Here is a 91,954-nt window from a genome sequence, read left to right on the forward strand (position 1 = left end):
CACATGCCAGCGCCAGCGTGCGTATCACCCATCGCGGCGGTTTGCATGCGCGGCCGGCGGCATTAGTGCGCAAGGCCGCGCAGGGTTTTAGTAGCCAGGTGCAGCTGCATTTCGGCGACAAGTCAGCGTCGTGCGACAGCCTGATCGGGTTGATGGGCCTGGGCATTGGCGAAGGTGATGAAGTCCGTGTGAGCTGTCTCGGAAAGGATGCCGAGGTGGCGTTGCAGGCGTTGGTCGCGGCCTTATCCGCCGTCATTAAAGAAGAACACCAAGCCCCTGCCATCGTCGCTCCACGCCGAGCAAACATTGAAGCCGATGTGCTGCAAGGTGTGTGTGCTGCGCCGGGACTGGTCTACGGGCCGCTGTTTCGCCTGGCCGGTATCGAACTGCTGGCCGACACCGGCAACCATTCTGCCGACGAACAACTGCAACGCCTGGACGCAGCGTTGGAGCAAGTGCGCAGCGAAATCCGCACGACACTCAAGCATGCCCGCCAGCGTAAGAACGTCGAGGAAGAGGATATCTTCGCGGCGCATCTCGCCTTGCTGGAGGACCCCATACTGCTGGAAGCGGCTACCCACGCCATCGAAAACGGCAGCGCCGCTACTCACGCCTGGCGCGATGCGATCCAGGCGCAATGCGGGGTGTTGCTGGGTTTGGGCAAACCACTGTTCGCCGAGCGTTCAAACGATCTACGGGATCTGCAACAACGCGTATTGCGAGCTTTGCTGGGTGAAGCCTGGCACTTCGGATTGCCTGCCGGCGCGATCGTCAGCGCCCACGAGTTGACGCCGTCTGACCTGCTGCAATTGAGTGCCCAGGAGGCTGCCGGCATCTGCATGGCCGAAGGCGGCGCGACTTCCCATGTGGCGATTCTGGCCCGTGGCAAAGGCTTGCCGTGTGTGGTGGCGCTGGGCGCCGAAGTACTCGACGTTCCCCAAGGTCAACGCGTGGTCCTCGACGCTGTCAACGGTCGCCTGGAACTGGAACCCACCGCAGCGCGCCACGCCGAAGTGCACCAGATTCGCGACGCACAGAAGCTGCGTCGCCAACAGCAACAGGCCCAGGCCCAGCAGCCGGCGAACACCATTGATGGCACGACCATCGAAGTGGCCGCCAACGTCGCCTCCAGCACCGAAGCCCAGGTTGCTTTTGAAAACGGCGCCGATGGCGTCGGCCTGCTGCGCACCGAATTCCTCTTCGTCGACCGCCGCACCGCGCCGGATGAGCAGGAACAGCGCCAGGCCTACCAAGCCGTGCTGGATGCCATGGGCGACAAGTCGGTGATCATCCGCACCATCGATGTGGGCGGCGACAAGCAGCTTGATTATCTGCCGCTGCCGGTCGAAACCAACCCGGTGCTGGGCTTGCGTGGTATTCGCCTGGCTCAGGTCCGCCCTGAGGTGCTCGACCAGCAACTGCGTGCCCTGCTGCAAGTCAGCCCGCTGCAACGCTGCCGGATCTTGTTGCCGATGGTCAGCGAAGTCGACGAGTTGCTGCACATTCGCCAGCGCCTCGATGAACTGGGTGCCGAACTGGAACTGACCCAACGCCCCGAACTGGGAGTGATGATCGAAGTGCCCGCCGCTGCGTTGATGGCCGAGCAACTGGCCAAGCACGCGGACTTTCTGTCCATTGGCACCAATGACCTGTCCCAGTACACCCTGGCCATGGACCGCGACCACGCCGGCCTCGCCGCGCGGGTCGATGCGTTGCACCCGGCGCTGCTGCGGCTGATCGCCCAGACCTGCGCCGGTGCGGCCAAGCATGGGCGTTGGGTCGGCGTGTGCGGAGCCCTCGCTTCCGACCCGCTGGCTACGCCGGTGCTGGTCGGTCTGGGCGTCAGCGAGCTGTCGGTGAGCCCGCCGCAGATCGGTGAAATCAAGGACCGCGTCCGCCACCTGGACGCGGCGCAATGCCGGCAACTGAGCCAAGGCCTGCTCGACCTGAGCAGCGCCAAAGCCGTCCGCCAAGCCTGTCAACACCACTGGCCGCTGAACTGATAACAACAACAAAAGGAGACATGCCATGTATCAACATTTCATCGAAGGCCTGCAACGCCTGGGCCGCGCACTCATGCTACCGATCGCGATCCTGCCGATCGCCGGCCTGCTGCTACGCCTGGGCGACACCGACCTGCTGAACATCGCAGTGATGCACGACGCCGGGCAGGCAATTTTCGCCAACCTGGCGCTGATCTTCGCCATCGGCATCGCCGTGGGTTTTGCCCGCGACAACAACGGCACGGCGGGTTTGGCCGGTGCGATTGGTTACCTGGTGATGGTCTCCACGCTCAAGGGGATGGACACCTCCATCAACATGGGCATGCTTGCCGGTATCGCCAGTGGCTTGATGGCAGGCGGGCTGTATAACCGCTTCAAGGACATCAAGTTGCCGGAGTACCTGGCGTTCTTTGGCGGGCGGCGGTTTGTGCCGATTATCACGGGGTTCAGTGCGGTTGGACTGGGGGTGATTTTTGGTTTGATCTGGGCGCCGATCCAGCACGGTATCGACAGCTTCGGCGTGCTGCTGATGGAAAGCGGCAGCCTCGGCGCGTTTGTGTTTGGGGTGGTCAACCGCCTGCTGATCGTCACTGGCCTGCACCACATCCTCAACAATATGGCATGGTTTGTGTTCGGCACCTTTACCGATCCGGTGACCGGCGCCGTGGTCACTGGCGACCTCGCCCGTTACTTCGCGGGCGACCCCAAAGGCGGCCAGTTCATGACCGGTATGTTCCCGGTGATGCTGTTCGGCCTGCCCGCTGCGTGCTTGGCGATGTATCGGAATGCGCTGCCTGAACGGCGCAAAGTGATGGGCGGGATTTTCCTGTCGATGGCGCTGACCTCGTTCTTGACCGGAGTGACTGAGCCGGTTGAATTCGCGTTTATGTTCCTGGCGCCATTCCTGTATCTGATCCATGCGGTGCTGACTGGCCTGTCGATGGCTGTCACCAATATGCTGAATATCCACCTGGGCTTTACCTTCGCCGCTGGGGTGATCGACATGGTGCTGGGTTGGGGCAAGTCCAGCAATGGTTGGTTGGTGTTTCCTGTAGGGGTGGCTTACGCGGTGATCTACTACAGCGTGTTCAACTACTGCATTCGTCGGTTCAACCTGAAGACGCCGGGGCGTGAAGATATTCAGGTGGTGCAGGCTGAGGTGATGACGGATAACCAGCGGGCCAGTGCCTACATCCGCGCGCTGGGCGGTGCTGACAATCTGCTCAGCGTCGGCGCCTGCACCACCCGCCTGCGCCTGGACATGGTGGATCGCAACAAGGCGGTGGAGGCTGAGCTGAAAGCACTCGGCGCGATGGCTGTTGTGCGGCCAGGGAACGGCGGGAGTTTGCAGGTGGTGGTCGGGCCGATGGCGGATAGCATTGCTGATGAGATTCGGTTGGCCATGCCTTCGTTTGTTGCCAGAACACCTGTGACGATTGCGCCCGTGGATAAGCCGGTGGCGATGAGTGTGCAGGAAGCCGAGAAATGGCTGAGCGCCTTGGGTGGCAGGGGGAATGTGCGGCAGTTGGAAGCGGTGGCGATGACGCGGTTGCGGGTGGAGTTGGGGGATGAATCGGGGTTGTCCGAAGCTGATCTCACTGCGCTGGGTTGCCAAGGTGTCAGCCAACTGGAAAGCGGTGTTTGGCACTTGTTGATTGGTGACAAGGCCACAGGAGTGGGTGAGGCGCTTGAGCGGTTGGTCGGTGTTCAGCAGACCGGGGCGGGCGTTTAAAGGGGTTGTATGCCCAAACCGCCGAAATTTCCGTCGGGCCTATAAATGCGTGTTCTGAGTTCGGATGGTGTTGCAGCGTTTTTTGACCTCATTCAACGACGGCATCAAAAAACGCTGACTACTTCAGAGCTCCCTAGGGAGACGCTGATGTATTCAAAAAACAGTAAGGCCTCCCAAGACTCCGCTTCTCAGCCTTAGCCCGCTATTCAGAGGAGTCTTGAAAATGATGAGAGGAGCAAAATGAAAAAAATCTTAATTGTTAATGCCGATGACTTTGGCATGAGCAAAGGCCAGAACTACGGGATAGTTGAGTCCTATAATAACGGCATCGTCACGTCGACAACCGCCATGGTTACCTCTCCTTATGCGTTACACGCAGCTGAACTGAGTCAGAAAAACCCAGGTTTAGGCGTTGGGCTTCACTTTGTCTTGACCTATGGACGTCCGTTAACGGCTATGAAAAGTCTGGTTAATGAAGCCGGGGAGCTAGGTAAATGGTTGTGGGAATATGCAGAAAAGGGAATGCTGGAGCCCGCAGAGATAGCAGTCGAATTAAATGCGCAATTTGAGAAGTTCATAGAAATTTTTGGGAAAGTCCCTACACATTTGGACAGCCATCATTTTGTGCATATGCGACCAGAAATTTATCCCGTGGTTGAGCGCTTCGCAAGCAGTAAATCATTGCCTTTACGGATAGGTCGCTCTGAAGCTGAAAAATTTAATATTCAAGTAAATACTTCCCGCAGTACCGATTATTTCGATTCCAGTTTTTATGGAGAGACCGTTTCAGAGGCGCTTATTCTGCAAATACTAGAAAGTGCCGATAAGAGAGGTGATATGAGTCTTGAGATAATGTGTCACCCCGCATTTTTAGATGATGTCATTCTAAAGAGTTCATATTGCTACCCTCGGATTAAAGAAGTTGATGTTTTGACCTCCCTGACGCTCAGGAAAGAAATAATATCCCGCGGATATAGCTTAGAAAGCTACTCTTCGATCTGATAATTTCAATGCGGCCTAAAAATATCCGGAGGGTCAGGTGACCTTGACGAATAAACCTTGTTTGACTGAGATAACATTTTATCCTGTTAAGTCGACTGGTGGAATCAGCCAATCACAAGTGTGGGTTGAGAAGCAGGGGATTGCGTTCGATCGCCGCTTTATGGTGGCGCGTGAAAATGGCGCGATGATAACAGCCCGTGATTTCCCACAATTACTTAATATAACCGCTACGCTATTTGCGGAGGGGTTGTATTTAACATATGCGCAATGCAAGCGTCTCGTATTAAAGTATTCGGATTTTATGATGCTTGAGGCTAGCACCAATGTGTTCAAGGATAACTTTATTGCTTTTACGACCACTGATGAGGCAAATCAATGGTTTTCGGCTATTTTGAGCGCTCCCGTGCAACTACTTTATACCGGTGAACAATCAAATAGAACGCGTGAGGCTATTCCATTCAATATCAGTTTCGCTGACGGTTACCCTCTGCTTATTATCAGTGAGGCCTCTCTGGCCGCGCTGAATGAGCGCAGCGTTGAGCGTTTCTCAATGACCCATTTTAGACCTAATCTAGTGGTCAGTGGAGCGAATGCTTTCGATGAAGATAGCTGGAAGCGAATTCGTATTGGTGACGTTATCTTTGAGGGGGTTAAACCCTGTACACGGTGTATTCTCACAACTATTGACCCGAAAAGCACAACCTTCGACGCAAAAAAAGAGCCGTTAAAAACACTGGCTGAATTCAGAAGTGATGAACAAGGAAATGTTAAATTCGGACATAATCTTGTTGCCCTCAACGAAGGAGTTATTAGGGTAGGGGATTTTATCGAGGTTTTAGAAGAGAAGCCTCGGGAGGTATTTAACGCCAGTGCCACTAAAAGCCTAAGTCTGATTTGTGTTAAGCGGGAGAACGTCTCTCATGATATTTGTACTTTCTGGTTTGAATCTGGAAATAGCAATTTACTCCCCTCATACCTTCCAGGGCAACATCTTCCTATAACGCTTAAAATAGACGGTCAGTATTTCACGCGTCGCTATACGCTATCGTCAACGCCTTCGCGCGCGGGGCTATATGCAATATCGGTAAAACGAGCGCCCGGTGGGCGTGTCTCGAGCTGGTTACATGACCACTTGCAGGTGGGGCACAAGCTAGCTATGGAATCACCTACTGGTGAATTCTATCTCGATATTAATGCTGATAAGCTTTTATTGCTTGCAGCGGGCAGCGGAATCACGCCAATGATTTCTATGCTGCGTTACCTCTATGATAATAAAAAGCATATTGATATTTATCTCTACTATCAATGCCGCACTCGGGAGGACATTGCTTTTAAATCAGAGATTGAACACCTTCAGAGTGTTAATCCTAATCTAAAAGTTATTGTTGCATTAACCCGGTCTGATGAATTATGGGACGGGCCAAAGCGACGCTTAGATACTCAGATGCTCAGGAGGATTCCTAAGGTAAACGAACGGCAGGTGTTTGCCTGTGGCCCTGATGAATTCATGAAATATGCTAAGCATGAATTATTGATGCTCGGCGTGTCTGAATCGAATTATCATCAAGAAACGTTCAGCGTTGCTATTGTTCCTCAAGCCGAGTTTAGGCCGGTTAACCTGATAGTCAATGGAGTCGCCCTCTTAGGCGATAATCAGCATCCTTTATTGCGTCAGGCTGAGCAAGCGGGTATGCAACTACCTTATGGATGTCGTGCAGGGTTTTGTGGGCAATGCAAAGTTAGAGTCGTTTCTGGACGCGTTGACCAACAAAATGCATCAGCGTTATCTGCAGAAGAACAGCTGAGCAATCATGTGTTGGCCTGCTGTGCGGTTCCATTAACAGACTTGGTAGTAGAATCTGCGTGACTTGATGTATAGGAGTTTCAAACTTCCAGCTCATGGAGAAAATGCTGCTCTCTGCGCATGTCGAGCATCGACTGCCGGGCAAGACCCCGTGCGGCCCGCTACCGTATTTGGCTATCGAGCTCGCTGAGCGTCGTATCGCAGTCGAGCCCAGGGGTAGCCGTTCCTCTTGCCAATCCGACGTGGGCCTTCACCATCGAACAGTTTATAGGCGCGGTCTCGCGGTTTGGCTGTGCGACAAGCGGCTTCAGAAAGTGGCGTTGTAGTGCGCGCCATAAACAAAAAAACCCGCCAAGTGGCGGGTTTTAAAGAGCTCCACGGACTTTACTGGCTGTCAGTGGAACGAGAGATGGTGCCCGAACCCGGAATCGAACCGGGACGCCCTTACGAGCGGGGGATTTTAAGTCCGCATTCAAAGCTATATAAATCAATACGTTATCGTCGTATCCGGTCCGCAATTGTTTTGAAAGCGAGGCCTTGAAGGCCTTTGTTTTCAAGGGTGCCAAATTAATTGCGGAACGGATTCTCACCTGGTTGGAAGCACTTTCAGGCCCTTGCGGCGCCGAATATATTGCTCTGTCATTCCGACAGTTGTATGCCCGAGTTGGTCTCGTGCATCACGGATGCTGCCTGTCGATTCCTCCTTGTCCGTTGCAGCTTTTGCGCGCAGGTCGCGCATCTGAAACGCAGACTTTTCAATCCCGGCCTTCAACCTGGCCGCGTCAAATCTCCCTCTGAGCATGCTTGCCGTCATCGCCTGTCCGTTGTCCATTACAACGAGCTTGGTTGATCGAATCTTGTGCCCCTTTTTCCTTTCAAGAATACGGTCAATGACAACCTTCAGCTCACCAACAACCTCTATCCTGCGCTTCGCACTGGTCTTTCCCTGCTTGATGAGCAGCTGACCATCGAGTAAGTCGCGCTCGTCCATCTTCAGTGTGTCGCCAATGCGCTGGGCGGTGAGGTAGAACAGATCTAGTGCATCCTTGAGTGGCTGGTCCGCATGCAGGTACACCGCAGCGAGCATCTCGTCTTCGACGTAGGTGTCCCGGCCGGTCTCCTTGTTCCCTTTGATCCCAGCACAAGGGTTTGCGAGTGACGTATAGCCGCTCTGGCGCGCGAAGTTCCAGATTGCGCTGAGTAGAGCCTTTTCCCGATTGGCTCGCACCTTTGCCGTTTTCGACCGATAGCGGAGGTACTGAACAACATGCTTCGGCTCGATTGCCTCTAACGGCCCGGGCGGGTCATTGAAGAAGACCAGCAGTTGCTTCAGCTCGCGAATGTTGTCTTTCTGGGTGGCCATGGACTTTGTCGGTACCACTTCATCCATGTATTTGTTCGCTACGTACTCAAATGTCAGCACCTGGGCGACGATTGCATTGGCGGCCCGGCTCTTTTCAAGTCGGGCATACTCAATAATTGCGGCACCGTAGTCAGATCCTAAAGCGATCTCCCGGCGCGGCTTATCACCTGCGTCGTAGTAGTAATAAACCCTTCCCCCGGGGCGCAGTCGCTTTCTCAATCGGGGAATGCTGCCGGGGTTAGTGGGTCGTCTTGCCATTTATTGAATTCCCATCCGAGGCTGCCATTCGACTTTCTCGGGCTGCCGGTCATGTTTTCCAACTAGTAGTGATGCGGAGATCACGCATGGCCAGCCATTGCGTTTGATGGTGTGGCGAATGCCATTTCGGGACAGGACAAGTATCTGCCCGGCTTTCGTCTTGGCGCCTGTGAGCTCACAGACATCTTCATGCGATAGAAACTGAATGTCGTCCATGCCTACCTCCCGCCGCCCGCTGTAGGCCGCGCTGTCTTGATGATGTGGATGATGAAACCGAAGGTGAGCAGCATCCAGGCGATGGTGCCGGCGAATGCTGCGATCAGGTGTTGGTCGGTACCGGTGGAGAGCAGCTCCGGCACCTGCCAGAAAAACCAGAAGGTGGACCCCGCCACGTACAACACGATGGCCGTCATGAGCAGGGTGAGTTTCGTTGCGTACATGGGGTGTCCTTGCCGCACTGGGCGGCAGAAGGTGAGGGTGAATTATTCAGAAAGTGGATAGGGACGCGGCCATCAAAGGCAGCTAGTCTTCTGTTGTTCGCCCAGCCAGATGTTTCAGAGCAAACGCTGAGTGGCCTCAGATGGCTGGGTGAACTCTTTTGCGTGATTCGCTGCCCGCCGTTCCCACGCAAGAGCGTAGGGGGATTGGGGTTAGGGCTGATGGGCTACGGTTGCCAGCTTCTGCCAACGCGAAAAACCATCATCAGGTTGTGATGGAGAGGCACTTTGAGAACGTGGTCGAAAAACTCGCCCTTTCCAGATATGAAACCCGTTGGCACCTTGCTCTCTGCGGTCCCGAATTCCCGCCAGCATTCTTCGCCATCGTTCTCGTCCCAGTAGGCGCGGTCGCGTTTGGGGATCTCATCGTAGGTTTTCAAGAATACGGAGTGATCCGGGATATCACAGATCCGGCGCCATGCGGGATGGCGCTTGCACCAGTCGACGGCATGCTGAGAGGCTTGCTCGGTAGAATAAAATTCTTTGGTGTTCTGTTCGGTCATGGCCTCGGCCCCTTGTAGATGAAGACATAGGCGAACCAGAGAGGGGCGTTCATTGCGTCACCTGCGGGCTTTCCTCGGCAACCTGGCAAGAGCCGCAGCCATCACCGCAGGCACCGCAGAAGTCTTTGCCAGCGGCTACTGCTTCGACTTCACGTTGCAGGCCTGGGGCGCGGCGAGCCCATTGAACATATGGGCCGTCCTCGGTATCGAAGATCCCCATCAAGAACCACTCAGGGCCGGGCGATTCAGGGTTCCAGGCGGTACACGCGGCATCCTCATCCGGAAGATCGTAGGTCTCGTCGCCCGAGTGCCAGCCTTTCAGCTCCAAGCCCCGCTCTTTGATCCAGGCAATGTATGGTGCCGGGTCTTCACCCTCGCCAAATTCGGGGATGTTCGGGTGATACCACCAGCCATCCGCATCGCGCTTCACCTCGACCGGCCCGAATGGCTTGCTGCCGCTGTGCGCCTCGCAGGGAGTAACGTGAACCACGTCGGAGTAGTGCCCGCCGCCAGAGCTGAATTCCATCTTGCAGCCGCACTTGGCTGGCTCGCTGTTGACGAACGTAATCTTTTCTTCAGGCATGACTTCGTCCTTGCCGCTATAGCGGCTGACTTTGAAGGGGGAGGGGTTACAGAGAGGGGTTGAGGCGTTTCAGCTCGTCTAGGCAGGCGTTCCAGCCAGCCAGATAACCGTATTCTGATGCGGGGTTATCACTGTAGTGAGGGCCGCTTTCGACAGACACCCGAGCAGGTAGAGCAGCGTCACCGGCTCGCCTGTTCCAAAACTCTACTGGTGCGCCAACGCTACATGGATCGCATTCTGCGAATGGCCATGGTCTACCGTGGTTATCAACGTAATCTGCAGGAACATAGCGCGGTTCCTTTCCGCAAAATGGGCAGTTCAGCAATTCTGGTTTCTCGCTAATCATTTGAAAACCTCCCCGCATTCAGGGCAGCCGATATTGTTTGCCTCGCTGTGAGCGCACTCGTCACTGCCACCATCAATACTTGGAACGCTTCTGCCTAGCCAAGCACCGATCTTGCGCATCAAATTGAATTCCGACGGGCTTCGGCCAACACCGTCATCAAACCACTCAAGTACTTCTTCGAGCAGCGCAGATGCGTTTCTGGCATCAGACTCGGCGTTGTAAAGTGGATCGTTGAATACCGAACTCTCCACCGGCTCGACCTGTGGATGGTCGTCTGACTCGGTTCCTGCATTGAAGTTGAGACCCGATGAAGGCATGAAACTTAGATCGATGAAGCATTCCCCGAACTGGATACCTATCGTCTGAACCATTCGCCCATGCGGTGCATCAGTCAAATAACCGATGCGGCGAATTCCGTAACCGGACTCAATGGCGGCGATCACAGCCTCTGGCGAGGATGGACTGTCAATCCATGGAACGGCTATGAGGTCCATATCGCGGGCAAGCGAGCCGTGCACGGCAAGCGCGTAACCGTTTGCCCGAGCGATCTCTGCCAAGCCCGGATACAGGCACATATACGTGGGCGCATTATTGGCTTTCGGTTTTTTGCTTAAGTCACTCATAAATACCTCAGCAAATCAGTTGTGCCAGTGCCAGCAGGCACCAGCAGTAGGCGGGGAGTTGGGCGCGCATCACAGGTTCTCCATGCATTCGCCGTTGCATCAGCGAACAAAATATGCAGAGCAAACAGGGTCGATTTCGTGGTATGTTTCTGCCGTCTGCAAGTCATGTGTTACCTGGCCAGGTTGTGCTGCAAACGCACCTGGCTTTCTTTTGCGCAGCGTCTCCATAAAGCGAAACCTTTCTGCCAGGGAGCGCACCCTGAGCATTGCCTTGGTCGCCTTGCTCACATCACCCCAAGCCCCAAGCCACATTGAGCCGCTGGGCATTCGCTTTGCGCTGCCCGCGTCTTTGAGCATCATTGAAACAGCAATTGCCAGATGCTTTTCCGCTTCATCAAGGTGCTTAGAAATATCACTCATCGCCACCACCCTCTACTGGTTTGTACAGCTTGGCCGTGCAGCCAATCAGGTCCGGGTAGCCGCCAGGTTTGCCCATGCGGTGAGCGCCATTCACAACTGGAATACCAGCCTGGCAGCCATCACACTGGTTGAGCTGTCCCTCTGCTGGCTTGAGTGCGGCGTCGATCTCCAGCCACACATACACGTCGTGCGCCACGTCATTGGTGAATGGGTGGGCCTTGCGCAACAACTCCACACGCGCGTCAGCTGCGGTCAGGCGATGTTGAAGGTCGATAACCTGGCCCTTGTAGGTATTTCGCTGCCCTACGGCAACCTGCAATCGCTGCAATTGCTTCTGAAATTTTCTCTTTCCTCTTTCAGCATTAACTATCAACTTGGCCTCACGCCCCAGCGCCGCGTCACGCTCGGCGGTTACCCGGTCGAAATCGGACGCCAGAACAAATCCGCCGTAGTCATTTTCCTCAGCCAATTCTGCATAAAACCGCTTCACTTCACTCATGACCCACCTCCAAATAATCAGAAATCACAACCGACGGCCTCTGTAGGCAACCGGCATAAACACAAATTGCCTCGGGCATCTTGAATGACCGTCCACTCAGCATTGGTCAGTCGAGCCATTAGCTCGCTGAATCGGTATTGGCGGATCATGGGGTTCTCCAGGCGCTGCTTGGCGGCGCATTCAGAGCTGTTTGAGTAAGCGCCTACCGATCCAGCGAACCACGGTGACGGCCTTGCTGTTGCCGATCGCCTTGTAGCGGGGGCCGTCCGGGCATTCGCTGGCAGGCTTGCCGCGCCATGGGATCTGGGTGTAATTATCGGCCATGCCCTGGAGGCGTTCGCACTCGACTGGAACCAGTCGCCTGACCATTGAGGTGCTTGCCAAGTAGTTCTGCTGCTGTGCTCCCGCCTCTGCTGCAAGAGCTCCAACGATCTGACCGTCGCCGCCGATATGACGGACCTCGCTACGGCTGTTCTGGGTAAAGGCAACTATCGGTTGCCCACGGCCTGTTCCGTCCTCACTACCGTCGAATCCCTCAGCCTTAAGCGTGTGCGTGATGTCGCCAGTGATGCAGACGGCAACCTGGCCGCCGGCGTTGGCGTGGCTGCCTGAGTGATTCATGGCGCGCAGGGTGGGGGCAATCACCCCGGCGTCGGCACCGTGATCCTTGCAGGAGAATGCCAGCACCGCGTTTTCCTGGCCGTTGTTCCTGCCCAGGGCGTGCGCCTGGTCGATGTTCACACAAGGGTCTTGCGTGCCGTGCACTACAAAGGCTTCGCTTTCGAAGTCCATCCTCCCGCTGGCGCTGGCGCATGCATTGCGAGCCGGAGCTACAGAAATTTCACCGCTTGTGTTGTTGCCGCCAAACACCTTTGGCCACTGAAGCGGTGCAGCTACATGACCTCCTGTTGCCCCATCTGTTCCAGGGAAGCCGCCCCCTTCAGTGCGAGCATCAAGGGTGCAGGCAACGTCTTTCCCCTCGCCTCGGCGCGGCGCAGTATCCCGGCGCACGCCTTCGCGCTCAAAAAGTACCTCGGTGGGATCGAACCCGTCTCGAGCACTTGCGACAACGAACACACGACGGCGTCGTTGGGCCAGGCCGAAATATTGGGCGTCCAAGATCCGCCATGCGATTGTTCTTTTGGGTCCATACACACAACCAGCGTCCGACCACCTTTTCCCTGAAGGCTGCAGCTCGCAGTCTTCCCCAGCAAGCGCCCCAAGAAAGCATCCGAAGGCGTTCCCTTTGTCGCTGAGGACACCTGGGACGTTCTCCCAGACGATGACGCTGGCGGGCTTTCGCTGGCCGGCGCGAACATAGTCAACTGCATCTGCAAGCTCCACGTATTTGATGGTGAGGGCGCCGCGCGGGTCGGTGAGGCCTTCGCGCATACCGGCGACCGAGAAGGCCTGGCATGGGGTTCCGCCGACCAGCACGTCCGGCGCCGGGATCTTGCCGGCCAGCACCAGGGCGGCCAGCTTGGTCATGTCGCCGTGATTCGGCACGTCGGGGTAGTGGTGGGCCAAGACCGCCGAGGGGAACGGCTCAATCTCGGCGAACCAGGCGGCGCGCATGCCTAGCGGGTGCCACCCTTGCGTAGCCGCCTCGATGCCGGAGCAAACTGAGCCGTATGTGATTTCCACGGTGTATCTCCAGTCAGGCGCCGCCCTCCGCGTTACCGGATGCAGCGAGTAGGGTGGGTTACGCGGGCTCGATGATCTCGTCGCCCGGGTCTTTCTGGATGGCGAGAAGGCTTTTATTGCGGAATTCCCGCGCCACGTTTTGTGATATCTCGATTTCGTGGCGCGGCGGATTCAGCAGCGGCTGGCACTTCGCAGAGCCCATCGCGTGCAGGTGATGAATCATCAAGGTCATGGCCTCGCCCTGCTCAGTAATGCCTGACCACTCCATCAGTTCGGCCAGGGCCTGGCGGGTGCCTGGTCGAACCCTGAGCCTCAGTTCCTCTTCGGCAAGTGCCACGCGCTTCCTGGCAGTTTTTGCCGAGCGTTCCTGCACAGTCTTTGCCATGGCCTACCTCTTCTATTCCGCTGGCCGGCAGTGCGAGCCAGGTTTGACGTTTGCGTTGCTGGATGCGGGCTATGCGGCGCACGGGCGCTGTCCGCGAGTTGATTTCGGATAGTCGATGCAGTACTCGCCAAGAATGCGCTCTAGCGTCCTGTTGGATATTGCAAGCTTTCCGCAAACCACTCGGCGTGAGACGCCAAGCTCCTTGAATGCCTTGATGCGCTCAGCGAATTTGGCGTCTCGCTCCGAAATTTCCTTTTTCCGCTCAGGTCCGTTGTATCCGCCATGCGTTGAGCGCTTGAACGTGAAACCAAACTCCTTCGCTAAGGACTTTATGGTTTTGCTCGTCATGCCCAGGGCGAAACATGCCTCTGTTTGTGTATGCGTGGCTGCCAGGGCTTTTGCTTGTTCGGCCTGCTTGGCGCGCCTATCAGCTCTGGCGTCGATTGGCTCAATCGGAAGTGGAGTAGCTTCAACCCGCCGACGAACAAACGGCTTTGGCGCCGGCGGCATCTGGTTGCTGTAGGTGATTGGCTTGGGTATGTAGCCGCTGGCCGTGCCTTCCTCAATCCGCCCGCCGGCCGCCACAAACTCAGCGACCTGGGCGGCAAGTTCTTCCTGGGCAGGGCGCAGGCGCTCTACTTCGTTACGGAGGATGCTGATCATGCTGCTTTACTCCTCATCCGCTCCCGCATTTCCTTCTCAAGGTCGGCCAGCTCTTCCAGGAAGGCCTTTATTTCGGCTTCCATCTCACGGGCGCGCTTGAAATCGAACTCATACCGGAAACAGACGTATTGAAGTTCCTCGGGCAGGCGGTCGTCGTAGCTCACGAAGTCAGCCCACTTACGGCCGGTGCAAGCCATCTGGGCAAGCATCTGCCACTCGTACTGAGGGTCATGCTTGCCTGACTGCATCGTCGCGATATGGGTCGCAGTGTTCGGGCACTTGATCTCAAGCACGCCATCATCACCGGCAAGCCCATCAGGGGATGCGCCAAAGCCTTGGATCGTCGAGTGCATGACAAGGCCGGTCTCAGCCACCATCAGGCCCTTATCAGCCTCGTAGGCCATGCAGGCGAATGGCTCAAGCTCGACGCCGCGCTGCACTGCTGCATTGCGCGAAAGGTCGCTGCCGCCTTGCTGACCGGTAAGGCGCTCGCAAAGCAGCTCCATCATGTAGTTTTTGCGAGTGGCAGAAGGCGCGCCGCCGCGCCCGCTGGCCATCACATCCTTGACTCGGCTGGCGGTTACGTTGCCCAGCCTGGCCGCAAACCATTCAGCGCTACGCTGCTCCATCTAACACCTCCTCAGCCTGGCCCTCGATGGGCTCGGCCGCTGCTTTCAGGGCTTCACTGCGCTTGGTCACCTCCGCCTTGAAGCGGGCGTGGCCAGCAGCATCTTTGGCTTGTTTCATGGCTGCTGTGGCGTTGTGGTAAACCTCAGCGAGCGCTTCCAGGCTTCCGGCACGCATCGCCAGATCAATCCAGTCATTCACCATCTCGGTATCGGTTGGTGCGGATCCTTGGATTGACGCAAGGCCTTCGCCGCCGTCGGTGTTCAGGTGGTGAATGGCCTGCTCAAGTCGCTCCGTCTTCGGCCAGTACTTGTAGCCGCGCTTCACAACTGTCTTCTTTGCCATTTCGCCAGGGTCGGTAACCCATGGGCAGGAAGACTTCTTGCTGATCCACGCTTTCCAGGCGCTTGAGCGGTCACGGATAGCGTTAACATCGTCGATGCTCATCGTCTCGGTGAGGTAGTCGCCGTCTGCAGTCTTGACCACCACATACACGCCGACAGCCTCGCCACGATCCTTGGCGAACGGGTTGTATGAGTGGGTCGGCGGCTTATCGAAGCCATTCAGGGCGAAAGAATCGGCCGTGTAGACCAGTTCGGCCTGAGCCCAGCGGATTGCGCCAGTGGCCATGGCCAAGTCCATCAGGCCGATATAGCTGATGTCCAAGCAGATCTTTCCGTCGCGGGGAACCAGATAGGCCTGCTTCTTAGCTGGGTTCAGGCTGATACCGATTGCCGCGATGTTGGTGATGGCATTGACCACGGACTGTCGGTTCTGCACGGCAATCTTAGTGGCGTACTCGCCGGAGGTGATCACTTGAATGGCGAATTCAGCCTCGCGCTCAAAGTTCAGCGATCGGTCGGTCAGGACGTTGGCGAACTGATTGCGCGCACCGTAGATGTCCTGAGTGATTGTTGCGACGGCTTGGCTCATGGTGACCTCAGTAGGAAATTGTTATGGCTGGAATCTTGCGCTGTGCGATCAGGGTGACCGCCTGCCTTGCGCAAGCCTCGGGCATGCCGCCAGCAATGAAAGCTTCCAGGGCTGCTCGGTTGATCGACTTCTTGTGCTCAAGGTCGGCTTCGCGGGCTTCTGCCTGGCGCAGGATCTCGTCGGCAGCAGCGTCGGCGCGAGCCTGCTCAGCAATGCGTGCCTGCTCTACCGCTTCCTCCTGGCGCTTAATGGCTGCGATGCGCTCTTGCTCGGCGCGCTGTTCAGCGGCAACACGACTTGCTTCTGCCTGGGCGGCTGCTGTGCGTGCTTGCTCAGCCTGTAGTTCCAGCTGCAGGCGCTGGCGTTCGGCGACTGCCTCTGCGTCCAGTGCGGCCTGTGCGGCGGCGCGCTGAGTGGCTGCGGCTTGGTCCAGCAACTCCTGCTCGCGGCGCGCTGCTGCGTCACGTTCGGCCTGGGCCTGCTGCTCGGCATGGAGCCTGGCTTGTTCGGCGGCAACACGGGCAATCTCTGCATCGCGGTCTCGCTTGGCCTGCGCTTCTGTTTCGGCGCGCAGCCTGACCAGTTCAGCCTGCTCAGCTTCGTGCTGGGCGCGCTCGGCCAGCAGGTTGCGCAGCTTTGCCAGTGTCTCGTCCTTCACCTGGGCGGCCTCTGGCAAGAACTCTTCCCAGGCATCGTTGATCTCAACGGCTTGAAGGTCGGCAATGAGTTTGGCGACATGGGCGGCAGCCGGGGTTGCCTCGAAAACGGTCATGTCCTTGATGGCCTGGATGCCGTCAACGTGCTTGTCTTTGCGGGCCTGCTCGGCTGCTTCCCAGTCAGTCAGCGGTTTGCGTGTCTCGTCACGCAGTGCGTTCATCGCGTCGACGAACTCTTTCAGCTCGACCTCAACGACCTTTGGCATTTCCTTCAGTCGGCGCAGGTAATCCCGGCCTGGCTTTTCGACAGCCACCTTTGAGTCGCTGACCTTCTTGGCCAAGGATGCAATGCGAGCGCGACCTTTAGCGGTGGTCAGGTCAGGCACTTGCGAGCTGACTTCTTCCTTCACGGCTTGTAGGAAAGGCTTCAGGCCGTCTTTCACGTAGATCGCCGGGGCATTGGCTTCGCTGATGTCGTCGATGGTTACAGCAAGTTGATTTGCGGACATGACTATCTCTCCGCGCCACCGGATAGGGGCGCTGTGAAGGGGGTTATTCGGTTATCAGGCCGCCGATAGCGGGGCCCAGGAACAGGACGGCGTAGAAGATCAGGCCGGTGATGAAGAAGGCCCAGCGGATGGCGCGGCGCCGGTGCCGCTGGTGGGTGGTCATGGTTTAGGGTCCAGCGCTTTCATGGCTGACTTACCTAGAGCTCGCAATGAGCGACGGAAGTTACCCAGATCTCGGCGGGCTTTCTTGCGTTCTCTGGCGAAATACCAAGCTCTGGTGCAGTGGACACAGCCCTGCTTCAGCAGGTAATCCATCACTTCCTTGTCGTCCAGTCTTCGATCCTCTTCTTCCGACCATTCTCGGAAAGCTTCCCACATGTGCGTCTTTCGGCGATTTTTCTCGTCGTACAGGATCTGCCAGTGCTCTTCGCTTCCGTTCGGCCAAGGCGGATCGCCAAGTTCAGGGAATTCATTGGCAGGCTTCGGGCCAATCAAGTCAAAGCGGTTTTCACACCGGCCAAGGTGAAGTCCAATTTCTGCCGATAATGACTTGATCCGCTGCAAAGCTGATTCGTGAGCCGCCAAGGTGATGAGTATTGAGCGCTCAAGCTTCATGCCTTCACCTCATAAGCCACAGTCCACTCACCGCACATACAGGCTCGGCCGCTCCAGGCGTGAACATTGGGGATGCCTGCGTCGTGAGCAAGCGACAGGGCGCCCAGCCACTTTGTGTGAGTGAAGGCCAGGGTCATGCGGTCGGCGGGCAGTTCTTCAATCTGCTCGTCGATCAGCGATTTCACGATTGGAGTAGTCATGCAGCCTCCTTGCGCGAGACCTTGTTGAGGCGTGCGCAGTAGTGGTCGAATTCATTGAGAGTGATCGTTTCGTCAATCAAGAACTGGGCGATCATCCGCTGAACAATTAGCGCCTCGTCCGCCGTGCTGGTGGCATGCGTGAGGCTTTCGAGTGCTTCGTCGATGAGGATGTGCGCGCTCATAGGTCACCATCCACGTCGTCTTCGGCCGCTTCCCGCTCTGCTGCCACAGCATCGGTGGCGTATGGCTTCAGAAGCTCCATGGCGATGCGCTCGGCGGCTTCTATGGGACGCTGCTGGCCGATCAGGTCGGCAGCGTGACCGCGCGAGTCGGCCTGACTGCCCAGGATCGAAGACAGGAATAACCGGGCGAATGAGTCGCGCTGGTCCAGGCTGTCGATCTGGCGCTGATTCAAGATGCCTTGCAGGTACGTGCAGTACCGGTCGAACGTAAAAACCTGCGGCCGGCCGTAGCGGCGCTTCCACTTGATGTCTATGCCGCACACCAACTGTTCCGCCGAGTGTTCCAGCCACTCCTGTTCCGGGTTCGCCTCGCTGACCTCTGGAGGCAACTGAGCGTCGTAACGCTCCTGGCATAATTTCAATACTGCGCTCATGGTCACCTCCAAGGTGGCGGGTTAGTCGTAGTAGTCTTGATCAGCCAGATATTCGGAATGCTCATTCACAAGCCATTCCTCCATTGAGGCGATCTCGGATTCAGTCATGAAGCTGGTGTCGTCTTTCGACTCCCAATTGATTTCGCAATGTCCGAAGTACTCATCGGGATCGGCGGCTTGCGAACTGAAGTTGCCTTTCGAGGCCGAGAAAGAGACAACGGTCAGGTTGACGGCAATGTCCTCACCATCCTTGACCATCCAATATTCGTAAGTGCGGGCCATGGCGACCTCCAGTGTTTGGGGTTAGGCGGAACGGGCGGCTGTATGCGCCGGCCGGTTTGGAATCCTGCAAATAAGGCCGAACTCTTCGCCGATTTCGATTACTTCGCGAAACGGAAGCCCGTCATCAGCGAGCAAGCCTTCGTGCTCCACGTCGAACTGCCAGATCAAATCCATGAGGCTGTCACAGCCCATGCAGGTCTTGACTGCGTAGAAATCGCCATCCCACTTCCCGGCAATGTTGATGTAGCGTTCGCCGGGGTTAATGGTCCGACGGCAGCACTCGCAGTTGTGCGGGCTTCGCGCCTTGACGATGTTTTTGCTTTGGAATGAATCGCTCATGACTCTCTCCGGTTTGTTCACCTGTATTCGTTCAACACTCATGCCTCCCGCTGGTTGCCGATGGGCGCGGGGAAGGAGTGCTGACGGGTAGAGGCGCGTAAAAAAGCCCAGTCGAGACCGGGCTTTCGGTGCGACACATAGACCTCCCTACGTGGCGCGGGGTATCTACTTCACTGAGCTAGTCCATGGTGAAACCCTCCTATCGTTCGCTCACTGGGAAGGCAGTGGCCACCTATGAGATGGGTGATGCGGAAGGCTGGACGCTACTCCGACGGCTGGCTTGGCGTGGACCCATCCAGCGGCGCAATTCGTTTACCCCCATATCGAGGGAAGGGACGGCCACAGGTACTTCGTTAACCGCGCCCATTGAAGCTGGGCGCCACTTCCGCATCGGTCTGCACTCAGGTCGGGATTCGAACCCGGCATGGCTTCCACTCAAGGTGCTCTTCCTTGCTGAGCTATCGCTGAGTGCAGACCGATGCGCTCTCATAGAGAGGATCGGGCAGTTAACGACAGGCTGTCGTGGCGCTGGTTGTTCAAGCGGTCTCAGCCGCGCAGCACTCTGTGTAATGCGCCATTGCGATCGGCATGTGGTAGCTGTCCAGAGGCCATTTGCTGACCTTGCAGCCTTGGCCGGCTGGGCAATGAAAGACGAACAGCTCACCTTCGTCCTTATCCATTTCCATACTCACCTGTGCACCGCTGGTGAAGGTGTCCTTGATGATCGTGGTCATGCTGTATTCCTCCGGTTGTTTTCCCAATGCGCCCGGCCAACCAGGCGCATCAGTGAAACTTTCCGTTGATCCTTCGGCGCTACTGGCGCGGTACAGATCGATTCAAATTGTTCTTCCAGCCGCGGGCCTTTCGGCTTGTTCTCCCGCTGGATAACTGTTCTTGGCGCTTTACGCTGCACGCCCGGGTCAGTTGCCAACCCTCTGAACCGTTTAGGCCGGTTCATCGCTGCCTTTGAATCTGGGCCGGTGGTGATCCGGCAAGGGTGAAGCTGTGTGACTAAAGAGCTGGTCAGGCCCTGAGGCCCTGGCGAGTCCCTGTTGGGTGACTCGACGGGGTAAATCTACAAGTTGTTCTTGTAGCATGCAAGTGGAGATTGTAAAAAAACACAAAATAATTCCTCGACCATTACAAGCAGGCGTTAAAAAGCCCGCGCTAAGCGGGCTCTTGTCGGTGGTGGTCCATCAAGAAAAGATTGTGGAACTCTGGAAGACCCGCCCAATGATTCGAACATTGGCGGCGTCGACCTCTTCATCTTCATACTCGTCACGGTTGAACGAGCGAATGCGCAGCTTGCTCCCTGCGATGCGGTACAGAATTTTTACCCGGAGCATGTCCTCATAGAGGATGCCATACATTTTCCCGTCAACAACTGCGGTGGCGCCGGTATCGATCGCAACAGTAGAACCGTCTGATAGAAGCGGCTCCATGCTGTTGCCCTTCACCGGCATGCACACTACGTTGCTTGGCTGAATCCCTAGCCTCATGAATGTGTACTTGCCAAATCGCAGCTTTGCCCTGGAATTACTTTCCACTGCAAATTTCCCCGATCCTGCCGAAAGTTCAACCTCCTTTAAGAAAGGCACCTCGATCTCATCATCGTCCAGCGGTGTCTGGTCATCCCATACGCTGATTCCTTGAAGGCCCGGATGTGATAGCGCGTCCGGTGACGTCGCATCCACTTCTGACGGCCAGGCCTTCATGGGCGCGCCAGTTACGAGATGTTCCACGGAAACCCCGAGGACCACGGCAAGGGAGGACAGGCGGTCACCCTTCGGGTTTGCCTTCCCAGCCTCCCAGTTTTGGACAGCCTGAGGCGAAATCCCCATGTCTCTTGCGAGTTGGGATTGGCTTAGCCCTTTCGCCTCTCGGGCGCGGGCAATTCTGCTAGCGATATTTTCCATGGCGCCAATATACAAACACTACTTGTAGCCGGCACTGCAATATCCACTTGTAGATTGCAATGGGGCATTGTAATCTCTGCTTGTAAATCAACAGGCAGAGGCCTATATGAACGAAAACGCAGCAGTTCGAGCAGCGAAGGCAGCGGGAGGCCAATCGGCACTTGCCCGCATTCTTGGCTGCACCCCCCAAGCAGTTCAGAGCATGTGCGCGTCCGGCAACGTACCGGCAGGCCGCGTTTTGCCGATCGAGAAAGCCACCGGCGTTTCCCGGCATGAGCTTCGTCCTGACCTGTATCCGATCGAATCAGTCGCTTAACCCTTTTAACCACCTTGCATGCTCAAAGGAGCAAAAACGATGCACTTCGACCCAAGCCACATGCACGACAAACCCACAAAGGTCCGCCTGGATGAGGTGGCCGACGACCTGCTGACCGCCATGGCCAGGTTCCAGCGGACCCAGAAAGCAGTACTCGCCCGGGAAATCCTCGAGCGCGGCCTGAACCAGATGATGGAAGAGCTTAACGCGAAAACAGACGTGGCCTGAAGTGGCTAGGGAGGGACTGTGCCTGAAAGAAAACCGCTGGAAATCCAGCTCGATTGGCAGGGAGTCGCTGATCTGGAGTTGTTGGCCAGACGCAACGGAGTAACCCCCGCAGAGCTGGCCGCAACAATCATGAACCGGGCGCTGGATCGAATGACCCGGCCACCAAAGAGCCGGAGCAACGTCGCTTCCATAGGACGAAAGGGCTGATTAGCCCCTCAGGGACTATTGAGGATCTGCCAGTGAAACAACCCAGCAGTAAATCGGACGCACAAAAAAGCCACCGGGCAAGGGTGGCTTTCCGTGCAGCAATTTCAAATCAGTTCTGGAGCGAATAATGCCTATTCCCCAATCAATCGTCAATACCAACGAATCCGCGCCACGTTTTCTGCAATCGCAAAACGTGGCGCGGACAATGTCATCCGTAGAAATATCTAAGCTGACCAAGAGGCGTCACGACAACGTGAAGCGCCTCATCGAGGACTTGGCCCAGGGCGGATTGGTCCACCCTCAATCTGAGGATGAATGGTCCACGGACAAACTTGGTCGTCCTCGCGCCACCAGGATCTACAACGTTGGCGAACGTGATAGTTACGTTATCGTCGCGCAGCTCTCGCCAGAGTTCACCGGAAAGCTGGTTGATCGCTGGCAGTACCTTGAAAAGCAGGCTCAAAAGCCCGAGCTGCCCGCCAGCGTTAAGGTCATCGGGGAGCTGGCGATCATGGAGTGCTTCACCAGACTACTGAAGCCGGCGCCATCAAGCCAAATGATGATGCTGACCAAGATCGCCGCCAACAACGGACTGGACGCGAAATTCCTCCCTGGCTATGCCATCGACGCCGCTCCAGACGCTACTGGCGGATCTTCGATGGAAACTAAGCCCATCACCGACCTCATCAAAGAAAACGGGATAGCCAGCACAGCCACGGCCTTCAACCGCTTATTGGCCGCTAACGGCTTTATCAAAAAGTGCCAGCGCAACAGCACCAAGCGCGGCGTCGTCGACTTCTGGTCGGTGACTGATAAGGGCCTTCGTTATGGCAAGAACCTGACCAGCCCCAACAACCCCCGCGAGACCGCCCCGCACTGGTACGTGGATCGCTTCCTTGAATTGGCCTGCCTTGTCGGCAAAGGAGCCAAGTAATGGCTGGCGACTGGATTAAATTCGAACTCACTACCATGGACAAGCCAGAGGTTTGCCTTATCGCCGACCTGGCCGGCATTGATCCGGATGCGGTGGTGGGGAAGCTCATGCGTGTGTGGGCTTGGTTCGATCAGCAAACAGAAAATGGTAACGCTCCAAGCGTTAGTAAAAAGTTACTTGATCGCTCAGTAGGCGTTACCGGTTTCTGCGATCACATGAAGTCCGTGGGCTGGATGGCAGAAGCTGAGGGTGTGATCAGCCTTCCTCATTTTGAGCGTCACAACGGGAAGACCGCTAAAAACAGGCTCCTCACGGCAAAGCGCGTAGCCAGTCATAAAGCAGGTAACGCAAAAGGTAACGCTAGCATCGTTACTTCTGCGTTACCTAAAGAAGATGTAGATGTAGAGAAGAATAAAGATCAACACAACTCTCTCTCTGCGCACGAAGCGCTGGTCGCCGAAACGTTCGACGGCTTGGCGCCAGCCGAAGGTGTGCAGGGAGAAGAAAAGCCAGAAGACGACCCCGTTCCTGTCGACCCCAAGGCGCCATCTGAAATGACGCTGGATTGGGAGCCGAACCGGAACCTCCTGAAAAACTATGCCCTTCGGATGACGCTGCCGGTGGATGTGTTCACTGCTGATGCCACGGCTTCGTTCGTCTGTCACTACACGGCATCCGGCCGGATGGAGACGCAAGACGCATGGGTGGCGCTGCTGGTGAAGTGGGTCAAAACTGACCGAAATCAAGCCAGCAACGTCCGTCAGTTCCCGGCGCGCCGCCAGAGCAACGAGCCTGACTTCGACAGCAACGCCTGGGCCGAAGGCATCGTGGTGAGCCCATGAAGCCAGTCAACCAACTGATGGCGACCATGGGAAACCTGCCGCCAGCCATTCACGCCTTGCCCCTCCATGTGACGCCGCAGACGGCCGAAGTGGTGAACGACTTGTTCCGCCGTCTGCGTGGGATCTTCCCTGCATGGCGCCAGGCATGGCCGTCTACCGAAGCACTCGACGCTGCCAAGTCCGAATGGATCAAGGAGTTTGCCGACGAGGGCATTCGCACCCTGGAGCAGATCGAGTTCGGTATCCAGAAGTGCCGCAAGCTCAAGAAGCCTTTCGCTCCGAGCGTGGGGGAGTTCATCGCCATGTGCGTGCCCGGCCCGGAAGACTTCGGCATGCCGGCCGTTGCTGATGCCTGGATCGAAGCGCTGATGACCACGTACAGCCATGAAGCGGTGAAGCTGGCCGCCGAGGCTACCGGGCTGTTCGATCTTCGCGGGGCCAGGCAGGAAGACAAGGGCCTTCGCGCCCGCTTCGACCGGAGCTACGAAATCATCCTTCGCCGAGCCCAGGCTGGTCAGCAGCTCGACGGCAAGATCGCCACCGGCATCGGCCACGACAGCCAGAAAACGGAATTCGAACTCGCCAACGACCTTGCCGACCAGCAGGTCCAGGCAAAAATCCTCCAGCAAGGCATCCCGGCCGACGGCAAGTCCGCCCGCGAACTGCTGCTGGCAAAAATGAACATCAAGCGCGATGCACAGCGCGGCGCGGAGAAATTCTGATGAAAGATCACACCGATAAGGCAGGTATTCGCTGCGCCGTAGCAGTGCTGACAATGCTCGTTTTCTGTTTTGTGATTTGGGGGCCGCTGAACACTATCTGGATCGGTCCGTGGATCTACGAGGGGACAGCCATTGGCACCTTCGAGTGGCGCAAGGCCTGGGTGTTGAACGGCTGGATTCTGTTCGCGCCCATCGCCATCTGCCTCGGCTACTGCATCTTCACGATGGTTCGGGCGATCCGCAAAGACGAATCGGAGCGCATGGAGCGCATGGCAGTGATCGCAGAAGCAGGGGAGAAGCGGACATGAGCGACAAGATGCGTGAAGCGGTTGCGAGAGCAATCTGGAATATCCGCCGCGAAGAAGAAGACCGGTGCGACATGGAGCTTGAGGACATTGGCGCCGACCATTCCGTGTGGGCCGAGGCTGATGCCGCTATCGGGGCAATGCGCGAGGCGCTGGTGATCACCTTGCCAAACACTGAATGCTTTGGCGAGTACAGCCAAGAAGCGGCGCGAGTCATGCGCGACAGCTGCGCCGACGCAATCGAAGAGCAGGGTATAAAGTTCGAGGTGTCGGAATGATCGACTTAACAGAACTCAAGAGCCGGGCCGAGGCACTGATCGGCCGTGACGATATACGCCTTGCGCCTGACGTCATCCTGGCCCTGATCGCCGAGAACGAGCGGCTGACAAATCGTCTTGAGGTTGATCCTCGCCACGATTACGACGGTATTTCCACGCGAGACGCGACGGTCAAGGTGTTGGATGAGCAGGTTGACCAGCTCAAGGCCGAGAACGAGCAGCTCAAGGCCGAGAACGAGCGTCTTTCCACGGAAAATAGCGAGATTGAGTCGGCGGCCATCACTTACATCGAGGACATGCAGGAAGCGCAGCGCGAAAACGCGCGCCTCACTGAGCTTTTAACGGTTGGGATGACGCTGGATGGGAATCTGCGTGTTTATGGCGATTGGCAGAGCGTTAGGAAAGCACAGGAGATTCTCGCTGAGCGCGACCAGCTACGCGCCGAAATCGCCGGCCTCAAGACCGGCTACGAAGCCTACGAGCAGGTGAATGCTGAGCTGAAGGCTGAGAACGAACGTCTTGAGCGTAACCGCGACATGTGGAAAGGCCAGGTAGAGCGGCAGGCCGAAGAGCTGACTGCGCTGCGCGAAGAAGTCACGGAGTGGAAAGACACAGTCAAGTTCAACGAGGGGTGCTGGAGCGAAGAGCGCGGGACAATGATCGACAAGCTTCAAGAGTCCAGGATGCGTATCAAGGAGCTGGATCTGCTGTTCGGTCGCCACATCCTCGCCATGCGTTCGGCTCTCATCGAGGAAGAGCATGGCAAGGGCCCGGCCGCCGCAATGGAGTGGATCTACAACTCCTTGGCGGGACCGGGTGAGCTGCCGCCAGAAGGGGAGACCGACAGCCAGGCCTACTTCGACCGTGAGATTGTCGCTGTGGATAACGGAATGCAGGACGTAATGGCGTTCCACGAAGGCCGTCGCGCTGCCATGGGGAAGGGAGAACAGTCATGAGCCCGATCATCACTCACCAAATGCAACCGTGCCCGTACAGCTGCGTGTCGACCTGCCTGGCAATGATCGTTGGGCGCCCGGCACAGGAAGTAATCGAAGAAATGCACCAGCCATATCGCGACGGCGATCTGACCTTACGGCAGATGCTCGAGCGCCTGGGCGTTGAATACACGGCGTTCTTCAGTCTGGATTGCCCGCCGCTGGCCGATGAGGGTGTGTACCTGTGCACGTCACCGTCGCTCAACATCGAGGGTGGCAACCACCAGATCCTGATCGAGGTCACCGACGAGAACTACTTCGTCCTTGACCCGGTTCAAGGGCGTAAGGATCGCAAGTACTACGTGGCTCGCGGCAAGGGCGATGGCATTCCGCTGGCGATCGACCTTGGCGGCTTCGTCGTCGACGCCTTTATCTCGCGCGACCATCTTTTGGTCCACCGCAACGGCGAGCCTTTGGCGGAGGTTGCAGCATGACCAGCCTCCAGATACGAAACGAATCAGACCGCAGCAAGGCCATGGGCTACATCGCCGGCCTGGATCTGGCCAAGCCCAAGAAGCTGGCCATCACCGAAGTGGACCGCAGCGGGGAGCAGAACAAGTTGCTCCACAAGTTACTGAGCCAAATCGCAGAGCAAGTTTCCTGGCACGGTCAGAAACTCACCATCGACGTATGGAAGCGACTGTGCACCGCAGCATGGCTCAGAGAGGCCGGACATTCGCCGATGCTGGTTCCGGCTTTGGATGGGCATGGGATAGATATGATTTTCGAGCACACCTCAAAGCTGAGCATTGCCCAGTGCGCAAGCCTTATCACTTGGATCGAAGCATTTGGCAGCCAAGAGGGCGTCCGCTGGGCGGCTCAGGATCACTATGGGGGCCGGTACTGATGAAGTTGAATTCAATGCCAGATCACTCGTACTTGATCGATCAGATCCATTACTCACAAGAAACCGGGGTTTTCACCTGGAAGGTTCGCAGGAAGGGACGATATCAAGACGAGCCAGCAGGCTCTTTGCAGAAGAATGGTTACTTGCTCATAACCGTAGACGGTGTTCGCTATTTTGCGCATCGCCTCGCGTGGTACTGGGTTACAGGTGAAGACCCCGCCACCGGTATTGATCATCGAGACGGGGTTGGCGCCAATAACCGCTTTAGCAATCTTCGTCCGGGCGATCAGTTGCTGAACGTGCAAAATCAGCGCCGCCCGCGATCCGATAACTCATCCGGTTATTTGGGGGTTTCGCCTCTCGGCAAAAGATTCTGTGCGCAGATCCATCACTTAGGGAAAAAACATCACCTTGGGGTTTTCGATACTGCCATAGCGGCCCATGACGCGTACGTGGCCGAAAAGCGAAAGATTCATGCGGGGTGCACTCTATGAGCATTCAAGCCAAACAACCCAAGCCCAAGACCTGCAAGAACCCAGCATGCAGGGCCTCATTCGTCCCGCAGCGCCTCGGTCAGGCGGTGTGCAGCCCTAAGTGTGCGCTGGCCACCGTAGAGGCGCAGAAGGCTAAGGAGAAGAAGTCGCTGGCCCAGGCCGGGCGCCGGGACATCAAGGTGCGCAAGGAGGCGCTCAAGACTCGTGCGGACCACCTCAAAGACACGCAGGTCGCCTTCAACGCCTGGGTGCGCGCCCGTGACGCGGATCTGCCTTGCATCAGTTGCGGTCGCCACCACGAAGGCCAATATCACGCCGGCCATTACCGCACTGTAGGAGCGAACCCAGAGTTGAGGTTTGAACCGCTCAACGCCTGGAAACAGTGCGCCCCGTGCAATAACCACCTATCAGGAAACCTCATCAATTACCGAATCTCGCTCCTACAGAGAATCGGTGAGGAAAAGGTTGCATGGCTTGAAGGCCCTCATGAGCCCAAGAAGTACACCGTGGAAGAGCTGAAGGCGATGGCCGCCGATTACCGGGCAAAGACCAGAGAGCTGAAGGGGAGAGCGGCATGACTTATCGCAACGTGGTATCCGCAGTTGTCCGGGCGCTCGCCGCCGAAACCATCAACTCCGCCGGCGGCTGCGACTTTGAGCCAAAGGTGCAGTGCGCCAAGCAGAAGGGGGAGATCGTCGGCAAGGAGGCTGCATTCCTCACCGACTGCTGGGTTTTCGGTCGCCTACACAAATCGCTGTCCGCCGAACACTGGCGCGCCCTTGTGGCGAAGTTCTCCACGCACACCGAGCGCAAGCATGCAGCAATTGCAGAATTGACCCGTGTGATGCGCTCACCGGCGCCTGAGCGGTTCCTTCACTGTGCCGTGGTTACGTGGGCGTTGCCTCGGCTGCCGGGCGTGGACGGGAAGCGCTCAACGAACGTCCTGCCGGCCGGCTGGTACGAGATGGATAACTGGTCAAACGAACCGCATCCGATTAAGACCCAGGAGCGGTGGAGGAGTGACATTCGCAAGGCGCTGGAGAGCAGTGTTGACTTGGCTCTGGTCGAGGCTCAGCACATCCTTGAGCAGGAAGGCCTTGTGATATCAGAAGTCGCTTGACGATGGCTGAGCCAATGAGCCATTATTCACCCATCCTGTCGTACTTGCGCATGTAGGTGATGCAAGAGACAAACAAACCCGGCCACAGCGCCGGGTTTTTTATTGCCTTAATTCTACTGCCGGTAGGTGCGCATGAAGCTGAAGACCAGAATCAGCACGCTGGAGCGGGCCCGTAAGGCCTGGGAAGCAGTTGCGCGACAAGTTGGCGAGACCGACTTCTCGCGCCATCCGCGCACCGGCGAGTATCTGCACCCCGGTGTCGCCATGGGCTGGCGCATCCACAAAAAGAACCTGTAGTCGTCCCCCTGATTTTTGCGTGGTAGAGCAGCGGTCAGCTCGTCGGGCTCATATCCCGAAGGTCGATGGTTCGAATCCATCCCTCGCAACCAATTCAAAGGTTCTCATTGAGGGCCTATTGAGGCCTCGGCATTGATCGGGGCCTTCTTGTTTTCGGCCCCGCCACACCCTTCGCTCTGAGCTTGGAGTGCCGCCGGGGCTGATCTATTCGCCGCTGCTCCCCAGCGTTTGGCCGCCACCTGACGGCCTTTTTTATTCCATGGAGAACCCAATGGCAGAACCAACGAGCACTGCCGCCGGCGTATTGCTGGTGAAGTACGGCGTGGTCATGGCTGCATTCATTGGCTCGATTCTATCTCTCGGTTTTCTGAGGGATCTAACCCGGGGCCAGGCAGCCGCCGCAGTGGCCACCGGTTTCTTTTTCTCGATGTACCTGTCACAGCCTGTCACTGGGTGGATTGCTATTCGTCTTGACCTTGTCGTCGATGACAACCTTCTGTGTGGCGTTGCCTTCGTACTTGGCCTAACCGCCATGAACATCATCCCAGCCATCAAAGCAGTCATAGGGTCTTTCCCGACGACGCGAGGTGCCTGACATGAACAGCATTCTTGTATCAGCGCTGGGGTTGATTGATGCGGCCTTGTGCATCGTCGTCGCTCTGGCTGCATGCGATTACCTGCGACGGGTTCGCCCAATCGACCAGCCTCTGCTGAGTGTTGCGTTCTACCTGGTCGCCATTGGCGCCTTCGGGTCGTTCGTCACCTCGATGCAGGGTCTTTTGGTAAACCCGTTCGGCGTGATGCTTCACGCGGGCGTTGTAGTTTATGCCTGGGCGAAACGCGGGAAGCTGATGGTCAGCCCCGATTAATCCGCGCCACGTTTTCAAATGCGCCAAATCGTGGCGCGGAGCTGTCCGATACATAACGTTACCCGCCTGCGCCACGCGCTCCCGTTGGGCCAAGACATCAACGCCGCAGTAAGCGCTCTCGACAAGGCTATTGCCGATGCAGTGGATGCTGCCAAGGCAGCCGGGCTGCCCCAGGGGCTGATCGTGAGCTTGCTCCACGGCCACGCCCATGCGCAAACCCACCAGATGGTGTGCCAATGACCGCTAAAGTCCATGATATCGCCGACCACCGCCCGCACCTTAAGGTGGTAGCCAGTGATGGTGTCCACGTTCTTCCGCGTGAGCTTATCCAATCGGTGGTTGAGGGCAAGAAGCCGTCGACCATCCTGACCGAGTTGGTGGTGCGGCGAATCATTGAAGAGTGGCTACAACAGGTGACCGCATGACGACCATTGCCTACAAAGACGGAGTGATTGCCTATGACTCCCGAGTGACGCGCGGCTCTCTCATCGACCACGACGACTACGAGAAGCTGATCCATAGGAGTGGGCATCAGTTCCTGTTCACCGGTTGCGGTGCGGACTTTGCCGCCCTGATGGATGAGTTTTTCGGCATGAAGTCCAGCGATAAGCCGCTCGATGCGAACGGGCTGGTCGTCACCAATGGCAGGCTTTGCCAGATTGGTCGCGATGCCGAGAGCGGGTTCTGGGTGGACGAGGTGTGGATGGAGCGACCGTTTGCCATCGGTAGCGGGCGCGACTTTGCACTGGCTGCGATGGATATGGGCGCAACAGCCAAGGAAGCTGTCGAGGCTGCGGCCAAGCGCGATGTCTACACCGGCGGCACGATCCGTACTGTGATCATTAAAGAGGGGATGGCTGATGCAAAGACCACTGCCCCCGGCGTCACTGCTTGAGCTGTCCGATCTATCCGACTTCGGCATCCGCCTGACCCCTGCACCTGAAGTGTGGGAGTGGCTCCAGGCCGAGATCCTCGCCGACACCGGCATCATTCACAACGAAGACCATGCTCATCTTCTGGATGCAGACATCCGGATCATGTGGGCGTCGTCGAGCTTCGAGAAGCAGGGCCGCACAGTCTTGGGCCAGGCCGAGCAGGTAGCGTTCCGCGCGGGTGGTTGGCAGAAAGCCCGAATGGAGCAACAGATGCGTGACTGGTTCGGCGATGTGCCGGCCTTCATCATCACGCTTGCAGCTGACTACTGCGCCCAGTGCAGCGACATCGACTTCTGTGCCCTGGTAGAGCATGAGCTGTATCACATTGCACACGCCATGGATAAATACGGTCAGCCAGCCTTCAGCAAAGAGGGTGCTCCAAAGCTTGAGATGCGCGGCCATGACGTCGAGGAATTCGTCGGCGTCGTCCGCCGCTATGGTGCAAGCCCTGACGTTCAAGTGTTGGTGGATGCTGCAAACAGTCCTGCTGAGGTGGGGAAATTGAACATTGCGAGGGCCTGCGGAACCTGTCTGCTGAGATCGGCCTGATTCTGGACAGGCTCTGGACGGATGAGAATCTATGGCAGCCCTTCAAAACGACGTGAAGGCCTTTATTGTTCAGGCCCTGGCGTGCTTCGACACGCCCTCACAGGTCGTTGAAGCTGTCCAGAAAGAATACGGGGTTGTGGTGACCCGCCAGCAGGTGGAGACGCACGACCCAACAAAGACGTCGGGTAAAGGCCTTGCAAAGCGCTGGGTGACGATGTTCGAGGACACCCGCAAGCGCTTCCGCGAAGAGACGGCTGATATCCCGATCGCCAACCGTGCCTTCCGCCTCCGCGCCATGAATCGCTTCGTGGAGAAGGCCGAGACGATGAAGAACATCGGGTTGGCTATGCAGATCCTTGAGCAGGCGGCCAAGGAGATGGGTGATGCCTTCGTCAACCGCCGCGTGGAGCCAGACAAGTCGCTGGACGACGAGATCAAGCGGCTGAACATCCAGAAGTTACAGCGCGAACTGGAGGACCCGGATAAGGGCCTGCCCGAGCCTAAGCAAGTAATCATCGGGGTTGAAGATGCAAGCGATCCTGATGCTGAACAAGCCTCAATTTGAGTTCATCAAGAGCCACAACAAGTTCATGGCCTTCGTCGGGGGCTACCGTAGCGGCAAGACTTTCGTTGGCTGCGTGCGGATGTGCATCAACGCTCTGGAGTTTCCTGGTATCCCTCAGGGCTATTTTGCGCCGACCTATCCGCAGATTACCGACATCTTCTATGACACCTTGCCTGGAGTCGCAGAGGCGTTCGGGTTGTTCGCTGACATCGTCGCCAGCAACAAGCGCGTGTACCTCAGAGACAAGAAGGGACGCTGCCTTTCCAGGATCATTTGCAAGAGCATGGAGCACCCGCACCGGATCGTTGGCTTCAACATCGCCCACGCCCTGGTCGATGAGATCGACTGCATGCCGATCAAGAAGGCAGACAGCGCCTGGAAGAAGATCATCGCGCGGATGTCCACGGTATGGCCGGGTCGAGAACAGAACACGATCGACGTCACCACGACGCCTGAAGGCTTCAACTGGGTGTACCGCAAGTTCGTCAAGGAGTTGGCTGCCGACCCGTCACAGCGGCAGTTCTACGGCATCGTGCACGCTTCGACGCGGCAGAACGCCAAGAACCTACCGAAGGACTACATCCCGTCCTTGCGCAAGTCTTACCCGGCCAACCTGGTGGACGCCTACATCGACGGCCTGTTCGTCAACCTGACGTCTGGCAGCGTGTACCCGAGCTTCTGCCGCAAGCAGAACCACACGGATGCAACCATCCGCCCAGGAGAGCAATTGCACATCGGCATGGACTTCAACATCAACCGGATGGCAGCGACGGTCCACGTCATCCGCGACGGTCTGCCCATGCTGCTGGAAGAGGCCACCAGCCTGTTCGACACCCCGGCCATGATCGTCGAGCTGAAGCGCCGCTTCCCGGGGCACAGCATCACGGTCTATCCCGACGCCAGCGGCAAGAACCGCAAGAGCGTCAACGGCAGCGAGTCGGATCACAGCCTGCTCCGCGCTGCTGGCTTCATGGTGATGGTGAACCCGTCAAACCCAATGGTTCGGGACCGGGTGTTGGCCGTGAACGCCATGTTCCTGAACATCGAACAGAAGCGCCGCTACCTGGTGAACACCGACAACTGTCCGGTGACCACCCAGGTTCTAGAGCAGCAGGCCTACGACGAGCACGGCCAACCCAACAAGGACGGCACTGAAGACCCGGTCGACGCACTTGGCTACTTCATTGTCCAGCGCTTCCCGATTGCGGGCAGCTACACACTCGCAAACGTGAGCAACTCATGAGCGCATTCAGCTACCTGAAAGACAGCCTGCAGAACCTGGTCGCAGGACTGGGTACTGCGCGCGACAAGGCATCCCACTCGCACTATGCCGTGCCGGAGATGGACGACCAGCAGCTGCTGAACGCCTTCCGTGGCTCTTGGACTGCGCAGAAGGGCGTGACCATCCCTGCGGTGGACGCGTGCCGTAACTGGCGCAGCTGGCAGGCCGACAAGGCCCAGATCGAGCTGATCGAGGCCGAGGAAGACCGCCTGAACGTCAAGGGCAAGATCCTCGAGGCCCTATTGAAGGCCCGACTGTTCGGTGGTGCTGCTGTGTTCATCGGCACCGGTGAGCGCGACACGGCATCCGAGTTGAACCCTGAGCGAGTCAAGCAGGCAGGAGTGAAGTACCTCACTGTCATGACCCGCCGGCAACTCAGTGCTACCGAGATTGAGCAAGACCCGCAGAGCCCGCGCTTCGGTAAGCCCAAGGCGTACCGGCTGCCGGGCAGCATGGTCGAGATACACCCGTCGCGCCTGGTGATCTTCATCGGGACGCCGCACCCTGACCCAGAACTGGCGGTGGGAACCGGCTTCGGCTGGGGCGACTCGGTGCTGCTGGCCGCCATGCCCGCAGTGCGTCACTACGACGAGACGGTGGCCAACGTGGTGAGCCTGGTCTACGAGGCCAAGATCGACGTAATCAATATCCCAAACCTGATGACGAGCATGCAGGACAAGAACTACGAGCGCTTGCTGCTTGAGCGCCTGCGTCTGGCTGCTACCGCCAAGGGCATCAACGGCACGCTGATCCTCGACGGTGCCGAGACGCACAGTTCGAAGTCTGCCAGCTTCGGAACTCTGCCTGATGTGATCGCCAAGACAGAGCAGGGCGTATCCGGCGCGTTCGATATCCCCGGCACACGCATGTTTGGCCAGTCCTCCTCTGGGCTGGGCGCCAACGGCGAAGAGAACACCCGCAATTACTATGACAACGTCGCATCTCGCCAGAAGCTGGAAATCAAGCCAGCCATGAGTGTGCTGGATGAGTGCCTGATCCGTTCCGCTCTGGGCGTTCGGCCCAAGGAGATCCATTACACATGGTCTCCACTGTGGCAGACCACGGCCAAGGAGCGGGCAGACATTGGCAAGACCACCGCAGACACCATCAAGGCGCTGAAAGACTCCGGCCTGTTCCCTGAAGACGCGCTGTCGGCGGCCTCGGTGAACCTTCTGGTCGAGCTGAGCGTGATGCCTGGGCTGGAAGCGGCCATCGACCAATTCGGCGCCGAGCTGCCAGACGAAGAGGGCGGAGCAGTTGATGACGATCTTCCGGCAAGTGAAGAGGATCCGGTAGCGGACAAGAAAGCCCTTTCCGATGCCGCGCCGCGCACGCTGTACGTGTCCCGCAAGGTCACCAATGGGGCCGACATCATCGCCTGGGCCAAGGCTCAGGGATTTGAATCAACCGTGCCCGCCAATGATCTGCATGTCACCGTCGCCTACAGCCGCAACCTGGTCGATTGGATGAAGGTCGGCGAGTCATGGTCGGGCGATGGCAAGGGCGAGCTCAAGATCGCACCGTGCGGGGCAAGGATGATCGACAAGTTCGGCGAAGGCGCGGTTGTGCTGCTGTTCAACAGTTCCGAACTGGCTTGGCGTCACGTCACCATCGTTGAGGCTGGCGCATCGTGGGATTGGCCAGACTATCAGCCCCACATCACCTTCACCTACGAACCCGGCAGCGTCGATATCGACAAGGTCGAGCCATACCGTGGCGCGATTGAGCTGGGTCCTGAGATCTTCGAGGAGCTCGCACAATGATCTTCACCGATTCCGTGCCAGTCACGGGCGTGCGGCGCACCGAGGACGGATACCTGGTGGCCGAAGCCCGAGTCGCACGCACCGGCATTCAGGACTATCTGGGAACCGAGATTGACCCTGACAACGAGCACGGCCTGCGCGACAAGCCAATCGTGCGCGTGTACCGGCCCGAAAGCGCGGTGTTCCACGCTGACGCCATGCACTCGTACGCATACCGGCCAATGACGAACGGCCACCCGGGCGGTGATGGCGTCAATTCCAAGAACTGGAAAGACGTCGCGATCGGCCAGACCGGTGGCGAAGTTGTCCGCGACGGGCAGTTCGTCAAGGTGCCGCTGGTGCTGATGGACGCCAAGGCCATTGCGGACTACGAGTCAGGTAAACGTGAGCTCTCCATGGGATACGGCGCCGAAGTCGTGTTCCAGGATGGCGTAACCGGCGACGGCGAGCAGTACGACTGCTACCTCGGCCCCATGAAAATGAACCACCTCAGCCTGGAGCATCGCGCTCGGGGCGGCATCGATCTTCGCATCGGTGACCACAAACCAGACACCCCCAAAGGAGGCCATGACATGGCTGATGCACTGCGAAAACTCCTTGTCGATGGCATCTCCATTGATGTCACCGAGCAAGGCGCCCAGGCCATCGAGAAGCTGAACACCAAGCTTGCCGATGCTGCCACTGCCACCAAGACCCTGACCGACGCGCACGCTACTGCGATCGCGCTGAAGGACGGCGAACTGGCCAAGAAAGACGACGAGATCACCAAGCTGAAGGCGGCCGTGATCAGTGACGCCGATATCGATAAGCGCGTAACCGCCCGCGCCGACCTGCTCAGCAAAGCCAAGGCCATCGCCGATGCCGACTATACCGGCAAGACCGACGCCGAGATCCGCAAGGCCGTGGTCATTGCCAAGCTGGGCGATGCAGCCGTATCCGGCAAGGCTGACGCCTACATCGACGCGCGTTTCGACATTCTGGTCGACGATGCCGCCAAAGACCCGGCCGGCGACCCCTTCCGCAAACACATGATTCAGCAGGACGGCAAGCCAGGCGAAAACCCGGCAGACGCCGCCCGCGCGAAGATGCTGGCCGACCTCAACTCCACTCAGCCCGCCAAGTAAGGAGCCATCATGGCCGCTTATCAAACGACTTACCCTGATCGTCCAGCCAAGGGCCTGCATGGCGCCTCGGCGAACGAAGAGATCAAGAACGACATAAGTCGAACCATTGAAAACGCCGCTGGTGTTCGCTTCGGCGAGCCAGTGATGCGCGGCGCTGGCGACCACGGCGTTGTGCCATTCGCGGCCGGCGGCAAGTTCGTCGGTATCGCCAAGCTCAACCCTGCAGTTCCAGCTGTGGCGGCGGGCTCGACTCTGGTCGACGGCTACCCGCAGTACTTCACCGCAGCCATTCGTGAGCGCGGCCAGATGTACGTGCAGGTCGGCGCCCCGGTTGTCGACGGTGATCCCGTTTACTACATCACCGCCACCAACAAATACACCAACGCCGCCGGCACCGGTATCGTTGGCCCTTTCGCAAATGTCTTCTTCGATACCACTGGTGCCGCTGACGACATCGTCGAAATCTCCATCAAGAACCGGAGCGCATAACATGCGACAAGCATTCGCAGACGCTCAAGCAGCGTTGCCATTCGTTGTAGCCCAGGGCCGCAACATCGAAACCGCGATCTATGAAGCTCGCTACCCGGAATACAGCTACCGCGACCTGATGCCTGTCGTCACCGAAGGTAACCAGTGGGCGATCGGTACCCAGTTCTACAGCATGCAGCTCGCGGGCGAAGCCAAGTTCCTGTCCGGCGCCGCCAATGACATGCCGTTCAACAACGTTTCGTGGGGCGAAGGCTCGCACGACTACGCCATGATCGGCTCTGGCTGGGAGTGGAACCTGGAGGAAGTCAATCAGGCCGCTCTGTATGGTCGCAACCTGAACGACCTCAAAGCCATGTCCGCCAGCCGCTCCACCGAGCGCCTGCTCTACGACATCGCCACCACCGGTAGCACCGAGAAAAACTGGCGTGGTTTTGTCAACCAGTCCAACGTGCAGACCATCACCGCCGCGGCCAGCGGTGCCGGAAGCTCTACCCTGTTTGCGGACAAGACTCCGCAACAGATCCTGATCGATCTCAACGGCCTGCTCAAGCTGGTGCCGCAGGCTTCGAACAACGTAGAGCTGGCCGACACCCTGTCCCTGCCTCTGGAGGTGATGGATTACATTGCCACCGTGTTTGTTGGCACCGAAGCGAACAGCCCGACCATCCTGGAGCGCTTCCGCACATCCAACGTTTACACGGCGCGCACCGGACGCCCGCTGACCATTACCACTGCCGACTCCCTGTCGACCGCTGGTGCTGGTGGTGGCGGTCGTATCGTGGCCTACCGTAAGGCGCTGGACGTGATCCGCTTCCACCTGCCAATGCCTCGCATGGTGCTGCCGGTTCATCAGAAGGCCATCATGGGTTTCGAGACCGGCATCATCGCGCGTACCGGCGGTGTTGAAGTTCGCCTGCCAGGCGCCATGGCATACATGGACGGCGTGTCCGAGCCTGCCTAAGGGGGTTGTCATGAAAGTGAAAGTCACCAACAGCGGTCTTTGCCCGCGTGGAATCTGGGCATTGGGCGCGATCAAGCTGATCGGCATCGGTGTAAGTCGCGAGCTGACCCTGACCGAGGGCGATCTTGAACAGGCCAAGAAGGTCGAAGCGCTCAGTTTCGAGGTGGTAGAAGCCTCGGCAGCAGATGAGAAGGCCGACCTGATCGCCAAGCTGAAGGCGCTGGGCATCGACGCAGCTGGCAACAGCAAAGTCGAAACCCTGCGCAAAAAGCTGGAAGAAGCCGAAGCCGCTGCCGAAAAGCAGACGGTCATCGACGAGCTGACCGCGCTGAATGTCGAGTTCGACAAGGAAGCGAACCTGGAAGCCCTGCAGGCCGCACTGGCCACCGCCAAGGCGTAACACCCCGCAAAACCGGAGCGCATGACGCTCCACCTATTCAGTCCAGCCAAGACCACCGCTGTCTTGATTGGATGCTACCAACAGCTGCTCTGCTGATTCCAAATTGCGCGGCGATAGCCTTTTGGGTCATGGATCCCTCTGCTGCACGGATTGAGCGCACTTCGCTCTCTGTCAGTTTGGACATTCCGTGACGCGAGCCGCGATTAGAGGTTCCGTGATCGACCTTGTCCATTTCATTGGAAGACTTGGTCGCCCACCGAAGGTGTTTGGGATTTACGCAGCCGCCAAAACCATTGCCGCAGTCATGAGCTGCGTGGTGTTCTTCAGTCGGCGGCTCGCCATGAGCAAGAATGCACATTATCCGGTTTGCAGCCATGCGCCCGCCTCGGAAGGGTGCTTCGCCATAGCCGTTAGGCCTACGCCTAAATGGCCATATCAGGCACTCATCACCCTCGTGCGATGCATTCGACTCAAGCCAATGAAGCGCGCCTCCGATTGCAGTCCGCCCCAGCAGCGGGTCGCCATGCCTGAGTACGCGCGCGTAATGTGCCTTGCAATAGCCTTGGCACTCCGCATTTCGTTTGCACGCATCAGCCTTGCAGCGATCAGGCACAAACTTAGGCGTTACGTACTCTGCGTCGCCATATTTTAAGAGCTTTCGATAATGGCTTTCGCAGTAGCCGCGAGCCTGATGCGGCTTAGCACAGCCATCAACACTACAGCTACCCATAAACGTCTCCTGCGCTCTAGCGCTACATAGAAATAATTCCGGGAATTTATTATGCCACTTATCGTTGAGGACGGCACCGGACTTCCTGCCGCCGAGTCCTATATTTCACTGGATTCGCTCAAGGCTTATGCCGCGGGACGCGGCATAGATATATCTGGCTTTACAGATGAGCAAAATGAGTCAGCGCTTCGCAGGGCAACCACCTACATTGATGGCAAATATAGGAAGCAGCTGCAGTCTGGTAGGTGGGCATCGCTTTTCTCAGGAGAGAAAAAGAATGGCCGTGGTCAGGCGCTGGAGTGGCCAAGGAGAGGCGCGGAGGATTACGAAGGTCTTCCGATATCCGACTCTACAGTGCCGGCGGAAGTGAAAAACGCAACTGCTGAAGCTGGTTATAGGGAGGCTCTTAACCCTGGAAGCCTCAGCCCTGACTTCGTGTCTGCATCATTGGTCAAGCGTGAGAAGGTCGGCCCGCTTGAAACTGAATTCGCCGTGTCGGCGGGTGCGGACGCCGCCGGTTCTGTCCGCCCGGTGATCAGCATCATTGACGAGATGATTGCCCCGGTTCTGGTGGCTCGCTACACGATGCCTGCGGTATTTACGGTATGACCCCGGCGCAGATCATCCAGGCCATCGAAGGAATGGAGCCTGCGATGCAGCGGGCCTATCTGGAGCAGGTCAAGACGGTGGTCAGCGCGGCAACGGTTGCAGAAGTTGAGCGCCTTATCGCTGAAGAGGATGAAGAGGGCCTGGTGGCGCTGCTCAGCCTTGGCGCGTTGTCCGCATTCCTTGAGCTCGCCAGGTCGGTATTCATTGCCGGCGCCAAGTTCGAAGTTAAGGCGATCGTCATTCCGCGCGAGCTTGGGCGGTTCGAGTTCGATGTCCGCCAACCTGCCGCTGAAAAGTGGGTGGCGGCCAAAGCAGAAGAGATTCGAGCAAACGCAGCTATCGATGTGCGTGCCGCCATTCGGGAAGCAATGGGAAGTCGCCGCCGCATTGTAGGCTGGCCCAGCGCACAGCCTGTTGCGGCACAGGTCGAAGTCAGTGCCACGCCAATGGTGCGCACGCCACGACAGGCAGCGCTTGACCTGCTGGGTCGTGTGAGCGCTCAGACCGGATCTCGCTCCGGTGGTGTTATCGGTCTGCCCGGTAATTATGCCCAGTACGTCCTGAACGCCCGTGCGCAGCTACTGGGCGGCAATCCCGACGAGATGCGCAAGTACCTTCAGCGCAAGCGCCGGGACCGCCGTTTCGACGGTATCGTGAACAGAGCTATAAAGGCGGGCACGCCGGTCGCACAGGCTGACGTGGACAAGATCGCCGGGCGCTACGCTGAACGCCTGATGAAGACGTACGCCGAGATGCTGTCCAAGGCTGAGGCGCTGGAGTCGTTCGGTGCCGGTCGTGACCAGGTTTACGAGCAGCTCATCGCGCAGGGCCTGGATCGCGATTCGGTCACGAAGACCTGGCGCGACCGAGGCGACAAGAAGGTCCGCCACACGCACTCCGTGATGGGCGGCCAAGAGGTGCAGAAGGATCAGCCATTCCAGAGCCCCACCGGTGCGCTGCTTCGATATCCGGGCGATACCAGCCTGGGGGCCGGGTGGAGTGAGCGGGCCAACTGCAGATGCTCGGCCATCTACAAAATAAGGCGCAAGTGATGCCAGATATCTATGATCGCGCAAAGGCCCTGGCCACGCGGATGCTTGCGCCGCGCAGCAAAGGCGGGAAAGGCCTGGAGCTGGTCCTGCGCCGGGAAACCGTGGGCGAGTACGACCCAGATGCACCGCCGACACCAAGCGAGATGGTCGTGAACGGCTCAGGCTTCCGAGAGGAATACGACAACAAGTACATCGATGGCACGCTGATCGTGCGCGGTGACGTCAAGCTGTTGGTCTCGCCGGTTCAGCTCAGTGGAGCGGATATGCCGACCCCGCTGAGCAACGACCGAATCCAGTTCGACGGCACCACCTACACCGTCATCGCCGTCGGCCCATGGAACTACGCCGGCATGGCGGTTGGATTTGAGCTGCAGGTGCGCAAGTAATGGCAAATCACATGACCAGCCGCTACGGCGGACAGCAAGGGGGTTTTGCCGAGAGCCTGGCGGCATTCGCCGAGCAGACAAAGGAAGCCATCGACGACGTTTTCCGCGAGGTGGTGATCGAGATCGGAACTTCGGTAATCCGCCTGTCACCGGTGGACACCGGGCGATTCAAAGGCAACTGGCAGTTCACCGTGGGCGCCCCTTCGAATCAGAGTATCGACACCTTCGACAAGGCAGGACACGAAACCATTGCCACTCTGGTGGCCGAGGTCAGCAAGCTGGAGGCTGGGCAGGTCGCCTACATCGTCAACAACCTGGTCTACGGTGTTCCGCTTGAGTACGGGCATTCCGATCAGGCGCCCGCCGGCATGGTGCAGATAACGCTGGCCCGCTTCCAGCAGATCGTCGAAGAAGCCATCAGGAATAACCAGGTATGAGCCACAACATCATCGCGGCGGCCTTTGAGTCGCGCCTGCTGGCCTGGGCCAAGACGCGAACGAAGCCACTCAAAGTGGTGGTCGAGAACGAGACCTACACACCGGCGTCCGGCGAAACCTATCTGCGGGCCTTCACCCTGCCGGCAGTGACCGGCAGTAACACGCTGGGCGGCGACCACCACCTGTACGTAGGCGTGTTTCAGGTCAACATTGTGGCCCCGTCAGGGAAGTATCGGACTGAGGCGAGCGGCATAGTCGACGAACTGGCCGCGCTGTTCCCGGTAAACCTGCGCATCCCGCGCGCCGGACTGGTCGCCATCGTGCTGACGCCAGTCGGGCCGGGCCCAGGTATTCCTGACGGAACCACATACACCATACCGGCCTCGTTCCAGTACCGCGCTGACACCAACTAATTCGCCCGCTGGGCAAACCCAGAACCCGCCACTGAGCGGGTTTTGTCATTTCTGCAAAGAGGAAAATACACATGGGCTTTCGACTCCCCAACGGCGCGACCCTGCAAATCGCTTCGACCTACGGCCCGGCGATCCCGGTAACCGCGCTGAGCAACGCCAACCCGGCGGTGGCCACTTCTGCGGCCCACGGCCTGAGTGATGGCGACATCATCGCAGTGACCTCCGGCTGGACTCGCCTTAATGACCGTGCCGCGCGCGTGGCTGCCAGCCTGACCGGCACCTTCGCCCTGGAAAACGTCAACACCACCAACCTTCAACCATACCCGGCTGGCTCTGGCGCGGGTTCGGTGCGCGAGGTAACCGGTTTCGTTGAGATCTCGCAGATCACCGACGTGGCTACCATCGGCGGCGACCAGCAGTTCCTGACCTTCGGCTTCCTGGCTGACGATGACGACCGCCAGATTCCGACCACCAAGAACCCGATCAGCATGTCGTTCACCGTAGCTGATGACCCGTCGCTACCGTACGTGCCAGTGGTTGAAACCGCCGACGAGGACAAAGTAACCCGTGTACTGCGCCTGAACCTGCCGAACGGCGACAGCATCCTGTACAACGCCTACGTGATCATTACGTCGACCCCAGCGCTGTCTCGTAACAACCTGATGACCCGTGTCATCACGCTGTCCCTGGCTGGCCGTCCAACCCGTTACTCGGCCGTGGTGGTGTAACCCATGGCCAAGATCAAGATCGCGCCAAACCCAACGTTCAAGGCCAAAGTGCAGATCCCTCGTGTGGGCGGTGAAGCTGTGGCTGTGGACTTCGAATTCAAGTACCTGGACCGCATTGCGCTGTCGGCACTGTTCGACCGCTGGAACACTGCGCGCGATGCGCACGCCACCAAGGTGCAAGACGAGGGCATGTCCTGGCAGGACGCCACTTCCTCGGAGATCGCGCTGCAGGTCGAACAGCTCAAGGACATTGTCAGCGGCTGGGGCTTCGACGAGAAGCTGTCGGACGAAGCCATGACTGCGCTGGTCACCACCTGCGTAGGTGCGCCTCAGGCAGTGCTGGCCGCCTATCAGGCCGCCTACCAGCCGGCCCGCCTGGGAAACTGACCGGCGTCGCCCGCATCCTGTACGAGCAAGGGCCGTCAGAGGCTGACCTGGCGGCCTTCGGCATGACCAAGGCCGACATCCCCGATGAAGAGTACGAGGTCTGGCCAGATAACTGGCCGGCCTTCCTGCTGTTCGAGGCGATGTCCACGCAGTGGCGTGTGGGTATGGGCGGCGCCGTGGGCCTGGACTACAACGCACTCAAGCCGGTGGCCAGCATGATCGGCCTCAAGCGCGCTGAGTTGGCGATGGCTTTCCCTGATCTGCGGATGATGGAGGCCGAAGCACTGCTGGTGATGAGCGAGAGCAAGTGATCAGTGCGCCGAATGGTTATTGGGCGCGCCCCGTGGATGGTGGTAGATTGCCGCTATCTACAGGGAGCTGATGATGAAGCGATTGATGCTGGTGGGGATGATTGGCGCGCTGTTGTCTGCGTGCGGTAATGGCGACATAAATGGCGCCAGAGAAGAGGTTAAGCGCAACCTCAATGATTCGGCATCGGCTGAGTTCAGGGGCGAGAAGGTTTATCGACTTCCAGACAATACGGTTGTATGTGGAGAAGTAAACGCCAAGAACAGCTATGGAGGATATGCCGGTTTCTCCAAGTATGTCGTCGAAGGCGTAGGGACAAGGCCTGTGGCGAAGTTCGGCGAAAACATGCAGACAGACATCAACATTACCTGTCAGTTTGCAGAAACGAATTCAAAGCTAAAGCAGTAGTTCAAGTGAACCCAATGGCCCGCCACTGAGCGGGCTTTTTTGTGCCTGGAGAAAAGTATGACGTCGATTGCTGAGCTCGGCATAAAGGTCGATTCGACGGATGCTGCGCAGGCAAGCACCGATCTAGACAAGCTTACTGCCGCCGGGGCGCGCGCAGAAAAGGCAGCCGATGGTGTGGCTCGTGGCGCTGACAAGGCTACAGCCTCGATCAAGAAGCAGAAGGATGAGTTGAGCGACCTGCTTGGCGAGATCGACCCGACCGTCAAGGCTCTGGGTCGCCTTGACGAGCTCGAAACCAAGCTTGCGAAGCAGAAGAAGCTCGGCGCACTTGACGCCTCTACCTTCAGTGAGTACCAGGCCAAGATCGATCAGACGCGGTCTAACATTGGGCGTTTCGACGACTCGCTGACCCGTACCGGCAACACTGCCAAGCAAACAGCCGCTGCGCTACGTGGTGTGCCTGCGCAATTCACGGACATTGCGGTGTCGCTTCAAGCTGGACAAGCCCCGTTGACTGTTCTGCTCCAGCAGGGCGGACAACTTAAGGATATGTTCGGTGGTGTCGGTCCGGCAGCTAAGGCGTTGGGCGGATATGTGCTCGGCCTTGTCAATCCTTTCACCGTCGCAGCAGCTGCAGTAGCAGCTCTCGGCCTGGCTTACTACAAGGGTAGCCAGGAGGCTGACGAGTACAACAAATCGCTGATCCTGACAGGCAACTATGCCGGGACAACGGCTGATGGTCTTGCATCCCTGGCAAAGCAGGTCAGCTCAACGGTTGGCACGACCGGAGCAGCGTCGACGGTTCTTGCTCAACTGGCAGGCAGCGGCAACATCGCAGCCTACAGCTTCGAGGAGATCACCAAGGCCGCCCTAACTATGGAAGAGGCCACAGGCAAGGCCGTAGGAGAAACTGTTGCTCAGTTCGCCTCGATCGCCAAGGAGCCTGTCGCCGCGTCGATCAAGCTCAACGAGCAGTATCATTACCTTACCGCCTCGGTCTACGAGCAGATTGTTGCGCTGGAGAAGCAGGGCGAGCAGGCCGCCTCTGTGAGGTTAGCGACCGATGCGTTCGCCGATGCCATCCAGTCGCGCGGTGATCAGATCACTCAACGCCTGGGCACCATAGAAAAAGCCTGGAGCAACGTGGCCAAGGCTGCCAAATGGGCTTGGGATTCGGCGCTTGATATTGGTCGAGAAGCCACCTACGAGGAAAAGCTGGCTGATCTGGATAAGCAGGCCCAGAACGCTGCGCGCCTTGGCGCAGGACCTCGGGGTGGTGGCGGTAGGAGCGCGGCTCAAATCGAGTCCGACAGAACCTCGTTGATGCTTGAGGAGCAGGAGCGCCGCAACCGCGCCCAAGCCAAGCAGCAGGATCAGCAGCGCCAGGAAGCAGCCGTAAGTGGCATGCAGCTCATTGCTCGCGAAGCTGATTCGGCGCAGACCCAGGTCCAGAAGCTTGAGAAAAAGCTTATTGACCTGGACAAAGCACGGCAGAAGAACATCGCCAACAATACGTACTCGCCTGACCTTCAAAAGCAGTACGAGAGCGCTGTTGCTGGCGTCAACAAACAGATCGTTGATGCTAATAAAAAGGCCGCCGGTCCGGCCGGTGCGTTAAACCTGACCGAGTTCAACGACTCGAAGAACCAGCTTTCGCTGATCCTCGGCGAGTACAAGAACGCCAAGAAGGAACTGGAGGCGGCTCAAAAGGCCGGCCTGGTCACCCAGGAAGACTACCTGCTCAAGAGCCAGGCCCTGATCGGCAACGAGCGAGATCAGGTGACGGCAGCCTACGAGGCGGAGATCACCGCGCTTGAGGTCGCCAAGGGCAAGAAGACCACGTCGGCCGCGCAAAGCATCCAGCTGGACCAGAAGATCGCTGACGCGCGCGCTGGGATGGTCAAAGCGCAGAAGGATGCCGATAGCCAACTCGAAGTGCTGGCCACCAACGAGGCCGGGCGCCTTGCCAAGCAGGAGCGCGCGATCAGCACCTACATCCAGGCGCTGGGGCAGCAGCAGCGGGCACTTGAATTGGCTGGCCAGCGCGCAGTCCTCGGCGTGGGCCAGGGTGATCGCCAAAACGCGCTCAGCGGCGAACTGAACAGCCAGCAAGACCGGTTTGCTCAGCAGTCCCTGGAGTTGGCCAACCAGAAGTCCGACCCGTCGCGGAACATGTCGGAGGAAGAGTTCAAGCGTAAATCCCAGGCGCTCGCCGATGCGAACAAGAAGGCGACCGACCAGATCCGGCAAAACTACGCGGATGTGGAGGCCGCTCAGGGCGATTGGACGAAGGGCGCTACATCGGCCTGGGCCAACTACCTGGATTCGGCGCAAAACATCGCAGGGCAGACCAAGAGCCTGTTCGGCAACGCCTTCAGCTCCATGGAGGATTCGCTGGTCAACTTCGCCGTTACAGGCAAAGCGTCGTTCGCGGACTTCACCAAGTCGATCTTGGCGGACATGGCGCGCATTGCGACACGTCAGGCCAGTTCCGCTTTGCTGGGCAGCCTGGTGGGGGCGGCGGCGAGTTACTTCGGCGGCAGTGCCGCTGGCGGCAACGGACTGGCGGCCGGATCTGCTGGCGCTGCATCTTCCAACCTTGGCGCTTCAGCGGGGGGCTACTCCGGCAGCTACTTCCCGCAAGCCATGGGCGGCGCCTGGTCGGGCGGCGTGCAGATGTTCGCCGACGGCGGCGCGTTCACCAACTCCATCGTCAGCAAGCCAACCTCGTTTGGCATGGCGAACGGCAACATGGGTATCGCTGGTGAGGCCGGTCCGGAGGCGATCATGCCGCTGACCCGAACGTCCAGCGGCAAGCTCGGCGTTATGGCCATGGGCGGTGGCGGGGCGGGTGCAACTCAGATCAACGTCGAGGTTAACATCGATGGTGACGGTAACGCGTCGTCCTCTTCTGACGACCCTGGCTACGACCTGTTCGGCAAAGAGCTGGCAACGTTCGTCGAGCAGAAGTACCAGGAGCTACGGACGAAGGACATGCGCCAAGGCGGCGTCATCAACAAAGCAATCAAGGGGCGCTGATGGCCATCGAACGATTCATCTGGGAGACAGAGAAGGGCGCGGAAGGGGACGTTACCCAGCGCGTCCGCACCAAGCAGTTCGGGGATGGATACGAGCAGTCGGTCGAGGACGGCCTCAACAACCAGTCGCAGGCCTGGCCGCTCGTCTTCACTGGCGCCAAGCCTCGGGTGATGTTGATCAAGGCGTTCCTTGATCGGCACAAGGGCGCCAAGGGCTTCCTATGGGAGCCGCCATTGGGCGAGCTTGGCCTCTACAAGTGCAACGGCTACAAGCCGGTTCACCGCGGTGGCCAGGTCTACGCCATCACCGCCACCTTCAAGCAAACCTTTCATCCCTGAGGCCCATCCATGGCACTGATCACGGACATCCAGAAACTGGAGCCCGGCGGCGAGATTCGCCTGTTTGAAATTGACGGGACTGAGTACGGCGCGGATTACCTGCGCTTCCACGGGCACGCCATTCCGCACACGCCAGAAGAGTTGCTGGCCTACGAGCATTCGGAAGAGGATCTGCCGGCGAAGTCGATCTGGTGGCAGGGCGAGGAGTACGCGGCCTGGCCGGTACAGATTGAGGGGATTTCCTCGAGTAGCGACGGCACAGCCTCACGGCCGACATTCGCCGCCGGCAACGTGAACGGGCGAGTCACGGCGTTGTGCCTGGCCTTCGAGGACATGCTCAAGTTCAAGCTTACGGTTCGCGAGACCCTGGCCCAGTACCTGGACGCGGCAAACTTTCCTGAAGGCAACCCAACTGCCGATCCGACCCAGGAGGCGCTGGAGATCTGGTACATCGACCAGAAAACCAGCGAGGACGGTGAGGCGGTGGTCTGGGAGCTGTCTTCGCCAGGCGAGATCGACAACCACGGGCTGCCTGGTCGACAGATGACGACGTTTTGCCACTGGAGTATGACAAACGGCTACCGCGGGCCGGACTGTGGCTACACCGGTGCGGCCATGTTCGATGACGAGGACAACCCCACGGATGACCCAGCCAAGGACCAATGCAAGGGATGCCTGTCCTCATGCAAGCTCAGATTTGGCGAGAACGAAGAATTGGGATTCGGGGGATTTCCCGCAGTGAGCCTCGTGTCCAGATCGTAGTACAATGACCGCGTGGCTAGGGCATGCAACCCGAAAAGTCGGCACCTAACCGACCTGCCACTCCTATCCAGTTAGGTTTCATACTGTAGGGGTGTGGGAAATGGCAGGCAAAAAAACTGATTTGCTCGGGCGAGTATTTGGCCGTCTGACTGTGGTGTCTGAGGCTGAGTCGAAAGGCCGGAAGGCGCAGTGGGTTTGTCAATGCTCGTGCGGGGTTCTTAAGGTCGTTGGCGCTGACGCCATGACGAGAGGCGCAACGCTATCTTGCGGATGCCTCAAAAAAGAGCGAGCTACTACTCACGGCTTGTTTGGGCATGAGCTCTATCAAACCTGGGCAAATATCCGAGACAGATGTGAAAACAGTCAGTGCAAGGATTTCGCCAATTATGGCGGCAGAGGGATAAAGGTTTGCGAGGAATGGCGCGACTTCCCTAAATTTTTAGCCGATATGGGGGAGCGGCCAGCTGGGCACTCCATTGAAAGGCTGGATGGAAGCCTTGGTTACGACCCTGACAATTGCATTTGGGCCACAACCACGACCCAAAATCGCAACAAACGAACAAACCTCACCATACGATCAGGCGGGCAAGAGATGTGCGCGAGTAGATGGGCAGAGAAAACCGGCCTGGCTCAGCATGTGATTTGCGGAAGGATCGCGATTGGATGGTCAGAGGCAGACGCGGTAAACAAACCCGTCCGAAAATACATCAAAAAATCCGCATAACAAGGGGCGCTTCGGCGCCCTTTTCAATGGGCGCGAGTATGCAAAAAAGACTAATTAAGGCGTTCAGTACCCACGCTGCCGATGCGTATCCTGGTGAGGCTTGCGGGCTGGTAATCCAGCAGGGCAATTCGAAAAAATACATTCGCTGCACCAACTCATCGGCTGACCGAACGGAGCAGTTCAGAATCCCTCCCGAGGAGTATGCGGCTGCCGAGGACCTAGGCGAGATAGTCGGCGTATTTCACAGTCATCCAGACGCGACGAGTAGGCCCTCTCCAGCAGATCTGGCGATGTGCTGCGCGTCTGGCTTGCCTTGGTGGATACTAAGCTGGCCCGAAGGCGACCTTAGGGAAATCCTCCCTGAGCCGAACACCCCGCTGCTCAAGCGCCCGTTCGTGCACGGCGCCTGGGACTGCTGGCAGGTCTGCGCTGACTGGTACAAGCGTGAGTGGGGGCTGGAGTTCGAAGCCTTCCAGCGTGCCGATGGCTGGTGGGAGAGTGCGGAGAACGCCAGCCTGTACGAGGCGAACTACGAGGGCGCCGGTTTTGTACGTGTAGACCGGCCACAGCGAGGGGATCTGATCGTTATGCAGGTCGGGCGCACGGTTCACCCGAACCACGCCGGGATCTACCTGGGCACTGACCCAGCGCTACCAGGCGAAGAGTCGGGCACCTTCGGCCCCGGGCCTTTCATGCTTCACCACATGTACGGTAGGCCGTCCGAGATTTTGGTGTTCGGCGGACCATGGGCACTGCGCACCAGATACATATTGCGCCATGAAAAGGCTGTATAATTATCCAGGTGGCTAGACTGGCCAGTCGAAAAGCACTTACCTCCGTGCCTGCCACGCTTCCATACGGGGGGGGGTCGAATAGAGGTGTTCGATATGCCAGCAAAACTTGATTTGTCCGGTCATAGATTTGGCCGGCTGGTGGTAACAACAGAGGCGGCACGTACTGGCGCGTCTAGCAAGTGGTCTTGTGTATGCGATTGTGGTGGCGTGGTCGATGTGATCACCCCCAGCCTTAGGAATGGCAACACATCCTCATGCGGATGTATCAAACGCGAGATGTTGGCCGCAAGAAACGCTGATGCCGCGCCACACAAGGTCAAGAAAAACCCCCTGTACAAGACTTGGTCGTCCATGAAGGCTAGGTGTCTAAATCCTGCTGACGTCGAATATTCAAACTACGGCGGTCGCGGAATTCGGTTTTGCGATAGATGGTCTGACTTTTTGAATTTTATTGAGGATATGGGTGAGCGGCCGGCTGGAACTACGCTTGATCGCCGAGATGTTGATGGCGACTACTGCAAGGATAATTGTCGCTGGGCTACACCGCTTGAGCAGGCAAGAAATAAGCGCACAAACAGAGTGATGACACACCTTGGAGAATCGCTCTGTATCTCCGAATGGGCAGAGCGCACGGGCATCAACAAAACGACGCTTCTGGACAGAGTTAATGCTGGGTGGTCGCCACAAGAAGCGCTGATGGTTGCGCCAGGCGCGAAAAGAGCCTGATTATTCGCTGCCATGATGCAGGGTGATACAGTCTCTACTTTCAGGACGAGGATCGATCATGCGAATTTTGATAGCGGCGGTAGCGGTGGCGATGCTGGCGGGGTGCTCGACATCTCAAGTATCGGCGGACAAGGCCAAACCTGTACCGGCTGATAGGGTTTTGGCATTCTCGAAAAAGCCATCAGGACCGCACGGTACGGTTATCGTCACGCGAGATACGGGATTTGTAGGTGGTGCGTGCTACGTAGGGGTATTGGTCGATGGTAAGTTTTCAGCGCGCATCGATACTGGAGAGGTGGTTCGCTTGTACGTGCCTGCCGGAGAGCACCTGATTGGGCTGTCTGGCGATGAGCGCAGTGGAGGAACGTGCGGCTGGTGCAGCTTGAGAAAGGAACAATCAACAATTGTTCAGGACGGAAGCGTTAAAAAATTCAGGATAGGCGGCGACACCCAAGTCGGCCTCGATATCAGGCCAACATCCATGTGATCGCTAGATCAGGCATGCAGACCACCTTCGGGTGGTTTTTTATTATCTGGAGAAAAGTAATGGCCGCACTCGCTATCGAATATCAGCCTATGACGACAATCTTATTGTATGGGCAACTCCGCCAGTTCGGGCGTTCTTTCCGAATTTCCGTCAGGTCGCCCGCCGAAGCAATTAAAGCTCTTTGTGTCCAGATTCCTGGTTTTGAGCGATTCATCTCAAATGCAAAATCGAGAGGCATCGAGTTCGCTATATTTCGCGGAAGCAAGAATCTCGAAGAAAAAGAGCTTAGCTACGGCGGAACTGGAGATATTCGTATTGCTCCGGTTATCTGCGGGAGTAAGCGTGGTGGCGTGCTTCAAACAGTCGTGGGTGTTGTTTTGCTAGCGGTAGGGGCGGTATTGACTTATGCCTCTGGCGGTACTGCCACACCGTTTACTTCTGGAATGATGATGATGGGCGCTTCTCTTGCGCTGGGCGGCGTGATCCAGATGCTCAGCCCCCAGGCCGGCGGCCTCAAGACCAGCGCCGCGCCAGAGAACACCCCCGGCTACGCCTTCGGCAGCGCCAAGAACACCACTGCATCTGGTAACCCGGTACCGCTCTGCTACGGAAAACGGCGAGTGGGCGGCGCGATCATCAGTGCTGCCATTTATGCGGAGGATCAGATGTGATTGGGTTAAAAATAAGTCACTTGCGGAGCGCCGTATGAATAAAAGCCAACGCTACATCTTGACGATCTGGGACCTGTTCAATGTCCGGGATGGCGCGATCTGCGGTGCGGACTCCGAGGTGGCTATCTTGGGTGACGGCCTGGAGATTGATCGAATGAAGTTCACTGGGAAGTACCAAGGCGAGGACGGATATCGGCGCGCCTACACTGGATTGCCAGGGCTCACTGCTGAGCTTGTGTCTGGCCCTGGGCGAATCCATTTCGCGGCGGAAGACCTTGAGGTTATTTCTGAGGCGTAGAGCCTCCTACGAAGTTGTCAGTTCCGAGTTTGTGAGATCCGTATTTAACTGAGTGTCCGGCGCCAAGTCGCTTTGCCTCAGCCTCTGCGGCTTCTTTGTTTGCGTAGATGTCGATAAAGCTCCACGGGGAGTCGCGCACAACTGCCCAGCCTAGGACGCTGCCAAGCACATCCGGGTCCTTTGGAAGGTTTTTAGCAAGACTTCGTATTGACATGACCGCTCCTTGGTTGTGAGAGGGCGTAACGCTACTACTCCGGCATCCAACGGTGCTACTGGAGTTTCATCCACGCTGTACAGATACCCATACCGTCCACGAGGCGGTTTTTTATTGCCTGGAGGAAAGCATGGGCGCAGCACGCAAAATCGACATCCACGGTGCCAAGGGCGGCGAAGAGAAACCAAAAACGCCAACGGAAGCCCCCGACAGCCTGCGCTCGGTCGCTATCGCCAAGATGCTGATCGCCATCGGGGAGGGTGAGTTCGAAGGCACGCCCACCGCGCGCGACATCTACCTCGACAACACCCCCCTGCAGGACCCCCAGGGCAACATGAACTTCCCGAACGTGAAGTGGGAGTGGCGCACCGGGGCGGTGGATCAGACCTATATCCAGGGCATCCCCTCGATCGAGAACGAAACCACCATCAGTACCGAACTGCGCAGCGGCACACCGTGGGTTCGGGCGATCACCAATACCCAGCTTTCGGCCGTGCGCGTGCGTTTTGCCTGGCCGGCGCTCCAGTCTGTTGATGCCAGCGGCAATATCAACGGTTACCGGATCGAGTACAAAGTTGAGCTGGCCACCGACGGCGGCGCCTACCAGCAGGTGCTTAGCGAATCGGTCGACGGCAAGACCACCAGCCTTTATGAGCGCACCCGCCGTATCGATTTGCCCAGGGCTACCACCGGCTGGCTGATGCGTATCACCCGGGTGACCATCAACCAGAACAACAACAAAATCTCCGACACGATGCAGATTGCCGGTTTCACCGAGGTGATCGACGCGAAGATCCGCTACCCGAACACCGCGCTGCTCTACATCGAGTTCTCCGCTGAGCAATTCCGCAGCATCCCGGCCGTCACGGTCGAGACGAAACTGAAGAAGATGCAGGTGCCGAGCAACTACGACCCGGTGTCGCGCACATACTCGGGCGTTTGGGATGGCACCTTCAAGCAAGCCTGGACCGACAACGCGGTCTGGATGACCTACGACATCACCACTGCCGACCGCTTCGGCCTCGGCCGTCGTATCAAGCCGTGGATGGTCGACAAGTGGGAGCTGTACCGGATCTCGCAGTACTGCGACCAGTTGGTGCCGGACGGTAAGGGTGGCCAGGAGCCTCGCTTCATCTGCAACCTGAATCTGCAAAGCAAGGCTGATGCCTGGTCGCTGCTGCGCGATATCTCGGCGATTTATCGGGGGATGACCTACTGGGCCCAGGGCCAGGTTTTCACCCTGTCGGATATGCCGCGCGCCACCGACTTCGACTTCGCCTACACCCGGGCGAATGTGATCGACGGCAAGTTCACCTACTCGAGCGCGTCGGAGCGAACCCGGTACACTCGCGCGCTGATCAGCTACGACAACCCGGCGAACAACTACGACACCGACGTCACTGCCGTTACTGATGCCAAGCTGCAGCGCCGCTACGGCGACAACCCGCTGGAGATCAGCGCCATCGGCTGCACCCGCGAGTCGGAGGCGCAGCGCCGCGGTAAGTGGGCGCTGCTCACCAACTCCAAGGACCGGGCCGTTACCTTCAAGGTCGGCCTCGACGGGCGCATCCCTCTGCCTGGCTACGTGATCCCGATCGCCGACGAACTCCTGGCCGGTCGGCCGGTGGGCGGGCGTATCTCGGCGGTGAATGGCAAGGTCATCACCCTGGATCGTGATACCCAGGCCAAGCCCGGTGACCGATTGATCCTCAACCTGCCTGACGGCAAGTGCGAGGGGCGTACCGTGCAACTGGTCAGCGGTCGGCAGGTCACCGTTACCGTTGCCTACTCCGTTGCGCCCGAACCCGAACTTGTGTGGGCGCTGGATGCCGACGACCTCGCCATCCCGCTGTACCGGGTGGTGAGCGTGGCCCGGCCGGAGCCTGGCGTGTTCGAGATCTCGGCTGTTCAGTACGACCCGAGCAAGTTCGCGCATATCGACACCGGCGCGCGCCTGGAAGAACGCCCAATCAGCGTTGTGCCGATCACCGTCGTTCAGGCGCCGGCAAGCGTCACACTGACGTCGAGCTACGCCGTGAACCAGGGCATCGCCATCAGCACCATGAACATCTCGTGGCCCGCCGTGGCCGGCGCGATCGCCTATGACGTGGAGTGGCGCAAGGACAGCGGCAACTGGATCAAGCTGCAGCGCACTGGTTCGACCAGTGTGGACGTTACGGGCATCTATTCGGGTGCCTATCTGGCCCGGGTGCGGTCTGTGAGCGCCTTCGAGATCTCTTCGATTTGGAAGAGCTCAAGCCTTACCAACTTGGAGGGGAAGGTCGGCCTGCCGCCGGCTGTGGCGTTCCTGACCACCACCAGCGAGCTGTTCGGCATCGGCATCAAGTGGGGTTTTCCACCAGGTGCAGAGGACACCCAGCGCACGGAGCTCTGGTATAGCGAGTCGCCCGATCTGGAGACCGCTAAGAAGCTCAGCGACTTCAGCTACCCGCAGGCCAAGCACGAAATGCACAGCCTGCTGGCAGGGGCGAGCCTGTTTTTCTGGGCGCGTCTGGTGGACCGTACCGGCAACGTCGGGCCGTTCTTCCCGGTCACGGGGGCGGTCAATGGCCAGGCCAGCTCGGACCAGACCGAGTACGACAAGTACTTTGCCGACAAGATCGGCAAGGGTGCGCTGTATCCAAGCCTGCGAGAAGAGATCGACCTGATTTCGGGGGATGGCGACGGATCGGTCAACGAACGATTGAAGGAGGCCAAGGCAGAACTGGAGGGGTTGCTGGGCCAGATTACCGGGGCGGAGCCGTACGATCCCACGAAACCCTACACAGCCGGCGCATTCACGCAAAAGGATGGGCACCTGTACCAGGCGACTGGCCCGGTACCGGCCGGCGAAGCGCCGCCAAACCCGCTGTACTGGAAGGACATCGGCACGATCCTGCAAACCACCGACGCGCTGGCCCAGCAGGTTCAACTGGTCACCAGCATGATCGAGGAGATTGAGGGCCAGGTGGTGGCCACCGCGACATCGGTTGAGGCACTGCGCTCGGCCGCCCGTGGTGATGATGGTGCGGGCGACCTGGCGGACGCGATGAAGGGCTGGCAATCGACGGCTGATCTCGGGATTGAGAAGCGCACGCGAGCTTCTGAAAGCGATGCAATGGCGCGGCAACTGACCACGCTCAACGCCAGGGTAGGGGCGAACCAGTCCGGGCTGACCGTGCTGGAGCAGGTGGTGGCCACCAACAAGCAGACGGCAGCCACCCAACTGACTCAGCTCAAAAGCGACCTGGAGCTGACCGAAGAGAAGGTAGCCGGCAATGCCCAGGCAATCACCGGCCTCGACACGAAGGTCACCAACCTCGACGGCAAGATCACATCTCAAGCGTCCAGCAATGAGGCGCTGCGGGCTTCGGTGCGCGGCGATGATGGTTCTGGCGATCTTGCCGGCGCGATCAAGGCTTGGGAGTCGACAGCCAGCTTTGAGGTTGAGAAGAAGGTCCAGGCTTCCGCTAACCAGGCGCTGGCCAGAACCTCGGAAACCTTGCAGTCGAGTATCGGCGAGACCAACGCCTCGGTTCAGCAAGTGAACGAGACGATTGTCGATCTCAACGGCAAGGTGTCCGCTCAGACGACGATCAAGGCTCAGACCATTGCCAACGGCAAGAAGGTTATGGCCGGTCTGGCGCTGGGCAGTGACGGGGAAACGTCGGAGATTCTGGCGTTTGCACAGCGCTTCGAGATTGTCGATGAGGTCAGTGGGCAGTTGATTACGCCGTTCGTTGTGAGCGGTGGCCAGGTGTTCATCAACCAGGCGGTGATCAACAAGGCATTCATCCAGGAGATCATCTTGGGCATGACGCTGCGATCTGAGGCTGTTGATTCCAAAGGTCGTCCACTGCTGGAGATCAACGTCAAGGCAGGCACATTCGTGCTGCGCGGCGAGAGTACTGGCGGCTCGATTCTTCTTAACAGCAACGGTCTCGCGGTTTACGACGGCAACGGTAAACGCCGAACCATGACCGGCAGACTCACAGCGCCAAGCTAACTAATTGGGAGGTATTACCGTGGAGTATGGCTTCTGGGTTTTCGATAAAAACGAAGTTCAAACTCTGGGTATGGAAGATTTCACTCTGCAAAAGTTAGCGGTAATGATAGTTCCTGCCGCGACTGGAGGGGGGAGGGGGTCTAACTATGAGTACATCCTTATGGATGTTCCTGGCTATGACCCCGCCACCTGCTTTGTCACGATCACCCCTAAAGTTTATGCACCATATGACCAGATTGGCCGCCCTGATACTTGGGGTGGACTGCCCACCTATACCGATTTGGGAGGGACACGGATTGCGATTTATACCCAGATCAATTACCGCGAGCCGGATGGTGGTGGCGGTGGCAAGAATCGGGAGATGTGGACACGCAATGTCGTAGAGAGTGTTGTGGAAGTGGTCAAGGTGAATTGATATGGATGACTATGGTTTCGTTGCCGAAAACGATTACGGATCAGTCAGTATCAGTAGCGTCTACAAAGTACTGGTGTTCTCTGAAAGGGGGCAGTTCAGGATTCAATCACGGTTCACGGATAAGCCCGGCAAAGGGCAGTTTAACTTTGCCAAACCCATCCTAACGGTGGAGCCGCCCCAGATTTTTTTGCGGACGATATCGGCGTCACACGACAACCTCGGTCTGTATATCTCAATCGAAGGATCGTCAGGCAACTGGACCGGGTTTCATGTCACGTCAGCAGTTCGGGGCGGCAGTGTATTGCAGGATTACTTAATGGAATTTGTGTCCTGCAAATACTCTGATCAGCAAAGTGATGCCGAATTCGGGATGGAAGTAAGAGATGGGCAGGAGCAAATAGTCTATGTCTCAAGTGATCGAGTTGTTCGCTTTGGGAAGTTCGCAAAAAAATGGACTGTCGCTAGAGGTACTTTCGTAGATACTTACTACAGCGATGTAGTGATTGATACAAGCGACTTCATATGTGTTTCAAGTATGGATCGCGGCATCATGTGGTTTGCAAATAACTCGCAGTATGCGGGAATCACCATTTTGGATGGTGGCGTTCCGGTGTTGCAGATCTTCAACCAGAAACAATATCTCGACCGGTTTTATTGGCAGGGCTCAGATGGCTTTTTTCTGGGCGTACCTGTCTGCAAGTTTCCGATAGAACGTTACTACAACTAAATTCAAGTGCCGATGTGGGCACTCAACTGGAGAAACCTATGTCTTCTTGGTTTTCAGAAGGGACTGTGAGCGTGCAGAACGGGAGCCCGACAGTAACGGGCGTCGGCACCAAGTTCTCGAACTGCCGTGCCGGGGATATGTTTGTCGGCCCTGATCAGGGCATCTATCAAGTGATCAACCCTGCAAGCGATACCTCGTTGTCGATCTCCCCGGCATACCGTGGGCCGGCCGTTGGCGGTGCCGGGTACGGGATTGTGCCCGTCAACGGATACCCCAAAGCCCTGGCCGACGCGGTGAACCAAATGGTTCATCAGTGGGGCGCCACGCTCGCGGGCTTGGGTGATGTGTCCACTCAGGATGTCGTGCCGGTGGCCATGGGCGGTACTGGTGGCAGAAACCAGGCTGAGGGCCGTGCAGGACTGGGGCTGGGTAGTGCTGCCGCTGTCAATATAGGCACTGATTCTGGAAACGCTATGCCTGTTGGGGCGTTTGGTTTGGGAACTCGCGAGAATAATGTAGCTGCAAGCATGAATAGGTGGAGCACTGGATTCTCCATAATCGCAGACCAAACTCAGTATCGGCCCGTTGGTTACGGCACACTTCTAGATATTGGATATCCCGGTGGCGATCTGGGTAGTCAGCTCTGGATGGGTGTGTCGCCTGGCGGAGTGATTGGTTTTCGCTCCGGCGGTTACTCTACTGCGACTTTCAACACCATCTATCACACGGGTAATACCGTGCGCGCTCAAGATGGCACACTCAAGGCGATCTAATCATGGCAAGAGCAGCAATCAATATCGTGGGCGCAACTGGCGCGATGCATGACCTGACATCGTTGGGCGGCTCACAGGTGGACAGCTACCGCAAGGATGTTGGCGTGTACTGCATTACTGGGTCGAAGGGCATGGTTCCCTTTCCTCCAATTGACCAGGGGTGGGGCTATTCCCTTCATCCTTCTGAAAACAAGGCCGATGTCACCATAAACTTTGATGCGGATCTACTCACAGTGACTGTGACCATGGATGGTGAGTCTTATGACTTGAAAACCATGATCACCCTTCACATTTTGGTTCCTGACCTTCCACCAATTGAAGTGCCGCCAGTTGTTGTCGACCCCGCCGAAAATGCTCAGGCAGAGATCACTCGTTTGCGTGCTGCCGCTGATTACGCAATTGCGCCACTTCAGGACGCCGTCGATATCGACGAAGGGACCGAGGCAGAGCTGGCGACCCTCAAGGCCTGGAAGAAATACCGCGTGGCCCTGAATCGCGTGCCTGATCAGGAAGGCTACCCGCTCGCCATTGATTGGCCCGCCGCGCCATAGCGCCGCGCCGTCGTCGACCACACCCGCCATCGAGCGGGTTTATTTTTGCCTGGAGAGAGCTATGCCAATCACCGAGCAGCAGTTGCTGCGGATTCTCCCGAACGCCGGCCGCCAAGCCGGCGTTTTTGTTCCTGTGCTGAACACAGCCATGAGTCGTTTTGCCATCGTGACCCCGCAGCGGATCACCGCCTTCATTGCCCAGGTCGGCCACGAGTCAGGCCAGTTGCGCTATGTGCGTGAGATCTGGGGCCCCACGGCGCAGCAGGCCGGATATGAAGGCCGTGCTGACCTGGGCAACACCGTTAAGGGGGATGGACCAAAGTATCGGGGCCGGGGGCTGATCCAGATCACAGGCCGGGCCAATTACGCGGCGTGCGGTGAGGCCTTGGGCCTGGACCTGATCAACCAGCCCGAGCTTTTGGAGCAGCCGCAGCACGCCGCAATGTCTGCGGCGTGGTTCTGGTCGACGAAAGGCCTGAACACCCTGGCAGACAAGGGGGAGTTCGTGAAAATCACCCGCCGGGTCAATGGCGGGGTCAATGGCCTTGAGGATCGCCAGCGGCTGTACGCCCAGGCGCAGAAGGTGCTCGCATGACTCCCGGGCAGATCTTGGCCGCAATCCTGGTGGCGATGGTGATCAGCGCCGGCGGCACTTGGCAGGTACAGGACTGGCGCACTGGCAAGACGCTGGCCGAGCAGGCCGGCCTGCACCAGGACGAGCTGGACAGGATCAGCGCGGTGGCCATCAAGCAAGTGCGCGACGAGCAGGACAGGCGCCTGGGCCTGGAGAAGACGCTGGCCACCTCCGATCAACAACACACCCGAGAACTTTCCGATGCTCAACGCAACCAGGCCCGCCTGCTTGACCGCCTTGCTACTACTGATTTGCGGCTGTCAGTCCTTCTCGACGCCACGGATTCAGCCAGTGGCTGCAACGTGCCTGCCGCCACCGGCGCCGTCGGCGTGGTTCATGCAGCCCGTCGAGCCCAACTTGACCCAGCGCATGCTCAACGAATTGTCGCCATCACCGATGCCGGCGACCAAGGATTGATCGCGCTGCGGGCATGCCAGGCGTATGTCAGGGCTGTGGCCCCCTCAATACTTTCAACTCCAGCAGCAGCCGCTGATTCTCCCTGAAGAGATGGTCGCGTTGATCGGTCACCAGGTCGACGCTTCGAAAGCTTCTCTTGTCAGTCTGGTCACTGCCCATCGCCGATATGCGCTCAAGGGCTTCCCTCAGTGCCGTCTCTGCCGACGCTTTTCCGGTGGCGAGCAGGTCATTCATCTGGACCAGGCCCGCAACGTTCGCCCGTGCCTTGCTCAGCAGGCGATAGGCGGTTGTGAGCTCGTCCTCGAGTAGCGCGCACTGGTGTTTGTACATATCCAGGGGCGTAGGGCACCCAAGCCACGTCGAGGTGTCTTCGTCGATGTTCATTGTGGGGCAATCCGAATGCTGTATGTGCATACAGTAATCGAGGTTTGCAGGTTGTGCGATGCGAGGCGACGAGCTGTAGGGGATTTTGGTTTGGTGTTCGGTCGGCAGGACGCCGGGGAAAGGATAATTGCGGAACAGCTTATAAAATTGCGGAACAGAAAAGATAAGGGCCTGCATGAAGTTCATCATGCAAGCCCTTGATATCTATGGTGCCCGAACCCGGAATCGAACCGGGACGCCCTTACGAGCGGGGGATTTTAAGTCCCATGCGTCTACCAGTTTCGCCATTCGGGCGGCAGCGCGATGAAGCAACTCAAGAAGCTTTGCCTGGCAAAGTGCTTGAGCGGTGCAGCAGGCTAGGGAATATATAGATCCAGGCACGTTGGTGCAAGTTTGCGAGCGGTCTTTTTCTGATTGGTTACGTGTGCCAGCGTAGAAAAAAATCCCACCATATCAGTGATCTACATTTGCCAAGGAGGAGCATGCGGTTCGGTGGCGCATCGCCGCACAGGCCTCGTGATCCATGATTGGAAAACCATGCACGGCCCGTATTTCTTACCTGCTGGCTGTCTATTTCACTTATTTGACGCTTGCAGGAATCCGATTCGCGATGATCACAGCAACCGTTATTGCCTTTTAGTCCTGCCTCCACGTGGTTATTTACTATGGTCCCTTATAGGAGTTCCAACCATGCAAGGAGGCAGTGAGGTGGTCCGGATAATAGTCGTTGGCGGTGGTCTTGGTGGGACCATGGTCGCCAATCAGTTAGTGGCAAAGCTGTATCCTGAAATCGTCAGGGCCAAGGTGAAAGTCAGCCTGCTCTCAAACTCGGCGGAGCACTTTTACAAGCCTGCCTTCATGTACGTGGCGTTTAACCAGTTCTTTGAAGAAGAACTCAAGCGTGCGCAGCGTTCTTTGTTGCGGCCGGAGATCGACTTTCAGGTCGATGAAGTGACCCGCTTCGATTTCCCCGGGCAGACTCTGCATACCCGCAGCGGCCAACGCCACGGCTATGATTACCTGGTGATCGCCACGGGCTGTGTACCCGCGCCGGAACGGATTGAAGGGCTGAAGGAGGCCGGGGATCATTTCTACCAATACGAGCCTGCACGACAGTTGGCCCAGCGTCTGGGCAGCATAAAACGCGGGCGGATTTTCATTACCGTCTCTTTCCCCCAAACCCCGAATGTTCCTCATCAATGTGGGATTGCCCCCGTTGAAACCACCCTGATGCTGGATGATTTTCTGCGTCGTCGCGGCGTTCGCGACAAGGTGGAGATCGTCTACACCTATCCCACGACGGCGCAGTTGATGCGCAACTGTTTGTTCTTGCAGCGACCTACAGGCGACATTCTGCCTGGCCTGTTTGAACAGCGTGGCATCCGCTTTCAGCGGGGTTTTACCCTCAACAAGGTCGATCCCGATCAACGCATTGCGTATTCCGCAGAGGGTGATGCCCAGCCGTTCGATATCTTGATGGCGACCCCGCCGATACGAGCGGTGGATGTCGTCATTGCCTCGGGTGTATCGCAAGCGCAAGGCAATGAGGGATGGCTACCCACTCATCACGAGACCCTGCAAGTCTACGGTCTGGAAAATGTGTATGTGATTGGCGATACCGTCGATTTGCCCGTCAGCAAAGCGGGAGGCGCTTGCCATAACCAGGCGCCGGTTATTGCAAACAATATTGCAGGGGAGATTCGCCATGGTTCTGCCGATGCCATCTATGACGGGCGTGTCCAGGCCGTGGCTCAAATGGGGCTGAACGCGGGTATGCCCCTCTGGTACGACTACACGCACGATGTATTGCCGACACCACCGAACAAGTTGGCAGGCTTGCTGCGAAATGGATTTAACCGCGGTCTTTACTGGGCTGTGGCTCGCGGAATGCTTTGACTCAATACAAAGGAAGGAGTCTTTGTCATGGACCCAATACCCTCTGACGGTGCCGAGGCGGTCGGTACGCCTGATCTGGCGATACACCAAATCGTGCAAAAGCTTCAACCTTTGCTCGATAACGGCCGGCTGGACAACCTGGTCGACCTGCTCTCAATTGCTTCTGACATCGTCGATCTGCTGGATTGCGCAATGGTGGAAAAGCTCGCAACGCTGTTTGAGCAAACCACCAGCGTGAGTTGGGAGCTGGGCAACGCAGTACGTATGGCCAAGTCGCAAACCCAGGCCCTGGAACATCCCGATAGCCTCTACGGCTTGCTGACCCTACTTCGCGAACCGGACACCCGGCGGGGCGTAGGTCTGATTCTGAGAACGCTGAACGTCATTGGACGACAACTGTGACACGACCTGGAGGTCCACCTCATGATCGCCGACTCCTCACTGGCACAAAATGCCAGTACCCAATGGGACCCCGCGTCCTACCTGAAGTTTGCCCGCCTGCGAGAACGTCCTGTTGTTGAGCTTCTTGAGCGCATCCACCTTGAGCGGCCGCACTGTATCTACGATCTGGGCTGTGGCACCGGTATTGCCACCCAGCTGTTGGCCAAGCGCTGGCCAGATGCAGAGCTGACCGGCATCGACAGTTCTGCCGAAATGCTTGCTGAAGCGAAATGCCTGCCAATCAAGGCCCTGTGGCAGCGCCGTGATCTACAAGGCTGGCACGCCGAACAACCTGCGGATCTGCTGCTGGCTGCTGCGGTGTTGCATTTTATTGATGGGCATCATGAGCTGTTACCCCGGCTGTTGCGACAGCTCAAACCCGGTGGCTGTTTTGCAGCCCATATGCCCAATTGGCGTGACGCGCACTGGTATTGCTTGATGCTCGATACCCTGGAAGATGCGGGGCCCGGCGGCGTGCCATTGGGTACTCTTCAATTGCGCCAGGCAATGTCGACTCGCCCGGTGTTATCGCTGGATTGCTACTACCGTTTACTGGCTCCTATGAGCCACGAACTGGATATCTGGGAGACTGAATATCTGCAAGTTGTCCAAGGCCAATCGCCGATTTTTGACTGGGTCAAGGTCTCGGCCCTGCGCCCTGTATTACTGGCTCTGAATGATCAAGACCGGGCGAGGTTTATCTATCACTACCTTGAGCGAGTGCGCCAAGTGTACCCGCCGGAACCAGATGGCCTCACATTGTTCCCGTTCAAACGGATCTTCATTGTGGCGCGGGTCTGACTGCGGGCTAACGACATGCCAATGGATGCGATCGCTTACTTAAGGGTATGGCATTATGCGATCATTGAGGTTTGGAACCATCGAATAGGGAAGTGGCATGCGCGTCATCACGGTGAGAACCAAAACGGAACTTGAATCTGCCAAGAATGCCGGGTACGAGCAGATCACGGTACAAGGTGAGCTTGCGAACAAGCTCAAATCGTCGAAGAAGATTGCGGTAGCGGGGACGATCACGATTGGACTGCTGACCGCGGCACTGGCGGCTGTGCCTTTTACCGGTGGGCTCTCCATGGCGGCGGCTGTGCCCATCGCCACCCTGACAGGGTTGGAGATCGCGGCCATTATTGCGGCTGCCACTTTGGGCCTGGGCCTGATCATTGCCTTATTCAAAGGGTATGAGGAAATCTCCTTTGAAGCCGGAAAAATGGTCCTGAAAAAGAAACAGTCATGAGCGCTTTTGTCGACGGGCCGCCGTATTTCTTCCGTTGCAAGAAGTGCGAGCATCGTTTCACCCGTGCAGTGCGGTTGGGGCTGTTGTGCCCCCAATGTCATTCGATACGGATTGAACGAGACAGGCTGATGAACAAGTAAACCGCCCGAGGCTTGAGCTGGCCCACTGTAGGAGCGAGCTTGCTCGCGAAAAACTTGAGAACGCCGCGCTTACCCTGTAAGCACGCATTATCGTTGACGTCCTTCGCGAGCAAGCTCGCTCCTACAGTGGCATTACGCGAAGGCTGGTCAGGTGTTTATCCGCGCAATCGCCGAATGATTTCCTCGTAACCAACCGCCCGCGACAGTCGTTGCAGCGCCTCAAGGCGACGTGCATAGGCCTGTGCATTACCGTAGGTCAGCTCTACATGCAGGCTGTCGATCATCACCAGGTAGGCCTCTGCCAGAACCTCGCTGGCCTGTTCGTCTATGCCTGGATAGGCTTTGAGCAACCCCTTCTGGAAATGGCTGCGGATCGTGGTCATGTAATCATCGAACCCGGACATGACAACGCCCCTCAGCGGCTCCGGCGGGTAAAATGCGGCCCTCAACAAGAACCGCAGGGATTCATTGGCGCTGTAGCGGCGTTGCAGGTTGTCTATATAGACCTCGCCGGGGGCCTTGACCGATCGTGAGGTTTTCGAAAATTGGCTTTGCACGTAGTCGCGCTCGGCCTGCAGTGCAAGTTCGAGTGCGACCACGTAGAGCGCGTCCTTGCTCGCAAAGTGTGCGTACAGCGAGGCCTTTTTGATGCCCGCGCGCACGGCGATATCGTTCAGCGAGGCGGCGTCGTAACCATGCTCGGCAAATTGATCCAGGGCCAGATACGCGATGCGTTCGGCGGCCGAGGTCAGGGTGTTGGATGTCATGGTGTTGCTCCTCAAATCAGTGCCCGGTCAGGTCAAAGGCTTGGCCTGCCCCCCGGGGAAGGCTGATCGTCGTCAGCAGGCAGGTCAGCAACGCGCTGGCCAACAGCAGTGTTGCCCAGGCCACTGGCCCCTGGGTCAGGGCCAATGCCGAGAGTGGCGTCGCACTGGCGGAGATCGACAGTTGGAACGCGCCCAGCAGTGCAGCGGTGGAGCCCAGCGCGCGCTTTTGCGAGGACATGACAAGCGACATCAACGTGGACTCGGCGATCCCCAAGCCAAACAACGCGACGGCCATGCCCGCCACTATACCGGGCAAGCCCAGTTGGGTCAGGGTGCAAATCACAGCGATTGCCGAGCCTGCGGCCATGCACGACACGCCGATCAGCGAGAGACGGCTCAAGCCAAATCGGCTGACCAGTTTCCCGGCGCTCATCGCCCCGATCAGGATGGCTACACCCGTGATGCCGAACAGCATGCCAAAGGCTTGTGGGCTCAAGCCGTAGGTCTGTTGATAGACCAGGGTCGCGCCGCCGATGTAGGCAAACAGAAAGAAGAACACCGCCGCCACGGCGAGGGTCGGGCGCAGAAAGTGCCGGTCCCTGGCAATGGTCAGGTACGTGCGACACGCAGCACCCAGACGCAAGGGTTCTCTGTGCCGAGAGGCCAGGGTCTCTGGCAACGACAGCCAACTGTTGCCAAGTACCGCCAGGCCAAAAGCGGCGAGCACCAACATCACGGCACGCCAGCCGTAGTGTGTATCGATCACCCCACCCAGTGCCGGGGCAAAGATCGGCGCCACCCCTTCGATGGTCATCAGCAATGCAAAGAGCTTGGTCGCGGCCACGCCTTCGCTGACATCGCGCACCATGCTCATGATCACCACCAGCGTCAGTGCGCTGCCAAGGCCCTGGACGAAGCGCAGGGCGATCAACGTCTCAAGTGTCGGTGCCCACGCCGCGCCCAGTGAACACAAGGTAAACAGCACAAGGCCAGCCAGCAGGGGGCGACGGCGGCCGTACGCGTCGACGATGGGCCCGAAGATCAACTGGCCTGCACCCATGGCCAGGAGGAAGAACGTCAGGGTCAACTGCACACTGGCGAAACTGCTCTGATACTCGCGGGCAATCTCGGGAAGGCTCGACAAGTACATATCGACCGCCGACGGGCCGAGGGCGCCGATCAGTCCCAGGCCAATAGCCAGCCTCAGGGGGACCCTGTAGGTGGGTTGCGAATTCATACAGTCTCCAAACTAAAAAAACATCCTACCGGTCGGTAGGTGTTGTGAATGATAACGACACCTCGGTTAACGGTCAATGTGGGTAGCCTCACCGTTTTCTGTAGCTGACACACCGTTATCACGAGCAAACCCACAGTTGAGCAGCAGTGTTTTCATCTCGCGTAAGAAGCCACCAAACTGTAGAGTTTTCGCTTTCTATTTAAGACTTTTCCTAAATACGCCGGTAGGACGTATCGTGAGAATGAGCGCACTTCTATCTCATCTGTGATGTGTCATGTCCTTTCTCCCGATTCGTGTTCTGGTCATCGAAGAGCACCCCTTCAAGCAACTCGTTGCCATTCAGGCCTTCAGGGACGCCGGCTGTGACAGCGTGGTGGGCGCGGCCGATGTGAATGCTGCGCTGCAGTTGCTGGAGCACGCGGGGCCAGTGGATATCGTGCTCTGCGCCTTGAACGAGGAGGGTATGCAAGGGCTGACGACGCTCGAAATACTCAGTCGTACCCGCCGGGTCAAGTCGCTCATCATTTGCAGTGCTTTGGCCCCAGACCTGCAAGATGCCATCGACCGTATGGTCGGCATGCTTGGAGTCAGCGTCCTGGGGTATGTCGATGTGCCGGTACGCGCAGGGGCGATCACGCCGCTGTTAAGCCGATACCTGGAAACCACCGTCGCCGCCGGGAATGTATCTGCGAAGGCTCGCTACCCGCTTGCCAGCCAGGCGGGCCTGGAACAGGCGATTGCAGGGAATGAACTCAAGGCATTTTTTCAACCCAAGTTCAATTTGGCGACCGGTGAAGTCGGCAGCCTTGAAGTACTCGCGCGCTGGGAACATCCGCAGCACGGCGTGCTATGCCCGGCGGATTTCCTGTCGCAGGTAAGCCAGTTCGGTTTGATGGATGAGCTGTTTTCTGCCCTGCTGGAACAGGCTTTGGCCTTCCTGCAAATAGCGCAGGCGCAGGGGCATGTGTTGTCCCTGGCGTTTAATCTGGAGGCAGAGCAACTGTCTCATGAGTCGCTGTTACCGAATCTGTGCAAGGCACTGGAACGCTATGCCATACCTGCATCGCGCCTGACGTTCGAAATCACCGAAAGCGGGCTGTTGGAGGTCTCTCCAAGGGTACTCGAAACCTTGATTCGCCTGCGGATGATGGGCGCTGGCCTGTCCATCGATGACTTTGGCATTGGCTACTCCTCGTTGGAGCGCCTGTGTCAGTTGCCCTTTACCGAAATCAAGCTCGATGCACGCTTCGTGCGTGACCTTGATAGCAGCCCCCGTAATCGTGCGGTGATCAGTAGCACCCTGGCATTGGCTGAAGCACTGGATATGGCAGTCGTGGTAGAGGGCGTGGAGTACGAAAGCCAGCGCCAACGCTTGCTCAAATTGGGTTGCCATCAGGGCCAGGGTTATCTCTGCGCGCGCCCCATGAGCGCAACACGTGCGCTTTCGTGGCTGGAAATGAAGTTGGCATCACGCAGCACGCTCTGATGTTTGAAAGTAGGGGCTAGACTCAAGCAGTCAATTGCCTTTTTGGAGCATCCCGATGACCCACAAAAACACCATCTGCCTCTGGTTCGATGGCACTGCATTGGAGGCTGCCAACTTCTACGCCCGCACATTCCCAGACAGCACGGTAGAGGCTGTCCATAAAGCCCCGGGCGATTACCCGGCGGGCAAGCAGGGTGATGTCCTGACCGTGGAGTTCACCGTCATGGGCATTGCGTGCCTGGGCCTCAATGGCGGGCCAGGTATCCAGCACAACCAGGCGTTTTCCTTCCAGGTGGCCACCGACGACCAGGCCGAAACGGATCGCCTGTGGCAAGCGATTGTCGGCAACGGCGGAGAGGAGGTTGCCTGTGGCTGGTGTCGGGACAAGTGGGGGCTGTCCTGGCAAATCACCCCGCGCGTGCTGACGGCGGCGATCATCCATCCCGATCCTGCGGCGGCCAAGCGCGCATTCGAGGCGATGATGGGCATGGTGAAAATCGACATCGCGGCCATCGAGGCGGCGCTCAAAGGGTGATGAAATCCTGATATAACGTCGATCCTCAACACGCAGCAACGGCAACGGAATGCATATGAAACTGACGCCCCAGAGGCTGGTCGAGCTGGCGATGGCCAACCCCATCAATGCGCAAATGATCGAGCGCTTGCCAACCCTTGGCCTGGAACCCCGCAGCCAGGACTGTTCGAACATAAAGCCAGGAGCTATCAGGCTCGTTGGCCATGGCTCAGGATTGAACACACCTCGACCGGGCACTAGGCGCTGGTTTGCCAGCGCTTACCGTACGTGGCTACCCCTACGATAGTGATAATCCAAAGGCTTTAACTCGGGTCTTTGCGCGACATGGGCAGGTAATTTTGCTGTTCCGCCTGCGGCCATGATGCCACAATGCCATTTTGTCGCAGCATTCGATCAGGCGAATCAAATGAATGGCCTTGGGCGTGAGCAGGACCAGGATTTTTTCATCGAAGAGCAGGTGCGTACTGATCGCCTGCATCAACTGTTTCGCCAATCCTTTTCTGCGGTTTTCGGCAGCTATCTGGCCGCGGGCATGCTGTGCTGGCTGTGCTGGGACCGGCTTGAGCCTCGCCTGATGATCGGTTGGCTGGTATTGCTGGCCGGCTCGTCGCTCCTGCGTTTGTCGATGTTCCTCCAGTATTTTCGCAGCCCCCGCAGCGAGCGTACGCCGCAACGCTGGGAGCGTCATTATTGGATCACCCTGGTGCTGTCGGCCGGAATCTGGGGTATGGGAGCCTTTGCCGTGATGCCCGCGGATGATCGGTTGACCCAGGCGCTGGTCATGCTTTTTGCCGTGGGCATGTCGGTCAGCGCGGTGTCGTGCTACTCGGCCTATCGCTACATGACCATGGTGTCCATGGCGCTGGTGTTGTTGCCGTGTACCCTGTGGTTGCTGTTCCAACCGTCCAAGATGCAGCTGGGCATGGCGATCGCCGTGCTGGTGTTCTCGTCATTTGTGGTGGGTGCCTCGCGTAAATTGTCCGAGGCGCTGGAGACGGCCTTTCGCCTGACCCGTGAAATAGAGCGTGCCCACAGTATTTCAACGCGCGCGGCGCAGACCGACGAACTCACCGGGCTGATGAACCGCCGGGCATTCTTCGATAAAGCCCAGGTGCTGTATGACCAATGCCAGCGCACCCATCAGCCGCTGTGTGCGCTGATGCTGGATATGGATCACTTCAAGGCCATCAACGACACCTACGGCCACCAGGCCGGGGACCGGGTATTACGGCAGATTGGCCAGGTGATCAGCGCCTCCTTTCGCCAGGCGGATATCCACGGCCGCCTAGGGGGCGAGGAGTTCGCGGTGTTGTTGCCCGATACGACCCTTGAAGTGGCGCGCGACATCGGCGAGCAACTGATCCGCGCCATTGCCGGCTTAAGCATCGACCCGGTACACGGCTTGAGTGCGAGCCTGGGAGTGGCCTCGACCCATGCCGTGGGTGAGGACTTACAGCACTTGATGAACACCGCCGACAAAGCCCTGTACCGCGCCAAGGCCATGGGGCGCAACCAGGTGGCGGTCGCGTCCTAGCAACCAGCCTTTTGTAGGAGCGAGCTTGCTCGCCAAGAGCGTTAACGATAACGCGTGCTGACGGGCTAGGCACGGTGCTCTTGAGTGCAAGTCAGTCTTTGCCCATGGCCTTGGCCAGCACCCGTGAGACCTGGTCGGCGGAGTAGGGCTTGGTGAGGAATTCGAAGCCGTCATAGCCGCACTTGGCCAACTCCTCGCTGTAGCCCGAGGTCAGGATCACGGGCAGTTCGGGTCGCCGCCGACGCAACTCCCTGGCCAGCGCCACGCCGCCCATGCCCGGCATCACCACGTCGGAAAACACCCCGTCGAACGCCCGTGCATCCGGGCCGATCATCTCCAGCGCTTCTTCGGCATGGGTGGCCCAGACCGTCTGGTAACCCAGGTCCTGCAGGATCTGGTTGGCGAAGTGGCCCACTTCCAGGTTGTCCTCCACGATCAGGATGCGCCGCCGTACGGCGTCCGGGTCCAGTTCGAGCGGGGCCTGGGCGGCGCAGTCCAGGAGTGCTTCGGGCTCCACCTGTGGCAGGTACAAGGTAAACACCGTGCCCTGGCCGAGCACGCTGGCGACATCGACGTTGCCCCCCGATTGCTTGGCGAACCCGAACACCTGCGACAGGCCAAGCCCAGTGCCTTTGCCAACCTCCTTGGTGGTGAAGAACGGCTCGAATATACGTTCAAAGGTCGCCTTGGCAATCCCGCTGCCCGTGTCCGTCAGCGAGATCGCCACGAAGGGTTTGCCTGAACCACCGTGCCCGCGTATGCACGGTAGCGGCTGGTCTCTTTCAAGGCGCAACACCAGCGTGCCCTGGCCGTCCATCGCATCCCGGGCGTTGAGGGCAATGTTGATCAAGGCGGTTTCAAACTGGCTGGAATCCGCGCAGACATGACAGGCCCGTTCAGGCAATTCGACGCTGACATGAATCAGCGCGCCGGTAACCGTCTCCAACATATCGCCGATGTTCTGCACGCGCTGGCCCACGTTGAACACTTGCGGGTTCAGCGGTTGGCGCCGGGCGAAGGCGAGCAATTGGCTGGTCAGTTTGCTGGCGCGTTCTACGGTATCGGACACGGCACTCATGTAGCGCTGGCGGCGTTCTTCGGGCAGGTTGGGCATGCGCAGGAAATCGACCGACGAGCGGATGATAGTCAGCAGGTTATTGAAGTCGTGGGCCACGCCACCGGTCAACTGGCCAATGGCTTCGAGCTTCTGGGACTGGCGCAACGCCGCTTCCGTCTGGTTGAGCAGGGTGGTGCGTTCCATGACCCGTTGCTCCAGGGTCGCATTCAAATCGGCCAGCGCCGACAGGCCTTCGCGGACGATGGCATCGGCGCGTACCCGTTCGATGTGGGCCCAGGAGCGTTCCGTGACTTCACCCAGCAGCGCCAGGTCGTAGGACGACCAGCGGCGCGGGACGCGGTCGTGAATGGCCATGAGCGCGGTCAAGCGCCCAGACTTGATCAGCGGCATGCAAATCGTCGCCGTCACGCCAATGGCCTGGAAGGTCGCGGCGTCCTCGGGCGTCAGCTCCGTCAGGTTGTCATTGATGATCAACGGCTCGCCGGCCTGCAGGCGCTTGACTGCCAATTGGCCGAAGTCGGCCAGGCGATAGTGCCCGACGATGCTGGGCGAACTTTCTGCGGCCCAGTTGCCGCGAATGGTAAAGCCGTCTTCATCGGCGTCCATGTCGGCATAGGCACAGTTGGACAGGTTCAGGTGGGACGCCAGCACCCGCGTGGTGGCCGCCATGATCGCCGCCGGATCGGTGGCATTGGCCACACCGTTGCCGATCGCATCCAGCACGGCGAGGCGGCGGGCCATGAACACGGAGTTGGTGGTCTCGGTGACGGTATCGAGAATGCCCACGACCTTGCCATGAGGATCGCGGATCGGGCTGTAGCAAAAGGTGAAATAGGCCTGTTCCGGCGCATCACCGCGCTCGATGATCAGCGCAAAGTCTTCGATAAACGTGGCACGACCTTCGAATGCAGCGTCGGCGATGGGGCTGATCTGGCTCCAGGCTTCCTGCCAGATAACACTGAAGGGCTGGCCCAGGGTTTCGGACTTGTTGCCGAGGATCGGCAGGAACGCATCGTTATACAAGGTGATCAGCTCGGGCCCCCAGACCACCGCCTGGGGGAAGTGCGAAGCAAGACTCAACGAAACGGTGGTCTTGAGTACATCCGGCCATAGATCGATCGGCCCCAGAGGGGTGTTGGCCCAATCATGGCGGCGAACCCGTTCGGCCATTTCACCGCAATCTTGCAGCCAGTCTGTCATTTGCTGATTACCTTGTTTGTTGCACTTTGCTGTATTGCATCGCAATGCCAAGCAACAGACCCGGACAGCGCGGGCCAGTTCAGCGTTATTGCGTGCCTAATAGCGCCGACCAGTAGATGCCTGCATCGCTCTTGGGGTCCAGCCCATAGGCGGCGCCCAATTCGCGAAACTGTGGGTTCATCAGGTTGGCACAGTGACCGGGGCTGGCGAGCCAGCCATCGACCACTTTGCGCGGCGTATCCAGGCCGGCTGCAATGTTTTCACCGATCTGTTGGGCCACATAGCCCGCCAGTTCCGCACGGTCCCCGGGTGTGCGGCCGTCGCGGTCCAGATGGTCGAAGAAGTTGTTGTTGGCCATGTTGCGCGCATGGCTGTCGGCGGCGCCTGCCAACTGAGCGTTCCAGGCCAGCGGTGTAGTCGCGGCGAAGGCCTGCGTGCCACATTGGCGAGGCTGGTTGCGGGCGGCATTGACCATCTCCAGCAACTGCTGGCCGGCAGTCTCGGAGCTGGCCAGGCCGCGACTCAACAGCGGACGGGCGAGGACAATGCGCCAGTCCTGGCCACTGTTGCTGACGCCAATATCGACGAATTGCGGGTCCAGCACCACCCGGCAGAAACTTTCGCGCACCGCTTTCATTGCCGCTTGCGAGTCGCGAGGACCGGTCAGGCTGATCGCCTGCACATTGACCATGGGGTAGGCCACCTGGGCCAGGGCTTGCTGCAAGTCGCCAACATTGTTGACCGGCAACACCAGGCGCGGGTCGACCGCCAGCGGCGGCAATTCCTGGGAACCCTGGTCGCCGCAGCGCTGCACCTGGCTGCGGTATTGGTTGATCGAGTCGATCAATTGACTCTCTTCGCTCGCCGACGCCGTGGCGCAAAACACCAGACTGGCGGCCAGCGTCGTAACACCTATCATCAATGACAGAACGCGCATGGACGTTTCCCTTGAGCATGAAAGTGCCCATGATGCGCGATGAAGGGGCGCAGATGCACCCCTTGGGCAACATTTTGCCCTCAGTTCTTGAATGCCGAGTGCTTGCGGCCCTGGTCACACAGGGCAAACACCACCACCAGCACCGAGGCGATGGCGAGGATGATCACCACGCCGTCCGTCGAGTGGGTGGTCGAGGCGGCCACCATCGACAAGGCACCCAGTGGCGCCAGGCCACCGGCGATGGCCGTACCGATCTCACGCCCGGTACCAAAGCCCGAAGAACGGGTCTGGGTCGGGAACTGGCGGCTGAGGAACGAGCCCTGTGGGGCGAACATCATCGGCGCGAGGATCCCGGTGCCGATCCCGATGGCCAGGTAGATCATCAGGCTTTCACCGGTGTTCAACAGCGCCAGGAACGGGTAGGCGAACAGCAGCGACAACACACCGCCGAGTACCAGCACCGACTTGCTGCTCCACTTGTCACACAGCCAGCCGAAGCACGGCACAGCGACAATGGCCACCAGGCTTGCGATGGTCACCGACAACGAAGTGACATGTACGTCGACACCCTTGAACTGCGTCAGGTAGGCCAGGGAGAAGGTCTTGAAGATGTAGCTCAGGGCGTTGTAGCCAATTGCCACGAAAAACACCACCGCCAGGCCCTTGAGGTCATTCTTGAACAGGGCCTTGAGCGGTGAGACCTTGGCTTTGGCAGGCTCTTTGCTCAACTCCTTGAACTCCGGGGTTTCCGGGATGCTGTTACGCACCCACAGGCCCACACCCACCAGGGCGATGCTGCAGATAAACGGGATGCGCCAGCCGCCTGCCAGGAGGAACTCATTGCCATTGATGGTCAGCAGGTACACGGTCAGCGACGACAACAACAGGCCCAGGTTCAACCCCAGTGCCGGCCAGGCACCCTGGCTGCCGCGCTTGCCTTCTGACGCATGCTCGTAGGACGTGACCGCCGCGCCGGACAACTCGGCGCCGGCGCCCAGGCCCTGGATGATGCGGATAAATACCAGAATGATCGGCGCCCAGATGCCAATCGAGGCATAGCTGGGGATCAGGCCGATCAGCGTGGTGCACACGCCCATCATGCAGAAGGTCAACACCAGCACATGTTTACGGCCGAACTTGTCGCCCAGGTAGCCGAATAGAATGCCGCCGAAGGGGCGGGCGATAAAGCCGATGGCGAAGGTGGAGAAGGCCATCAGGGTCGCGGTCTTCGGGTCACTGTTATCAAAGAAGATCTTCGAAAATACAATCGCCGCCATGGTCGCGTAGAGGTAGAAGTCATACCACTCCAGCATCGAACCGAAGATGGTGGCGGCAGCGACCTTGCGCAGGCGTTTCTTGGTTTGTGCCGGGGTTTCCACCGTGGCGGGGTTGTGGGCTTTTGCCGTCATGCTGTACTTCCTTCTCAGTCATTATATTTATTAGGGTGTTGCAAACGCGGGCGAGACAGCTCCCACAGAGAATGTGTGTCAGGGCTTTCAGTTGGCCTTGAACATGCGGTCGGCGATCATTTCGCCAATCGGAATGGCAGAGGTGGCCGCCGGTGACGGCGCGTTACACACATGCAACATGCGTGGCGTCTGGGCGAACAGGAAATCGTGTACCAAGGTGCCGTCGCGCATCACCGCCTGGGCGCGGATCCCGGCCTCGTAGGGCAGCAGGTCGTCGATCTCCAGGGATGGGCAATACTTGCGGCATTGCTCCAGGTAGCCGGACTTGAACAACGAATTCTTCATTTCCACGCTGCCGGAGCCGAGGTTCTGCCAGATGGTTTTCCAGAACCCGGGGAAGCGCGCGTACTCGGCCACATCCTTCCAGTTGACGGAAAACTTCTTGTAGTTCTCCCGGCCCAGGCCCAGTACGGCATTGGGGCCGACGGTGACGCTGCCATCGATCATGCGGGTGAGGTGCACCCCCAGAAACGGCAGCTCTGGGTCGGGGATCGGGTAGATCAAGTGGTTGACGATGTTGTTTTTCGACGCCGGCAAGCGGAAGTACTCGCCACGGAACGGGATGATCTGGTGATCGATATCGATTCCGGCCAGGGTCGCCAGGCGATCCGATTGCAGGCCGGCACACACCACCAGGTGCCGCGCCTGCCAGGCGCCGTCGTGGGTGCTGACGGTGACTTTGTCGGTGTCTTCGCTAATCGCGGTCACGGTTTTTCCCAGGCAGATCTCGCCACCATTGCGGCGAATCACCGCGGCCATGGTTTCGCAGACCTGGCGGTAGTCGACGATCCCGGTGGCGTCGAGGAACAGCCCGCCCAGGCCGACGATATTCGGCTCGCGGGCGCGCAGTTGATCCGCGTCCAGGCGCTCGACGTTCATCCCGTTGAGTTGCGAGCGTGCATAGAGCGCTTCCATGCGCTGCACTTCCAGGGCCGTGGAGGCCACCAGCAATTTGCCGCACACCTCGAACTTGATCCCGTGTTCGCGGCAGAACTGTTTGGTGGCCTCGGCGCCGCGCTTGCACAAGTCGGCCTTGAGGCTGCCGGGTGCGTAGTAGATGCCGGCATGGATCACGCCGCTGTTATGGCCGGTCTGGTGCTTGGCCAGCACCGGTTCCTTTTCCAAGATCACCAGTGACGCGTTGGGCTGGCGCTTGAGCAGCTCCATCGCGGTGGCCAGGCCGACAATGCCGCCGCCGATGATGCAAAAGTCATAAATCATGTGTGGGGCTACCTAAATCAATACATTTCAGTCTGCTTATCAGGTTGTCAGACTAATGTTTTTGTTAAAAAAACGGCGCGCCCGCAGGCACGCTTCATCGGTATCGGGTCGATCAGTGAGTCGCGGGCAGCTCCAGTTGCAGACGTTTGGCGGCTGCGCGCAAATGCGCTTCGGCGGCAGCGGCGGCGCCTTGGGGATCTGCGTCGAGGATTGCCTGGTACAGCGCCTGGTGTTCCTGGGTGGCATCCGCCGAGCCGCTGGCAAAGCGCGAGGCTGAGTTTTCCCAAGCGGTCTTGCGCGCGCTGGCCAACTGGTTGCGCAAAAAGTCGTGGAAGGCCACGAAGTATTCGTTTTTGCTGGCGTCGGCGATGGCTCGGTGAAACTCCACGTCGGCGAGGGCGGCGGCTGCAAAGTCTGCGCGCTTGTCGTGCATTTCCTGCAAGGCGCGTTTCATGCGCTGCAGGTCGCCCGCGTCGCGGCGTTGGGCGGCAATGGAGGCTGCCTGGGTTTCGATCCACAGGCGCACTTCAAACATTTGCGCGAGGTCAGGACGTCGGCCGTTCTTTTCCGGAAAGCGGAACACCGTGCCGGCCGGGGTCTGCGAAATGAACGAGCCCAGGCCACGCCGGGCGGTAAGTACGCCATCGGCCTTGAGCTGGGCAATCGCCTCGCGCACCACCGAGCGGCTGACATTCAACTGTTCAGCCAGTTGCTGTTCGGTCGGCAGGCGCGACTCGGGCGCCAGTTGTCCGGAGTCAATCTCGGCCCGTATGGCGCTGACAACACGCACGACGAGGGAATCTGGACGCTGGAGCTCAAGCATGACGAAACCTAGGTGATCAGGTTGTCGGACAATAGCCGTTACGATTTTCCCTTGTCAAGGCGCCGTGGTGGCCTGCAGCGTTTTTACCCGGCGCGTGAAGGCCAGCAACAGTGCCAGCGCAACCAGCCCCGAGGCCACCCAAAAGGTCATGCGCAACCCGTGGCCCACGGTTGTGGGGAGGGCGGAGTGGATATCGCCTGTGCCCCAGGCAAACACCGCGCCCAACGCCCACGCGCCGATGATCAAGCCCAGATTGCGCGACAGGTTCAGCCAGCCGGCAATCACCCCGCGTCGATCCGCCGATACATGACTCATCACTGCGGTGTTGTTGGCTGCCTGGAATTGCGCGTAGCCCAGGGTGAGGATGACCAGTGCGCCGATATAACCTGTGACGCCCAGGGGCATCAACGCCAGCACCAGGCAGCCTGCCAGCATGCACAGCAGGCCGCCAAGCGTCGTGGCGTAGCTGCCGCAGCGGTCAGTCAGGCGCCCGGCCGGCATGCCTGTCAGCGCCGCGATACACGGGCCGACGGCCATCGCCAGGCCCATTTGCGCGGGATCGAGTCCCAGGCCATGGCTCAGGTAGAACGGCCCGGCGACCAGGGTGGTCATCATCACGGCCGCCACCAGCGTACTCATGCCCAGCCCGGCGCCCAGGGCACGGTCATGCAGTGCCGCGAAAACACTGGAACGCCCCGCGGCTGATGCCTGTGGATTGCTGTCGGCCAGTGTACGGTGTACCAGCACCCACGCCAGGGCGGCCAACGGCAACATGATCAGAAACAGCGCGCGCCAGCCAGATGCCACGATCAGCGCGCCACCGATGGCCGGCCCCAGGCCGGTGCCCACCGCCGACAGCGTCCCCAGCAAACCCATGACGCGGCCTGTCTGCGCCTTGGGCACGGTGGCCGCGACCAGCGCCATGGTCATTGCCAGCATGATCGCCGCGCCAAACCCTTGCAGCGCCCGCGCCGCGACCAGCATACCGAGGGAGGGCGCGGCACTGCACAGGACGCAAGCCACGGCGAAGACCATCACCCCCGTCAGCAACAGGCGGCGGTGTCCGAGCCGATCCCCCAGGCGCCCGACGCTTACCAGTACCGCAGTAATCGCCAGCAAATAACTCAGCACCACCCACTGCACCGCTGCAAAGGGTGCTGTAAAGGTCTCGGCCATCTGGGGCAGGCCGACATTGGCAATACTGGTGCCCAGTGAAGCCAGCAACATGCACAACGACAAGCCGGCGAGCGCGCCGCGTGGGGTAGGGGACGTCATGGGTATTCCTTGTTCTGCTCCGTGGCTGTTGCCCGCACTCTACGGCCTCGCCTAACATGGCGGTAGACGCAGCATTTGCACTCTATATGTGCGTCAAACGCCTGGTGAGGATCATCCTGTGTCGCTGCCTGATTTCAACCTGTTGGTCACCCTGGACGTGCTGCTGGCCGAAGGCAGTGTCGCCCGTGCCGCCCAACGCCTGGGCCTGAGCCCATCGGCCATGAGCCGCGCGCTGGCCCGCTTGCGGGAAACCACCGGCGACCCCTTGCTGGTGCGTGCAGGCCGGGGGCTGGTACCGACCCCACGCGCCCTGGAGTTGCGCGAGCAGGTCAGCCAACTGGTGCAGGATGCCCAAGTGTTGCTGCGTCCACATCAGGCACTGGACCTCAAGGGCCTGGTGCGCACCTTCGTGCTGCGCACCAGCGAAGGTTTTGTCGAAAGTTTCGGCCCTGCGCTGATCGCCCGTGTCGCCGAAGAAGCACCCGGCGTGCGCCTGCATTTCGTCCATAAACCCGGCCACGATGGCACGCCGCTGCGCGACAGCGGTGTGGACCTGGAAACCGGTGTGGTCGATAGCACGGCCAACCCGGAAGTGCTGACCCAATTGCTGTTTCGCGACCGCTTTATCGGTGTGGTCCGCGCCGGCCATCCACTGAGCCAAGGCCCCATCACCACCGCGCGCTACGCCGCCGGCCGGCATATCTACGTGTCCCGGCGCGGGCGCGAGCGTGGGCAGATTGACGATGCGCTTGAGGCCTTGCACCTGACGCGAGACGTGGCGACCATCGTCACCGGGTTCTCTACGGCCGTGGCCCTGGCGCACAGGACCGACCTGATCGCCAGCGTTCCCGAGCGCTATACCAGCGGCCTGCGCGATGGCCTGTGCAGTTTTGCCCTGCCGGTCGAGGTGCCACCGTTCAGCGTGGCGATGCTCTGGCATCCACGTCTGGATGCCGACCTCGCGCATCGTTGGTTGCGCGGTTGTTTGCGCCAGGTCTGTGGCGCAGAACAGGTACAATCCCCACCGCCTTGATACGAAATACCAGGAAACAGGAATTCGATGTTCACCCTTACCCACTACACAGCCCCATGCCCCGAGCCGGTCAATAGCCAGATCCTGCAGATGGTGGTCGACTACCTGACCGATATCAGCATGGTCGCCATCCCGCCGAGCAACTTGCTGTACAACGTCTACCAGTATGCAATCGGCTACGAAGTGCACCTGTACCTGGAGGCGCTGGGTGGGTCCAAGGGCATTGCGGTCGAGCTGATTGTGGCGACGGATGAGCAGGACCCGGCCAAGGTCATCGGCTTCTTGCTGTACCTGCCGGTCAAGGACGATCCCGAGGCCTGCGGCGTGGCCTACATGGCCGTGCATGCCAGCCACCGCCGGCAGGGCGTGGCACGGGCAATGATGGATGAGATGCTCAGCCGTTACCCCCATGGCGAATTGACCTGCGCCGTGGAAAAAGTCCCGGCGTTCGAGGCCATGGGCTTTCAGGTGCGTGGTGTGCGTGGCACCCAGGTGTTGATGAATACACGTGACTACAGCACCGATGGCCTGATGGGCGTATTGGATGTGGCGTCGATCTATAGCTCGCTGGAGGTGCGGCAAATCCACACTTACTTGCTACACAAATACGGCAAGCGCGCGATGATCGACGCCGAGAAACAGCGTGACCGGCATTTCGACCAGATGACCCGCAAGGCTCAGCTGTTTGTGCAGGTCCGGCAGGAGTAGCTGTCTACTCTTTGAATACTAGGCGTGCGCAGTTGCGTCAGGCGCTGGTTTCAATGGCAACAAACAGAATGCATCCGGATCCATAGGAACTGTTTTTGTTTATCGGCCACTAGTGATTACTAGCCTGTACAAGCTGCAACAGAGATGTAGCCGAGGTTGGTAAAACTATTGCCAATGGAGAAAAACATGTCTTCGATTTCCGCCAATACCCCAGGAATACTTGCTCCCACCATCGATACCTCACAGCAAAAGCCTACTGCGTTCGAAGCACGGCTGGAGACGTTGGATAATGCTCAAAAACACAAATTAGAAAACGAGCAATCGGGGAACAATAACGAGAATCAAGAGCCTGCTAAAGAAAAAACATTCACATTCAAAACGCCGGGCGGCGGCACTTATACTTGGTAAGTCATGTATTTGACGCCTGCCACCGGTTTACCCGGTGGCAGGCCTAGTTTTCTCGAAACAAGTCATGGGCATCCAGTAATCGATATGCAATCTCCGGCCGCTTCTCCATGCCTTTGCGAATCGCCGCCGGAATCGACTGCCGGGTCTTGCGACACAGCCCCGGCAGTTCATCGATCAGGATCTGGATCCCGCGCATGCTTTTGACTTCGGTATGCCCTGGGGCGATGTGTACGCGGATGCCCAATTGCTGGTGCATCAGGTGTTGCATGCGCTCCAGGTCCGCCAGGCTTTGCAGGTTCTCCAGGCGGTCGAGCAGTTTCTTTTCTTCCTGGCGGGTCAGTTGCAGGATGCGCTGGTCGGTGCCAGGCGCATCCAGCAGTTGTTCGCGCGCGCAGTCACACACGGTAGGTGGGCAGGGTTGGCGAATTGTCATGATCACTCCCTCCCCACGCGGGTGCTGACGGCTTAGTAGGTCAATTGCACGCCCAGGCTGCCCAGGGCGTTCCAGTACTCAGGATAGGTCTTGCCCACGCAGTCGGGGTCCTGAATCCGGATGCCCGAGACTTTCAGGCCCGCCAGCGCAAAGCACATGGCGATGCGGTGGTCGGCATGGGTGTCGATCAGCGCGGTGCAGGCCGTGCCCGCCAACGCGGGATCGCTGGCCACCAGCAAGTCATCACCGATAATGGTCGCCAGCCCCGGGCGGATTTCGTTGAGGCCGTCATGCAGGGCCTGGACGCGGTCGCATTCCTTGACCCGCAGGTTGGCCAGTTCGGTGAAGCGCACCGGGGTATTGTTGAACGCTGCCAGCACCGCCAGCGTCGGGATGGCGTCTTGCATCTGCGAGCCGACGACCGTGGCTGGCATCTGCGGGAATTGCGCGATCACCGCCTGGGCCTTGGCGTCGGGCTGGGTGAAGTCCTGTGCCGCAACACCGAGGTCAATGCTGCCGCCAGTGAGCACTTCGGCCGCCCACAAGTAGGTGGCCGCCGAGGCGTCGGGTTCGATCAGGTAATCATTGGCGATGTAGCCGGTAGGGGCCACGCGCCAGGTGCTTTCGTTGACCACTTCCACCTGGGCGCCAAACGCGCGCATGCAGTCCAGGGTCAGGTCGACGTAACCACGGGCGCCGATGTCTTTGCCGGTCAACGCCACTTCGATTGGTGCTTCGCCACAGGCGGCAAGCATCAACAGCGCCGAGACGTATTGGCTGGACAGGCCGCCATCGATTTCGAAGCGCTTGGCCTGGACGCGGCCAGTGCCATGCACGGTCACGGGTGGGCAGCCGGTGGGGCTTTCAACCTGGATGCCGTTCTGGTTCAGGGTCGCCAGCAGCGGGCCGATCGGGCGCTTGCGCATGTATTCGTCGCCGTCCAGTACCACGGTGCCTTCCACGGTCGCCACGGCGGCCGTGAGAAAACGCATCGCGGTGCCGGCGTTGCCGAGGAACAGCGGTTGTGCCGGCAACTGCAGCTGGCCATGGCCGGTAACGACGAAGGTCACATCATCCGGCTCATCAATGGTCACGCCCATCTGGCGCAGGGCCACGGACATGTGCCGGGTATCGTCGCTTTTCAGTGCGCCACTCAGGCGGCTGGTGCCCTTGGCCAGGGCCGCCAGCAGCAGGGCGCGGTTGGTAATGGATTTGGAGCCGGGAGGCGCTACCTTGCCGTGCAATGGAAAGTTGGGCGGTGTCACGGTCACGGTTTTCTGCGAACTCAAGGTACAAGGCTCCTGATTCAAGGCGCGGTGGCTGGGAGTGGCCGGCTGGCGGAGACGAATAATCGACCATCTGGCGGGGCAGGGTCAAATCATGCCGTGGGTTTAAGCGCGTTGGGTCAACCAATAGGCATGCAGGGCCCTGGCCGCCGGTTCGATGCGGGCCACCTGTTGTTGATGGGCTGCGACATCCAGGTCCGCCGGCAATTCGAAATTGTCCTGTTCGGCGCACCAGGAAATGGCTTCCAACTGCGCTGCTTGCTCGGCCGGCAGGGTTGGCCATTGGCTGATCGCCGCGCCACGGATATAGCCAAAGCACCATTCCTCGGCGAGGGTCAGCGGCAGGTCTTGATGTTCGGTGTGTTCAAAACGCGCCTGGAAACCCTGGGCATCGTTGGCCAACTGCTGGGCAATGTTATTCATATGGCGTGTGCACAGGTCGATGAACTTCTCCAGTTCGGCCTTGCTTTCCCAGGCTGGGATCTGGTCACCCCAGATGGCCGGGAACCAGATGGCGACGTCCACCGCAGCCGGGCCGGACACCAGGGCGGTGAAGTAGCCATCGAGTTCGGCCAGGTTCAACACCGAGTTGTCGTCGCCGTACTTGAGCAGAATGTCTTCGATGAACTCGAAATCGGCAGGGGCGAGGGCTTGGTCGTGCATGAACATATCCTTTGAGCGTCAAGCGCCGCAGATAAGGCGGCGTAAAGCGCGGAGGATGGCGCGAGTCGGCGTTTAAATCCAGTGCTAGATCACCTTCACCGCACGACCAATCGCCTGGATCGGCCCGGTGGGCTTGCCAGTCGGCGAGCCGTTGGGGCCTTCCAGGGTCATCTCGAACAGTTGGTTGGGCGCCAGCGGCGGCAGTTTATCCAGGGGGATCGACAGGCTCTGCCCCGGCTTGACCAGCCCGAGGGAAACCGGGCCTTGCCAGTCATCACCCTTGGTCCAGAACTCCAATGCCTTGTCGGCCGGTATCTGCATCACGCCCAGTGGAATCAGTTGGATATGCTGATCGTTGCTGGCCTGGATCACCCAGCCCGGTGCCTGGCTCTGTGGCGCCATCAACACCACGACATAGGCGGTGGGATTGACTGCGCCAGGGCGGCTCAGCAGCAGCGCAGCCAGGATCAGGCTGGCCAACAAGCCTGCACCGGCCAGGCCACGCCACAGGGCGAGCAGGTTCCACCACGGCACCGACGGTGCAGCGTCCACAGTGTGATGGCCCAGGCTGCGTTCGATGCGCCGCCATAGACTGGGCGACGGCGCCACTGGCTCGGCCAGTTCGGTCAGGGGCAGCAGGCGCTGTTCCCAGGCATCCACCGCCGCGCGCAACGGCGCATCGTGTTCCAGGCGTTGTTGCACGTGCAGGCGTTGCTCGGGCCCCAGGGTGCCCAGCACGTATTCGCTGGCCAGTTCGTCCAATTCGTCAGGTGTCATGCCATGCACTCACGCAATGCCGCAAGGCTGCGTTTGATCCAGGCTTTGACAGTCCCCAATGGGGTGCCCAGTTTCTGTGCGATTTCACTGTGGGACAGGCCGTCGACATACGCATGCAACAGGCAACTGCGACGCGACGGTTCCAGGTGTTCCAGGCACTGGTAAACCTTGCCGCTACGGGCGCGGTACTCGAAATGCTCGACACTGGGCTCTGCTACCAGTGTGTGTTCGTGCTCGTCACTGAGCGCGACTTCGCGACCGGTATTGCGCATAAAGTTGAGCGCCCTATGCCGGGTCACGCTGTAGACCCAGCCACGGGCCGAACCCCGGCTCGGGTCGAAACCGCCGGCGCCGTTCCAGATATTGATAAAGGCGTCATGCACGATGTCCTCCGCCAGGGCTGTGTCCCGTGCGATACGCTTGGCCACGCCGAGCAGACGGGCGCAATCGTGTTCATACAACTGACGCAAGGCTTGTTGTTCGCCGCGGGCGCAGGCCAACAGGCAGGCTTCATAGTCAAAGAGAGGTTCGGGCAAGGCAGGGGCCGCCATTTCAGGGTCAAACCCCGGCCGTGAGTGGCCGGGGGCTATCGCAGCAGCTTAGACGACTTTGCTTTGCGGGCGGATCATTTGGCCGCCCAGAAGATGTAGTCCGCCTGGTACTTCACCACTGCCTGCTTGCCTTTGTTGGCGGTGCTGCATTCGGCACTCGGTGCTACGCCGCCCTTGAGCGCCACGCGCTGAATGTAGCTGATACCGGTCATTGCACCCTGGCCCTCAGCCGGATTGGCCTTGACCAGTTGATAAGGCAGGTTGCCCGCGCTGGACGGCGCTACGGCCAACTGCGTGCCGGTGACTTTCGAACCGTCCTTGGCCTGCCAGGTGGCGGGCGGGCCAAAGTAAGTACCCACCTGTTTGCCGCTACGGTCATTAAGCACGGCCTTGGGGCCGACGAAGACCCATTCGGTCTGGCCGGCAGCGTTGGCCTTGTCACGACATTCGTAGGTGATTTCGCCGACACCGGTGGTTTCCATGGTCACCTTGTGTCCGTCCGGCACCTTGATGCTGTCGGGCAGGCTGGTCTGGGCAAAGGCCGCTGGTGCGGCGAGCAGCAGGCAGGTCAGGCAGAGCAGGGGTTTAGTGTTCATCGGTGTCTCTCCGTAAGGGTGAACAGCAGAGCAGCGCTGTGGCTACTCCCTGTACTACTCACGATGTGGCGAATTGGATGCACGCCAGGACAAATAAATCTGCAAGACAAAAAGGAATAAAGTCAGATCGTATTGGTATAAGTCGTTATAAGAAAAATCGCTATGCTGCCGCCAGAATTTTATAAGGCCGCAGGTAGTTGTAATGGATGTGGGTAATTTTGGTTTCGTAGTGGCGGGCCTGATCGTTGGTTTTATCGTCGGCATGACCGGTGTGGGGGGCGGGTCGCTCATGACCCCGATCCTGTTGTGGTTCGGCATCAACCCGGCCACGGCCGTGGGCACCGACCTGCTGTATGCGGCTATCACCAAGGCGGGTGGGGTGCTGGTGCATGGCAAGAACAAGAACATTGACTGGACCATCACCGGTTGGCTGACCCTGGGCAGCGTCCCGGCGGTGTTGCTGACGCTGTGGTTCCTCAAGAGCCTGCACACCGATCCCAGCGCGATGAACGAGGTCATCAAACAAGCCCTGGGCGTGGTGCTGTTGCTGACAGCCCTGGCGATCCTGTTCAAGAAAAAGCTCTTGGCCTTTGCCCAGCGCCATGCTGGCGACAACTACCATATGAGCCCGCGCAACCTCAACGGGCTGACCGTATTCACCGGCGCGATCCTCGGCACCATGGTCGCGCTGACCTCCATCGGGGCCGGTGCCCTGGGCACCGTGGCGCTGTTTATCCTGTACCCGTTCCTGGCCACCAAACGCCTGGTGGGCACCGAAATCGCCCACGCAGTACCGCTGACCCTGGTTGCCGGCCTTGGGCACGCGAGCATGGGCAACATGGACTGGCATTTGCTGGGGTTCTTGCTGATGGGCTCGCTGCCGGGCATCTACGTCGGCAGCCATATGTCAGGCCGGGTGCCGGACGAACTGCTACGCCCGTGCCTGGCGGTGATGTTGGGGTTGATTGGCTTCAAGCTGGCGTTTTGAGCCAAGCCAGCTCCTACAGGGGGACGTGCACGCGTCGACGATCAGGTCGGCTGTCAGGCCGCCTCGCTTTGCTTGTGATTTTGATCTTAGCGCCCCGTTAAACCACGCTGGCCGTAATCCGATATTGATTTGGGGGGTAAACCGGCAGGACGCCGGTTTAGCCGCGCGGGGCCATGGATGGCCCATCGCGGCGGCCCCCCAAATCAATGTCGGATTACGGGCATGCCGAGCCTAGGCGAGGCACCGAGTGGTGGGGCAAGAGCCCTTTGCTTACTTTGGGGCTTTTCCAAAGTGAGCCGCTGTAAGAGCGGAACCCTAAGTCGCCGTTACGTAAAAAATGGATATATACACAAACCCGACCCCAGCCTGAAATCATGCCTTGTGCGACTTATCCAACCACTCCACCGCCGTACGCCAGATACAAATCCCCAGGAAGTATGCCGACATCAACAACCACAAACCCATGGTCAACATGTTGGTGTACGGCTGGTCGATCACCAGCAACAGGCTGCACAGCAGCCAGACCGTGGTCACCGCAATGTTGATCGGCATAAAGCGCTTGACCCGAAACGGGTGCAGGAACTTCATCGGGGTCACCGTCAGCAGCGCCAGGCCGATCACCGTGGCCAAGGTGACCCAGGCGGGTGGATCGATGATGTAGACACACAGCGCCACCACGTTCCAGGCGGCGGGGAAGCCCTGGAAGTAATTGTCCTTGCTCTTCATGTTGACGTTGCAGAAGCAGAACAGCGACGACACCAGAATCACCGAGACGGTGAACAGGTGGGTGAAGTCCGGCAGGTCGATATAGCGGTAGATAAACAGCGCCGGGATAAATACATACGTCAGGTAATCGATCACCAGGTCCAGCACCGAGCCGTCGAAGCTCGGCAGCACGGTCTGCACATTGACGCGTCGCGCCAGCGATCCATCCACGCCGTCCACGATCAACGCCAGGCCCAGCCACAGCAGGCAGGCCTTGGGTTGGTTCTCCAGCAGCGCCAGCGTCGCGAGGAAGGCCAGCACCACGCCGGTGGCGGTAAAACCATGGGCGCCCCAGGCTTTGAGTCTGGCTACATGCAGGGTCGATATCACAGGGGCGTTCTCCAAAAGGTCAAACGGGGCAGCCGACGGCGGTTTACCATCGAATCTGGCCAGGGAATGCAGGTATCGACCGGAAAGGGGGGGATAAGGTTCACCACCAGGGCCTTGGATTCAGCGTAGCAAGCGTTGACACATTCGGCATCAGCCCTGGCGGAACACCAAGGCCTTCAAGCCGCTTTGCGGGTCGATATCGGGAAACTCCGGTGGGTTTTCCAGGCGCTGCTCAAAGCGTAGCCCTGGTGCTTCGCGGGTGACGCCCTCGATCAGGAAGTCTTCGCCCAGCGCCGGGTCGTTCATGCAGGCCAATACCGTGCCCTGGGGTGTCAGCAGGTCCGGCAGGCGCCGCAGCACGCGCTGGTAATCCTTGGTCAGCAGGAAACTGCCCTTTTGAAACGACGGCGGGTCGATGATCACCAGGTCATAGGGCCCGCTGCCCGTGACCTTGGCCCAGGACTTGAACAAGTCATGCCCCAAAAAGCTCACCTTGCCCAGGTCATGGCCATTGAGCCGATGATTGTCGCGGCCCCGGCTCAGGGCACCACGGGCCATGTCGAGGTTGACCACATGTTCGGCCCCGCCCTCGATGGCGGCCACGGAAAACCCGCAGGTATAGGCAAACAGGTTCAGTACCCGCAGGTCGCGTGCGTGTTCGCGCACCCAGTTGCGGCCGTAGCGCATGTCGAGGAACAGCCCGCTGTTCTGCTTTTTGCCCAGGTCGATGCGATAACGCAGGCCGCCTTCGGTGATGGTCAACTCCTCGACCATCTCCCCCCACAACCATTCGGTGGTGCTTTGCAGCAGGTAGCGGTGTTGCAGCGCCAGGGTGTGGGCGCCGGCCTGCTGCCATTCGTTGCTGGTGCAGAGGTTGCGCAGCAAGTGCTGCAAGGCATCCAGTTGCACCGCCTCGGGTTCCTTGAACAACGAGACCAGCACCACGCCTTGCAGCCAATCCACAGTCAGTTGTTCCAGACCCGGCCAGCAGCGGCCCCGGCCGTGGAACAGGCGCCGGGTTTCTGCAGGTACGTCGCGCAGGGCTGCGAGCAGATGAGTGTGGAGCAGGGCGAGGGCGTCTGGGGTCATCGGGCAGTGTCGATCGTTGAGCGGGCGGCATTTTAAACACAATTGCGGTGTTTCAGGTGCCTGAAGCACAACGTGCTTTTAATCAGCTGCATTTGAGCATTTCGTGCTGCAAATCGCCCCGCAACCTACCCAGAACAGTCAAAAAATCCTTTTGGGCAGACATAAACTGGAAAAAACAGCTCGGAGGTGCCCATGAACGGTTTCGTAAAGACAGTCAATCACTCAGCCATTGACCAGCAGGAGCTCACCGAGTGGCGCGACGCCCTGGAGTCCTTGGTGCGCCATGCGGGCCCTGAACGTGCGCGGGAGATCCTCGATATGCTGGCCGACGCCGGCAACACCCCGGCCATCGGCTGGAAGCCGCGCCATGGCACGCCGTACATCAACAGTATCGACGTGGATCAGCAGCCACACTTTCCCGGCGACCTGGCCACCGAAGAGCGCCTGGCCTCGTTGGTCCGCTGGAATGCCCTGGCCATGGTGGTGCGGGCCAACCAGGCCTATGGCGAACTGGGTGGCCATATCGCCAGCTATGCCAGCGCGGCGGACCTGTTTGAAGTGGGCTTCAACCATTTCTTCCGTGCGCGCCACAACAATGAGGGCGGCGACCTGGTGTTCTACCAGCCCCATTCCGCCCCCGGTATCTACGCTCGCGCCTTCCTTGAAGGGCGCCTGAGCGAACAGGACCTGGCCCATTACCGCCAGGAACTGGGCGCCGTCAAGGCGGGCGCCCGTGGCCTGTCCAGCTATCCGCATCCGTGGTTGATGCCGGACTTCTGGCAGTTTCCCACCGGCTCCATGGGCATCGGCCCGATCAGCTCGATTTTCCAGGCGCGCTTTATGCGCTACCTGCACCATCGCGGCTTGCAGGACACCACCGACCGCCACGTGTGGGGCGTGTTCGGCGATGGCGAGATGGACGAGCCGGAAAGCATGTCGGCCCTGACCCTGGCCGCCCGCGAAGGCCTGGACAACCTGACCTGGGTGGTCAACTGCAACCTGCAGCGCCTCGATGGTCCGGTGCGTGGCAACGGGCGGATTATCGATGAATTAGAGGCGCTGTTTGCCGGTGCCGGCTGGAACGTGATCAAGCTGGTCTGGGGGTCGGACTGGGACGCCTTGCTGGCCAAGGATGAAGACGGTGCGTTGGTGCGCACCTTGTCCCAGACCGTGGACGGGCAGTTCCAGACCTTTGCTGCCAAGGACGGTGCCTATAACCGTGAGCACTTCTTCGGCCAGAGCGAATCCCTGGCCAAACTGGCGGCGGGCTTGAGCGACGAGCAGATCGACCGCCTCAAGCGCGGCGGCCACGACATGCTGAAAATCCATGCCGCCTACCACGCCGCGCGCCGGGTCAAGGGGCGCCCTACGGTGATTCTGGCCCAGACCAAGAAAGGCTTCGGCATGGGCGAGGCCGGGCAGGGCAAGATGACCACCCACCAGCAGAAAAAACTCGACCGCGAGGCGTTGATCGGCTTTCGCAACCGCTTCCAGTTGCCCTTGAGCGACGAGCAGACCGAGTCCCTGAGTTTCTATAAACCCGCCGCCGACAGCCTGGAGATGCGCTACCTGCACCAGCGTCGCGCCGCCCTCGGCGGCTATGTGCCCAGCCGCAGCCAGGGCGCCGAGCCGGTGCCCGTTCCGCCCGTGAGTGGCTACGCCGGTTTTGCCACCCAGGCCGAAGGCAAGGAAATGTCCACCACCATGGCCTTTGTGCGCATGCTCAGCAACCTGCTCAAGGACAAGGCCCTGGGCCCGCGGATCGTGCCGATTGTGGCCGACGAGGCGCGCACCTTTGGCATGGCCAACCTGTTCAAGCAGATCGGCATCTACTCCAGCGTCGGCCAGCGCTACGAGCCGGAAGATATCGGCTCGATCCTCAGCTATCGCGAAGCAACCGATGGGCAGATTCTTGAAGAAGGTATCAGCGAAGCCAGCGCCATCAGCTCCTGGGTCGCGGCGGCCACCAGTTACTCGGTACATGGTTTGCGCATGCTGCCGTTCTACATCTACTACTCGATGTTCGGCTTCCAGCGCGTGGGCGACCTGATCTGGGCCGCCGCCGACCAGCGCGCCCGGGGCTTCCTGCTCGGAGCCACGGCGGGCCGTACCACCCTGGGTGGCGAGGGTTTGCAGCACCAGGACGGCAGCAGCCACCTGATGGCCGCGACTGTGCCCAACTGCCGCGCCTACGACCCGGCGTTCGCCGGCGAGTTTGCGGTGATTCTCGACCACGGCATGCGCCAGATGCTTGAGCACGATGTGGACGAGTTCTACTACGTGACCCTGATGAATGAAAACTACCCGCAGCCGAGCCTGCCCGAAGGTGTTGAAGCGGCGATTATCAAGGGCATGTACCGTCTCAGCGCCAACGCCGGTGGCAAGGTGCGCCTGCTCGGCTCCGGCACACTGGTGCGCGAGGCCCAGGCTGCCGCGCAGTTGCTGGCCGATGATTGGCAGATCGACAGCGAGGTGTTCAGCGTGACCAGCTTCAGTGAACTGGCCCGCGAGGCGCGTGAGGTGGAGCGCTACAATCGCCTGCATCCGCTGCAAACCCCACGGCACAGTCACCTGGCGACCTGCCTGCCGCAAGGCGCGCCAGTGGTTGCGGTGTCGGACTATGTGCGCGCAGTGCCACAGATGATCGGTTCATACCTGGGGTCGAGCTACACCGTGCTGGGGACCGATGGCTTCGGGCGCAGCGACACCCGTGCGGCGTTACGCGACTTTTTTGAGGTGGACCGTCACCACATCGTCCTCGCTGCGCTGGCGGCCTTGGTGGAACAGGGCAGCCTGGAGGCGCAGGTGTGCCAGCAGGCGATTGAGCGCTATGGCCTGCACACCGAGCGCGCGGCGTCCTGGACCCACTGACACCTCAAGATAAATGAGGACCAAATGTGGGAGCGAGCAAGCCCGCTCCCACAGGGTTTTTCAGTGTGTTCTAGAGCGTGGCAATCAACGCCGGCCCAAACGCCTCACGCAAAAACTGCGGCGCGATGTAGCGCTGGTAATGCGCCTCTGACAACAGGAAAAACTCCCGATCAATCGCATCGCGCAAATCCGCCAGGTGCCGTTCGCGAAACTCCGGCAGCAGCGCCAGGCCATAGGCATCGAGCCTGGAAATCACCCGCGCACCGCGGGCAATCAACTGATAGGCCCAGCAGTAAGGTGACTGGTGCGGCATAAAACGGATCTTGCGCTCCTCCAGCTGCTGGCGCAGGCGTGGGGCATCCAGCACTTGCAGCTTGCTGGCCATGACTTGCACCAGCAACTGTTCAAGGCGCAGCCAGACCGCTTGTTTTTCCTCGGCGCTGTAGCCGTTCCACTGAATGACTTCATGGTGATAACGCTTGCAGCCACGGCAGACCAGGTCGCCATAAACGGTGGAACACAGGCCGACGCACGGCGTCTTGATGGTTTGATTTGGCATAAAAACCGCGTCTTTCCTAATCCACGACAAAAGGGTTCACAGGCGCTTCAGGGCGCTGAACTGCTGGTTCAACCATTGATACAACTGGGTGACTGCCCGTGACATCTGCCCGCGATGGGGGCAGGCAAAACTCAAGGGGTACACATCACCGGGAATCTCGGGCAACAGCACCACCAGGCGCAGGGCCTGCACATCGGCGTATACATCCAGCCAGCATTTGTAGGCGATGCCTTCACCTGCCACCGCCCAGCGCCGCACCACATCGGCGTCGTCACTGAACAAGGGGCCGGCGACCTGCACGGTCTGCTCGCCCAGTTCCCAGCGGTCGTGAAGGCGACCGTTTTGCAGGTACAACAGGCACGGGTGGTGGGTTAGCTCGTTGATCGACGTGGGCGCACCGTGGCGCGCCACGTAATCCGGTGACGCCACCAGCACCCGGCGGTTCCAGGGGGCCAGGGGCAGGGCGATGTAGTTGGCGTCTGTGTTCCAGCCGTAACGCAGGGCGACGTCCACCGGGTCGCGAAACAGGTTGGTGACCTGGTCCGACACCAGGAACCGTAAGGCCAGTTCAGGGTGCAGGCGCCGGAACTCGGTGAGCATCGGCAGCAGGATATTGCGCCCCAGGTCCGAAGGCGCAGCAATCTGCAGCGTGCCCCGCAGCGGCGCGTTATCGCCCCGCAAGCGTTCGCGACCCAGCTCCAGTTGTTCCAGCACGCCACGGGCGGTGGGCAGGTACTGTTCGCCCTCGGCACTCAAGCGCAGGCTGCGGGTGGTGCGGGTAAACAGGCGTACCTCCAGCTCCCGTTCCAGGCGCTTGATCGCCGCTGCCACCTGGCCTGGCAACAGATTCGCCTCCACGGCAGCCGCGGTGAAACTGCCCAATGCGGCGCTGCGCAGGAACAGGCCGAGATCATCGATGCGGATCATTTTCACTCCAGCAATGAAAGTGTTGCTGCATTTTGTCGATTTTTCTTCGTCCTGGGAACAGTGAAAATGCAAGCCATCGAGGGCCATCGTCCTTCTTCACCCGTGAGTTTCCATGAAAGCAATTACCTTCACCCAACATGGCCTGCCCATCGACGATCCGCGCTCGCTGATCGATGTGAATATCGAAGCACCCCTGCCGGGCCCTCGGGACCTGCTGGTGCAAGTGCAGGCTGTGGCGGTCAACCCGGTCGATACCAAGGTACGTTCCGGTACCTTTGCCAAGGAGCCGAAAATCCTCGGCTGGGACGCGGCGGGCATCGTGCAGGAGGTGGGCGCCGAGGTCACCCTGTTCAAGCCGGGCGACGCGGTGTACTACGCCGGTTCCTTGATTCGCGCTGGCAGCTACAGCCAATTGCAGGTCGTCGACGAGCGCATCGTCGGCCACCGGCCCCGTACCCTGGACGCCGCCCACGCCGCCGCCTTGCCGCTGACCTCGATCACCGCCTGGGAGTTGCTGTTCGATCGCCTTGGCGTGAGCGAAGGCGGCGGCGAGGGTGATGTGCTGTTGGTGGTCGGTGCCGGTGGCGGCGTGGGTTCGATCCTGGTGCAACTGGCCCGTCAACTGACAAAAATGACGGTGATCGGTACCGCCTCGCGCCCGGAGACTGTCGAGTGGGTCCAGCGCATGGGCGCCCATCATGTGATTGACCATCGCCGGCCGATGCTGGCCCAGCTCCAAGCGTTGGGGGTTGATGGAGTCAGTCATGTCGCCAGCCTCACCCATACCCAGGAGTACCTTGCGCAACTGGTCGAAGTGCTGCGCCCCCAAGGGCGACTGGGTTTGATCGACGATCCCGCCAGCCTGGATGTCATGCCGCTCAAGCTCAAGTCCTTGTCCTTGCACTGGGAGCTGATGTTCACCCGCTCGCTGTTTGAAACAGTGGACATGATCCAGCAACACCATCTGCTCAACCGCGTTGCGCAACTGGTCGACCAAGGCGTATTGCATACCACGCTGGGTGCGCATTTTGGGTCGATCAACGCGGCCAACATGCGCAGCGCCCATGCCCTGGTGGAAAGCGGCAAGGCGCGGGGCAAAATTGTGCTGGAGAATTTCCAATGAACACCCTGATCAAAGCCTTGGGCTTATCGCTGTGCGCAATGCTTGCCGGATGCGCCAGCCAACCTACCAACGGAGTCGCCAGCATGACCAAACCCTTGATATCCATCGCCGTACTCAAGGCCAAGCCAGGCCAGGAACAAGCGCTCAAGGCCGGTTTGCTGGCCCTGGTCGAGCCGACCCGTACCGAGCCAGGCAACCTGGATTACGTGTTGTTCGAACTGCGTGATGAGCTCGGCACGTTTTATATGCGTGAAGCGTTCAAGAACCAGGCGGCCCTCGATGCGCACTTTGCGATGCCGTACTTCCAGCGCTTTGCCGCCACGGCGGATGACTTGCTCAACGAACCACTGAAACTGATCTTTCTTGAGCAAGTGTCCAACTGAGGCCGTACACCGCAACTGATTGTAGGAGCGAGCTTGCTCGCGAAAAACGCGTAGGCGCCACGTTTATCCAGGGGCCTGGGTTATCGTTGACGATCTTCGCGAGCAAGCTCGCTCCTACAGGAGGTGTGGGTCGATCAATCCCAGCTCAACGCCCCACCGGTCTGATACTCAATCACTCGCGTCTCAAAGAAGTTCTTCTCTTTCTTCAAGTCCA

Annotated in this window: 112 protein-coding genes, 3 tRNA genes and 2 pseudogenes; 70 read left to right on the forward strand and 47 right to left on the reverse strand. The window is 59.0% G+C overall.

Translation table 11 applies throughout. From position 1 onward, the window contains the following. The 4 genes from ptsP to KL786_RS19820 all read left to right on the forward strand — a co-directional run. The coding region (gene ptsP / locus KL786_RS19805; protein WP_215518690.1) for a phosphoenolpyruvate--protein phosphotransferase at window positions 1–2,003 on the forward strand (2,003 nt) is incomplete at its 5' end. Window positions 2,004–2,028: 25 nt separating this feature from the next. Further along, complete coding sequence (gene nagE / locus KL786_RS19810) at window positions 2,029–3,735, forward strand: N-acetylglucosamine-specific PTS transporter subunit IIBC (RefSeq protein ID WP_215518691.1); 1,707 nt, start codon at window positions 2,029–2,031, stop codon at window positions 3,733–3,735. Between the two features lie 240 nt (window positions 3,736–3,975). Continuing rightward, the gene (gene chbG, locus KL786_RS19815) at window positions 3,976–4,737 is read left to right on the forward strand and encodes a chitin disaccharide deacetylase (protein ID WP_215518692.1); all 762 of its coding nucleotides are present in this window, start codon (window positions 3,976–3,978) and stop codon (window positions 4,735–4,737) included. Between the two features lie 37 nt (window positions 4,738–4,774). After that, window positions 4,775–6,604 carry an MOSC N-terminal beta barrel domain-containing protein gene (locus KL786_RS19820; RefSeq protein ID WP_215518693.1) on the forward strand — a complete coding sequence of 610 codons (1,830 nt, stop codon included), beginning with the start codon at window positions 4,775–4,777 and terminating at the stop codon, window positions 6,602–6,604. Window positions 6,605–6,736: 132 nt separating this feature from the next. On the opposite strand, the pseudogene KL786_RS30145 reads toward KL786_RS19820, so the two are convergent. The 25 genes and pseudogenes from KL786_RS30145 to KL786_RS29635 all read right to left on the reverse strand — a co-directional run. After that, window positions 6,737–6,877: pseudogene (locus tag KL786_RS30145) on the reverse strand (tyrosine-type recombinase/integrase); the annotation flags it as partial. A 250-nt stretch (window positions 6,878–7,127) separates the two neighbouring features. After that, window positions 7,128–8,162, reverse strand: a complete 1,035-nt coding sequence (locus KL786_RS19825) for a tyrosine-type recombinase/integrase (protein ID WP_215518694.1) — start codon at window positions 8,160–8,162, stop codon at window positions 7,128–7,130. Then, window positions 8,163–8,378: a DUF4224 domain-containing protein gene (locus tag KL786_RS19830; protein ID WP_029294919.1), complete on the reverse strand. Its 216-nt coding sequence runs from the start codon at window positions 8,376–8,378 to the stop codon at window positions 8,163–8,165. A 2-nt stretch (window positions 8,379–8,380) separates the two neighbouring features. Then, window positions 8,381–8,602, reverse strand: coding sequence for a hypothetical protein (locus KL786_RS19835; protein ID WP_215518695.1), 222 nt, complete (start codon window positions 8,600–8,602; stop codon window positions 8,381–8,383). A gap of 224 nt (window positions 8,603–8,826) precedes the next feature. Continuing rightward, a complete protein-coding gene (locus tag KL786_RS19840) occupies window positions 8,827–9,162 on the reverse strand; it encodes a hypothetical protein (protein WP_215518696.1) in 336 nt (111 codons plus the stop codon). A 49-nt stretch (window positions 9,163–9,211) separates the two neighbouring features. Then, the gene (locus tag KL786_RS19845) at window positions 9,212–9,745 is read right to left on the reverse strand and encodes a hypothetical protein (protein ID WP_252193785.1); all 534 of its coding nucleotides are present in this window, start codon (window positions 9,743–9,745) and stop codon (window positions 9,212–9,214) included. 342 nt (window positions 9,746–10,087) lie between these two features. After that, window positions 10,088–10,714 carry a hypothetical protein gene (locus tag KL786_RS19850; RefSeq protein ID WP_215518697.1) on the reverse strand — a complete coding sequence of 209 codons (627 nt, stop codon included), beginning with the start codon at window positions 10,712–10,714 and terminating at the stop codon, window positions 10,088–10,090. Between the two features lie 99 nt (window positions 10,715–10,813). Beyond that, window positions 10,814–11,134, reverse strand: coding sequence for a hypothetical protein (locus KL786_RS19855; RefSeq protein ID WP_038440756.1), 321 nt, complete (start codon window positions 11,132–11,134; stop codon window positions 10,814–10,816). Beyond that, on the reverse strand, window positions 11,127–11,633 hold the full coding sequence (locus tag KL786_RS19860) for a hypothetical protein (RefSeq protein WP_038440759.1): 507 nt from the start codon (window positions 11,631–11,633) through the stop codon (window positions 11,127–11,129). Before KL786_RS19860 ends, KL786_RS19855 begins: the two co-directional genes overlap by 8 nt. 180 nt (window positions 11,634–11,813) lie before the next feature. Further along, entirely contained in the window at window positions 11,814–13,277 is a 1,464-nt protein-coding gene (locus tag KL786_RS19865) for a DNA cytosine methyltransferase (protein ID WP_215518698.1), read from the reverse strand. Between the two features lie 58 nt (window positions 13,278–13,335). Then, window positions 13,336–13,662 carry a hypothetical protein gene (locus KL786_RS19870; protein WP_215518699.1) on the reverse strand — a complete coding sequence of 109 codons (327 nt, stop codon included), beginning with the start codon at window positions 13,660–13,662 and terminating at the stop codon, window positions 13,336–13,338. Between the two features lie 69 nt (window positions 13,663–13,731). Beyond that, a complete protein-coding gene (locus KL786_RS19875) occupies window positions 13,732–14,325 on the reverse strand; it encodes a hypothetical protein (RefSeq protein ID WP_215518700.1) in 594 nt (197 codons plus the stop codon). Continuing rightward, on the reverse strand, window positions 14,322–14,954 hold the full coding sequence (locus KL786_RS19880; RefSeq protein WP_215518701.1) for a lambda exonuclease family protein: 633 nt from the start codon (window positions 14,952–14,954) through the stop codon (window positions 14,322–14,324). The genes KL786_RS19875 and KL786_RS19880 overlap by 4 nt, the downstream gene beginning before the upstream one ends. Then, entirely contained in the window at window positions 14,941–15,885 is a 945-nt protein-coding gene (locus tag KL786_RS19885; protein ID WP_215518702.1) for a recombinase RecT, read from the reverse strand. Before KL786_RS19885 ends, KL786_RS19880 begins: the two co-directional genes overlap by 14 nt. Window positions 15,886–15,892: 7 nt before the next feature. Beyond that, complete coding sequence (locus KL786_RS19890; protein WP_215518703.1) at window positions 15,893–17,050, reverse strand: hypothetical protein; 1,158 nt, start codon at window positions 17,048–17,050, stop codon at window positions 15,893–15,895. A 159-nt stretch (window positions 17,051–17,209) separates the two neighbouring features. After that, entirely contained in the window at window positions 17,210–17,665 is a 456-nt protein-coding gene (locus tag KL786_RS19895) for a hypothetical protein (protein ID WP_215518704.1), read from the reverse strand. Further along, window positions 17,662–17,865 carry a hypothetical protein gene (locus tag KL786_RS19900; RefSeq protein WP_215518705.1) on the reverse strand — a complete coding sequence of 68 codons (204 nt, stop codon included), beginning with the start codon at window positions 17,863–17,865 and terminating at the stop codon, window positions 17,662–17,664. The genes KL786_RS19895 and KL786_RS19900 overlap by 4 nt, the downstream gene beginning before the upstream one ends. Then, window positions 17,862–18,047: a hypothetical protein gene (locus KL786_RS19905; RefSeq protein WP_215518706.1), complete on the reverse strand. Its 186-nt coding sequence runs from the start codon at window positions 18,045–18,047 to the stop codon at window positions 17,862–17,864. Before KL786_RS19905 ends, KL786_RS19900 begins: the two co-directional genes overlap by 4 nt. Further along, window positions 18,044–18,481: a hypothetical protein gene (locus tag KL786_RS19910; RefSeq protein WP_215518707.1), complete on the reverse strand. Its 438-nt coding sequence runs from the start codon at window positions 18,479–18,481 to the stop codon at window positions 18,044–18,046. The genes KL786_RS19905 and KL786_RS19910 overlap by 4 nt, the downstream gene beginning before the upstream one ends. A gap of 21 nt (window positions 18,482–18,502) precedes the next feature. Then, a complete protein-coding gene (locus KL786_RS19915; protein ID WP_215518708.1) occupies window positions 18,503–18,763 on the reverse strand; it encodes a hypothetical protein in 261 nt (86 codons plus the stop codon). Window positions 18,764–18,784: 21 nt separating this feature from the next. Further along, window positions 18,785–19,102, reverse strand: a complete 318-nt coding sequence (locus tag KL786_RS19920; protein ID WP_198849315.1) for a hypothetical protein — start codon at window positions 19,100–19,102, stop codon at window positions 18,785–18,787. Window positions 19,103–19,498: 396 nt separating this feature from the next. Further along, window positions 19,499–19,574 (reverse strand) — tRNA-OTHER (locus KL786_RS19925). Window positions 19,575–19,638: 64 nt separating this feature from the next. Next, a complete protein-coding gene (locus KL786_RS19930) occupies window positions 19,639–19,836 on the reverse strand; it encodes a hypothetical protein (RefSeq protein WP_121183950.1) in 198 nt (65 codons plus the stop codon). A gap of 462 nt (window positions 19,837–20,298) precedes the next feature. Beyond that, complete coding sequence (locus KL786_RS19935; protein WP_252193792.1) at window positions 20,299–20,817, reverse strand: S24 family peptidase; 519 nt, start codon at window positions 20,815–20,817, stop codon at window positions 20,299–20,301. An 18-nt stretch (window positions 20,818–20,835) separates the two neighbouring features. After that, a pseudogene (locus tag KL786_RS29635) lies at window positions 20,836–21,018 on the reverse strand (helix-turn-helix domain-containing protein); the annotation flags it as partial. A 106-nt stretch (window positions 21,019–21,124) separates the two neighbouring features. Between KL786_RS29635 and KL786_RS19940 the strand changes: the two are divergent. The 45 genes from KL786_RS19940 to KL786_RS20160 all read left to right on the forward strand — a co-directional run bounded on the left by KL786_RS19940 (window position 21,125) and on the right by KL786_RS20160 (window position 50,838). Continuing rightward, a complete protein-coding gene (locus tag KL786_RS19940) occupies window positions 21,125–21,334 on the forward strand; it encodes a transcriptional regulator (protein WP_096143654.1) in 210 nt (69 codons plus the stop codon). Between the two features lie 39 nt (window positions 21,335–21,373). Continuing rightward, window positions 21,374–21,562 (forward strand): hypothetical protein, encoded by a 189-nt coding sequence (locus KL786_RS19945; RefSeq protein WP_010568074.1) that lies wholly within the window; start codon window positions 21,374–21,376, stop codon window positions 21,560–21,562. Window positions 21,563–21,896: 334 nt separating this feature from the next. Continuing rightward, complete coding sequence (locus KL786_RS19950) at window positions 21,897–22,703, forward strand: Rha family transcriptional regulator (protein WP_215518710.1); 807 nt, start codon at window positions 21,897–21,899, stop codon at window positions 22,701–22,703. Then, window positions 22,703–23,545, forward strand: a complete 843-nt coding sequence (locus tag KL786_RS19955) for a DnaT-like ssDNA-binding domain-containing protein (RefSeq protein WP_215518711.1) — start codon at window positions 22,703–22,705, stop codon at window positions 23,543–23,545. The genes KL786_RS19950 and KL786_RS19955 overlap by 1 nt, the downstream gene beginning before the upstream one ends. Continuing rightward, window positions 23,542–24,267 carry a replication protein P gene (locus tag KL786_RS19960; RefSeq protein ID WP_215518712.1) on the forward strand — a complete coding sequence of 242 codons (726 nt, stop codon included), beginning with the start codon at window positions 23,542–23,544 and terminating at the stop codon, window positions 24,265–24,267. The genes KL786_RS19955 and KL786_RS19960 overlap by 4 nt, the downstream gene beginning before the upstream one ends. After that, window positions 24,267–24,575: a hypothetical protein gene (locus KL786_RS19965; protein WP_215518713.1), complete on the forward strand. Its 309-nt coding sequence runs from the start codon at window positions 24,267–24,269 to the stop codon at window positions 24,573–24,575. Before KL786_RS19960 ends, KL786_RS19965 begins: the two co-directional genes overlap by 1 nt. Beyond that, window positions 24,572–24,850, forward strand: a complete 279-nt coding sequence (locus KL786_RS19970; protein ID WP_215518714.1) for a hypothetical protein — start codon at window positions 24,572–24,574, stop codon at window positions 24,848–24,850. The genes KL786_RS19965 and KL786_RS19970 overlap by 4 nt, the downstream gene beginning before the upstream one ends. Beyond that, entirely contained in the window at window positions 24,847–25,806 is a 960-nt protein-coding gene (locus KL786_RS19975; RefSeq protein ID WP_215518776.1) for a hypothetical protein, read from the forward strand. Before KL786_RS19970 ends, KL786_RS19975 begins: the two co-directional genes overlap by 4 nt. After that, the gene (locus tag KL786_RS19980; RefSeq protein ID WP_051902981.1) at window positions 25,803–26,279 is read left to right on the forward strand and encodes a hypothetical protein; all 477 of its coding nucleotides are present in this window, start codon (window positions 25,803–25,805) and stop codon (window positions 26,277–26,279) included. Before KL786_RS19975 ends, KL786_RS19980 begins: the two co-directional genes overlap by 4 nt. Then, window positions 26,276–26,692 carry a recombination protein NinB gene (locus tag KL786_RS19985; protein WP_198718362.1) on the forward strand — a complete coding sequence of 139 codons (417 nt, stop codon included), beginning with the start codon at window positions 26,276–26,278 and terminating at the stop codon, window positions 26,690–26,692. Before KL786_RS19980 ends, KL786_RS19985 begins: the two co-directional genes overlap by 4 nt. Continuing rightward, complete coding sequence (locus KL786_RS19990) at window positions 26,692–27,186, forward strand: HNH endonuclease (protein ID WP_215518715.1); 495 nt, start codon at window positions 26,692–26,694, stop codon at window positions 27,184–27,186. The genes KL786_RS19985 and KL786_RS19990 overlap by 1 nt, the downstream gene beginning before the upstream one ends. Next, window positions 27,183–27,764 carry a recombination protein NinG gene (locus tag KL786_RS19995; RefSeq protein WP_215518716.1) on the forward strand — a complete coding sequence of 194 codons (582 nt, stop codon included), beginning with the start codon at window positions 27,183–27,185 and terminating at the stop codon, window positions 27,762–27,764. The genes KL786_RS19990 and KL786_RS19995 overlap by 4 nt, the downstream gene beginning before the upstream one ends. After that, on the forward strand, window positions 27,761–28,306 hold the full coding sequence (locus tag KL786_RS20000) for a hypothetical protein (RefSeq protein ID WP_215518717.1): 546 nt from the start codon (window positions 27,761–27,763) through the stop codon (window positions 28,304–28,306). The genes KL786_RS19995 and KL786_RS20000 overlap by 4 nt, the downstream gene beginning before the upstream one ends. A gap of 132 nt (window positions 28,307–28,438) precedes the next feature. Next, window positions 28,439–28,603: a hypothetical protein gene (locus KL786_RS20005; protein ID WP_215518718.1), complete on the forward strand. Its 165-nt coding sequence runs from the start codon at window positions 28,439–28,441 to the stop codon at window positions 28,601–28,603. A 16-nt stretch (window positions 28,604–28,619) separates the two neighbouring features. After that, a tRNA-Met gene (locus KL786_RS20010) sits at window positions 28,620–28,695 on the forward strand. Window positions 28,696–28,874: 179 nt separating this feature from the next. Continuing rightward, window positions 28,875–29,198 (forward strand): peptidase M48, Ste24p, encoded by a 324-nt coding sequence (locus KL786_RS20015; protein ID WP_198717210.1) that lies wholly within the window; start codon window positions 28,875–28,877, stop codon window positions 29,196–29,198. A 1-nt stretch (window position 29,199) separates the two neighbouring features. Beyond that, window positions 29,200–29,472, forward strand: a complete 273-nt coding sequence (locus KL786_RS20020; protein WP_215518719.1) for a hypothetical protein — start codon at window positions 29,200–29,202, stop codon at window positions 29,470–29,472. Window positions 29,473–29,520: 48 nt separating this feature from the next. Next, window positions 29,521–29,712 carry a hypothetical protein gene (locus KL786_RS20025; RefSeq protein ID WP_076964445.1) on the forward strand — a complete coding sequence of 64 codons (192 nt, stop codon included), beginning with the start codon at window positions 29,521–29,523 and terminating at the stop codon, window positions 29,710–29,712. Continuing rightward, window positions 29,709–29,897, forward strand: coding sequence for a hypothetical protein (locus KL786_RS20030; RefSeq protein WP_038440811.1), 189 nt, complete (start codon window positions 29,709–29,711; stop codon window positions 29,895–29,897). The genes KL786_RS20025 and KL786_RS20030 overlap by 4 nt, the downstream gene beginning before the upstream one ends. Next, entirely contained in the window at window positions 29,894–30,367 is a 474-nt protein-coding gene (locus tag KL786_RS20035) for an Ntn hydrolase family protein (RefSeq protein WP_038440812.1), read from the forward strand. Before KL786_RS20030 ends, KL786_RS20035 begins: the two co-directional genes overlap by 4 nt. Further along, entirely contained in the window at window positions 30,333–30,956 is a 624-nt protein-coding gene (locus KL786_RS20040) for a putative metallopeptidase (RefSeq protein WP_215518720.1), read from the forward strand. The genes KL786_RS20035 and KL786_RS20040 overlap by 35 nt, the downstream gene beginning before the upstream one ends. Before the next feature lie 31 nt (window positions 30,957–30,987). Further along, entirely contained in the window at window positions 30,988–31,521 is a 534-nt protein-coding gene (locus KL786_RS20045) for a DUF2280 domain-containing protein (protein ID WP_215518721.1), read from the forward strand. Further along, complete coding sequence (locus tag KL786_RS20050) at window positions 31,499–32,764, forward strand: terminase large subunit domain-containing protein (RefSeq protein WP_252193787.1); 1,266 nt, start codon at window positions 31,499–31,501, stop codon at window positions 32,762–32,764. The genes KL786_RS20045 and KL786_RS20050 overlap by 23 nt, the downstream gene beginning before the upstream one ends. After that, the gene (locus KL786_RS20055) at window positions 32,761–34,566 is read left to right on the forward strand and encodes an anti-CBASS protein Acb1 family protein (protein WP_215518723.1); all 1,806 of its coding nucleotides are present in this window, start codon (window positions 32,761–32,763) and stop codon (window positions 34,564–34,566) included. The genes KL786_RS20050 and KL786_RS20055 overlap by 4 nt, the downstream gene beginning before the upstream one ends. After that, window positions 34,563–35,690 (forward strand): DUF2213 domain-containing protein, encoded by a 1,128-nt coding sequence (locus KL786_RS20060; RefSeq protein ID WP_215518724.1) that lies wholly within the window; start codon window positions 34,563–34,565, stop codon window positions 35,688–35,690. The genes KL786_RS20055 and KL786_RS20060 overlap by 4 nt, the downstream gene beginning before the upstream one ends. A 9-nt stretch (window positions 35,691–35,699) precedes the next feature. After that, window positions 35,700–36,179 (forward strand): structural cement protein Gp24, encoded by a 480-nt coding sequence (locus tag KL786_RS20065; RefSeq protein WP_150596931.1) that lies wholly within the window; start codon window positions 35,700–35,702, stop codon window positions 36,177–36,179. A gap of 1 nt (window position 36,180) precedes the next feature. Then, window positions 36,181–37,140, forward strand: a complete 960-nt coding sequence (locus KL786_RS20070) for a DUF2184 domain-containing protein (protein ID WP_215518725.1) — start codon at window positions 36,181–36,183, stop codon at window positions 37,138–37,140. Between the two features lie 10 nt (window positions 37,141–37,150). Beyond that, a complete protein-coding gene (locus KL786_RS20075) occupies window positions 37,151–37,540 on the forward strand; it encodes a hypothetical protein (protein WP_215518726.1) in 390 nt (129 codons plus the stop codon). Window positions 37,541–38,321: 781 nt separating this feature from the next. Beyond that, the gene (locus KL786_RS20080) at window positions 38,322–38,879 is read left to right on the forward strand and encodes a DnaT-like ssDNA-binding protein (RefSeq protein WP_215518727.1); all 558 of its coding nucleotides are present in this window, start codon (window positions 38,322–38,324) and stop codon (window positions 38,877–38,879) included. Then, window positions 38,876–39,931, forward strand: coding sequence for a putative phage head morphogenesis protein (locus tag KL786_RS20085; protein ID WP_215518728.1), 1,056 nt, complete (start codon window positions 38,876–38,878; stop codon window positions 39,929–39,931). Before KL786_RS20080 ends, KL786_RS20085 begins: the two co-directional genes overlap by 4 nt. Continuing rightward, a complete protein-coding gene (locus KL786_RS20090) occupies window positions 39,931–40,317 on the forward strand; it encodes a hypothetical protein (protein ID WP_215518729.1) in 387 nt (128 codons plus the stop codon). Before KL786_RS20085 ends, KL786_RS20090 begins: the two co-directional genes overlap by 1 nt. Before the next feature lie 11 nt (window positions 40,318–40,328). Continuing rightward, a complete protein-coding gene (locus tag KL786_RS20095; protein WP_215518772.1) occupies window positions 40,329–40,754 on the forward strand; it encodes an HK97 gp10 family phage protein in 426 nt (141 codons plus the stop codon). After that, window positions 40,751–41,167, forward strand: a complete 417-nt coding sequence (locus tag KL786_RS20100) for a phage tail terminator-like protein (protein WP_034120569.1) — start codon at window positions 40,751–40,753, stop codon at window positions 41,165–41,167. The genes KL786_RS20095 and KL786_RS20100 overlap by 4 nt, the downstream gene beginning before the upstream one ends. Window positions 41,168–41,238: 71 nt before the next feature. Next, the gene (locus tag KL786_RS20105; protein ID WP_215518730.1) at window positions 41,239–41,895 is read left to right on the forward strand and encodes a phage tail protein; all 657 of its coding nucleotides are present in this window, start codon (window positions 41,239–41,241) and stop codon (window positions 41,893–41,895) included. 3 nt (window positions 41,896–41,898) lie between these two features. Then, window positions 41,899–42,282, forward strand: coding sequence for a phage tail assembly chaperone (locus tag KL786_RS20110; RefSeq protein ID WP_172315010.1), 384 nt, complete (start codon window positions 41,899–41,901; stop codon window positions 42,280–42,282). Between the two features lie 62 nt (window positions 42,283–42,344). After that, window positions 42,345–42,593: a DUF1799 domain-containing protein gene (locus KL786_RS20115; protein ID WP_215518731.1), complete on the forward strand. Its 249-nt coding sequence runs from the start codon at window positions 42,345–42,347 to the stop codon at window positions 42,591–42,593. 73 nt (window positions 42,594–42,666) lie between these two features. Continuing rightward, window positions 42,667–42,999, forward strand: coding sequence for a hypothetical protein (locus tag KL786_RS20120; RefSeq protein WP_215518732.1), 333 nt, complete (start codon window positions 42,667–42,669; stop codon window positions 42,997–42,999). A gap of 57 nt (window positions 43,000–43,056) precedes the next feature. Next, complete coding sequence (locus KL786_RS20125) at window positions 43,057–46,038, forward strand: phage tail tape measure protein (RefSeq protein WP_215518733.1); 2,982 nt, start codon at window positions 43,057–43,059, stop codon at window positions 46,036–46,038. Next, a complete protein-coding gene (locus tag KL786_RS20130) occupies window positions 46,038–46,376 on the forward strand; it encodes a phage tail protein (protein ID WP_215518734.1) in 339 nt (112 codons plus the stop codon). Before KL786_RS20125 ends, KL786_RS20130 begins: the two co-directional genes overlap by 1 nt. A 9-nt stretch (window positions 46,377–46,385) precedes the next feature. After that, window positions 46,386–47,138, forward strand: coding sequence for a phage minor tail protein L (locus KL786_RS20135; protein WP_215518735.1), 753 nt, complete (start codon window positions 46,386–46,388; stop codon window positions 47,136–47,138). 762 nt (window positions 47,139–47,900) lie between these two features. Next, complete coding sequence (locus tag KL786_RS20140; RefSeq protein ID WP_215518736.1) at window positions 47,901–48,656, forward strand: C40 family peptidase; 756 nt, start codon at window positions 47,901–47,903, stop codon at window positions 48,654–48,656. 93 nt (window positions 48,657–48,749) lie between these two features. Continuing rightward, window positions 48,750–49,382, forward strand: coding sequence for a hypothetical protein (locus tag KL786_RS20145; protein ID WP_215518737.1), 633 nt, complete (start codon window positions 48,750–48,752; stop codon window positions 49,380–49,382). Window positions 49,383–49,440: 58 nt separating this feature from the next. Then, window positions 49,441–49,869, forward strand: coding sequence for a lipoprotein (locus tag KL786_RS20150; RefSeq protein ID WP_215518738.1), 429 nt, complete (start codon window positions 49,441–49,443; stop codon window positions 49,867–49,869). A 59-nt stretch (window positions 49,870–49,928) separates the two neighbouring features. Next, the gene (locus KL786_RS20155; RefSeq protein ID WP_046489986.1) at window positions 49,929–50,540 is read left to right on the forward strand and encodes a tail assembly protein; all 612 of its coding nucleotides are present in this window, start codon (window positions 49,929–49,931) and stop codon (window positions 50,538–50,540) included. A 34-nt stretch (window positions 50,541–50,574) separates the two neighbouring features. After that, a complete protein-coding gene (locus KL786_RS20160; protein ID WP_046489924.1) occupies window positions 50,575–50,838 on the forward strand; it encodes a hypothetical protein in 264 nt (87 codons plus the stop codon). Here the strand turns inward: KL786_RS20160 and KL786_RS29640 are convergent. Beyond that, window positions 50,822–51,052, reverse strand: coding sequence for a hypothetical protein (locus KL786_RS29640; protein WP_082118890.1), 231 nt, complete (start codon window positions 51,050–51,052; stop codon window positions 50,822–50,824). The genes KL786_RS20160 and KL786_RS29640 overlap by 17 nt on opposite strands. A gap of 130 nt (window positions 51,053–51,182) precedes the next feature. On the opposite strand from KL786_RS29640, the gene KL786_RS20165 reads away from it, so the two are divergent. The 7 genes from KL786_RS20165 to KL786_RS20195 all read left to right on the forward strand — a co-directional run bounded on the left by KL786_RS20165 (window position 51,183) and on the right by KL786_RS20195 (window position 58,661). Then, the gene (locus KL786_RS20165; protein ID WP_215518739.1) at window positions 51,183–55,058 is read left to right on the forward strand and encodes a TipJ family phage tail tip protein; all 3,876 of its coding nucleotides are present in this window, start codon (window positions 51,183–51,185) and stop codon (window positions 55,056–55,058) included. A 19-nt stretch (window positions 55,059–55,077) separates the two neighbouring features. Beyond that, a complete protein-coding gene (locus KL786_RS20170; RefSeq protein WP_235861144.1) occupies window positions 55,078–55,473 on the forward strand; it encodes a hypothetical protein in 396 nt (131 codons plus the stop codon). A gap of 1 nt (window position 55,474) precedes the next feature. Continuing rightward, window positions 55,475–56,200 carry a hypothetical protein gene (locus KL786_RS20175; RefSeq protein ID WP_215518740.1) on the forward strand — a complete coding sequence of 242 codons (726 nt, stop codon included), beginning with the start codon at window positions 55,475–55,477 and terminating at the stop codon, window positions 56,198–56,200. Between the two features lie 38 nt (window positions 56,201–56,238). Further along, complete coding sequence (locus KL786_RS20180; RefSeq protein ID WP_215518741.1) at window positions 56,239–56,973, forward strand: hypothetical protein; 735 nt, start codon at window positions 56,239–56,241, stop codon at window positions 56,971–56,973. A gap of 2 nt (window positions 56,974–56,975) precedes the next feature. After that, the gene (locus tag KL786_RS29895; RefSeq protein ID WP_215518742.1) at window positions 56,976–57,524 is read left to right on the forward strand and encodes a tail fiber assembly protein; all 549 of its coding nucleotides are present in this window, start codon (window positions 56,976–56,978) and stop codon (window positions 57,522–57,524) included. 61 nt (window positions 57,525–57,585) lie between these two features. Next, window positions 57,586–58,119: a glycoside hydrolase family 19 protein gene (locus KL786_RS20190; RefSeq protein ID WP_215518743.1), complete on the forward strand. Its 534-nt coding sequence runs from the start codon at window positions 57,586–57,588 to the stop codon at window positions 58,117–58,119. Further along, complete coding sequence (locus KL786_RS20195; protein ID WP_215518744.1) at window positions 58,116–58,661, forward strand: lysis system i-spanin subunit Rz; 546 nt, start codon at window positions 58,116–58,118, stop codon at window positions 58,659–58,661. The genes KL786_RS20190 and KL786_RS20195 overlap by 4 nt, the downstream gene beginning before the upstream one ends. On the opposite strand, the gene KL786_RS20200 is transcribed toward KL786_RS20195, so the two are convergent. Continuing rightward, on the reverse strand, window positions 58,603–58,959 hold the full coding sequence (locus KL786_RS20200; RefSeq protein ID WP_215518773.1) for a hypothetical protein: 357 nt from the start codon (window positions 58,957–58,959) through the stop codon (window positions 58,603–58,605). The two genes, KL786_RS20195 and KL786_RS20200, sit on opposite strands and share 59 nt — an antisense overlap. Before the next feature lie 207 nt (window positions 58,960–59,166). Next, a tRNA-Leu gene (locus KL786_RS20205) sits at window positions 59,167–59,253 on the reverse strand. Window positions 59,254–59,667: 414 nt separating this feature from the next. On the opposite strand from KL786_RS20205, the gene KL786_RS20210 reads away from it, so the two are divergent. The 4 genes from KL786_RS20210 (at window position 59,668) to KL786_RS20225 (ending at window position 62,548) form a co-directional block, all read left to right on the forward strand. Next, window positions 59,668–60,855, forward strand: a complete 1,188-nt coding sequence (locus KL786_RS20210; protein ID WP_215518774.1) for an NAD(P)/FAD-dependent oxidoreductase — start codon at window positions 59,668–59,670, stop codon at window positions 60,853–60,855. 27 nt (window positions 60,856–60,882) lie between these two features. Beyond that, entirely contained in the window at window positions 60,883–61,257 is a 375-nt protein-coding gene (locus tag KL786_RS20215; RefSeq protein ID WP_215518745.1) for a DUF1641 domain-containing protein, read from the forward strand. A 21-nt stretch (window positions 61,258–61,278) separates the two neighbouring features. Next, on the forward strand, window positions 61,279–62,097 hold the full coding sequence (locus KL786_RS20220; RefSeq protein WP_215518746.1) for a methyltransferase domain-containing protein: 819 nt from the start codon (window positions 61,279–61,281) through the stop codon (window positions 62,095–62,097). Window positions 62,098–62,194: 97 nt separating this feature from the next. Then, window positions 62,195–62,548, forward strand: a complete 354-nt coding sequence (locus KL786_RS20225; RefSeq protein ID WP_215518747.1) for a PM1101 family membrane protein — start codon at window positions 62,195–62,197, stop codon at window positions 62,546–62,548. 295 nt (window positions 62,549–62,843) lie between these two features. Here KL786_RS20225 and KL786_RS20230 read toward each other — a convergent pair whose 3' ends face one another. Beyond that, window positions 62,844–63,455, reverse strand: coding sequence for a TetR/AcrR family transcriptional regulator (locus tag KL786_RS20230; RefSeq protein WP_215518748.1), 612 nt, complete (start codon window positions 63,453–63,455; stop codon window positions 62,844–62,846). Between the two features lie 16 nt (window positions 63,456–63,471). Continuing rightward, on the reverse strand, window positions 63,472–64,692 hold the full coding sequence (locus KL786_RS20235) for a multidrug effflux MFS transporter (protein WP_215518749.1): 1,221 nt from the start codon (window positions 64,690–64,692) through the stop codon (window positions 63,472–63,474). A gap of 274 nt (window positions 64,693–64,966) precedes the next feature. On the opposite strand from KL786_RS20235, the gene KL786_RS20240 reads away from it, so the two are divergent. The 3 genes from KL786_RS20240 to KL786_RS20250 all read left to right on the forward strand — a co-directional run bounded on the left by KL786_RS20240 (window position 64,967) and on the right by KL786_RS20250 (window position 68,247). Continuing rightward, on the forward strand, window positions 64,967–66,178 hold the full coding sequence (locus tag KL786_RS20240) for an EAL domain-containing response regulator (RefSeq protein ID WP_215518750.1): 1,212 nt from the start codon (window positions 64,967–64,969) through the stop codon (window positions 66,176–66,178). Window positions 66,179–66,233: 55 nt separating this feature from the next. Beyond that, window positions 66,234–66,713, forward strand: coding sequence for a VOC family protein (locus KL786_RS20245; protein WP_215518751.1), 480 nt, complete (start codon window positions 66,234–66,236; stop codon window positions 66,711–66,713). Window positions 66,714–67,119: 406 nt separating this feature from the next. Then, the gene (locus KL786_RS20250) at window positions 67,120–68,247 is read left to right on the forward strand and encodes a GGDEF domain-containing protein (protein ID WP_215518752.1); all 1,128 of its coding nucleotides are present in this window, start codon (window positions 67,120–67,122) and stop codon (window positions 68,245–68,247) included. A gap of 91 nt (window positions 68,248–68,338) precedes the next feature. Here the strand turns inward: KL786_RS20250 and KL786_RS20255 are convergent, their stop codons facing one another. From KL786_RS20255 to KL786_RS20280, 6 genes are all read right to left on the reverse strand, one after another. Next, complete coding sequence (locus KL786_RS20255) at window positions 68,339–70,525, reverse strand: GAF domain-containing protein (protein WP_215518753.1); 2,187 nt, start codon at window positions 70,523–70,525, stop codon at window positions 68,339–68,341. 85 nt (window positions 70,526–70,610) lie between these two features. Continuing rightward, a complete protein-coding gene (locus KL786_RS20260) occupies window positions 70,611–71,462 on the reverse strand; it encodes a CAP domain-containing protein (RefSeq protein ID WP_215518754.1) in 852 nt (283 codons plus the stop codon). Window positions 71,463–71,542: 80 nt separating this feature from the next. Then, a complete protein-coding gene (locus tag KL786_RS20265) occupies window positions 71,543–72,871 on the reverse strand; it encodes an MFS transporter (RefSeq protein ID WP_090290982.1) in 1,329 nt (442 codons plus the stop codon). An 87-nt stretch (window positions 72,872–72,958) separates the two neighbouring features. After that, entirely contained in the window at window positions 72,959–74,152 is a 1,194-nt protein-coding gene (gene lhgD / locus KL786_RS20270) for an L-2-hydroxyglutarate dehydrogenase (RefSeq protein WP_215518755.1), read from the reverse strand. Window positions 74,153–74,264: 112 nt separating this feature from the next. Beyond that, the gene (locus KL786_RS20275) at window positions 74,265–74,975 is read right to left on the reverse strand and encodes a FadR/GntR family transcriptional regulator (RefSeq protein ID WP_090290984.1); all 711 of its coding nucleotides are present in this window, start codon (window positions 74,973–74,975) and stop codon (window positions 74,265–74,267) included. Between the two features lie 54 nt (window positions 74,976–75,029). After that, on the reverse strand, window positions 75,030–76,250 hold the full coding sequence (locus tag KL786_RS20280) for an MFS transporter (RefSeq protein ID WP_215518756.1): 1,221 nt from the start codon (window positions 76,248–76,250) through the stop codon (window positions 75,030–75,032). Between the two features lie 118 nt (window positions 76,251–76,368). On the opposite strand from KL786_RS20280, the gene KL786_RS20285 reads away from it, so the two are divergent. From KL786_RS20285 to KL786_RS20295, 3 genes are all read left to right on the forward strand, one after another. After that, entirely contained in the window at window positions 76,369–77,283 is a 915-nt protein-coding gene (locus KL786_RS20285) for a LysR family transcriptional regulator (RefSeq protein ID WP_215518757.1), read from the forward strand. 27 nt (window positions 77,284–77,310) lie between these two features. Next, a complete protein-coding gene (locus KL786_RS20290; RefSeq protein WP_215518758.1) occupies window positions 77,311–77,991 on the forward strand; it encodes a GNAT family N-acetyltransferase in 681 nt (226 codons plus the stop codon). A gap of 186 nt (window positions 77,992–78,177) precedes the next feature. Further along, a complete protein-coding gene (locus KL786_RS20295; RefSeq protein WP_215518759.1) occupies window positions 78,178–78,399 on the forward strand; it encodes a hypothetical protein in 222 nt (73 codons plus the stop codon). 43 nt (window positions 78,400–78,442) lie between these two features. Here KL786_RS20295 and KL786_RS20300 read toward each other — a convergent pair whose 3' ends face one another. The 6 genes from KL786_RS20300 to KL786_RS20325 form a co-directional block, all read right to left on the reverse strand. Further along, window positions 78,443–78,832 carry a hypothetical protein gene (locus tag KL786_RS20300; RefSeq protein ID WP_215518760.1) on the reverse strand — a complete coding sequence of 130 codons (390 nt, stop codon included), beginning with the start codon at window positions 78,830–78,832 and terminating at the stop codon, window positions 78,443–78,445. 32 nt (window positions 78,833–78,864) lie between these two features. Then, window positions 78,865–80,121, reverse strand: coding sequence for a 3-phosphoshikimate 1-carboxyvinyltransferase (aroA, locus tag KL786_RS20305; protein WP_032860753.1), 1,257 nt, complete (start codon window positions 80,119–80,121; stop codon window positions 78,865–78,867). A gap of 102 nt (window positions 80,122–80,223) precedes the next feature. Continuing rightward, window positions 80,224–80,781, reverse strand: a complete 558-nt coding sequence (locus KL786_RS20310) for a UPF0149 family protein (protein WP_215518761.1) — start codon at window positions 80,779–80,781, stop codon at window positions 80,224–80,226. Window positions 80,782–80,865: 84 nt separating this feature from the next. Beyond that, complete coding sequence (locus KL786_RS20315; protein ID WP_215518762.1) at window positions 80,866–81,558, reverse strand: anti-sigma factor; 693 nt, start codon at window positions 81,556–81,558, stop codon at window positions 80,866–80,868. Beyond that, entirely contained in the window at window positions 81,555–82,094 is a 540-nt protein-coding gene (locus KL786_RS20320) for a sigma-70 family RNA polymerase sigma factor (RefSeq protein ID WP_215518763.1), read from the reverse strand. Before KL786_RS20320 ends, KL786_RS20315 begins: the two co-directional genes overlap by 4 nt. A gap of 89 nt (window positions 82,095–82,183) precedes the next feature. Further along, complete coding sequence (locus KL786_RS20325) at window positions 82,184–82,705, reverse strand: DUF3455 domain-containing protein (protein ID WP_215518764.1); 522 nt, start codon at window positions 82,703–82,705, stop codon at window positions 82,184–82,186. A gap of 202 nt (window positions 82,706–82,907) precedes the next feature. Between KL786_RS20325 and KL786_RS20330 the strand changes: the two genes are divergently transcribed. After that, the gene (locus tag KL786_RS20330; protein ID WP_215518765.1) at window positions 82,908–83,693 is read left to right on the forward strand and encodes a sulfite exporter TauE/SafE family protein; all 786 of its coding nucleotides are present in this window, start codon (window positions 82,908–82,910) and stop codon (window positions 83,691–83,693) included. Between the two features lie 372 nt (window positions 83,694–84,065). Here KL786_RS20330 and pcsA read toward each other — a convergent pair whose 3' ends face one another. Beyond that, window positions 84,066–84,788 carry a phosphatidylcholine synthase gene (gene pcsA / locus KL786_RS20335; protein ID WP_215518766.1) on the reverse strand — a complete coding sequence of 241 codons (723 nt, stop codon included), beginning with the start codon at window positions 84,786–84,788 and terminating at the stop codon, window positions 84,066–84,068. Between the two features lie 150 nt (window positions 84,789–84,938). Further along, window positions 84,939–85,877, reverse strand: coding sequence for a class I SAM-dependent methyltransferase (locus KL786_RS20340; protein WP_215518767.1), 939 nt, complete (start codon window positions 85,875–85,877; stop codon window positions 84,939–84,941). 192 nt (window positions 85,878–86,069) lie between these two features. Between KL786_RS20340 and mdeB the strand changes: the two genes are divergently transcribed. Continuing rightward, window positions 86,070–88,748 carry an alpha-ketoglutarate dehydrogenase gene (gene mdeB / locus KL786_RS20345; protein ID WP_215518768.1) on the forward strand — a complete coding sequence of 893 codons (2,679 nt, stop codon included), beginning with the start codon at window positions 86,070–86,072 and terminating at the stop codon, window positions 88,746–88,748. A gap of 70 nt (window positions 88,749–88,818) precedes the next feature. Here mdeB and KL786_RS20350 read toward each other — a convergent pair whose 3' ends face one another. Then, the gene (locus KL786_RS20350) at window positions 88,819–89,307 is read right to left on the reverse strand and encodes a DUF1289 domain-containing protein (RefSeq protein ID WP_032860742.1); all 489 of its coding nucleotides are present in this window, start codon (window positions 89,305–89,307) and stop codon (window positions 88,819–88,821) included. A 36-nt stretch (window positions 89,308–89,343) separates the two neighbouring features. After that, window positions 89,344–90,234, reverse strand: coding sequence for a LysR family transcriptional regulator (locus KL786_RS20355; RefSeq protein WP_215518769.1), 891 nt, complete (start codon window positions 90,232–90,234; stop codon window positions 89,344–89,346). A 112-nt stretch (window positions 90,235–90,346) separates the two neighbouring features. Between KL786_RS20355 and KL786_RS20360 the strand changes: the two genes are divergently transcribed. Both KL786_RS20360 and KL786_RS20365 read left to right on the forward strand, forming a co-directional pair. After that, a complete protein-coding gene (locus KL786_RS20360) occupies window positions 90,347–91,357 on the forward strand; it encodes a zinc-binding alcohol dehydrogenase family protein (RefSeq protein ID WP_215518770.1) in 1,011 nt (336 codons plus the stop codon). Between the two features lie 83 nt (window positions 91,358–91,440). Then, a complete protein-coding gene (locus KL786_RS20365; protein ID WP_215518775.1) occupies window positions 91,441–91,740 on the forward strand; it encodes a putative quinol monooxygenase in 300 nt (99 codons plus the stop codon). Between the two features lie 134 nt (window positions 91,741–91,874). Here KL786_RS20365 and KL786_RS29650 read toward each other — a convergent pair. Then, on the reverse strand, window positions 91,875–91,954 hold an 80-nt coding region (locus tag KL786_RS29650; RefSeq protein WP_232925531.1), incomplete at its 5' end, for a hypothetical protein.

This window comes from Pseudomonas sp. TAE6080 (assembly GCF_018732265.1).
In the GTDB taxonomy this organism is placed as follows: Bacteria; Pseudomonadota; Gammaproteobacteria; order Pseudomonadales; family Pseudomonadaceae; genus Aquipseudomonas; species Aquipseudomonas brenneri.

Bases quoted from the DNA above. Each gene is read 5' to 3' on its own strand.
- KL786_RS20280 (WP_215518756.1), bottom strand. From the start codon at position 76,250: ATGACGTCCCCTACCCCACGCGGCGCGCTCGCCGGCTTGTCGTTGTGC.
- KL786_RS20190 (WP_215518743.1), top strand. From the start codon at position 57,586: ATGCCAATCACCGAGCAGCAGTTGCTGCGGATTCTCCCGAACGCCGGC.
- KL786_RS19895 (WP_215518704.1), bottom strand. From the start codon at position 17,665: ATGAAGCTTGAGCGCTCAATACTCATCACCTTGGCGGCTCACGAATCA.
- KL786_RS20160 (WP_046489924.1), top strand. From the start codon at position 50,575: ATGAATAAAAGCCAACGCTACATCTTGACGATCTGGGACCTGTTCAAT.
- lhgD (WP_215518755.1), bottom strand. From the start codon at position 74,152: ATGATTTATGACTTTTGCATCATCGGCGGCGGCATTGTCGGCCTGGCC.
- KL786_RS19915 (WP_215518708.1), bottom strand. From the start codon at position 18,763: ATGGCCCGCACTTACGAATATTGGATGGTCAAGGATGGTGAGGACATT.
- KL786_RS19880 (WP_215518701.1), bottom strand. From the start codon at position 14,954: ATGGAGCAGCGTAGCGCTGAATGGTTTGCGGCCAGGCTGGGCAACGTA.
- KL786_RS19985 (WP_198718362.1), top strand. From the start codon at position 26,276: ATGACCAGCCTCCAGATACGAAACGAATCAGACCGCAGCAAGGCCATG.
- KL786_RS20315 (WP_215518762.1), bottom strand. From the start codon at position 81,558: ATGACACCTGACGAATTGGACGAACTGGCCAGCGAATACGTGCTGGGC.
- KL786_RS20060 (WP_215518724.1), top strand. From the start codon at position 34,563: ATGATCTTCACCGATTCCGTGCCAGTCACGGGCGTGCGGCGCACCGAG.
- KL786_RS20115 (WP_215518731.1), top strand. From the start codon at position 42,345: ATGACCAAGGCCGACATCCCCGATGAAGAGTACGAGGTCTGGCCAGAT.
- KL786_RS20005 (WP_215518718.1), top strand. From the start codon at position 28,439: ATGAAGCTGAAGACCAGAATCAGCACGCTGGAGCGGGCCCGTAAGGCC.
- KL786_RS20155 (WP_046489986.1), top strand. From the start codon at position 49,929: ATGGCCGCACTCGCTATCGAATATCAGCCTATGACGACAATCTTATTG.
- KL786_RS19945 (WP_010568074.1), top strand. From the start codon at position 21,374: ATGCACTTCGACCCAAGCCACATGCACGACAAACCCACAAAGGTCCGC.
- KL786_RS19850 (WP_215518697.1), bottom strand. From the start codon at position 10,714: ATGAGTGACTTAAGCAAAAAACCGAAAGCCAATAATGCGCCCACGTAT.
- KL786_RS19965 (WP_215518713.1), top strand. From the start codon at position 24,267: ATGAAAGATCACACCGATAAGGCAGGTATTCGCTGCGCCGTAGCAGTG.
- KL786_RS20340 (WP_215518767.1), bottom strand. From the start codon at position 85,877: ATGACCCCAGACGCCCTCGCCCTGCTCCACACTCATCTGCTCGCAGCC.
- KL786_RS20090 (WP_215518729.1), top strand. From the start codon at position 39,931: ATGCCAGATATCTATGATCGCGCAAAGGCCCTGGCCACGCGGATGCTT.
- KL786_RS19960 (WP_215518712.1), top strand. From the start codon at position 23,542: ATGAAGCCAGTCAACCAACTGATGGCGACCATGGGAAACCTGCCGCCA.
- KL786_RS20215 (WP_215518745.1), top strand. From the start codon at position 60,883: ATGGACCCAATACCCTCTGACGGTGCCGAGGCGGTCGGTACGCCTGAT.
- KL786_RS20200 (WP_215518773.1), bottom strand. From the start codon at position 58,959: ATGAACATCGACGAAGACACCTCGACGTGGCTTGGGTGCCCTACGCCC.
- KL786_RS19840 (WP_215518696.1), bottom strand. From the start codon at position 9,162: ATGACCGAACAGAACACCAAAGAATTTTATTCTACCGAGCAAGCCTCT.
- KL786_RS19875 (WP_215518700.1), bottom strand. From the start codon at position 14,325: ATGATCAGCATCCTCCGTAACGAAGTAGAGCGCCTGCGCCCTGCCCAG.
- KL786_RS20020 (WP_215518719.1), top strand. From the start codon at position 29,200: ATGAACAGCATTCTTGTATCAGCGCTGGGGTTGATTGATGCGGCCTTG.
- KL786_RS19870 (WP_215518699.1), bottom strand. From the start codon at position 13,662: ATGGCAAAGACTGTGCAGGAACGCTCGGCAAAAACTGCCAGGAAGCGC.
- KL786_RS20295 (WP_215518759.1), top strand. From the start codon at position 78,178: ATGTCTTCGATTTCCGCCAATACCCCAGGAATACTTGCTCCCACCATC.
- KL786_RS20150 (WP_215518738.1), top strand. From the start codon at position 49,441: ATGCGAATTTTGATAGCGGCGGTAGCGGTGGCGATGCTGGCGGGGTGC.
- KL786_RS20310 (WP_215518761.1), bottom strand. From the start codon at position 80,781: ATGCACGACCAAGCCCTCGCCCCTGCCGATTTCGAGTTCATCGAAGAC.
- KL786_RS20240 (WP_215518750.1), top strand. From the start codon at position 64,967: ATGTCCTTTCTCCCGATTCGTGTTCTGGTCATCGAAGAGCACCCCTTC.
- KL786_RS20175 (WP_215518740.1), top strand. From the start codon at position 55,475: ATGGATGACTATGGTTTCGTTGCCGAAAACGATTACGGATCAGTCAGT.
- KL786_RS20040 (WP_215518720.1), top strand. From the start codon at position 30,333: ATGCAAAGACCACTGCCCCCGGCGTCACTGCTTGAGCTGTCCGATCTA.
- KL786_RS20250 (WP_215518752.1), top strand. From the start codon at position 67,120: ATGAATGGCCTTGGGCGTGAGCAGGACCAGGATTTTTTCATCGAAGAG.
- KL786_RS19885 (WP_215518702.1), bottom strand. From the start codon at position 15,885: ATGAGCCAAGCCGTCGCAACAATCACTCAGGACATCTACGGTGCGCGC.
- nagE (WP_215518691.1), top strand. From the start codon at position 2,029: ATGTATCAACATTTCATCGAAGGCCTGCAACGCCTGGGCCGCGCACTC.
- KL786_RS19955 (WP_215518711.1), top strand. From the start codon at position 22,703: ATGGCTGGCGACTGGATTAAATTCGAACTCACTACCATGGACAAGCCA.
- KL786_RS19835 (WP_215518695.1), bottom strand. From the start codon at position 8,602: ATGTACGCAACGAAACTCACCCTGCTCATGACGGCCATCGTGTTGTAC.
- KL786_RS20015 (WP_198717210.1), top strand. From the start codon at position 28,875: ATGGCAGAACCAACGAGCACTGCCGCCGGCGTATTGCTGGTGAAGTAC.
- KL786_RS20300 (WP_215518760.1), bottom strand. From the start codon at position 78,832: ATGACAATTCGCCAACCCTGCCCACCTACCGTGTGTGACTGCGCGCGC.
- KL786_RS29895 (WP_215518742.1), top strand. From the start codon at position 56,976: ATGGCAAGAGCAGCAATCAATATCGTGGGCGCAACTGGCGCGATGCAT.
- KL786_RS20290 (WP_215518758.1), top strand. From the start codon at position 77,311: ATGTTCACCCTTACCCACTACACAGCCCCATGCCCCGAGCCGGTCAAT.
- KL786_RS20265 (WP_090290982.1), bottom strand. From the start codon at position 72,871: ATGACGGCAAAAGCCCACAACCCCGCCACGGTGGAAACCCCGGCACAA.
- KL786_RS19990 (WP_215518715.1), top strand. From the start codon at position 26,692: ATGAAGTTGAATTCAATGCCAGATCACTCGTACTTGATCGATCAGATC.
- KL786_RS20165 (WP_215518739.1), top strand. From the start codon at position 51,183: ATGGGCGCAGCACGCAAAATCGACATCCACGGTGCCAAGGGCGGCGAA.
- KL786_RS19920 (WP_198849315.1), bottom strand. From the start codon at position 19,102: ATGAGCGATTCATTCCAAAGCAAAAACATCGTCAAGGCGCGAAGCCCG.
- KL786_RS20220 (WP_215518746.1), top strand. From the start codon at position 61,279: ATGATCGCCGACTCCTCACTGGCACAAAATGCCAGTACCCAATGGGAC.
- KL786_RS19975 (WP_215518776.1), top strand. From the start codon at position 24,847: ATGATCGACTTAACAGAACTCAAGAGCCGGGCCGAGGCACTGATCGGC.
- KL786_RS20140 (WP_215518736.1), top strand. From the start codon at position 47,901: ATGCAAAAAAGACTAATTAAGGCGTTCAGTACCCACGCTGCCGATGCG.
- KL786_RS20045 (WP_215518721.1), top strand. From the start codon at position 30,988: ATGGCAGCCCTTCAAAACGACGTGAAGGCCTTTATTGTTCAGGCCCTG.
- KL786_RS20030 (WP_038440811.1), top strand. From the start codon at position 29,709: ATGACCGCTAAAGTCCATGATATCGCCGACCACCGCCCGCACCTTAAG.
- KL786_RS20360 (WP_215518770.1), top strand. From the start codon at position 90,347: ATGAAAGCAATTACCTTCACCCAACATGGCCTGCCCATCGACGATCCG.
- KL786_RS19905 (WP_215518706.1), bottom strand. From the start codon at position 18,047: ATGAGCGCGCACATCCTCATCGACGAAGCACTCGAAAGCCTCACGCAT.
- KL786_RS20365 (WP_215518775.1), top strand. From the start codon at position 91,441: ATGACCAAACCCTTGATATCCATCGCCGTACTCAAGGCCAAGCCAGGC.
- KL786_RS20180 (WP_215518741.1), top strand. From the start codon at position 56,239: ATGTCTTCTTGGTTTTCAGAAGGGACTGTGAGCGTGCAGAACGGGAGC.
- KL786_RS20255 (WP_215518753.1), bottom strand. From the start codon at position 70,525: ATGACAGACTGGCTGCAAGATTGCGGTGAAATGGCCGAACGGGTTCGC.
- KL786_RS29640 (WP_082118890.1), bottom strand. From the start codon at position 51,052: ATGTCAATACGAAGTCTTGCTAAAAACCTTCCAAAGGACCCGGATGTG.
- KL786_RS20230 (WP_215518748.1), bottom strand. From the start codon at position 63,455: ATGACATCCAACACCCTGACCTCGGCCGCCGAACGCATCGCGTATCTG.
- KL786_RS19830 (WP_029294919.1), bottom strand. From the start codon at position 8,378: ATGGACGACATTCAGTTTCTATCGCATGAAGATGTCTGTGAGCTCACA.
- KL786_RS19930 (WP_121183950.1), bottom strand. From the start codon at position 19,836: ATGACCACGATCATCAAGGACACCTTCACCAGCGGTGCACAGGTGAGT.
- KL786_RS20000 (WP_215518717.1), top strand. From the start codon at position 27,761: ATGACTTATCGCAACGTGGTATCCGCAGTTGTCCGGGCGCTCGCCGCC.
- KL786_RS20055 (WP_215518723.1), top strand. From the start codon at position 32,761: ATGAGCGCATTCAGCTACCTGAAAGACAGCCTGCAGAACCTGGTCGCA.
- KL786_RS20195 (WP_215518744.1), top strand. From the start codon at position 58,116: ATGACTCCCGGGCAGATCTTGGCCGCAATCCTGGTGGCGATGGTGATC.
- KL786_RS20110 (WP_172315010.1), top strand. From the start codon at position 41,899: ATGGCCAAGATCAAGATCGCGCCAAACCCAACGTTCAAGGCCAAAGTG.
- KL786_RS20070 (WP_215518725.1), top strand. From the start codon at position 36,181: ATGCGACAAGCATTCGCAGACGCTCAAGCAGCGTTGCCATTCGTTGTA.
- KL786_RS20075 (WP_215518726.1), top strand. From the start codon at position 37,151: ATGAAAGTGAAAGTCACCAACAGCGGTCTTTGCCCGCGTGGAATCTGG.
- KL786_RS20130 (WP_215518734.1), top strand. From the start codon at position 46,038: ATGGCCATCGAACGATTCATCTGGGAGACAGAGAAGGGCGCGGAAGGG.
- KL786_RS19980 (WP_051902981.1), top strand. From the start codon at position 25,803: ATGAGCCCGATCATCACTCACCAAATGCAACCGTGCCCGTACAGCTGC.
- KL786_RS19890 (WP_215518703.1), bottom strand. From the start codon at position 17,050: ATGTCCGCAAATCAACTTGCTGTAACCATCGACGACATCAGCGAAGCC.
- KL786_RS20100 (WP_034120569.1), top strand. From the start codon at position 40,751: ATGAGCCACAACATCATCGCGGCGGCCTTTGAGTCGCGCCTGCTGGCC.
- KL786_RS20080 (WP_215518727.1), top strand. From the start codon at position 38,322: ATGCCACTTATCGTTGAGGACGGCACCGGACTTCCTGCCGCCGAGTCC.
- KL786_RS19970 (WP_215518714.1), top strand. From the start codon at position 24,572: ATGAGCGACAAGATGCGTGAAGCGGTTGCGAGAGCAATCTGGAATATC.
- KL786_RS19860 (WP_038440759.1), bottom strand. From the start codon at position 11,633: ATGAGTGAAGTGAAGCGGTTTTATGCAGAATTGGCTGAGGAAAATGAC.
- KL786_RS19940 (WP_096143654.1), top strand. From the start codon at position 21,125: ATGAACGAAAACGCAGCAGTTCGAGCAGCGAAGGCAGCGGGAGGCCAA.
- KL786_RS19910 (WP_215518707.1), bottom strand. From the start codon at position 18,481: ATGAGCGCAGTATTGAAATTATGCCAGGAGCGTTACGACGCTCAGTTG.
- KL786_RS20035 (WP_038440812.1), top strand. From the start codon at position 29,894: ATGACGACCATTGCCTACAAAGACGGAGTGATTGCCTATGACTCCCGA.
- KL786_RS20330 (WP_215518765.1), top strand. From the start codon at position 82,908: ATGGATGTGGGTAATTTTGGTTTCGTAGTGGCGGGCCTGATCGTTGGT.
- KL786_RS19935 (WP_252193792.1), bottom strand. From the start codon at position 20,817: ATGAAGGCCTGGCCGTCAGAAGTGGATGCGACGTCACCGGACGCGCTA.
- KL786_RS20275 (WP_090290984.1), bottom strand. From the start codon at position 74,975: ATGCTTGAGCTCCAGCGTCCAGATTCCCTCGTCGTGCGTGTTGTCAGC.
- KL786_RS19855 (WP_038440756.1), bottom strand. From the start codon at position 11,134: ATGAGTGATATTTCTAAGCACCTTGATGAAGCGGAAAAGCATCTGGCA.
- KL786_RS19825 (WP_215518694.1), bottom strand. From the start codon at position 8,162: ATGGCAAGACGACCCACTAACCCCGGCAGCATTCCCCGATTGAGAAAG.
- KL786_RS19995 (WP_215518716.1), top strand. From the start codon at position 27,183: ATGAGCATTCAAGCCAAACAACCCAAGCCCAAGACCTGCAAGAACCCA.
- KL786_RS20135 (WP_215518735.1), top strand. From the start codon at position 46,386: ATGGCACTGATCACGGACATCCAGAAACTGGAGCCCGGCGGCGAGATT.
- KL786_RS20085 (WP_215518728.1), top strand. From the start codon at position 38,876: ATGACCCCGGCGCAGATCATCCAGGCCATCGAAGGAATGGAGCCTGCG.
- KL786_RS20260 (WP_215518754.1), bottom strand. From the start codon at position 71,462: ATGCGCGTTCTGTCATTGATGATAGGTGTTACGACGCTGGCCGCCAGT.
- KL786_RS19845 (WP_252193785.1), bottom strand. From the start codon at position 9,745: ATGCCTGAAGAAAAGATTACGTTCGTCAACAGCGAGCCAGCCAAGTGC.
- KL786_RS20235 (WP_215518749.1), bottom strand. From the start codon at position 64,692: ATGAATTCGCAACCCACCTACAGGGTCCCCCTGAGGCTGGCTATTGGC.
- KL786_RS20065 (WP_150596931.1), top strand. From the start codon at position 35,700: ATGGCCGCTTATCAAACGACTTACCCTGATCGTCCAGCCAAGGGCCTG.
- KL786_RS20095 (WP_215518772.1), top strand. From the start codon at position 40,329: ATGACCAGCCGCTACGGCGGACAGCAAGGGGGTTTTGCCGAGAGCCTG.
- KL786_RS20105 (WP_215518730.1), top strand. From the start codon at position 41,239: ATGGGCTTTCGACTCCCCAACGGCGCGACCCTGCAAATCGCTTCGACC.
- KL786_RS19950 (WP_215518710.1), top strand. From the start codon at position 21,897: ATGCCTATTCCCCAATCAATCGTCAATACCAACGAATCCGCGCCACGT.
- KL786_RS20325 (WP_215518764.1), bottom strand. From the start codon at position 82,705: ATGAACACTAAACCCCTGCTCTGCCTGACCTGCCTGCTGCTCGCCGCA.
- KL786_RS20355 (WP_215518769.1), bottom strand. From the start codon at position 90,234: ATGATCCGCATCGATGATCTCGGCCTGTTCCTGCGCAGCGCCGCATTG.
- chbG (WP_215518692.1), top strand. From the start codon at position 3,976: ATGAAAAAAATCTTAATTGTTAATGCCGATGACTTTGGCATGAGCAAA.
- KL786_RS19900 (WP_215518705.1), bottom strand. From the start codon at position 17,865: ATGACTACTCCAATCGTGAAATCGCTGATCGACGAGCAGATTGAAGAA.
- KL786_RS20120 (WP_215518732.1), top strand. From the start codon at position 42,667: ATGAAGCGATTGATGCTGGTGGGGATGATTGGCGCGCTGTTGTCTGCG.
- KL786_RS20350 (WP_032860742.1), bottom strand. From the start codon at position 89,307: ATGCCAAATCAAACCATCAAGACGCCGTGCGTCGGCCTGTGTTCCACC.
- KL786_RS20125 (WP_215518733.1), top strand. From the start codon at position 43,057: ATGACGTCGATTGCTGAGCTCGGCATAAAGGTCGATTCGACGGATGCT.
- KL786_RS20225 (WP_215518747.1), top strand. From the start codon at position 62,195: ATGCGCGTCATCACGGTGAGAACCAAAACGGAACTTGAATCTGCCAAG.
- mdeB (WP_215518768.1), top strand. From the start codon at position 86,070: ATGAACGGTTTCGTAAAGACAGTCAATCACTCAGCCATTGACCAGCAG.
- KL786_RS20245 (WP_215518751.1), top strand. From the start codon at position 66,234: ATGACCCACAAAAACACCATCTGCCTCTGGTTCGATGGCACTGCATTG.
- KL786_RS20145 (WP_215518737.1), top strand. From the start codon at position 48,750: ATGCCAGCAAAACTTGATTTGTCCGGTCATAGATTTGGCCGGCTGGTG.
- KL786_RS20050 (WP_252193787.1), top strand. From the start codon at position 31,499: ATGCTGAACAAGCCTCAATTTGAGTTCATCAAGAGCCACAACAAGTTC.